Here is a 108952-nt window from a genome sequence, read left to right as displayed (position 1 = left end):
CGAGGATGTCGGACTTGCCGTCCTCGGAGACCGTGAACTGGTTGTGCCCGGGGCCGTACTGGCTGGTGGCGGCGAAGCTGGCGAAGACCGGGCCGGTGCTCTTGGCCCACGACGAGGCGCTGAGCAGGTTGGCCGAGGCGGACGCGGTCAGCATGCCCATGCAGTAGTTGGCGTCGGTGGCGCTGGCGGAGAAGGTCATGAAGACCTTGCCGTTCCGCTGGAGCACGGCCGGGCCCTCGTTGACCGTCTCGCCGCCGGCGGTCTCCCAGGCGGCGGTCGGCCTGCTGATCATGACCGGGGTGCCGGTGATGGTCCAGGGGTTGGACATCTGGGCGAGGTAGATGTTGGTGCCGCGGCCGACGGCCGGGTCGTTCTGCGCCCAGGCGAGATAGCGGGTGCCGCTCACGGCGAAGGTCGTCGCGTCCAGGGAGAAGGTGTCCAGCGGCAGCGCGATGCGGCCCTTCACCGTCCAGGTGCCCGTGATCGGGTTCGCGTCGGCGCACTCCAGGACATAGGGCCGGATGTGCCAGACGTTGTTGGCGTCACCGGCGGCGAAGTAGATGTACCACTTGCCGTCGATGAAGTGGATCTCCGGGGCCCAGATGTAGCCGCCCATCGTGCCGGTGGCGGGCCTGGTCCAGATGGTCGTCTCGGCGGCCGACGTGAGCCCCTGGATCGTGGTGGCCCGGCGTAGCACGATCCGGTCGTACGCCGGCACGGTCGCGGTGAAGTAGTAGAACCCGTCGGTGTGCTTGAAGATGTGCGGGTCGGCCCGCTGCTCGGCGATGGTGTTCGTGTACGTCACACCGGGCGACGCGGGCACGGCGGCGCGGGCGGTGCCGGCCGAGATTCCGGTGAATGCGGCTGCTGCGGAGCCGGCCATCAGGCCGAGGATGGTCCGACGGGTGAATTCAGGTCCCACTGATCACTCCCTTGGTGCTGACGACGATGCGGAAATACCACCCTCTCCCCGTGCCGGTATTTCGAACACCGTTCGTAAGTGCGGCCAAAAGTTAAGTTCTGCACGAGGCAGAGTCAATGCTTTCGGCCAAGACGATTTCCGTCAGAACCTCTTAGAGGGCGGTATGTGCTGTCTCGGCTTCGGCGCAGCTCAGGCTGAGCGACCCGTCGCGATGGCGTGCTTGGCGGACCTGGCATGGGTGGCAGAGCTGGGCGCGCTGGCCCGGAGTGGTCCTGTCTACGCTGGCGGCGTGACATTGGTGTGGGTGACGGGTAATTCAGGGGCTGGTAAATCCACGGTCTGCGGGGTGCTGCGAGAGCGTGGCTACGTCGCGCTCGACGCCGACGAGGACGGCTTCAGTCGCTGGATCGACCGAGCTGAGGGCGAGGTCGTGATGGATCCTCCGTATCCGGTTCCCGGCGGCTGGCTCGATCGATACGGGTGGGAGATCGTCCGTGAGCGCGTTGAGGCCCTCGTCGAGGAGTCTCGTTTCCGCATCGCGTTCTTGTGTGGGTCCGCAGAGAACGAGGCAGACGTCCTCGATCTTTTCGACGTCATCGTGTGCCTGGTGATCGACGAGCACACCCTCCGTCACCGGCTCGCGACCCGCACTACGAACCCATTCGGTCAACATCCCGAAGAGCTCGCAGCGGCCCTGAAGTGGAATCCTCGGATGCGAGCGATCTACGAAAGCCTTGGCGCGACGATCATCGATGCCTCCAAGCCGGTGACCGAGGTGGTGGACGGCATGATCGATGCAGTTCAGGAGCAGAGAGGCGGTGCGTAAGTCGATGTCCGTTTCGCGCTTTCGGGAGGGGCGAGCGGACCGGCCGCGGTGTCGCCTGGCGGCTACGGCCGTGGCTGGGTGAACAAGCCCTGCTCGGCCTCGACCAGAATTCCGCGCTCAGTCAGGGGCCCCAGCGGTGGCCCCGGTCAGCCGGCGCGGTATCACCGAGGTCATCGCCCAGTACACCCGCGACTCCGAACTGCGCGGCAGGTGCTCGTCATCGCGCACAAGCCTGCGGTGCAGCATCAAGATCCCGTAGGCGCGCTCCACGATCCACTTGAGAAAAGCTCCCGGCCCGCCGCCGCGACGAAGGCCGACCAGGCAGTGGCGCCGAGGAGCAGCACACCGTCGGTGGGGTTCTTGCTGTCGCGGACAGGGACGACGCCGGGGAGGTCGTCGGAGACTTCGACGCACTCCGCGCTGTTACCGCCGCTGTAGCTCGACCTGCGCCAGGAGACGGCGGCGCCCGTGAAGTCGCCGGCGATCTCCACGCATTCGTCCGACGTGCCTGCGCTGTAACTGCTCTTACGCCGAGTCACGGTCCTCAGATCGGGAGCGGTGCGCATCCTCGTACTCCTTGGCCGCCTGCTCGATCAGGGCGAGGGACGCGCCAGGCGACAGCGCCGCACCCCCAAGCAGATCGTAGGTCGGCGTGGAACGGGTCACCACAGCCGGATCGTCCTGCAAGCGGCCTGTTTCGGCCGCATCGGAGTACACAAGGGGAGGGGCATCCTCGAAGGTCATCAGCTTGAACATCCCCGTCATCCCGGCCTCCGCTCCCTCGGCCAGAGGCAGCACCTGCACGATGATCCGGTTGCGTCGGACCATCGCCGCGATGTGCCGGAGTTGCTCCGCCATCACCGCCGGGCCGCCCACCGGGCGCCGTAGCACCATCTCGTCCAGGACCGCCCAGTACCGCGGCCTCGTCGGGTCGCCGAAGATGTGTGCTCGGGCCTTGCGGGCAGCGACCCGTTCCTCCACCACGTCCTCCGTCAGGACCGGGTCGTACGCCCGCACCACCGCCCGTGTGTACCCCGCCGTCTGAAGCAGACCCGGTACCAGGATCGGCGCCCAGTCCTTGATGGTGAGGGCCAGGCCCTCGAACTCCACCACGTCCGCGAAGTGGTGCTCGTACGGCGACTTCCGCGCGGCCTCCAGGTTCCGCGTGAAGAACCCGTCCGCGTCCAGTACTTGGTCCGCCATCCTCGCGAACTCCGGCTGCATCCGCCGTACCCCCACCTCCAGCATCCCCACGTACGCCCCGCTGATGAACATCGCCGCCCCAGCTCCTCCTGGGTCATGCCCGCCCGCTCGCGGCGGTGGCGGAGTTCCGCGCCGTACAGGGCGCGGGTGGACTGTGACGGGTCGAGGATCTTCGTGTTGCTCATGGGACGACGTCCTCCTTTGACAGCCGGTTCTGTTGGGTCTGCGCCACCCCCGAGCGTAGGTGCGGAGCGTGGTCGGCCGTACGCGAATCGTGAGGGGCCGGTCCAACGAGCGGGTTTGTTGGTAAATTGGACTAGACCTGTTGTCGCCCGCTGTCGTCGTACGACGTGCCCGAACCGGAAGGGGCCCCATGGCCACGCCCGTCCTCCTTGAGGTCATCGCCCTGGACGCCAGGGACGCCGTCGCCGCGCAGACCGGCGGAGCCGACCGGCTGGAACTGGTCGCCGACATGCGCGCCGACGGGCTCTCGCCGACCGTGCGGACGTTCGCCGAGGTGCGGGCCGCCGTGGACATCCCGGCGCGGGTGATGCTGCGGCTCGCCGACGGGTTCGCGGCGGGGGACGCGGACGCGCTGGTCCGGGTCGTGTGCGACATGCGGGCGGCCGGGGCCGAGGAGTTCGTGCTCGGGTTCCTCGACCCGCTCGGCGAGCCCGACCTGCCCGTCCTCGAACGGCTGGTCGCCGAACTCGACGGCTGCCGCTGGACCTTCCACCGCGCCATCGACCGCGCCGCCGACCGCGACGCCCTGCGCAAGCGGCTCGCGGACCTGCCGGGGCTGGACACGTATCTCACGGCGGGCTCGGCGGACGGCGTCGACGACGGTCTGCCGACCCTCCTCGCGGAGGCGGCCCGGCGCGGCGAGCCCGGCTACGCCCCGCGGCTCATGGTCGGCGGCGGGCTCCGCCTCGACCACCTGCCCGGCCTGCGCGCCGCCGGCCTCGACGCCTTCCACATCGGCGGCGCCGCCCGCCCCGGCGGCTGGGACGCGCCGGTCGACGCCGACGCCGTACGGGAGTGGCGCACCGCGCTGGACGCGGGCGTCGGCAGCGCCGTGGCCCTCTGAGGGCGCGCCCCTTCACGCGGGTCCGCCGTCAACGCGGCGGACGCGGGCCTCGTGCGTCCGCTCCTTGAAGGACATCATGAGCGCCCTCAGAAAGAGCGGCTGAACCCCGCCGGGCTTCCGCTCGACGGGGCCTCGCCCTACGATCCGTGGATTCCTTCCAGCGCCCCGGCGGACACCGTCCGCGGGACGGGGCGAACCCTGCCCCTCGGGGCACCGGCCGGGTGAGGTCCGCTTGATCGCCATCGCCGTGACCGGGCACATGGACCTGACCGAGGCGAGCGTTCCCCTCGTACGCCGGGCCCTGCGGGAGTTCCTCGGGCCGTACGCGGAGGAGGGGATCACCGGGCTCTCCTGTCTCGCCGGCGGTGCCGACTCGCTCTTCGCCGAGGCGGTCCTCGCGCTCGGCGGCCGACTGGTCGCGGTGATCCCGGCGCGGGACTACCGGGAACGTCAGGCGGGCGCCGAGCAGGCCGCGACGTTCGACCGGCTGCTCGGGGCCGCGGCCGAGGTGCTCGTCCTCGGCCACGACAACGCGGGCGGACAGGCGTACGAGGACGCCAACCGTGAACTGGTGCGGCGCGCCCACCGGTTGGTCGCCGTCTGGGACGGCGAGACGTCCACCGCCCAGGGCGGCACCGCCACGGCCGTGGCCGACGCCCGCCGCGCCGGCCTCCCCGTGGACATCGTCTGGCCGCCGGGCGCGAGCCGCGAGACCAAGGGGTGCGCCTCGGAGGCGTGAGCTGGGCGCGCGCCCCCGACGGCCAGCGTCCGCCGCACGTGCGGGTCCGTGACCGGGCGCGCCCCCGGCGGCGGCCTCGTTACGCGTACGGGTCGAACGCGATCCCCGACGGCTTCGCCTTCGCCAGGTTCGACTCGAAGCTGCCGTCCTTCAGACCGAAGTTCGCGCTGCCGAAGTCGTGGGCGACCAGCTTCTCGCGGATGCCGGACGGGTAGCCGTTCCAGCCGACGAGCGGCGGGTACTGCCAGGTGCCCTTGTGGTTCTCCGGGGGCTCGTCGCCCGAGCCCGCGAGGCGGAAGCAGTGCGTGCGGATGCCGTCCTTGTGGTAGACGATCTTGGCGTGGGTGCCGTCCCAGCGGACCGCCGACGCCGGGTGGACACTGAATCCGCCGTGCGCGGACGTCGACACGTACTGGGCGGTGCCGTTCTGCACCCAGACCGCCACGTGCTCCCAGTCGTGGCGGTGGCCGCCGATGCTGGAGCCGGGGACGGCCTGGTCCTTCTCGAAGTAGAGGTCGTACAGGATCGCGCACCAGCCGTTGTTGCACTTGGAGCGCGCGTAGCCGTTGGTGTTGTCCAGGTCGGACGCGTCCCGGCAGTTGCCGTTGAGGGCGCCGGTGGGCTTCAGACCGCCGTTGACCGTGCCGTCCGGTCCGATCGCCGGGGTCGAGTAGCAGCCGTCGGTGTCGTAGTCGTACGCCGGTTGCCATGTCCTCTCCAGCGCCTCCGCGTTGGCGGGCAGGGCCCCGGGCGGGGCCGCGTACGCGCTGCCGGCCACGCCGACGACCAGGGCGAGCGCGCCGCCCACGGTGAACACGGATCTCTGCAGACGACGGGACCTGCCTGAGCGCGGACTTGTCTTCACTGCGACCTCCTGATCGACCGCGGCGCGGGGGACGCCCGGGGGCCGGGGTGGGGCACACCGGCGGGGGATGGCATGCGCAGGTCAGATTCGCCCTACTGGCCGGTAGTGCACAAGAGGCGGGAGGTGTCGGAGTGATGAAGAATCAAACGTTGTGAAGGGCCTGTGAGTTCACCGCCCCACGCGGCGGACGGGGCGTCACGTGGTGACGTGATGTCACATCACGGATCGATATCCGCCACGTAGTTGTTGTGTGCGAAGTCGCCGCGGGAGCCCTCCCGGCGATCATTTCGGCCCGGCCCCGCGTGCATAGTTGTCTCCGCCCCAGCCAAGCCGGGGCATGACAAGTTTCAGTCACAGGGGGAACGGCTCCATGCCATTCATACGTCGCCGCGGTCTCACGGCCGCCGCCGCCGTGATCGCCGCGGTCATGGTCACCACCACCGCATGCAGCAAGTCCGACGAGGACGGCGCCAAGGCCTCGGGCGAGACGACCGCCCAGGCGGGCGCCGGTTCGGACGTCGACACCGGCGAGAACGAGGGCGGGGGCGACACGACCATCGGCGGCTTCAAGCTGCCCGAGGGCGTGCCCACCGAACTCTCCGGCGACGCGCTGCAGAAGTGGAAGAACGGCGGCTGGCAGGACTTCGACGACTGGGCCTCCAAGGCGGAGGACTTCGCCAATCCCTACATCGAGGACTTCTGGACCCCCGAGCGCATCGCCAAGGCCAAGGCCCAGATGCCCACGCGGCTGCCGGAGATCGCCGACGCGGGCAACGTGTCGAAGGGGTCGAACAAGACCACCAAGGTCTGGCTGCCCGACGGCTCGGTGAAGCGGCAGAACGCCTCCAAGGTCAAGGCGACCTACCACAAGAACGCCGCCCCGGTCGGCAAGCTCTTCTTCACCACCCCCCAGGGCTCCAGCGTCTGCTCGGCCGCCGTGGTGAAGGACCCGGCCCACCCCGGCAAGTCCAACCTGGTGTGGACCGCCGGCCACTGCGTGCACGCGGGCAAGGGCGGCGGCTGGTACCGCAACATCGCCTTCGTCCCGTCCTTCAACAACACCGCCAAGCTGAACATCAGCCAGGCCTCCGCCAACTACCGCGCGAGCAACGTCTCCCCGTACGGCCTCTTCTGGGCCGACTGGGCCACCACCTCCGGCACCTGGATCAAGGGCGGCAACGCCAGCCAGGGCACCGTGGCCGCCGCGTACGACTACGCCGTCCTCCATGTGAAGCCGGAGAAGGGCGCCAAGTCGCTGGAGGAGCGCGTCGGTTCGGCGCTCCCGGTGTGGTTCAACGCCCCGGCCGCCAACAAGGTCAAGAACATGAAGGTGCGCGGCTACCCGGCCGAGGCCCCGTACGACGGCTCGAAGATGTACCACTGCCAGGGCGCCACCAAGCGCTTCGTCCTCGGCTACAGCTACCCGAGCGACTACCCGGCCCAGTACATGGTCGGCTGCACCATGAACGGCGGCGCCTCCGGCGGCCCCTGGTTCATGAGCCACAAGGGCCGCACCTACCTGGTCTCCAACAACTCGCTGAGCGACCGCTCGACGTTCATCACCGGCCCGCGGCTGGGGAGGAACGCCAAGGAGGTCTACCTGGCCACCAGCAACAAGTTCAAGTAGGCCGACGCGCGTGCAGCGGCCCCCGGTGACCTCGGTCGCCGGGGGCCGCCGCCCTTTCTCGGACTCGGGCCGGCCGCGGAGGCTCTCAGGCCAGCTGCTCCGGCAGCGGCGCCGCGTGCGTCACGATCAGGCCCGACACCGCACGGGTCAGCGCCACGTACAGGCGACGCAGCCCCGTCCGCTCGTCCGGCTCCCCGTCGACCACGGCCCGCGGCTCGTCCAGCACCACGTAGTCGTACTCCAGGCCCTTCGCGAGCGACGCCGGTACGAGGGTGAGGCGCGTCTCGTACGTCGTCTCCTCACCCGGCGCGAGGTAGCCGATCCCGGCCGCCGTGAGGGCCTCGGCCAGCGCCGGCACGCGCGCGTCGGCGGCGATCAGACCGACCGACCCCTCGTTGCGCAGCAGCTCCTCGCAGGCGGCGATCACCCGTGCGTCGTCCTCGACGGGCCGTACGTCGAAGAAGCCCGGGTTCTCCCGGACGGACGCCACCGGGGTCAGGCCGGGCGCGATGTGGGGCAGCAGCCGGGAGGCGTAGGCGATGACGTCGGTCGGCACACGGAAACCGGCGGTCAGCTCCTCGATGTGCGCCTCGGCCTTGCCCAGATGGGCCAGGGCCTCCTGCCAGCTCCGGGTCGCCCACGGGGTGGTGCCCTGCGCGAGGTCGCCGAGGACGGTCGCCGAACCGGTGGTGCAGCGGCGGCCCACCGCCCGGTACTGCATGGGGGACAGGTCCTGCGCCTCGTCGAGGACGACATGGCCGAGGGAGTGCGTGCGCTGCACCAGGTCGGTGGCCTCGTCGATCAGCACGGCGTCGGCGGCGGACCACTTGGCGGTCTTCACGCTCCGCGCCGGCTTGGCCCACAGGATCGTCTTCTGCTCGTCGTCGGTCAGCACACCCCGCGCGTGCTCGGCGAGGAAGTCGGCGTCGGTGAGCAGCCGCAGGACCAGCTTCGCGGGGTCGACGGGCGGCCAGATCGCCTTCACGGCCGCCTTCACGGCGGTGTTGCGGGCGACCGCGTCCTGCACCCGGTCGTCGGGCGCCTCGCCGGACCGCTCCATCTGCACCAGCACGGCGTGCGCGATCCGCTGCGGCAGGGCGTCGCGGGCGGCGCCGTAGCGGATGTCCCGGTCGAGCAACTCCTTGACGATGTCCTCCAGTTCGTACGCCGGGACGCGCCAGCGGCGCGACCCCCGTACGACCACGACGGGCTCCGTGGGCAGGGTGACGTGGGCGCGGACGGCGCGGCGGAGCACCTCCGCCATCCGGGCGTCGCCCTTGACGACGGCGGCGGCCGCCTCGTCCGTCCCCCGCACCTCCACATGGGCCACCAGGTCGTCGACGGTGGCCTGCTTGACCTCCAGCTCGCCCAGCGCCGGGAGCACCTGCTCGATGTAGTGCAGGAAGGAGCGGTTCGGGCCGATGACGAGGGTGCCGGTGCGGGAGAGACGCTCACGGTGGGCATACAGGAGGTAGGCGACCCGGTGCAGGCCGACGGCGGTCTTGCCGGTGCCGGGGCCGCCCTGGACGCAGAGGCTGCCGGACAGGTCGGAGCGGACGATCTCGTCCTGCTCGGGCTGGATCGTGGCGACGATGTCCCGCATCGGGCCCACGCGGGGGCGCTCGATCTCCTGCTGGAGCAGCTTGCTGGTGGTCGCCGCCTCGGCGGGGTCGGAGAGGTGCTCGTCCTCGTACGCGGTGAGGTCGCCGCCGGTGTAGCCGAAGCGGCGGCGCAGCGCGACGTCCATCGGGTCCTTCTTGGACGCCCGGTAGAACGGCTGCGACACGGGGGCGCGCCAGTCGATCACCATCGGGTCGCCGTCCGCGTCGTGCACATGCCGGCGCCCGATGTAGAACCTCTCGCCCTCCGCGCCCTCGGCCCGCTCGGCGCCCGGCGCGTGCAGGTAGTCGAGGCGGCCGAAGAAGAGCGGGGTGTCGCTCAGGTCGGCGAGGGCCTTGATCCGCTCGTCGATCTGGCGGGCGAGCACCTCCGCGTTCACCCAGTTCGCGGTCACGTCACGGATGTCCAGCGCCTCCACGTCCTCCCGCATGGCGCGCAGCGCGGAACGGGAGGCGGCGAGGTGGTCGCGTTCGCGGGTGAGGGGATTGATCTCTTCGTCGGCGGGCGCGGACAAGGGAGTGCCTCCGGGGGCCTACGGGATCCACGGGATCCGTTGCTGGGGGTGGGGTGAGCCGGCCGGTTTCCGTCCGGACGGCGGCGCTCCACGAACGGGAGGCGGGCAAGGGCGGAGAGTGTAGGCGAGGCGAGGGCGAGAGGGCCAACGGATTTCGGTCCGCCGGTCGGGGTCCCGCCGCCGTAGCCCCTAGGGGGTGGGTAGGCCGGGGGTATTAGGGGGCGGCACGACCTGAGGGTGAGTGGAGGGCTCAGCCAGTTCCATCCATGGACCGATCCCATTCACGGGCGGACGTTCCACCATGGATACATGAGTGCAGCGACCTTCATCCCAGCCTCGGCCGCCGGCCGACCCGGTCCGCCGTCCGGTGCGACCGGCCTCGACGGCCGTCACCCTCGCCACCGCCTCGCGGACGCCCTCCGGGCCGTCAAGGTCTTCGCGGGCGCCGCCTTCGGCGTGATCGTGCTCGGAGAGTACGCGGAGGAAGCGGGCATACGCCGCCCCACCTGACGCGCCCCGCCGTCCACGGAACAGGCCCCGACCCCGCGCGTCGGAGCACGGGCACTCCTGGCCCGCTCCGGGGCCGACTCCCAGTCCCACGTCACGTCATCGCTCGACCGCTCACGTCATTCCCACGCCTCGCACACCGCACCCCGGCCCCTGGGCGACGACCCGTAGCCACCGCCCGCATCCGCACTCAGGGCGGCGGCCACCGTCATCGTCGGTCGCACGGCGCTCAGCGCATCCCGAAGCCATCCCTCCCACCCCCGGCGTGGCCGGGGCCGGTCCCCCCACCGGCTCCGGCCACGCACCACCTCGGCCACAGGCGAGGGCGGCATCGCGCGCTCAGGCGTCGTCCGCCAGGATCTCGTCCGCGTCCATGATCCGGTAGGCGTAGCCCTGTTCGGCGAGGAAGCGCTGCCGGTGGGCGGCGAAGTCCTGGTCGATGGTGTCGCGGGCGACGACGGAGTAGAAGTGCGCCTGATGGCCGTCGGCCTTGGGGCGCAGGACCCGGCCCAGTCGCTGGGCCTCCTCCTGGCGTGAGCCGAACGTACCGGACACCTGGATGGCGACGGTCGCCTCCGGCAGGTCGATGGAGAAGTTGGCGACCTTGGAGACGACCAGGACGTTGATCTCGCCCTCGCGGAACGCGTCGAACAGCTTCTCGCGCTGCGCGTTCGACGTCTCGCCCTTGATCACCGGCGCGTCCAGATGGGCGCCCAGCTCGTCGAGCTGGTCGATGTACTGGCCGATGACGAGGATCTGCTGCCCGGCGAAGCGGCGGACGATCGCCTCGGTCACCCGGCGCTTGGTCGCGGTCGTGGAGCAGAAGCGGTACTTCTCCTCCTGCTCGGCGGTGGCGTAGGCGAGCCGCTCGGAGTCGGTGAGGTTCACCCGGACCTCGACACAGTCGGCGGGCGCGATGTAGCCCTGCGACTCGATCTCCTTCCAGGGCGCGTCGAACCGCTTGGGCCCGATCAGGGAGAACACGTCCGACTCCCGGCCGTCCTCCCGCACCAGCGTCGCCGTCAGACCGAGCCGCCGCCGCGCCTGGAGGTCCGCCGTGAACTTGAAGACGGGCGCGGGCAGCAGATGCACCTCGTCGTAGACGATGAGGCCCCAGTCACGGGAGTCGAACAGCTCCAGGTGCGGATAGACACCCTTCCGCCGCGTCGTCAGCACCTGGTAGGTCGCGATGGTGACCGGACGGATCTCCTTGCGCGTCCCGCTGTACTCGCCGACCTCGTCCTCGGTCAGCGAGGTCCGCTTCACCAGCTCGTGCTTCCACTGCCGGGCGGAGACGGTGTTGGTGACGAGGATCAGCGTGGTCGACTTCGCCTGCGCCATGGAACCGGCCCCGACCAGCGTCTTCCCGGCGCCGCAGGGGAGGACGACGACACCGCTGCCGCCGTGCCAGAAGTTCTCCACGGCCTGCTTCTGGTAGGGCCGCAGCGCCCAGCCGTCCTCGTGCAGCTCGATGGGGTGCGCCTCGCCGTCGACGTACCCGGCGAGGTCCTCGGCCGGCCAGCCCAGCTTCAGCAGCGTCTGCTTGATCTGCCCCCGCTCCGAAGGGTGCACGGCGACGGTGTCCGGGTCGATCCGGGCGCCGACGAGCGGGGTGATCCGCTTCGACCGCAGGATCTCCTCCAGGACCGGGCGGTCGGTGGTGGTGAGGACGAGGCCGTGGGCGGGGTGCTTGCTCAGGGTGAGACGGCCGTAGCGGTCCATCGTCTCGGCGATGTCGACGAGCAGCGCGTGCGGCACCGGGTATCTGCTGAACTCGACCAGCGCGTCCACGACCTGCTCCGCGTCGTGGCCGGCGGCCCGCGCGTTCCACAGCCCGAGCGGCGTCACCCGATAGGTGTGGATGTGCTCCGGAGCCCGCTCCAGCTCGGCGAACGGCGCGATGGCCCGACGGCAGTCGTCCGCCCGCTCGTGGTCGACCTCCAGGAGCAGGGTCTTGTCGGACTGGACGATGAGTGGACCATTCACGCGCGGGACCCTTTCGTTTCGGCCAAACGTCCAGTGTGCCTGATCGTTCCGCCCTTTCGCCGGGGTCGTTCCGCCCGGCCTCTCCCTCACATCAGTCTTATTGGATGTCTTTTCATTCCGATGAGTGGAGGGAATTCAGATATGAGGCAAGGGCTCCCCAAGAATGTTGAACCGTGCAGCCATCTTCCCCCGCCGGCCCGGTCACCCCGCCCGCCTCCCCGCAGGGCACCACTCTCGGCTATGCCCTGTTCGCCACTCGCTGGCTCCAGGCACCGCTGTACTTCGGTCTCGTCGCCGCACAGGGGGTGTACGTCTACAAGTTCTTCAACGAGCTGTGGACGTTAATCGTCAAGTGCGTCGGCGGCAGTGCCACCGAGAACTACGTCATGCTCGCGGTGCTCAAGCTGGTCGACGTCGTCATGATCGCCAACCTGTTGATCATGACCATCGTGGGCGGCTACGAGACCTTCGTCTCGCGCATCGGCCTCCAGGGCCACCGCGACCAGCCCGAATGGCTCTCCCACGTCAACTCCAACGTCCTGAAGGTCAAGCTCGCCACCGCCATCGTCGGCATCTCCTCCGTCCATCTGCTCCAGATGTTCGTCGACGTCCACCACACCTCCCGCCACGCGCTGCTGTGGGGCACGGTGATCCACATGGCGTTCATCGTCTCGGCGGTGCTCCTGGCGTACATGTCGGGGCCGATGCTCCGTGAGGAGAAGGGCCACGGCCCGCACCCCGTCCCGCACCGCGACCCGCGCGGCCCGGCCGACCCCGTCCCGCACCGCGACCCGCGCGGCCCGGCCGACCCCGTCCTGCCCGCACCCCTAGGGCCCGCCGACCCAGGCGGCGCCCATGGACCGGTCGGCCCGCCGTGGGACCAGGAGCACGGGGCCGGCGGGCCGTCCCTCCCCTCCACCCCGGTCCTGGGCCCGGCCCCGCTGCCGATCCCGGCGCAGGCCGGCTCGGACGAGAAGCACGCGGCGCGCGAGCGGGAGACTCGCCGGCACGGGACGGTGTTCGCGCGGGGCCGGGACCGTGTCGTGCCGCACGCGGCGGCGGGCGGGGCGGAGGGCGAGAGCCGTCTGAGGGACGCCGGGTTCCCCGCACGCAAGCTGCTGGAGGACTTCGACCCGGGCCACCCGCGCACCTTCGACCGGCAGTTGCTGGCCCGCCTCGGGACGCTGGACTTCCTGGCCGCCCGGCGCAACGTCGTCTTCGTCGGCGCCCCCGGCACCGGCAAGACGCACCTCGCGATCGGCCTCGGCGTACGGGCCTGCCAGGCGGGGAACCAGGTGCGGTTCGCCACCGCGGAGGAGTGGGCCGCGCGGCTGGCCGGGGCACGGTCCGAGGGCCGGCTCGCCGGGGAACTGTCCGCGCTCGACGCCTGCCCCCTGCTGATCGTCGACGAGGTCGGCTACCTGCCCTTCGACCCCGACACCGCCCGGCTCCTCTTCCAGCTCGTCGCCCACCGCTACGAGCGGGCCTCCCTGATCGTCACCAGCGACCGCCCCCTCGGCCGCTGGGACGAGATCTTCGGCGGGGCCGCCCCGGCCGTCGTGGACCGGCTGGCGCACCACGCCGACATCGTCCGCCTCGAAGGGGACAGCTACCGGCTGCGCCGCGTCCCCTCGGCGGGCTGAGTCACTTCAGCAGGCTGACGTTCTGGATGAGCGGCCCCTCCACGGTGAGCCCCTCCCCGACCATGGTGCCGAGTTCGGGGAGGGGCAGGGGGCTGGGGTTGGCCGCGGCGGGCGGGGCGAGCACACCGACCAGGGCGGCTGCGGCGAGGGCGCCGAGCAGTACGGGGAGGGAACGCATACGGACCTGTGAACCTTTCGAGCGTGGACGTCGATCTCGCATCGGACCCAGGGTGGCTGCCCGGCGGCCCCCACCCCGATGCGCACGCCCCCGCACGACCCCTCGTCGGAGGGAAAACCGGGGATGGCCTGCATGAACATCCGCGCCCGCCCGAACGGGTGACGGCCGGGCCGCGATTTGATCATGGAACGGAGGGCGGGGACGGGCGCCTCAGGGGTAGCCGGGCCCATCGGGGGTCACCGGGGTCAGATCGAGTCGTCCGCCAGTTCCGCGACGCCCGTGATGCGGTGCAGCGGGAACGTCCGGACCTCGTCCGCCGTGTGGTCGTACGCCGTCACGAAGCCGCCCTCGACGCGCACCGGGGCGATGACGCGCTGGCTGGCGGAGCCCTCGGCGTTGACGTAGCCGATCCACAGGGCCTCGCCGGTGAGGACTGCCGCCTGCATCGTGGCGAGGGTCTCGGCGGAACTGGTGCGCGGCAGCGTCCCGGACGGGACCGGGGTGCCGCTCGTCCGCCGGGGTGCCGTCGACGCCAGATCACCGGCGCGGATGGCACGGATCGCGGCGGCCAGCAAGGTGTCGTCGGGGGCCGGCGGACCGTCCGGCACGGGCTCCGGGGCCGTACGGGCCGGGGTGCGGTGGGCGAGGGCGCGAGTGATCAGGACGTCGCCCTCCGCGGACTCGGCGGCCGGCGCGTACCCCATCGCGCGCAACCCCTCGAGCAGCGCCGCCGGGTCCGCCTGCGCGGCGAGCACGGTCGGCGCGAGGCGGCGCAGCCCGAGCCCCTTCGACCGCTTGTCGGCGAGGATCTCGCTGAGCATCGCGTCGTCGTCGCACCGCACGTACGCCGACGCCGCGCCGATCCGCAGGTGCCCGTGGCGCCGCGCCACGTCGTCGATCAGATACGCGAGGGGCTGCGGCACCGGCGTACGGGAGTGGGCCGTCAGGAAGTCGTGCAGGTCGGAGGCGGTCTGACCGGCGTCGAGGGCCCGGCGCACCGACCCCGGCGTGAACCTGTAGACCGTCGCGCCACCCTTCGACTCCACGTCCGCCACCACGCCCAGCATGTCGGCGAGCGGACGCCGCAACGGGCCCGGCGCGACCGCCGTCAGATCCGCCTGGAGCAGCACATGGTCGAGCGGCTCGGGCAGCAGCGGCGCGAGGAGCCGGGCGGCACGGCCCGCCGCCACGGTCTGCTCGACCACAGGCTTCGGGGAGGGGAAGGGCGCCGCAGGGGTGGGCACGTGATGGGCGGGGAGCTTGTCGCCCGGCGTCTCCGGCAGGTCGGCGGTCGCGGTGGTCGCCGGGGGCAGGCCGAGGAGGGCCCGCCCGTGGGAGGACAGCGCGCCCCGCCCGGTGATCCCGAGGGACTCGGCCTCGGTGAGCGTCCAGCGCGCCAGCCGGGCCCGCAGATCGTCCGGCTGCGCGCCCTGCGCCTGCGGCGCCCGGCCCTGCTTCGGCGCCTGCGGGCCCTGCGCGGTCTGGGAAGGCTGAGAGGGAGGCTGCGCGGCTCTGCTGGGGCGCTCCCAGCGGAGCCGCGCCAGTACGGAGTCGGGGGTGGCCGAGGTGCCCTCGGGCAGTTCGGCGAGCAGGGTGAGCACCCGGTGCCGGACCTCGGGCGCGGCCGAACGGTCCAGGCCGGGGCCCAGCGCCGACAGTGTGCGCTCCTTGGCGTCCCGCTCGCCGACCACCCCCGGCGTACGGGTCGCCGCCAGCCAGGCCGACGCGAGCCCCGCCCAGCGCTCCGCCGGAGGAAGCTCCAGCCACGCGTCGTACGCGGGGGTCGCCGCGTACCGCTCGTCGGCCTCGCCGTCCGAGGCCAGCAGGCCCGCGGCGTACGCCAGTTCCACCCAGAAGGCGGCGACCGGCTCGGGCACGTCGAGGGCGACGGCCGTCCGCTTCAGATCGCGGACGCTCAGGCCGCCGGCCCGCAGCACCGCCGGGCCGCCCTCGTCCCAGTCCTTCAGCAGCTCCTCCACGGTCGCGAGCGCCGTGTACGCCTGCCCGGCCGCCGTCGCGTCCACCACCTGGGGACGGTGCGTGCCCGCCGCCTCGACGGCCGGCGGCACCGGCTCCACCGCCCGGTGAGCCCGCCCGCCCCGCAGATGCAGGGCGACCTCGCGCGGGATGACGACCGTGCCGGGGGCGGTGGGCAGCAGCAGACCGCGGTCGAGGAGCCAGCGCAGATGGGGCGCCGGGTTCGCGGTGACCTGGCCGTACGGCGGCCCCCACACCAGGCGGGTCAGGACGTCCAGGGCCTCGGCGGGCGCGGTGCCGAGGAGCGCGGCCATACGGGGCCCGTCGGTGAACAGGCCGGAGAGGGAGGCGACGGCGGACACCGAGTCGTGCGTGCGGGGCAGGCCCACCGCCGTGACGATCTCCTGCACCCGGCCCGGTGACATGCCCGCCGTCGCCTCGCCGACGGTCGGGCCCAGGCCGGTCGGGGACGGGTGCTGCGGCGACGGGGCGAGCAGCTCACGGGCGGTGCGGACGAGACGGAGCCGGCTGTCGGGGCCCCACACCAGGGCCTGGTCGCGCAGCGTGCGTACCGCGTGGGGCAGGGCGGCCGCGACGGCGGGGCCGGGCGTGTCGTCCGCGGTCGCGCCCGCGCCCGTGCCCGCCATGAGACCGAGAAGTTCGTCGTAGGGGGCCGGGTCCGAGGCCACGGCCAGGGCCTGGGCGGTCTGGAGGGCGAAACGGTCCAGGCGTTCCAGGGCGCGGACCACGGAGGCGCGGGTGCCGGCGCGGGTCGCCAGCTGTGTGAGGTCCGTCGGCACGGGGGTGATGAGGTCCGGGCGGGCGCGGAGCAGCGCGGCGAGCGAACGGTCGTCACGGCCGCGGAGCGCTTCCGCGAGAGAGCGGGGGGCTCCGCCGGGCTCGGGGGACTCGGACGGGCCGGGGGCCGTGTCAGCTCCGCCGGGGGGTGCCGGCTGCGTGGTGCCGTGCTCCTCGGTGCTCATCCGGTCAACGGTAGCGGAGGAGGGTGGCGGAACGGGGGGGCCTGACGGCAGTCTCCTGCGGTCGCCTCGCGGCCTCCCGCGCTCCTCGCGGTCTTCGTGCCGTCCCGGCGGTCCTCGGGGCGTTCCCTTGTGCGGTGAAGAGTCGGCGTGCCGTCCTGGGCGGTGTGGAAGCGATACCGTCGAGGGACACGCGTCAACCCCGGAGGGGCTTCGTGGGGATTGAGAGCGACAAGGTCGTCTACGAGTATCTGAGCCGGGTCGGTGACCTGGCCCAGCAGCGACAGTTGCCGTCCGCGACCCGTATGCGTCTGGTGTCGGAGCTGCGGGACGAGATCGACCGGCGCAGGGCCAAGGCGCCGGTGGACAGTCCGGCCGCCGTTCGCCGCATCATCGCCCGCCTCGGCACCCCCGACGACATCGTCACCGCGGCGGGCGGCCCCGGCGACACGCCGGAGGAGCAGGCCGCCGTGCCCGTGCAGCGGGTGACCGGCGGTGGCACGGACGAGCGCGACGAGCGGGCCAAGGGGCTCACCGGCGGTTTCCGCAAGGTCGTGCCCCGGCCGCGTACCGCCGAACCGGCACCCCGGACGTCCCCGGAGGGCTCCGCCCCGCCGCACCTCGCCCCGCTGCACGAACTCGGCGACGGCGACGCACAGCCCGACTGGTGGCGCGTCGGCGGCGGAGGCCCCGGCGGCGTGGACATCGGGTTCGGGCTCGGGGACGCGGTGCCGGGGTTCGTGGGCGGCGTGGAGATCCCCGAGCTGCTGAAGCCGCCGCCCGCGAAGGACGAGGGCAAGACGGCGGGAGCCGCCGCGCCGGCCGCCGTGGAGAAGGCGGCGGCGGGCGCCGACGCGGAGACGGTGGCCGGGGACGTCCCAGCGGGCCGGCGGCGGCTTCGCCTGCCCCGGCTGCGGCCGGCCGGCGGCGGATGGAGCAACCCGCTGTTGCTGCTGGCCGCCGCGTTGCTGGTCGCCGGAGCGGCCATGGGGAGCCTCGTGCCGCTGGGCCTCGGCTGGCTGATCGCCTACCTGTCACGGCGGTTGACGCCCGCGGAGTCCAAGTGGGCGGTGCTGGGCGTGCCGGGAGTGGTGGCCGCCGGGGGCATCGTGTGGCTGTGGGGGCGCAGCGACGGGAGGTGGGGGGAGCCCATCGTCCGCGGCGAGATGAACGTCGCGGTCGCGGAGACCTGGCCGTGGGTGCTGCGTATCGCGGCCATCTCCTCCGCGCTGTATCTGCTCTGGCGCTCCCAGCGGCCCCGGGGCGGCTGACAACTCGGGTGCGCGCGGTTTGTTCGGCGGGTGCGGGGGGTGGGGGCCGTTCGCGCGGCTCCCCGCCCCCCACAATGGGCGCCATGGCCTCCATAACCGTCGGATTCGACCTCGACATGACGCTGATCGACTCCCGCCCCGGCATCCACGCCTGCTACCAGGAACTCGCGGCGCGGACCGGGACGTACATCGACGCGGATCTGGCGATCACGCGGCTGGGCCCGCCGCTCGTGGAGGAACTGGCGTACTGGTTCCCCGCGGAGGACGTCCCCGCGATGGCGACGCTCTACCGGGAGATCTACCTGGAGAAGGGGATCACCGCGGCGCCCGCGATGCCGGGCGCGCGGGAGGCGATCGCCGCGGTGCGGGCGGCCGGCGGGCGGGCCATCGTCGTCACCGCGAAGTACGAGCCGAACGCCAAGCTGCACATCGAGCACCTCGGCATGGAACCGGACGCCGTCATCGGCGACCTGTGGGCGGAGGCCAAGGCGGGGGCGCTGCGCGAGCACGGCGCGAGCGTGTACGTCGGCGACCACGTCGGGGACGTCCGCGGCGCGCGCACCGCCGACGCGTACTCCGTCGCCGTGGCCACCGGACCGTGCGACGAGCGGGAGCTGCGCGAGGCGGGCGCCGACGTCGTCCTCACGGATCTGACGGCCTTCCCCGAGTGGCTGGCGGCCCACACCCGCCGGGAAACGCGAGCCTGATCAGCCTGACTGCGAGCGTGCCTTCCTGCGGCCCGCCGCCACCGATTGCAGGACGCCCGCGCCCGCGATGAGAAAACCGACGCCCATGAGCATGCTCAAACCGAACATGTAGGTGGGAAACGGGGCCGTGTCGAGGAACAGCGGGGCGACGGTGACCAGTGTGGCCACGGCGCCGACGAAGAACACGATGACGCCGGCACGGATCAGCCGGTCACCGGGTTCGGCGGAATTCGGTTGGGTTTTGTCACGCACCGGACCAGGGTAGTTCCCAGCGCGAGAGAACAGGCGGGGGACGTCTTGTCACCCGCCCCCAGACCATTAGCCTGGGTACCGGCGGGTCCCGGCGGCCCGCTGTAGTGCTATCCAGAGCAGTTTCCGCACACCGAGAACACTTTTCAGACGCAGTTTCCGACGAGTACGAGGACGAGGACAGACGTGCCTACCGGCAAGGTCAAATGGTTCAACAATGAGAAGGGCTTCGGCTTTCTCTCCCGTGACGACGGCGGTGACGTCTTCGTCCACTCCTCCGTACTGCCGACCGGTGTGGACAGCCTGAAGCCGGGCCAGCGCGTCGAGTTCGGAGTCGTCGCCGGTCAGCGCGGCGACCAGGCACTGTCCGTGACGATCCTGGAGCCGGCCCCCTCGGTCGCCGCCGCCCAGCGCAAGAAGCCGGACGAACTGGCCTCGATCGTGCAGGACCTGACGACCCTCCTGGAGAACATCACACCGATGCTGGAGCGGGGCCGCTACCCCGAGCGCACGGCCGGCAAGAAGATCGCCGGCCTGCTGCGGGCGGTGGCCGACCAGTTGGACGTGTAGTCCCGCGAGGCGTAGTACCCCGAGTCGTGGCCGCCGCCCGCGGGGCGGTCAGGGGAAGTCGAGTGCGTGCGGGCCGAGGGGCGGTACCAGTCCCTCGGCCGCCGCGCGGGTGAGCAGACCGCGGATCGCCGCGTAGCCGTCCTCGCCCAGGTCCGCCGTGAACTCGTTGACGTACAGGCCGATGTGCTGGTCGGCGACGGCGGGGTCCATCTCCTGCGCGTGTTCCAGGACGTACGGGCGGGACACCTCGGGGTCGTCCCAGGCGGCGTGGACGGACGCGCGGACCGTGTCCGCGAGCCGGCGCAGCGTCTCCTCGCCCAGCGAGCGCTTCGCGATGATCGCGCCGAGGGGGATCGGCAGGCCCGTCGCCGACTCCCAGTGCTCACCCATGTCGGCGAGCTTGCGCAGCCCGTAGTTCCGGTAGGTGAAGCGGGCCTCGTGGATGACGAGTCCCGCGTCGACCTTCCCGTCGCGCACGGCGGGCATGATCTCGTGGAACGGCATGACGACGATCTCGCCGACCCCGCCGGGCAGCGTGTCCGCCACCCAGAGGCGGAACAGCAGATACGCCGTCGAGCGCTCGCTCGGCACGGCCACCGTGCGCCCGGTGAGTCCCCCACTGCCGGAAGCGCGGGAAGTGCCCCCAGGGCCCGGCTCCCGCGTCAGCACCAGCGGCCCGCAGCCCCGGCCCAGCGCGCCGCCGCACGGCAACAGGGCGTACTCGTCGAGGACGTACGGCAGGACCGCGTACGACACCTTCAGTACGTCCAGGTCGTCGCCGCGCTCGGCCATGCCGTTGGTGATGTCGATGTCCGCGAACGTCACGTCCAGCGCGGGCGCGCCCGGAATCCGGCCGTGGGCCCACGCGTCGAAGACGAACGTGTCGTTGGGGCAGGGGGAGTAGGCGATCCGCACGGTGTCGGCCGCCCGCTCAGCGCTCATGCCGCTCGTGCTGTTCCTGTGGCTCATCCGGCTCATGTCGGTCCCAACTCTCCAGTACGGGCGTCAGCTTCCCGAAGGCCCCGGTGAGGGCGGTCAGCGCGTCGCCGATGCGCCAGGCCGCGCGGTCGCGGGGGCCGACGGGGTTGGAGACGGCGCGCAGTTCCAGTACGGGCGTCGTGTGCGCGGCGGCCGCCTCGGCGACCCCGAAGCCCTCCATCGCCTCCGCCAGCGCGTCCGGGTGCCGGGTCCGCAGCTCCGCGGCCCGCTCGGCGCTGCCGGTGACCGTGGAGACGGTGAGCACCGTGCCGGTACGGGCCCCGGTCGCCGCGGCGACAAGGTCCACGAGCGCCTTCGGCGGGTGATGGGTGACGGTGCCGAACCCGAGGTCGGTGACCGGCACGAAGCCGGCCGGGGTCTCGGCGCCCAGGTCCGCCGCCGTGATCGCCTCGGCCAGCACCAGCGACCCGAGCGGCGCCCCCGGCGGGAAACCCCCCGCGATCCCCGCCGACACCACCAGGTCGTACGGCGCCCCACCGAGCACCCCGGCGGTGAGCGCGGCGGCGGTGGAGGCGGCGGCGAGCGCGGGCCCCACACCGGCGGCGAGGAGGTCGTACACGGACCCGGAGGCGGTGTGGCGGTGCAGGGACGCCGTCGGGAGGGGAACCTCCGTGAACGGGCCCGGGAACGCGCGTGCCACCGCGTCCCGCTCGGCGGGGACCGCGGTGGCTACGAGGATGCGCATGGGCGGCGTACGCGGATCAGGCGTCCGGGTTCTCGAACTTGAAGTTCCAGACGCCCTTGTACTGCGTGGAGCCCTTCTTCTGCTCGACGACGCTGATCGTCAGCGACTTCTGCGCGGTCTGACCGGGCTGCGTGGCGAACAGGTCGGCGTTCTGGAAGGCCCAGTACGTCTTCTTGAACGTGTCGGTGGCGGGCTCCCCGTTGATCCACAGGGCCCAGCCGGTCTCCGCGATCTCCGGGTCGACACCGATGCGCAGGGTCTCGCCCTGGGGCACGTCGATCGACTTCGACGGCTTCTCCCTGGCGCACTTCGCGGCCTGCTCGGCGCTGAGGGTCTCGTAGCACTCGGCCTCGGTGCTGACCGACTCGGTGCCGAACGTGACGGTGGCCATCGGCGTCGGCTTGTCGCAGGCAGACAGCACGAGGAGTCCGGCGGAAACAGCGCCGAGAGTGGCTGCGGCGCGACGGGAACGCTGGGAGGTCATGGGCGAAGGCTATCTGGCATGTCCAGGGGTGCTCCTACGTGGGGTACGGCGTGCCGGGTACGCGGGGTGCGGGGCGCCGGGCCGGACGGTGTCACGGCGGTCCCGTTCCGCCCCGCTCACGCCACCTTCGCCTGGGGCGCGCCGCCGCGCCGGGCCGAGGAGAGCAGGCCGCGGACCGTGGTCAGCCAGCCCAGGGCGACGATCCCGGCGGCCACGGCCATGCCGAGCGTGCCGACCAGGGGCAGGGCGATACCCATGCCGCCGCCGACCACCCACGCCATCTGCAGCAGGGTCTCGGAGCGGGCGAAGGCGGAGGTCCGGACGGCCTCGGGCACGTCCCGCTGGATCAGCGCGTCCAGAGCCAGCTTCGACAGGGCCTGCGACAGACCGGCGAACGCGGCCAGGCAGGCGATGAAGAACGCGCTGAAGAACACGACCGCCAGCACGGCGACGGCCAGCTCCACCGCGACGACGGTCACGATGATCAGCTCCGGCGCCCGGGACTTCAGCCACGCCCCCACGGCGGTGCCGAGCGCGTTGCCCGTGCCCGCCGCGAGGGCCACCATGCCGAGGGAGACGGCCGCGCTCTGCCCGGGGAGCGGGTGCACCCGCAGCAGGAACGCCAGGAAGAAGATCAGGAAGCCGGACAGGCAGCGCAGCGACGCGTTGGCCGCGAGGGCGTGTGTGACGGCCGGGCCGACCGTCCGCAGATTCGGCCGCTTCAGCGTCTTCGCGCGGTGCGGGCCGTGCAGATGCTCCGGGTCCGCGGCGAGCAGCGCGATGTCCTCGCCCTTCGCGGAGTCGACCTTGGGCGGCAGCGTGAACGACAGGAACGTCCCCACGAGGAAGATCGCGCACGCCCCGTACAGCGGGAAACGCGGACCGAGGGCCTGGAGCCCGGCCCCGATCGGGGCGGCGACACCCGTGGCGAGGAGACCGCAGAGCGTGACCCGCGAGTTCGCCTTGACCAGCGAGAACGCGGGTGGGAGGAGCCGGGGGACGATCGCGCTCCTCACCACCCCGTACGCCTTCGACGCGACGAGGACGCCGAGCGCGGCCGGGTACAGCTCGATGCCGCCCGTCTCCACCGCGCCGACCAGGACGAGCGCGAGGAACGCCCGCGCCAGCATCGCGCCGGCCATCGCGGCGCGGCGGCCGTGCGGGAGGCGGTCCAGGAGGGGGCCGACCACGGGGGCGAGGAGGGCGAAGGGGGCGAGGGTGATGGCGAGGTACAGGGCGACGCGGCCGCGGGCCTCGTCGGTGGGGACGGAGAAGAAGACGGTGGAGGCGAGCGAGACGGTGATCATCACGTCGCCGGCGCCGTTCACACCGTGCAGTTCGATGAGCTTGCCGAGGCCGGACTCGCCGGCGCCGTGGGCGTGGGTGGCCTTGCGGATGCCGCGGGCGGGGGCGGTCACCGGCCGGTGCAGGGCGCGGGTCAGCGAGCGGACGGCTCCGGTCAGTCGACCTGAACCGCCGCGGGTTCCGCTCCGCTCGGCGCCGGTCACCTCGTCATAGTGCCCCGAGATGGGGGGCCGTAGTGCGGTTGACGCTCGTATGGCGGTGAACGGGGTTGGCGGCGCCTGGTGGGTTGGGGGTGCGGGTTCGTCGGCGGGTGCGGGTTCGTTGGGGTTTGTCGCGTAGTTCCCCGCGCCCCTGAAAAGCGTCCGGGGCTGCGCCCCGTGCTTTTCAGGGGCGGTACCTGGTGCCCCACCAGCCCGCACGTGCTCGGTTCACGCCAACGCCGGGCCCGCCTGATCCGACCTCGGGAATCGGTCCCGGCTCAAGCCCAGCGCAGCGGAACCGTAACGTCGGTGTGGGCGCCGGGCGCTGGAGAAGGTAGCGTGCATAGCGCGCCCGCGGCGGTTGTTCTCGGCCGCGCGCCTGACGTTCATCCCGCAGAATGGGTGACATAGGTGCGCCCGAGTGCGATCGGGCGCGGACGTCGACGCGGCCCCCTGGTCCGCTCCGTCCGCACCCCCCGCCGAGGGAGGCGCACTCGTGAGACGGCGTAGGAGAGAAGCGATACCTGTGAGCGCAGCGACAACGCGAAGCCGCACCCCCGACCGCTTGTGCGCCGAGGCCGTCGACCTCGCCCGCGCCGCCGCCGAGGAGGCGGCCGCGCCCGGCGTGGTGGGGGAGCACGCGGGGCTCGTCTCCGAGGGCGACCGCGTTGTCACGCACTTCTTCGAGTGCAAGGAGATGGGCTACCGGGGCTGGCGCTGGGCCGTCACCGTCGCCCGCGCCTCCCGCGCGAAGATCGTCACGCTGGACGAGGTCGTCCTGCTGCCCGGCCCCGACGCGCTGCTCGCGCCGGAGTGGGTGCCGTGGAGCGAGCGGCTCCGGCCCGGCGACATGGGCCCCGGCGATCTGCTGCCCACCGACGCGGAGGACCTGCGGCTGGAGCCCGGCTTCTCCGGTGAGGACGAGCCGCCGCCGAACTCCCCGGTCTCCGAGGACATGGCCGAGCTGGTGGAGGCGGAGGACGCGGAGGTCGCGGGCGGTGTTCCCGCGAAGCTGCCGGTCGCGCCACGCCGCGGTTCCATCGCCGCCGTCGCCGAGGAACTGGGACTGCGGCGGGCCCGCGTGCTCTCCCGCTATGGGCTGCACACGGCCGCGGACCGCTGGGAGGAAGGGTTCGGGGCGAAGACCGCGATGGCCCAGGCCGCGCCCGCGTCCTGCGTCAGCTGCGGGTTCCTCGTGCCGATCGGGGGGTCGCTCGGGCAGGCCTTCGGCGTGTGCGCGAACGAGTTCGCGCCGGCGGACGGGCGGGTCGTGTCGCTGACGTACGGGTGCGGGGGGCACTCCGAGGCGGCGGTCATGCCGAAGCCGCCGCAGCCGGCTCCGCCGCGGCTCGACGAGATGAAGGTTGACCCGTTCCCGCTGCGGCCGTCGCCGGACTCCGGGTCGGTGCCCGTGGACGCGGATGCCGAGGCCGAGGCGGATCTCGGTCACTCGTGACCTGGGCTGTGGTGCTCAGGGGCGCCCAGTAGCTCGGGGTGCGCCTGCTTGTCGGCGGGTGCGGGTGCGTTGTGGTTTCTCGCGCAGTTCCCCGCGCCCCTGAAAAGCAGGGGGCTGCGCCCCGTGCTTTTCAGCGGTGCCACCTGGCGAAGGACGGGCCGCAGGCCCGTTCCTTCAGGGGCGCGGGGAACTGCGCGACCAGCCCCCACGCACCCGCACACGCCGAACCCGCACACGCCCCCCACCCTCCGAGGCGCCCGGCGTCCCCCGCACGCGGTACTTTCGTGCTCAGCGGCGACATGGAAGGTGAACCGTGAGCAAGTTCGTGCGGCCGGCGGCCGAGGGTGCGGATCCGTTCGGGACGGCGCGGCTGCGGCGCGGGGTGCTGGACGCCTGGGCGACCAGCCCGGCGAGGTTCCGTGAGGACGCCAACGCCGAGGAGGACCTCGCCCTCGGCGGGTACCGGGACCGGCTCGTCGTGGAGCTGGCGCAGAACGCCGCCGACGCGGCGGCCAGGGCCAAGGTGCCGGGACGGCTGCGGCTCACCCTCCGCGACGGCGTCCTCGTCGCCGCCAACACCGGCGCCCCCCTCGACGCGGCCGGCGTCGAGTCGCTGTCCACGCTGCGCGCGTCCGCGAAGCGGGAGGGCCACGACCAGGCCGTCGGCCGGTTCGGCGTCGGGTTCGCCGCCGTCCTCGCCGTCACCGACGAGCCCGCCGTCGTCGGCCGGCACGGCGGTGTCCGCTGGTCACTGGCCGAGGCCCGGCTGCTCGCCGCCGAGACCGCCCGGCACAGCCCCGGGCTCGGCGACGAGATCCGCCGCCGTGAGGGGCACGTACCGCTGCTGCGGCTGCCGTTCGCGGCCGAGGGGTCCGCGCCGGAGACGTACGACACCGTCGTCATCCTGCCGCTGCGCGACGCCGCCGCCGGGGATCTCGCCGAGCGGCTGCTGAACGCCGTCGACGACGCCCTGCTCCTCGCCCTGCCCGGCCTTGAGGAGGTCGTCATCGAGAACGGTGACGCTCCCGCGCGCACCGTGCGACGGCGCGAGGAGGGGGCGTACGTCGTCATCGAGGACTCGCGCGACGGTGTCACGCGCTGGCGCACGGTCGCCGAGCACGGCGCGATCGAGGCCGCGCTGCTCGCCGACCGGCCCGTGGAGGAGCGGCTGCGGCCCCACTGGTCCGTGACCTGGGCGGTCCCGACCGGACCCGACGGAGAGCCGGTCCCGCCCCGTACCAGCCCCGTGGTGCACGCGCCGACGCCCAGCGACGAGCCCCTCGGTGTCCCCGCGCTGCTCATCGCGTCGTTCCCGCTGGACACGACCCGACGGCACGCCGCGCCCGGTCCCCTCACCGACTTCCTCGTCCAGCGCGCGGCCGACGCGTACACCGAACTCCTCGCCGCCTGGCAGCCGGTGACCGAGCGGATCATCGGTCTCGTGCCCGGTCCGCTCGGCAAGGGCGAGCTGGACGGGGTGCTGCGCCAGGCGATCCTGGAGCGGCTGCCGCGCACCGCGTTCCTGCCGCGCGCGCTGCCGCCCGCCGAGGACGACGAGCTGCCCGAGGCGCTCCGGCCGCGGGACGCCGAGGTCGTCGAGGGCGCCGGCGCGGAGACCGTGCGGGTCCTCGCCGAGGTGCTGCCCTGCCTGCTCCCCGCGGGGCTCGAACGGCGCGCGGAGCTGCGCACGCTCGGTGTCGCGCGCCTGCCGCTGGGCGACACCATCGACCGGCTCGCCGGTCTGGAGAAGGCGCCCGACTGGTGGCGGCGGCTCTACGACAGCCTCGCGGGCGTCGACCCGGACCGCCTTTCGGGGCTTCCGGTGCCGCTCGCGGACGGGCGTACGACGATCGGGCCGCGCCAGGTGCTGCTGCCCACCCCGGACGGCCCGCAGGCGGCCCCGGAGACCCTCGCCCGGCTCGGTCTGAAGGTCGCCCACCCGGACGCCGCGCACCCGCTCCTGGAGAAGCTGGGCGCCCTGCCGGCGACCCCGCGCGCCGTGCTCACGACCCCGCAGGTGCGGGCCGCCGTGGCCGCCTCGCTGGACGACGAGGGCACGGCGTGGGACGACGAGGACGGCCGCCCGGACGCCGACGAGCTCGCCGAGCTGGTCCTCACCCTCGTCCGTGACGCCGCCCTCGACCCCGGCGACGAGCCCTGGCTGGGCGCCCTCGCCCTGCCCGACGAGGACGGCGAACTGGCGCCCGCCGGTGAACTCGTCCTCCCCGGCAGCCCGTTCGCCCGGATCATGCGCGAGGACGAACTGGCCTTCGTGGACGCCGAGCTGGCCGAGCGCTGGGGCGAGCAGCCGCTGGCCGCGTGCGGCGTCCTCGCCGACTTCGCGCTCGTGCGCGCCACCGACGTCGTCCTCGACCCCGACGAACTGGAGCCCCGCGACGGGGACTTCGCCGAACCCGACGACGCCGGGCTGCTGGACGCCGTGGACGTGTGGTGCGAGGACATCCTCGACCGGTTCCCGGACAGCCCCGTCCCGCCGGTCGCCACCGAGATCGTCGCCGTGCGCGACCTGGACCTCGTCGACGAGGACCGCTGGCCCGAGGCGCTCACCCTGCTCGCCCGGCCCCCGCTGCGGGACGCGCTGGTGCAGCCGGTGCGGATCCTGCTGCCCGACGGCACCCACGAGGTCGTCCGCCCGTACACGGCCTGGTGGCTGCGCGGCCACCCCGTCCTCGACGGCCGCCGCCCCGCCGGTCTCCTCGCGTCCGGCGGCGACCCGCTGCTGCGGGGCCTGTACGACGAGGCCGACGCCACCGGCTTCGACGACGAGCAGGTCCTGCGGGCGCTGGGCGTGCGCACATCGGTCGCCGCGCTGCTCGACGAGCCGGGCGGCGCCGCCGAACTGCTGGACCGCCTGGCCGACCCGGAGCGTGAGGTGACGGCCGCGCAACTCCACGGCCTGTACGGGGCCTTGGCCGATCTCGATCCCGAACAGGTCACGCTGCCCGACGAGTTGCGGGCCGTGGTGGACGGCGAGGTGGTGGTCGTGGACGCCGCCGACGCGGTCGTCGTCGACTCGCCCGACCTGCTGCCCTTCACCTCCGGTGTGCCGCTGCTGCCCGTACGGCCGTCCCGCGCGGCCGAGTTGGCCGAACTGTTCCAGGTGCGGCGGCTCAGTGAGTCGGTGACGGGCGAGGTGGACTCCGAGGGCGTGGAGCACGACGTACCGGAGTCGGTGCGGGTGCTGCTCGGGCCGGCCACCCCCGCGACCTATGTCGAGCACGAGGAACTCGTCGTCGACGGGGTCGAGCTGGACTGGCGACGGTCCGGGGACGGGGTCCTGCACGCCGCGACCCTGGAGGGCGTCGCTGCCGGGCTGGCGTGGGCGGCGGGTCAGTGGCCGCGCCGCTTCGAGGTCGCGGCGCTGCTGGAGGACCCGTCCAGGACGGAGGAGTTGGCCCGCGACCGCTGGTTCGACTGACCGGGCCGAATCAGTCGGACGGGTCCGTCCGGTCGTCATGCCTTGGGGTCCCTGTGGCCGGGGATGCGGATGTGATGTGCGTAACATCTCCGAAACTCATTCGCATCTCGTACAACCATTCGCCACACTCATGGATCTGATCACCCGAGCCGACCGGCTTCCCGTGAGCCCCGGGGGTCCCCTGAACCTCCGGCGTCTCCCGAAGCCCTCGGGCTCTCAGACCGACAAACGGATCTCGCGCGACTTCGACCTGCCGCGAGGTCCCTTCCACGTGGGGAATACATTGCACAAGCGTGCCACTCTGGGTGTCATCACCGGCGCCCTGGCCCTGACCGCCTTCGTCGCCCCGGCCGCACAGGCCGACGAGAAGATCGGCAACGTCAAGGTCTCCAACTTCGTCATCAACGGCGGCAAGCCCGTCGTCGTCGGCGCCACGGGCAAGAAGACGGTCAAGCTGTCCTTCTCCGTCACCGACAACTCCGGTGCGTGGCGTGCCGCCGCGCAGCTGTACCACGGCAAGAGCCTGGAGACCGCGGACAGCGCGGCGGCCTCCGGCAGCACCTGGATCAAGTGCAAGAAGGTCAGCTCCACGAAGTCGACCTGCTCGGCGACCTTCACCTTCAAGGCCGGCGGCAACGCGGTCAACAAGGTCGCCGGCACCTGGAAGACCTGGGTGATCGCCCAGGCCAAGGACACCAACTACATCCAGAAGGACAACGCCAAGTCCTTCAAGGTGCAGCGTGCCACGCAGCTCCAGGGCGCGGACGTCGCCCCGGAGCCGGTCGCCAAGGGCGAGACGGTCACCGTCACCAGCCGCCTGACCCGCGCCAACTGGGACGCCGGCACGAACGCCGCGTACGGCAACCAGTCGGTGACGCTGCAGTTCAAGGCGGCGGGCGCGTCCGCCTACAAGAACGTCAAGACGGTCAAGACGTCCGCCACCGGCGACCTGTCCACCACCGTCAAGGCGTCCGTCGACGGCACGTACCGCTACGTCTTCGCGGGCAGCGCGGGCACGGCGGCGGCGACGGCCGTGGGCGACACGCTCGACGTGAAGTAAGCAGCAGGAACCCGCCGCTGCACGGTCAGCGGTGACAGGCCCCCGGAGAGGGAGCCCCCGAACGGCCGGCGAACCCGCCGACCGCAGGGGGCCCCGCTCCGGGGGCCTCGTCGTTTCCGGGGTCCCGCGCGCGTCGGCTCCGGCACCGAAGGGACGTGCGTCGCGGAAACCGCTACGCGCCCCCGGTGTCCTCGCGCAGGGAATGGATCATGCTGCGCAGGATGCGGGACGCGTCCGACTGGTCGGGGGCGGTCAGCCCGCTGAGCATTCTGAGCTCCACGGAACGGACCGCCGCGCTCGCCCTCTCCAGGCTCTGCCGACCGCTGGGCGTGAGTCGTGTGGGGAGCGCCTTCCCGACGGGGGCCTCCGCGGCCCTGGTCACGTAGCCGTCCCGTTCGAGGGACTTGAGCAGCACGTTCATCGTCTGTCGCGTCACGAACGCGCCCCGTGCCAGCTCGGAGTTCGACAAGCCCGGTCGCTGCGCCAGCAGTTCGAGGCACGCGTAGTGCGTCACGTTCATCCCGAGCGGCCGCAGCACCTCCTCCATGGCCGCGCGCAGGGCGCTCGACGCTTCCTTGAGCAGGTAGCCCAGTGACGTCTCCAGGTCGACGCCGACACCTTCTTGACCCATGTCAGTATTCTGACATAGGTTGCGTGTCAGAAAACTGACACGCTAGTCAAGGAGCGTCCTCATGCCCGCCACCGGTCCCGACTTCCTCTCGCTCCAAGTGCGCGACCTCGCCGCTTCGCAGGCGTTCTACGAGCGGTACCTGGGCGTCGTCCGTTCGCCGGCCGGGCCGCCGCACGCCGTCGTCTTCGAGACGAAGCCGATCGCGTTCGCACTCCGCGACGTCCTTCCCGGCACCGACCTCGCGTCCGTCGCCCAGCCCGGCCTCGGCGTCGCGATATGGCTCCACGCCACCGACGTCCAGGACATCCACGACGCGCTCGCCGCCGACGGACACACCATCGTCTCCGCGCCGGTCGACGGCCCCTTCGGCCGGACCTTCACCTTCGCCGACCCCGACGGGTACCACGTCACGCTCCACGACCGCGCCTGACCGCGCTACGCGGGGAAGCGGTGGTCCACCCAGCGCCACAGGAACTCCAGGGCCGCCGCCGAGCCCGCCGCGATCGCGACCGCCGTCCATGGCATCGTCGTCCCGACCAGGCGCAGCGCGAAGAAGTCCTGGAGCCAGGGGACGACCAGGACCAGGAGGAAGGCACCGCCCATCGCCGCCACCAGGCCGAGCCGCCACCAGGTGTACGGGCGGGCGATGATCGCCAGGACCCACATGGAGATCAGGAAGAGGGTCAGTGTCGCCGCGCTGGTCTCCGCCTCCAACGCGCCCTCGCCCGTGTAGTAGTGGCGGGCGATCAGATATGTGGCGAAGGTGGCCAGCGCCGCCAGTACGCCGCCGGGGACGGCGTAGCGCATGACGCGGCGGACGAAGTGGGGTTGCGCGCGCTCCTTGTTGGGGGCCAGCGCCAGGAAGAACGCCGGGACGCCGATCGTCAGGGTGGAGAGCAGGGTGAGGTGGCGGGGCAGGAAGGGGTACTCCACCTGCCAGCACACCACCAGGACGGCCAGGAGCACCGAGTACACCGTCTTCACCAGGAACAGGGTCGCGACCCGCGTGATGTTGCCGATCACCCGGCGGCCCTCCGCCACCACCGACGGCAGCGTGGCGAAGCTGTTGTTCAGCAGCACGATCTGGGCCACCGCCCGCGTCGCCTCCGAGCCCGACCCCATCGACACCCCGATGTCGGCGTCCTTGAGGGCCAGCACGTCGTTCACCCCGTCGCCGGTCATCGCGACCGTGTGGCCGCGGGACTGGAGGGCGCCCACCATGTCCCGCTTCTGCTGCGGGGTGACCCGGCCGAAGACGGTGCCCGCGTCCAGCGCCTCGCCCATCTCGTCCCGCTCGGCCGGGAGGCGGCGCGCGTCGACGACCTCTCCCGTCAGGCCCAGCTTCCCGGCCACCGCGCCGACCGACACCGCGTTGTCGCCGGAGATGACCTTCGCCCGGACGTTCTGCTCGTCGAAGTAGCGCAGGGTGTCGGCGGCGTCGGGGCGCAACCGCTGTTCGAGGACGACGAGGGCCGTGGGGCGCGCGTCCCGCGCCACCTCCGGGTCGTCGAGTTCCCGGGTCACCCGCACCAGCAGCAGGACCCGCAGCCCCTCCTCGTTCAGCCGCTCGGTCTCGGTGAGCGCCGGGTCGTCGTCGGGGAGGAGGACGTCGGGCGCGCCGAGCAGCCAGGCGCTGGACTGGCCGTCGCCCTCGCTGAGGCGCGCGCCGCTGTACTTGCGGGCGGAGGAAAAGGGCAGCGCCTCGGTGCAGCGCCAGTCCTCGCTGTCGGGGTAGGCGTCGATGATGGCTTTCAGGGACGCGTTCGGGCGAGGGTCGGACTCGCCGAGCGCGCCGAGCACCTTCCGGACGTACGCCTCGTCGCTGCCGTTCAGCGGGCGCAGCCCGGTGACGTCCATGCCGCCCTCGGTCAGCGTGCCCGTCTTGTCGAGGCACACGGTGTCGACGCGGGCGAGGCCCTCGATGGCCGGCAGCTCCTGGACCAGGCACTGTTTGCGGCCGAGGCGGATCACCCCGATCGCGAAGGCGACCGAGGTGAGGAGGACCAGCCCCTCGGGGACCATCGGGACGATGCCGCCGACCGTACGGGCGACGGAGTCCCTGAAGTCGTTCTCCTTCACCACCAGCTGGCTGATGATCAGGCCGATCGCGGTCGGGACCATCATCCACGTCACGTACTTGAGGATCGTGGAGATACCGGAGCGCAGCTCCGAGTGGACGAGGGTGAAGCGGCTCGCCTCCTCCGCCAGCTGCGCCGCGTACGCCTCCCGGCCCACCTTCGTCGCGGTGAACGCCCCGCCGCCCGCGACCACGAAGCTCCCCGACATCACCGGGTCGCCGAGGTGTTTGACGACCGGGTCGGCCTCCCCGGTGAGCAGCGACTCGTCGATCTCCAGGCCGTCCGTCTCGACGCAGTCGCCGTCCACGACGATCTTGTCGCCGGGTCCGACCTCGATCAGGTCCCCGAGGACGATCTCGGAGGTGCCGACCACCGCCGCGACCCCGTCCCGGCGCACCGTCGGCTTCGCCTCGCCGATCACCGCGAGCGAGTCCAGGGTCTTCTTCGCCCGCCACTCCTGGACGATGCCGATACCGGTGTTGGCGAGGATCACGAAGCCGAACAGGCTGTCCTGGATCGGCGCGACGAACAGCATGATCACCCAGAGCACGCCGATGATCGCGTTGAACCGGGTGAAGACGTTCGCCCGGACGATGTCCACCAGGGAGCGGCTGCTTCGTACGGGGACGTCGTTCACCTCGCCGCGGGCCACTCGCTCGGCCACCTCGGCGGCGGTCAGGCCGCGCGCCCGCCCCGTGACCGGAGCGGTGGTGGGGTGCACAGGATCGAGGTCGGTGCCCGCGTCGATGTGCGTCATGCCTTCGACGGTACGTGCGGACTTGGGAGTTCACCCGCTGAGTGCGCCGAAGTCCGACCAGGGGAGGAGGGGCGCAACGGGCCTGGTTCCGAGGTCGTACGGGCCACCCAGGCCGGCGCCGTGCGACCTCAGGGTGTCTCCGACTCCACCGGCTTCGCGGGCTCGACCGTCGCTCCGTCCACGGGGGCAGCCGCGGCGGCCTGCGCGTCCGCCTCCGCGTCGGTCTCGGTCTGGCGGGCCGCGTCCCTCTTGATCGCCGTGTCCCGCTTCTTGACGTACCAGATGCCGATCAGGCCGAGGCCGGCGCCCGCGAGGCAGGTCCACACCCACCAGGTGTGGCCGTGGTCCTCGTACCACCCGTAGAACGGGAGCTGGACGACGAAGAGGACGAACCACAGGATCGTGCCGCCGATGATGGTCGGCACCACGGGGCCCTCCAGGGGCTCCGGCGCCTCGTGCTTGGGGGTCCACTTCGCCATGGGCACAGCTTACGAGCACCGCCGGGGCGGCCCGTCCGGCCCTCCGGGAACCGCGGCGCCCCATGGGTCTACGCGCGGAGATGGAGTTTGCGGCATCATATGTTCATACTGAAACGGTTTCTGACTGGCCACTTCTGTTCGTAGAAAACTCCAACAGACGGGGGAACCTGTTGGGGATGAGGTTCCGTATGTCCCCGCAGGGCACTCTCGACCGCTACTTCAGGATCTCGGAGCGCGGCAGCACGCTGTCGCGGGAGGTCCGGGGCGGTTTCGCCACGTTCTTCGCGATGGCGTACATCATCGTGCTGAACCCGATCATCCTGAGCAGCGCGAAGGACATGTACGGGCATCAGCTGGACTACGGCCAGCTGGTCACCGCGACCGCCGTCACCGCCGCGTTCACCACGCTCCTGATGGGGGTCATCGGCAATGTGCCGATCGCGCTGGCTGCGGGCCTCGGGGTGAACACGGTCGTCGCGCTCCAGCTCGCGCCGCGCATGTCGTGGCCGGACGCGATGGGCATGGTCGTCCTCGCCGGTTTCGTGGTGATGCTGCTGGTGGCGACGGGGCTGCGGGAGCGCGTCATGAACGCCGTTCCGCTGGGCCTGCGCAAGGGCATCTCCATCGGTATCGGCCTGTTCATCATGCTGATCGGACTCGTGGACTCCGGCTTCGTCACCCGTATCCCGGACGTCGCCAAGACCACCGTGCCGCTCCAGCTCGGCGCGACCGGTCACCTCAACGGGTGGCCCGTCCTCGTCTTCGTGCTCGGCGCGCTGCTGACGCTGGCGCTGATCGTGCGCAAGGTGCCGGGCGCCATCCTCATCTCGATCGTCGCCATGACCCTGCTCGCCGTGATCATCGAGGCGATCGCCAAGCTGCCCGCCGGCTCCTGGGGCCTGACCACGCCGAAGTGGCCGGGCAACCCGGTCGCCGGCCCCGACTTCGGGCTGCTCGGCCAGGTCAGCCTCTTCGGCGGCTTCGGCAAGGTCGGAATGCTGACCGGCGTCCTCTTCGTCTTCACCGTGCTGCTGTCGTGCTTCTTCGACGCGATGGGCACGATCATGGGCGTCGGCGACGAGGCCAAGCTGACCGACGCGGACGGCCAGATGCCCGGCATCAACAAGGTCCTGTTCGTCGACGGCATCGCGGTCGCCGCCGGCGGCGCCAGCTCCTCCTCGGCCACGACCTGCTTCGTGGAGTCCACGGCGGGTGTGGGTGAGGGCGCGCGCACCGGCTTCGCGAACGTCGTCACCGGTGCCCTGTTCGGGCTCGCGCTGTTCCTGACGCCGGTCGCCACGATGGTGCCGTCCCAGGCGGCGACCCCCGCGCTGCTCGCGGTCGGATTCCTGATCCTCGCGGGCTCGGTCCGGGAGATCGACTGGGCCGACTACACGATCGCGGTCCCGGCCTTCGTGACGATGGTGATGATGCCGTTCACCTACTCGATCACCAACGGCATCGGCATGGGCTTCATCACCTTCGTCGTCCTGCGCCTCGCCGTCGGCCGCGGACGGGACGTCCCGGCCCCGATGTACGTGGTGGCGGCGGTCTTCGGCTTCTACTACCTGATGCCGGCGCTGGGCCTCACGTGACCCCGCAGGTCACGTGACCCGGTGGATCAGGTGACCCCGTAGAACTTCTCGGTCTCCTCGACGGCGGTCTGGAAGCGCTGGTCGAAGTCGTCCCGCATGAGCGTCCCGATGACGTAGTCCTGGACGCTCATCCCCCTTTTCGCCGCGTGGTCCCGGAGCCGGTCGAGCAGTTCCCGGTCTATCCGCAGGCTGAGCACAGTGGTCCCCATGCGTACGAGGGTCAGGCGCGTTCCGGGCCGCCGTGCGGCGTTCTCCGTATTAGTCACTCGTATGAGTGAGGCGAGTGGCGGGACTCACGGCTGTGGTTGTGCAGCCCCGGTGGTCTTTAGCGAGGGTAATGAGTTAAGCTAAAGAACATGCCTGACCTGACCCATGGCGACGACGAGGCCGCCGTGAACGCGCTGCGGTCCGCCGTGATGCGCCTGTCCCGCCGGTTGAAGCACCAGCGGGTCGACGAGTCGCTGAGCCCGACGGAGATGTCCGTGCTCGGCACGCTCGCCCGCTGCGGCACCGCCACCCCCGGTGAGCTGGCCCGCAAGGAGCACGTACAGCCGCCGTCGATGACCCGCATCGTCGCGCTGCTGGAGAGCAAGGGCCTGGTGAAGCTGGAGCCGCACCCCGAGGACCGGCGGCAGAAGGTGGTCACCCAGACCGAGCGTGCCGAGGCGATGCTCGAGGAGAGCCGCCGCAAGCGCAACGCGTTCCTCGCGTCCCTCGTCGAGGGGCTCGACGAGGACGAGTGGGAGGCGCTCCGCGCGGCCGCGCCGGTGCTGGAGAAGCTCGCGCATCTCTGAGCGGGCCACCGCCGTACGCCGGTGGTCCCACCGCACTCCGTCGGGACCACCGCACTCCGGAGGGATGACCGCCCGCCCGGGAAGCCGTCGGTGCGCCCCGCCGGACAGCCCGTGCGCCGTGGTGGACCCGGCATGGGCGGGCCCGGAAACCAGCAGACAGAACAGGAGCAGTGAGGCTCACGCAACCGCAGGACGTACACGTGTTCAGCGCAAGGAGGCGAACCCCTTTGAGTACGGGACCCGGAGCAGCTTCCGCCCCCGCACCGACGACCGCCCACGAGTCCCCGCCGGCCCACGGCGTCCCCGAGGCCCCGCCGGATACCACCGGCCCCCGGACCCCCGACGCGACCGCCGCCGCCCCGGCCCCCCTCGTGCCCCCCGGCTCGCCGACGCTCACGCACCCCGGGCCCACGGCCCCGACCCCCACCGAATGCCGCGCCACGGCCCCGACGACCTCGTCCGACGTGAGCGCCCCCGATTCCCCGGCCGTCACCTCCGAACCGGCGGCCGTAGCCCCGGAGCGGGCGGCCGTCACCCCCGATCCGCCATCCGTCACCCCCGCTCCTCGTGAGCGCGTGTCCATGTTCCGGTCCCTGCGGGTGCGGAACTACCGGCTGTTCTTCGTCGGGCAGGTGGTGTCGAACATCGGCACCTGGATGCAGCGGATCGCGCAGGACTGGCTGGTGCTGAGCCTGACCGGGTCGTCGACCGCGGTCGGGGTGACGATGGCCCTGCAATTCGTGCCGATGCTGCTGTTCGGGCTGTACGGCGGCGTCCTGGTCGACCGGTTCCCGAAGCGGCGGCTGCTGTTCCTGACCCAGACGGCGATGGCCGTGACGGGGCTCGCGCTCGCTGCGCTGACCCTCTCGCACCAGGTCGAGGTGTGGCACGTGTACGTGGCCGCCTTCGCCGTCGGCATGGCGACCGTCGTCGACAACCCGGCCCGCCAGTCGTTCGTGTCCGAGATGGTCGGCCCCGACCAGCTGCAGAACGCGGTCAGCCTCAACTCCGCGAACTTCCAGTCGGCCCGCCTGGTCGGCCCCGCCGTCGCGGGCGTCCTGATCACCACCGTCGGCACCGGCTGGGCGTTCCTCTACAACGGCCTCTCCTTCATCGCCCCCATCACCGGTCTGCTGCTGATGCGGACCCGTGAGCTGCACCCCACCCGCCGCGCGCCCCGCAAGAAGGGCCAGCTGCGTGAGGGCCTGCGCCATGTCGCCGGGCGCCCCGAACTGCTGTGGCCGATCGTGCTGGTCGGCTTCATCGGGACCTTCGGCTTCAACTTCCCGGTCTGGCTGTCGGCGTACGCGGACGACGTGTTCCACACCGGCGCCGGCTCGTACAGCCTCTTCAACACCCTCATGGCCGTGGGCTCCGTCGCGGGCGCCCTCCTCGCGGCCCGGCGCGGCACGGCCCGGTTGCGGGTGCTGGTCGCGGGCGCCCTCGCCTTCGGGCTGCTGGAGATCGTGGCGGCCCTGGCACCGACGTACTGGATCTTCGCGCTGTTCATGGTCCCGCTGGGGATGTTCGGCCTCACGGTGAACGTGACCACCAACACGGCCATCCAGATGGCCACCGACCCCGTCATGCGCGGCCGGGTCATGGCCCTCTACATGATGGTCTTCCTCGGCGGCACACCGCTGGGCGCGCCGATCGCCGGCTGGGTCACCGACGCGTACGGTCCCCGGATCGGCTTCGTCGCCGGCGGTGTCGTCTCCACGGTCGCCGCCGTCGCGGTGGGCCTGGTGCTCATCAGGTCCGGCGGGATGCGGCTGTCGGTGGGCTGGCACGGCCGGCAGCCGAGGCTGCGGTTCGTGCCGAAGCGGCCGGCGACGGAGAAGGAGCTGGTCAAGACATAGGGCGGTGGGAGCGCTCGCCAGGTGATCCTTTCCCTGGAAGGGTGACGGGCATGAGTGCCCTGAGACTGTTCGCGGCGGTGCTGCCGCCGGACGAGGTGGTGGACGAACTCGGTCTGGCCGTGGCCAGGTTGAAGGGGCTGGCCGGTGCCGACCGGCTGCGCTGGACCGAGCCGCCCGGCTGGCACTTCACGCTCGCCTTCTACGGCGAGGTCGACCCGTCGCTCGTCCCGGAGCTGACGGAACGGCTCGCGCGGGCCGCGCACCGGAGCGAGCCGTTCCCGCTGGCGGTGGCGGGCGGCGGACAGTTCGGTCACGGGCGGGCGCTGTGGGCGGGCGCCGAGGGCGATACACGGACCCTGCGCCTGCTGGCCGACCGGGCGGAGGCGGCCGGGCGCAAGGCCGGCGTCGACATGGGGCAGCACCGCCGCTACACACCGCATCTGACGGTGGCCCGCAGCCGGGAGGCGTTCGAGGTGCGGCCGTACGTCGAGACGCTGGCGGCGTTCGTCGGGCGCACCTGGACCGTCGCCGACCTGGCGCTGGTGCGGAGCCATCTGCCCACGTCGGGGGTGCCGGGGGAGCAGCCCCGGTACGAGGCCGTGGAGCGATGGGAGCTGGGTCACTGACCGAGGGGCGCCCCGCAGGACACCGGGGCCGGGCGGTTAGGCTCGATGGTGTGGACCCGAAGACCCGTAACCGGATCATGGCCGGTGTGCTCGTGCTGATGTTCGCGGTGGTCGCCCTCGCGGCGGCGCTGGGCAGGTGACCGCGGCGCCGCCCGGACGAACGCCGGGGAACCGCCGACGGCCGGAGTGACCCGGGGCCCGTGCGGGCCGGTCGTGCGGTTCCCCGTTCGCTCTCGGGGTGGAGCCCGGTGGCTACCAGGCGAAGGCCTCCGGGGACGGGCCCGGGCCCGGGAAGATCTCGTCCAGGGAGGCGAGCAGTTCCTCGCTCAGCTCCAGCTCGGCCGCCCGGATCGCGGACTCCAGCTGTGCGGCCGTGCGCGGCCCCACGATCGGGCCGGTGACACCGGGGCGCGTCAGCAGCCAGGCCAGGGCGGCCTCGCCCGGCTCGACACCGTGCTTGTCGAGGAGGTCCTCGTACGCCTGGATCCGGCCGCGCGCGGCCGGATCGGCGAGGGTGTCGGCGGCTCGGCCCGAGGCGCGCCGGCCGCCCTCGGCCTCCTTCTTGAGGACACCGCCGAGCAGACCGCCGTGCAGCGGCGACCACGGGATCACCCCGAGCCCGTACTCCTGGGCGGCCGGGATCACCTCCATCTCGGCGCGGCGCTCGGCGAGGTTGTAGAGGCACTGCTCGCTGACGAGGCCGATGGTGCCCGAGCGCCGGGCGGCGATCTCGTTGGCCTGGGCGATCTTGTAGCCGGGGAAGTTGGAGGAGCCGGCGTAGAGGATCTTGCCCTGCTGGACCAGGACGTCGACGGCCTGCCAGATCTCCTCGAAGGGGGTGGCACGGTCGACGTGGTGGAACTGGTAGACGTCGATGTAGTCGGTCCGCAGCCGCTTCAGGCTGGCGTCGACCGCCCGCCGGATGTTCAGCGCGGACAGCTTGTCGTGGTTGGGCCAGGCGTCGCCGTCCGCCGCCATGTTGCCGTACACCTTGGTGGCGAGGACGACCTTGTCGCGGCGGTCGCCGCCCCGTGCGAACCAGTCGCCGATGATCTTTTCCGTACGGCCCTTGTTCTCGCCCCAGCCGTACACGTTCGCCGTGTCGAAGAAGTTGATCCCCGCGTCCAGCGCCGCGTCCATGATCGCGTGGCTGTCCGCCTCGTCGGTCTGCGGCCCGAAGTTCATGGTGCCGAGCACCACTCGGCTGACCTTGAGCCCCGTGCGTCCGAGCTGTGTGTACTCCATGGTCCCCCAGCCAAGGCCGTGGAGTGCGCTCTAGGCAAGGGGCCCGGCGGCCGGCCGGTGGGGCCCGGCGGCCGGCCGGTCAGCCCTTCAGTTCGGCCGTGTCGTCCTTCGGGGAGGGCCGCGCGGGCCGGTGGCGGGGGAGGAGCAGCGGGGTGGCGAGCATCAGGGCTCCGGCCGCGGCGACCGCCGTGCGGGGGTCGGTGACGGCGGCCAGCAGGCCCCACAGGGCGGTCAGCGCGGCGATCGTCAGCTTGCTGGTGACCGACCAGGCGGACAGGGTGCGGGCGACCCGGTCCGGCGGGGTCTCGTCGAGGCGGTACGTGGCCATCACCGGGTTGAAGACGCCCATGCAGGTGATCAGGCCAAGCTCCACGGCCATCACCAGGACGAGCCCGGTGGCGCCGGGGTGGATGAACGCCAGCCCCACCGGCCAGCACGCCCGCAGCGCGCCCGTCGCCAGTAGCACCCGGTGCTGCCCGTGCCGGGAGACCAGCCGCCGGGCGAGCCGGGAACCGATCAGCCCGCCGACGCAGGGCAGGGCGAAGGCCAGACCGTACTGCCAGGGTGTGAAGCCCAGCTCGCCGACCATCAGGACCAGCAGCAGCGGGGCGGTCGCCATGATCAGGCCGTTGACCAGGATCGTGTTGAGGAACAGGGGGCGCAGCGCCGGGCTGGTGAGAATGTACCGCCAGCCGTCGAGGAGGTCACGGGCGCGGAGGCGGGGCGCGGCCGGTTCGGGGGCTGTGCCGGCCGAGGGCGCCTCCCCGGAGTGCGCGGGGCGCTTCGGCGGGCGCTCGGCGGAACGCTCGGTGTCGCCGATCGCCCGGAGGGCCGTCGCGGAGAGGAGGTAGCTGACCGCGTCGGTCACAAGGGTGACCACCGGGCCGAGGAGGCCGATGGCGGCGCCGCCCAGCGGCGGGCCGAGCATGGTCGCCGTCCAGTTGGTGGCCTCGAAGCGGCCGTTCGCGGCGAGGAGGTGCTCCGGGGGGAGCAGGGACTTCAGGAACGCGCCGCTCGCCGCGCCGAAGGTGATGTCGGCCGTGGCGACGACGACCGAGACCAGCAGGAGCTGCGGGAAGGACAGCAGGTCGAGGGCGTAGGCCGCGGGGACGGTCAGGAGGGCGCCGGCCCGGAGCAGATCCGTTCCGATCATCACCGGGCGCTTGCGGCGGAACTCCACCCAGGGGCCGAGCGGCACCGCCACCGCCGCGCCCACGGCCAGACCGGTGGCCGCGAGCGCGGAGACCTCCGCCGGGCCGACGTCCAGGACCAGGACCGCGATCAGCGGGAGCGCGTCGAACGCGAGGCGCGTGCCGCAGGTGCTGACCGCGTATGCCGTCCACAGCCACCGGAACTCCCGGCCCAGTCCGCGCCCGGCCGCCCCCGCCACCACCTCGGGCCCACCCCTCGTCGCCGTGTGCGACGCGGCCCCGTGCCCACGTCGACCGCGCCATCCAAGCGAGCGGGTGCCTCCCGGGCAAGCCGCCGCCCACCCCGAGAACGGGTCTTGGCCACACCTTGACGGCCCCTTGGCGAGGCCGGGCCGCGGCTCAGTCGCGGGGGAACTCGTCGGTCTTGAGGGTGAGGCCGACGACGGTGTCGGTGAGGTCCAGCTCGTAGCCGAACGGGACGGTCGTCTCGATGACGTACTCCCCCTGCTTGGGATTCCGGTACACGTGGCACTTGCCCTGGTACGGGTCCGCGATCAGGTAGACGGGGACCTCGGCGGTCGCGTAGGCCGTCTTCTTGGGGCCGTAGTCGTTGGCCGCGGTGCCCTGGAAGATGACCTCGGCGACGAACTCGACGTCCTCGCAGCTCCACAGGCCCTTGGGGTCCCTGACGGCGTCGCGGGACATCAGGGTCACGTCGGTCGAGAACCCGTTGAGGTGGCCCGGATAGTCGATACGGACGTCGGACTTCAGACGCTTGCGCGGGTATGCGGTGCGCAACTGTTCGATGATGTCCAGGATGATCTCCCAGTGCGTGTCCCGCTGCGGCGACATGAAGATGGCCCCCTCGACGATCTCGACCTTGAATCCCTCGGGGACGGGCATCTGCTCCAGCCACTCGAACATGGTGTCGAGCGTGAGTTCGCCGTTGTGCTCGGCCATCTCGATCCTGTCGTCAAGGACGGTCATCGTGGCGCTCCTCCCCGGCTGCCGCTGGGTCGCGAACAGCCGCGCGGTGCAACGATACGCACGGTGACCAGGTCACGTGCGGTACCGCGGAACTCGGTTGCGCCGCCGCGCCTACGGCAGCTCGTACGGACCGCCCAGGTCCCACGCCTCGTGCATCGCGTTCGCGAAGGCCGCCGCGATGCGGTGTTCGCCGGAGGCGTTGGGGTGGGTGCCGTCGTAGGTGTCCAGGTGGATGTCGTAGGCCGGGGGCGGGGACGCGAGGAGCAGCTCGGAGCGGGGTTCGTCGAGGTCGGCGGCCGTCTTGGCGAGGAGCTCGTTGAAGCGGGCCACCTGGGCGGCGAAGGCGGCGTCGCCCTCGGCGCGGACATTCGGGATGACCGGCAGGAGCACCATGCGGACGCGCGGGTCGGCCTCGCGCGCGGCGGCGACGAAGCGGCGGGTGTTCTCGATGGTCTGCTCGGCGTCCGTGTAGAAGCCCAGGTCGATGAGGCCGAGGGAGACAAGGAGGACGTTCGCGCGATGGGCGCGGACCGCGTCGGCGATCAGCGGGGCCATGTGCAGCCAGCCCTCGCCCCAGCCGGCCAGGTGGGCGCGGGGGAAACGGGGGTCGCCGTCGGCGTACTCGTACGACGTCGGGGCGTCGGTCGCCTTGTCGTGGAGCGACTCGCGCGGGCCGACGATCCGGAAGGGGCCGTCGTGCGACGCGCACAGGTGCTGCCAGAGCCGGTAGCGCCACGTGTGTTCGCCCGCGCTCCCGATCGTCATGGAGTCGCCTACGGGCATGAACCTGAGCATGGGCTCATCATGAACGATCGCTACCCATCGGTAGGAGGGACTGGGTCACACACCCCTGTGAGCATCACCACGTGGTGCGGGACCCCGGCCGGCCCGCGAAGCTCGACCACCCCCGCCCCGCGCGGCGGCATGGCAGGGTGGGAGGCATGCGCCGACCATCCCGCCGTCCCCTCCTCGCCGGTCTCGCCGTGATCGCCGGCGCTCTGCTCGCCGCCGTACCGGCCGTGCCCGCGGCCGCCGACGACGGCAACTTCACGGTGAAGGACCCGAGGATCACCGAGTCCAGCGGTCTCGCGGCCTCGCGTCAGCACCCCGGCGTGTACTGGACGCACAACGACAGCGACGACGGCGCGTTCCTGTACGCCGTGGACGGCAGGACCGGGAAGACGGTCGCCACGGTGACGTTGACCGGTGTCGGCACACCGCGGGACGTCGAGGCGATCTCCATCGGCCCGGACAACCACCTCTACGTCGGCGACATCGGCGACAACCTCGGCGGGACCTGGCAGTACGTGTGGATCTACGAGCTGCCGGAGCCCAAGCAGCTCAAGGACCAGACGCTCAAGGCCACCCAGTACGTCGTGAAGTACGAGGACGGGGCGCGGGACGCGGAGGCGCTGATGGTGCACCCGAAGACCGGGCGGGTCTACATCGCCGACAAGGACGAGGCGGGGGGCTCGCTGTACGAGGGCCCGGCCGAACTCTCCGCGTCCGGCACGAACATCTTCAGGAAGGTCGCCTCCGTACCCGATCTGGAGGTCACCGACGGGGCGTTCTCGCCGAACGGCAAGCACCTCGCCCTGCGCTCGTACTTCGGCGCGATCCTCTACGACTGGAACGGCGGGAAGATCGAGACGGCCGACCGGCTGAGCGTGCCCCTGCAACGGCAGGGCGAGTCCCTCACGTACACCACCGACGGCAAGAAGATCATGTACGGCAGTGAGGGCGCCGGCAGCACGGTCGTCGCCCGCGACGTCGCCGGCGGCGGCTCCGGCGGCAACGGCGGCTCCGGCTCGTCCTCCTCCGACAAGGGCGGCTCGTCCGCCGGGCAGGACGCCGACGGCACCGGCTCGGGCCTCAAGGTCGGCGCGATCGCCGTCGTCGGCGCCGTCGTCGTCCTCTGGGGCTTCAAACGCGTGCTGCGCCGCCCGTCCTGACGGGGCGTTCCCCGACGGGCGGTCAGCCGGTCTCCCGGCGGGCCGTACGCCGCTGCATAGGATCGGCGGCATGGCGCTGCGACCCGTTCACGTGATCGTCAAGGCCGTCGACGCCCCGGCGGTCGGCCGGTTCTGGGCGGAGGCGCTCGGCTGGACCGCCTACCGCCCCGGTGCCGTCACCTACGTCGGCCCCGCCGGCGGGCTCGTCTGGCCGCATCCGGTCGCCCTCGGGGTCGACGTCGTCCCCGTGCCGGACCCCAAGACGCCCACGAAGAACCGGGTGCACCTCGACATCGCCACCCACTCGGCCGCCCAGCAGACGGAACTGGTCGCGCGGCTGCGCAAGCTCGGCGCGACCCCCGCCGACGTCGGCCAGGGCGACGTGCCGTGGACGGTCCTCGCCGACCCGGAGGGCAACGAGTTCTGTGTGCTGGAGCCCCGCGAGGTCTACCGGGACACCGGGCCGATCGCCGCGGTGGTGGTCGACTGCGCGGACCCGCGGGCCATGGCGCGGTTCTGGGGCGAGGCGATCGACTGGACGCTGCACGAGGTGACCGACGACCACGCGGTGCTGCGCTCCGCCCAGGGGGTCGGCCCGTATCTGGAGTTCCTGCGCACGCCCGGCGTGAAGACCGTGCCGGACCGCGTCCATCTCGACCTGCTGCCCCACCCCGGTGACGACAAGGCGGCGGAGGTCGACCGGGTGCGGGCCCTCGGCGCCACCGACCTCGACGTCGGCCAGGGCGACGTCCCGTGGACCTGCCTCGCCGACCCGGAGGGTCACGAGTTCTGCGTCCTGGCCCCGCACTGACTCAGTCGGCCCCGCCACCGCCCCGGCTGCCGCTGCGGCCCTCGTCCCCTTCTTTGTCTCCGGCCCGGTCCCCGGCCCGCCGGGCCACCAGGGCCTCCAGGCCGTCGAGGATCCGCTGGAGCCCGAACTCGAAGTGGTCGAAGTCCCGGCCGAACGCGTCCTCCGACAGCCCGGCCAGCATCGGGTAGCGCCCGGACGCCATGAACTTCTCCAGCAGGGGGGCCTGCGCCGCCCAGAACTCCGCGTCGGTGAGCCCGGTGCGCCGCTCCACCTCCGCCTCGTAGAGCTGGGTGCGGGCGGCCCCGACCACATAGCCGTCGACCGCGATGATCGCGGAGACCAGCTCGGGGTCGGTCAGGCCCATGGACTTGATCCGGGAGAGCACCTTCTCCATGCCGTCCAGCGCGCTGGGCCCGAGGATCGGCCGGCACTGGTTGACCTGGAGCAGCCAGGGGTGGCGGCGGTAGAGCGCGAGGGTCGCCCGGCCCAGGGCCTCCAGCGCGGACCGCCAGCCGCCGTCCCCGAGGCCGGCCGGATCGTCGGAGGGGCGCTGCACGCGGTCCAGCATCAGGTCGAGCAGTTCGGCCTTGCCGGGGACGTAGCGGTACAGCGACATCGTGCCGGTCCCCAGCTCCGTGGCGACCCGCCGCATCGACACGGCCTCCAGCCCCTCCGCGTCCGCGACCCGGACCGCCGCCTCCACGATCCGCTCCAGGGTGAGCCCCGGTTTGGGGCCCCGGCTGGGGCGCCGCCCCGTGTCCCACAGCAGTTCGAGCGTACGGACGATGTCGCCGCTGCCGCTGGTCTGCGTACCGCCCTCACTGCTTGTCATGTGCCGAGTCTAAGTCCCGCCGAAAAAACTGAGTACGACGTACGCGCAATCGGGTACGGTGTACTCAGTTCTAGCGAAGGGGGGACCCATGAGCGACGGAAACGGCGACGGGTACGCGGTGCGGGCGGAGGGCCTGGAGAAGCGGTACGGCGAGAAACGCGCGCTCGACGGCTTCGACCTGGCCGTCCGCGAGGGCACGGTCCACGGCCTCCTCGGCCCGAACGGCGCGGGCAAGACCACGGCCGTCCGCATCCTGTCCACTCTCGTCCGGCTGGACGGTGGGCGGGCGACGGTCGCCGGGCTCGACGTGGCCCGGCGGCCCCGCGAGGTCCGGGCGAGGATCGGCCTCACCGGCCAGTACGCGGCCGTGGACGAGGTGCTGACGGGCCGGCAGAACCTGGAGATGTTCGGCCGGCTCTTTCATCTCGGCGGCCGGAGGGCGAGGCTGCGCGCCGCCGAACTGCTCGAACGGTTCGATCTCGCCGACGCCGCCGACAAGGGCGTCGGCACGTACAGCGGCGGTATGCGGCGCCGGCTGGACCTCGCCGCCTCGATGATCCTCGCCCCGGCCGTCCTCTTCCTGGACGAGCCGACCACCGGCCTCGACCCGCGCAGCCGGGGCGAGGTCTGGGACTCGGTGCGGGCGCTGGTCGCGGGCGGCACGACGGTCCTGCTCACCACGCAGTACCTGGAGGAGGCCGACAGGCTGGCCTCCCGCATCACCGTCATCGACCAGGGCCGGGCCATCGCGGACGACACCCCCGACGGGTTGAAGAACACCGTGGGCGGCGACCGTGTCGAGGTCGTCCTGGCCGACCGCGCCGACATCCCGCGCGCCGTGAAGGTCATCGCCCGTGTCGCCGACGGCGAACCGGAGGCGGACGAGACCGAGCTGCGTGTGCACGCGCCGGTGACCGACCGGGTGAACGCCCTGACGGAAGTGGCCCGCACGCTCCAGGACGAGGGCGTCGCCGTCGAGGACATCGGCCTGCGCCGGCCCAGCCTGGACGACGTGTTCCTGCGGCTGACCGGGCACCGCACCGAACCGCCCGGCGTGCGGGACACCCCGCCGGCCGCGCCGCAGCCGAAGGAGGCCGCCGCATGAGCACCCGCATGAGCGCCCGCGTCAGCCCTGACGTCCGCCCGAGCACCGCAACCGGCTCCGGCGCCGTGAACCTCACCGACCTGACCGACCTCACCGACCTCCCCGTCCGAAGCCGTACGTACTGGCTGCTCGCCGACGTCGGGAACATCGTCCGGCGCGGGCTCACCCACTACCGGCGCCAGCCGGTCAACATCGCCTGGCAGCTGGGCTTCCCGATCCTGTCGGTCCTCCTCTACGGCTATGTCTTCGGCAGCGCCGTGCGGGTGCCCGGCGGCGGCGACTACCGGGACTTCCTGATGCCGGGCATGTTCGCGATGACGATGGCCTTCGGGTTCATCAACACCGCGACCCTCGTCGTCCACGACTCCACCAAGGGCGTCATCGACCGCTTCCGCTCCATGCCGATGGCGCCGTCAGCGGTGGTCGCCGGGCGCGGGGTGACCGATCTGCTGGTCGCCTGCGCGGAGTTGGCCATCATGATGCTGACGGCGCTGGCGATGGGCTGGCGCCCCGACGCCGGCCTCGGCTTCCTGGCCGCGTTCGGTCTGCTGCTGTGGCTGCGGTTCGCGCTGATCTGGATCGGGGTCTGGCTCGGCCTCCTGGTGCCCAACCCGGAGGCGGCGGGCGGCCTCTTCGCGGTCGCCTTCCCACTGACCATGATCTCCAGCATCTACGTGGCCCCCCAGCTCATGCCCGACTGGCTCGGCTGGGTCGCCGTTTGGAACCCGCTCTCCTCCACGGCGGCCGCCACCCGCGAGCTGTTCGGCACGCCGGTCGGCGGTGACTCCTGGATCGAGCGGCACGCGCTGCTGATGGCGGGCGTGTGGCCGGTGGTGCTCACGCTGGTCTTCCTGCCGCTGGCGGTGCGCAGGTTCCGGAGGCTGAGCCGCTGACCCCGGCCGATGGCCTCCGGGCCGCACCGAGAGGCGTCCGGCGCACAATGAGGCGTCGGACGCCTTGACGTGTCCATGTGGCCTGTCTTCCATGGGGGTGCGGGTGATGGGAGCGCTCCCATCCGTTCCGGACCCGCGCCTCCCGAGGAGGAAGCAGCGTCATGTTCCGCAGCTTACGGAGAACTCTGGGCGCCCTGTGTGCGGCCGCCGCCGTGCTGGTGCTGCCGCTGGCCGGCGGTGCCCCGTCGGCCGCGGCGGCCGAGGCCGCCGCCGGTGCCGGCTACTGGCACACCAACGGGCGCCAGATCCTCGACGCGAACAACCAGTCGGTGCGGATCGCCGGCATCAACTGGTTCGGCTTCGAGACCGCCAACCACGTGCCCCACGGCCTGTGGTCCCGCGACTACAAGAGCATGATCGACCAGATCAAGTCGCTGGGCTACAACACCCTGCGCATCCCCTACAGCGACGACATCCTCAAGCCGGGCACCATGCCCGACAGTCTCAACTTCGACGGCAAGAACACCGATCTGCGTGGTCTGACCTCGCTCCAGGTCCTGGACAAGATGGTCGCGCACGCCGGGCGGAGCGGGCTGAAGATCATCCTCGACCGGCACCGCCCGGACGCGGCGGGCCAGTCGGCGCTCTGGTACACCCCGACGGTCCCCGAGTCGACGTGGATCGCCAACCTCAAGGCCCTCGCGACCCGTTACAAGGGCGACTCCACCGTCATCGGCATCGACCTCCACAACGAGCCGCACGACCCCGCCTGCTGGGGCTGCGGCGACACCTCCAAGGACTGGCGCCTCGCCGCCGAACGCGCCGGTAACGCGGTGCTCGCCGCCAACCCCGACCTGCTGGTCCTCGTCGAGGGCGTCCAGTCGTACAACGGAGTCTCGGGCTGGTGGGGCGGCAACCTGATGGGCGTCGCCGACCACCCCGTACGGCTCGACGTGCCGAACCGGCTCGTCTACTCCGCGCACGACTACGCCACCAGCGTGGCCCAGCAGAGCTGGTTCAGCGACCCCGACTTCCCCAACAACATGCCCGGCGTCTGGGACCGGTACTGGGGCTACATCTTCAAGCAGAACATCGCCCCCGTCTGGGTGGGCGAGTTCGGTACGACCCTCCAGGCCACGGTCGACCAGCGCTGGCTGGCCGCCCTGGTGACCTACCTCCGCTCCACCTCGACGTACGGCAACGACTCCTTCCACTGGACCTTCTGGTCCTGGAACCCCAACTCCGGTGACACCGGCGGCATCCTGAAGGACGACTGGCAGACCGTCGACACGGTGAAGGACGGCTATCTGACGAGCATCAAGGCGCCGGGCTTCCCGCCGGGCGGCGGCTCCGGCGATCCCGGCGGCCCCGGTGACCCCGGCGGCGGGACACCCGCCTGTGCCGCCGTCTACACCGTCAGCAGCGACTGGGGCGGCGGCTTCAACGCCGAGGTGAAGGTGACCAACAGCGGGACGACCGCGCTCAAGTCCTGGAAGGTCACGTGGACCTGGAGCGGCTCCCAGAAGGTCACGAACATGTGGAACGCGTCGTACACCCAGAGCGGTGCGACGGTCACCGCGACGAACGCCGCCCACAACGGCGCCCTCGCCGCGGGCGCCTCGGCGACCCTCGGCTTCGGGGGCACGCCCGGGGGCGGGGGTGTGCCGAGCGTGAGCTGCACGGCGACCTGAACGGAGGGGCGCCCGGTGACCGCCGGGCGCCCCGTCGGCTTGCAGCCGTTCAGGGAAGGCCGGTGTGCAGCCGTTCAGGAAAGGGCGGCGAGCAGCCTCTCTCCGACGGCGACGGCCGGTGCGGCGGCCTTTCGGGGGCCCGCCCCGGACGGCTGGTCCTCGACGCGGACGGCCACGGCGACCGGGGGCCCTTCGCGCCTTGCGTGTACGCGATGAACCACGCGCTGCCCGTACCGTCCCGGCCGTCCGCGACCCACGCCGCCTTCGCGCCCGTCCCGGACCCCGCCTCGTCCCCGCCCCGCGAAATCTGAACGGCCAGCGCGACGAGACACTCAAGACGCCGAGCGCCCCCCTGATCGCCGGGTGCATGAGCACAGCGTAGAGAGTCCGGGAGCGCTCGGGGCGGTGGACGGTTGTCCCGGTTGCGGGCAACTGGCGTTGTCTGTGGGCAATTTGAGTAATTCCAATGACTCAATTCAGTCAAGTCTTGGTCGAATCTTCTATGCGCGGCGTGATCTTCAGGAACCATGCGGCACGGGCCGCGAACCTCGCGGACCTGGAACCCCCCATCACTGTTCAGAGAGAACTCCATGAAGAGAAGCGCAGCCGTGTTCAGCGGCGCCACCGTCGTACTGGCCGGGACGCTCGCAGCCGCCCCCGCCAGCGCCAGCGCGCCGGACTCCGTGAACACCGTGCAGGTCGCCGCCGCGAAGGTCTCCTGGAAGAAGTGCGCCACGGACGGCGCCCCGACGATGCAGTGCGCGTCGGTGAAGGTGCCGCTGGACTACGCCAAGCCGGGCGGGAAGAAGATCACGCTGGCCCTGTCCCGCGTGCCGCACACCGCGAAGAAGTACCAGGGCCCGCTGCTGGTCAACCCCGGTGGCCCCGGCGGCAGTGGCCTGGGCCTGGCCGGTTTCGTCGCCGGCTCCCTGCCCAAGGCCGTCGCGTCCCAGTACGACGTCATCGGCTTCGACCCGCGCGGCGTGGGGGCCAGCAAGCCCGCCCTGAACTGCAAGCCGGGCTACTTCAACCCGGTGCGCCCGGACTCCGTGCCCAGCACGCCCGCCCTGGAGAAGGCGAACCTCGACCGCGCCAAGTCCTTCGCCGCGGCCTGCGCCGCCAAGTACAAGGACGTCCTGCCGCACATCAACACGGCCAACGCCGTGAAGGACATGGACGCGATCCGCAAGGCGCTCGGCGCCAAGAAGATCAACTACTTCGGCTACTCGTACGGCACCTACCTCGGCGCCGTCTACGCCAAGCAGTACCCGGACCGCGTGCGCCGCCTGGTGCTCGACTCCATAGTCGACCCGACGGGCGTCTGGTACGAGGACAACCTCGACCAGGACTACGCCTTCGACAAGCGCCACAAGGCGCTCATGAAGTGGATCGCCAAGAACAACGCCACCTACAAGCTCGGCACCGACCCGGCCAAGATCGAGGCCGAGTGGTACGCCATGCGGGCCGACCTCGCCAAGAAGCCCGTGGGCGGCAAGGTCAAGGTGGGCGCCTCCGAGCTGGAGGACATCTTCATCCCCGGCGGCTACTACAACGGCTACTGGCCCACGCTCGCCGAGGCGTTCGCCGCCTACGTGGGCGACAAGAACGCCGAGCCGCTGGTCGAGGCGTACCAGAACATCGCCGCCGTCGACGCCTCCGGCGACAACGGCTACAGCATCTACACCGCCGTGCAGTGCCGTGACGCGGCCTGGCCGCGCAAGTGGAGCACGTGGCAGAAGGACAACTGGGCCGTCTACAAGAAGGCGCCCTTCATGACCTGGAACAACGCCTGGTACAACGCGCCGTGCGCGTTCTGGCCGACCAAGACCCTCAAGCCGGTGAACGTCGCCAACTCCAAGCTCCCGCCGACGCTGCTGTTCCAGGCGACGGACGACGCGGCCACCCCGTACCAGGGCGGCCTCACCGTCCACAAGCTGCTCAAGAACTCCAGCCTGGTCGTCGAGCAGGGCGGCGGCAACCACGGCATCTCGCTGAGCGGCAACTCCTGCCTCGACAAGTACCTGGCGACCTACCTGAGCAACGGCAAGGTGCCGCACGGCAAGGGCCAGATCGACGCCGTCTGCAAGAAGCTGCCGGACCCGAAGCCGCAGGCCGCGCAGAAGATGTCGGCGCAGTCGGGTGCGTCCACCGCGACGGGCGGTGCCGCCCTGCACGGCATCCTCGGCTTCCGCGGCTGATTCCGCACGACACGGGCAACACCCCGTAGGACGACACGAAGGGCGCCCGGTGACCGCACCGGGCGCCCTTCGGCGTCGTACCGCTGAACGGCTAGAGCTTCTCGATCACGTAGTCGACGCACTTCGTGAGGGCCTCGACGTCCGCCGGGTCGATCGCCGGGAACATCGCGACGCGCAGCTGGTTGCGGCCGAGCTTGCGGTACGGCTCGGTGTCGACGACGCCGTTGGCGCGCAGGGCCTTGGCGACGGCCGCGGCGTCGATCTCGTCGGCGAAGTCGATCGTGCCGATGACCTGCGAGCGCTTGGCCGGGTCCGAGACGAACGGCGTCGCGTACTTGGACTCCTCCGCCCAGCCGTACAGGCGGGTCGAGGAGTCCTTCGTGCGGGCCGTGGACCAGGCGAGACCGCCCTGGCCGTTGATCCACTCCAGCTGCTGGTTCAGCAGGAACAGCGTGGCGAGCGCCGGGGTGTTGTACGTCTGGTTCTTGCGGGAGTTGTCGATCGCCGTCGGCAGCGAGAAGAACTCCGGGACGTGCCGCCCGCTCGCGTGGATCCGCTCGGCGCGCTCGATCGCGGCCGGGGAGAACACACCGATCCACAGGCCGCCGTCGGAGGCGAAGGACTTCTGCGGGGCGAAGTAGTAGACGTCCGTCTCGGCGATGTCCACGGGCAGACCGCCCGCGCCGGACGTGGCGTCGACCAGGACGAGGGCGCCCTCGTCGGCACCGGCCACCCGCTTGATCGGGGCGGCGACACCGGTGGAGGTCTCGTTGTGGGTGAAGGCGTAGACGTCGACGCCCGCCTCCGCGACCGGCTCCGGGTGCGTGCCGGGGTCGGAGGAGACCACGGTCGGCTCGGCCAGCCACGGGGCGAGCTTGGCGGCCTTGGCGAACTTCGAGCTGAACTCGCCGAAGGTCAGGTGCTGGCTCTTGTTCTCGATCAGGCCGTGCGTCGCGACGTCCCAGAACGCGGTGGAGCCGCCGTTGCCGAGGACCACCTCGTAGCCCTCGGGCAGGGAGAACAGCTCGCTGATGCCCTCGCGCACCTGGCCGACCAGGTTCTTCACCGGGGCCTGGCGGTGGGAGGTGCCGAGCAGGGAGGTGCCGGTCGCGGCCAGGGCGTCCAGCGCCTCCGTCCGCACCTTGGAGGGGCCAGCGCCGAAACGTCCGTCGGCGGGCTTGATGTCAGCGGGGATCTGGATATCAGCCACGGGTGCGAGCCTATCGGCTCCGCGAAACCTGGGCGAAACGTCGTCCGGCCGATGAGACGGGGCCCGCGCCGGGGTCGATGTCGCGGGCCCGGTCGCTCATCTGGTCCCAGAACCGGCGCATCCCGGCGACCGGCACCCCGCGCTGCCACGGGGCCTCCCGCCGGAACCGCAGCGCGGCCCACGCCCACGGCTGCCACTTCTTCAGCATGTCCCGCTGGTGCAGGCAGAAGACCTCGCTGAACTCCATGCGCAGGCTCTCCACCTTGGCCGGATACGGGCACATCTTCAGCCGGCAGTCGTCCGTGCAGTTCGAGCCGGGCTGTGTCGCGCGCTCCGCCCCGCGGACCGGGCTCAGCCGGGTGCGGTCCTTGCGGACGCACGACGGCATCTGCGTCGGCTCCCGCGCACACAGGTCCAGGATGCGGAACGCGTCCTTCGGGCGGTGCGCCCGCTCACCCAGCACCATCAGCAGCAGAACGTCCGCGAGCAGCTGCTGCGCCCTCGGGTCCAGGGTGCTCCAGCCGGTGGACGGCGGTATCCACAGGTTGTGGGCGCGCTGCTCGCCCGGCAGCCCCACCTCGGTGCCGATGCAGGACGCCACGGCCGCCTCGTCGATCCACAGGAACCGCTCCGGCCGCCGCGTCTGCAGCGCCCGCACCGCCAGCTTCGCCGTCCCCGCCACCAGCGGATGCTCCGTGCGGCCCCCGTCGCCCAGCGCCAGCCACTCCCGCACCTGCCCCCTCGGATCGGAACCGGGGCCGCGCATCGGCTGGTCGGCGGTGACGTCGTCGGGCAGGCTCCACAGCGTCAGGGCGTGCAGCAGCGTCAGCCGCGTGTACCAGAAGGTGCTCTGCTTCAGCAGCTCCTGCGCCTGCTTGACGAGGAACTCCCGGGCCCGGCGGTTCGCGCCGGGCCCCGGCCGCCGGTTGGCGGCGAACTTGAAGCCCTGGGCCAGCGCCACCCCCAGACCGATGGGGGCGCCGGGCCCGTCCTCGTCGATCGGGGCGCCGACCGCCCCGGTGGCCGCCCGCACCCAGTTGTCGAGGTCGTCACGGGGGCTGGCCTGGCGCCGCGCCATCATCGACGAGTCCACCAGCAGCGGCAGCAGCCAGGCCCGCATGGTGTTGCAGCTCCATCTGCCCTTCTCCGTCAGGGCCTCCTCCTCCGCCGCCCTGCGCTCCTCCCGCTCCCGCCGCTCCGCGAGATCCCACTCGAACGAGCGGTGCCCGTCCACCTCGTCCGGCGACGCGGGCATCCGGCTCACCCGGCACCGGCGCTGCCCGACCTCGACGGAGGAGCACGCCTCGGCGAGCCTGCGGCACAGCGCCTGGTACGCCGGTTCGCCGCCCGCACCGACCTCCTTCACCAGCGCCTCCCGCACCCGTCGGTCCGTCTCCTTGCGGCCGATCCGGAACATCACCTCGTACACCGGGTACGCCGGATGCTCGTCGCCGGGCGCGCGGCTGCGCACGGCGGCCAGACGGCGCACGGCCGTCCCGCACTGCTTCACCAGCGCGAGCTTCGCCTCCCGCAGCCGCGCGGGGTCCTCGTTCCGGCCGAGCCGGTGCCAGTCCCGCTCGATCTCCGTCATGAGGTCCTCCTGGCGGGGCGCGCTCCCGACACTGTCGATCTCCACGGCCGCGCCGTAGCTCTCCAGCGCCCGCAGTCGGGGACTGCCGCGGTCGTCCGGCATCCCCTCGTCGCTCAGCCGCCCGACCGCCTGCCAGGTCTCGGCCGCCTCGCTCAGCAGGTCCTTGGCCTGCGTGGTCAGCAGCATCCGCATCCGGTCGACGGGGCAGTCCCGCCGTCCCGCCCCGGACGGGCCGCACACGCACCGCCCCTTGCGGGAGCGGGAGTACAGGGTGAGCGCGATGAGCAGCTCCCGCCCGCCCTGCCGCAGCGCCCGCGCCACGTGCGCGTCGGGCGAGGGGGCCTCGGCGGTGTGTGGGGGCGGGCCCACCGGGTCCGGGGTCCGGAACATCTCGTCGAGGAACCGGGAGCCGAGATACGCCTGCACGATGCTGTGCTGGAAGCGGACCTTGTCGCCGCTCTCGTGGACCAGCCCCATCCGCGTGCCCCAGGTCGCGGCGATCCTGATGTCGATCCGGGGCCCGACCCACCAGTCGGCGTCGCCCAGCGCCTCCTGGCAGGGATGCTGCCGCACCGTCCAAGGGGCTCCCCGGCGGAGGGCGTACGTCCGCGGGCGCCACCGCAGATCCGCCATCCGCTGGTCCAGGCTGCGGGCGACCCGCCGGTTCCACTCCGTGTTCGGGGCGGCCCGCATCCCGAACCCCCGGCCCCACGACGCGCTGTCCGCCTCCCCGAGGGCCGAGCCCAGTTCCCCGAGGCCCACGTCGGCGCTGTCCGAGGCCAGCCCCACGCACGCGAGCGCCGAGATGTACTCCACCACCGCCAGCCTCGTGTCGTGGTCGATCGGCAGCTCGGGGTGGACCTTCCCGTCGACCAGCGCGTGGATCCACGCCCCCATCAGCTCCGCCCGCAGCCGCCAGCTGTCGTACAGCTGGAGGTCCTGGTCACCACCGCCGTCCCACAGGGGTTCCAGCAGGTCCTGAGCGTGCAGATCCCTGGCGATCTTCAGATAGATGGGGGACTCCGCCATGTCGGCGGCCTCCACGATGCGGTCCAGCACGGTCAGGTCGGCGCGCCAGCTGCCGCTTCCGGCGATGTACCGCAACGCCGCCTCGTTGCTCAGCGGCTCCAACTCCGACACGGCCGCCTGCATCGCGCGCAGCGGGTCGTGCGGGCGCGACGCGATGACGAGCGGCAGCCCCTCCTCGCCGGCCCGGCGGATCGCGTCCCGGATCAGATTGTCCCGGCGGCCGGTCAGGTCGTCCTCGGCGAACGCCTCCTCCAGACCGTCGGCGAGGACCACGATCCGGTCCGCCCGCTGTCTGAGCCACCGCCAGATCCGGTCGACCTCGCCCTCGGACCGCACCTTCGCCCGCACGACCTCCCGGAACCGGACCAGCGCCAACTCGGCGAAGTCCAGCGGCTCGTCGCCCTGCACGTCCCGCAGCCGTACGGGGATGGGCACCGCCCCCACCGCGGCGAGCTTCTGGGCCAGCCGGACCAGCAGCGCGGTCTTGCCGACGCCGACGCCCCCGACGATGACGTGGGGACGGCGGACCTTCTTGTCGTTGAGGTTCTTCATGATGGCGTTGCAGAGCTGGTCCCGTCCGACCACCTCGTCCATCAGACTCCCGGCCGTCTGCACCAGCCGCCCGGGGTCGTGCCGGGCCTGGTTCGTGCAGTAGCGGCGGACCTGCCAGAGGCGCCAGGAGAGGAAGAGGAGCGTGGAGGCGGCGAACAGCAGCAACGGCATCGCGACACCGCTGACGGTGTCGCACGCCGCGGCGTTTCCGTGATCGCACATCCCCTGCGGCCCGAAGCGCTTCACCACCTTCTGCGTGCCGGTGAGGTCCAACACCGCCAGGACCGCCCACACCACGAGCCCCGCCGTCAGCACGGCCACCAGCGCCACCAGCGCCGTCGTGAACGGCGGGTTCCACCACCGCCCGGCACGGGTGACGCCCCGGTGCAGCAGCCAGCGGCAGCGGAGATGCCAGAACACTGAGACGAAGGGGCGTCGGAGATGCGCCCAGAACTCGTGGAGAGGGCCCGCCTGCGGTGGTCCCGTGACGATCTTGACCTTGTGCGGGTGGAGTGCGTATCCCATCGACCACCACTCCGTCGGCTCGGCCGGGATCGGCCGGGGGCCGACGCTTCCGGGCGCGGGATGTCGAGGCGGAGGGATCCCTGCCTTCAGTTCACCAGCAGGGGCCCGACCCCGCCACTCGACGCGGCCCGGGTCACCGGCCGCCGACCGCGGGCGACGGTGAGAACCGCACCGGCAGCTCCACCAGCCCCCGCAGCCAGGGCGAGGGCCGCCGGACGAGGGTCTCCTCCGGTACGGCGAGGTCGAGGTCCGGCAGCCGGTCCAGGACCACCTCGATACCGGTCCGCGCGATGACCTCGGCGATCTCCCGCGCCGGGAACGGGCAGCGGTGCTCGCCGTGCCCGAAGGAGAAGTGCGCGTTGTTGCCGCCGGTGAGCGCGGAGCCGTGGGTGCGCACGCGGGGGTCGGAGTTGGCGCCCTGGAGGCCCAGGACGACGAGATCGCCGGCGCGCAGGGCACGGCCGCCGAGCCGGGTGTCGCGGGAGAGCCAGCGGCCGGCCGCGTTCTGGATGGGGGCGTCCTCCCACAGCACTTCGTTCATGGCCTCCGCGACACTGCTGCGCCCGCCGAACAGGGAGGCCGCGAACCGCTCGTCGGTCAGCATCAGCCGCAGGGAGTTGCCGATCCAGTCGGTGGTCGGCTGGTGTCCCGCGGCCAGCATGACCATCACGTCGTGCGTGACCTCCTCGACGGAGAAGCCGTGGGCGGAGGCGTTCGCCAGCAGACGGGACACCACGTCGTCCGCGGGCCGCTCCCGCCGCTCCGCCACCAGCCGGGTCATCGCCGCCGTCAGCCCCGCCTCGGCGGCCCGCGCCCGGCCCTGCCCGTCGAGGATGTCGGTCAACGCGGCGACCAGATCCGGCCCCTGCTCCTCCGGGAAACCGAAGAGGTACGCCAGCACACGGACCGGCAGCAGCGCCGCGTACTGCGCGACGAGATCGGCGGTGCCCGCCCCGCACACCGCGTCGAGCAGCTCGTCCGCGAACCGCTCGGCGTGGCGGCGCAGCGTGAACGCGTCGACCGCCTCCAGCGCCTCACCGAGCAGCGCGGCCCGCCGCCGGTGCCGTTCGCCGACCGAGCCGAGGATCGACGGCTGCTCCCGGCTGATCACCGGCAACAGGGGCCAGTCGGCGGGGATGTTCGGCCACTGGTTCCACAACCCGGAGTCCCTGCTGAACAGTTCCGGGTCACTCGTCACCTGGTGCAGCTCGCGGTAGCCGAGTACCAGCCACGCCGGTACGTTCCCGTCGAGCAGCACGGGGACGACCTCGCCGTGCTCCTGCCGCAGTTCGCGGTAGAGGACGGAGGGGTTTCCGTGGAAGCGGGCGCCGGTGAGGGCGACGGGGACGCTGCCGGGCCCGGGGCCGGGCGTCCGGCCGTCCCCGCCGTGCTCAGAGGTTGCGAAGTCCAACTAGTACCTGCTCCAGGATGTCCAGATCGATCAGCGTGGCCTTGTGCGGGTGCCGGGCGCTGACCCGGCCCGCGGCGAGGAGGTCGGACAGCAGCACCTTGGTGATGCTCACCGGCAGCCCCAGCCCGGCGGCGATCTCCACGACGGCCGTGGGCCGTTCCGTCAGCCGCAGGATCGCCGTGTGCTCCGACTGCATCCCCGGGACCGGCTGCGACTCGGCGGTGACCAGGGTGACCAGGTCGAAGGGGGTGCCGGGCGCGGACCGGCTGCGTCCTCCGGTGAGGGTGTACAGCCGGTCGGGCAGGTCGTCCCTGCCGGGCCGGCTCATGACGTACGGGGCGCCAGAACCGTAGCCGAAGCAGCCGAGGTGGACGCCGTCGTCGCGGGGGAAGCGGGTGCGGTGGGGGCCGGGGCCGGCGTGGTCGACCGGGTGGGCGCGTTCGGGTCCGCGGGTGCTTCCGGCCGGTGGCGCGGGCGGGCGCTGAGGTGTTCGCCCAGCTGCTCCACCAGTTCGCTCATGGTGTGTCCGACGAGACCCGCGTCGGCCTCCTCGTCCGTGACGACGGCCAGATGCGCGCCCTCGCCCGCCTCCACGATGAACAGGACCCCGCCGTGGAACTCCGCCATCGCCGACCGCACGCCGCCGCTGCCGTCGCCGAACTCCACGGAGGCGCCGTGGGACAGCGACTGCATGCCGGCGGCGATCGCGGCGAGCTGGTCCGCCTGGTCCACGGACAGCTCCGGCGTACGGCACAGCTTCAGCCCGTCCCGCGAGAGCACGAGCGCGTGCCGGGCGCCCGGAGTGCGTTCCAGCAAACCCTCCATGAGCCAGGTGAGCCTGTCGTCGGCGGTGGTGCCGGTGCCGGTCATGGGGTGGGGTCGCCTTCCAGGTCGGGATGCGGATGGGGGTCCGGACGGGGGACGGGTGCGGCGCCGGTGCTGCCGGGGCCCGGGTACGGGGGTGTGGGGGCCACGGGGGCGTGGGACGACGGCGCGTGGACGGAGGGCGTGTTGTCGTCGGCCGGCGCGGGCCGGGCGTCCCGCAGGGGATCCCGGGCCAGCTCCCGCAACGCGTCCAACTGCCACTGGATGTCCCGCACCGACTCGGATTCCGGCCCGCGCTCGGCCTGCCACGGGACCACCTGGCCCGGCTCGGGCTCCTGCGGTGAGGTCCGGGTGGGTTCGGCCTGCCACCGGGTCTCCTGGCCCGGCTCGGGCTCGTGCGGCGGGGTCCGGGCGGGCTGGGCCTGCCACGGGGTGTCCTGGACCGGCTCGGATTCCCGGAGCGGGATCCGGGGGAGTCCCGGCTGCCACGGCTCGTCCCGTACCGGTTCGAACTCCCACCGCGCGCCGCGCACGGGCTCCGGCTCCCAACCGGGATCCGGTACGGGAGCGGTCGGCTCCCACTCGGGCTCCGGCGCCGGGGACGTCTCCCAGGTCGCCCCCCGGGCGACACCCCACTCGGGTTCCCGCGCGGGCTCCAGCGCGAGCGGCGGTACGGCCGCGCCGGGCGGCGGGGTCGGCGCGTCCGGGCCCGGGTCGGCCACCGGCTCGCCCAGGGGCTCGCGCACCGGCTCCCGCAGGGGTTCCGGCAGGAGTTCCCGTACGTACTCCGATCCGTACTCCGACCGGGCCTCCCGTACGGGGCCCGGCAGTCCGTCCCGTACGGGTTCCGGGAGGCTCTCCCCTCCGGGGTCCGGAAGGAATCCCGCTGCCGGTCGCGTGAGCGGCGTGCACGTCGCGATCGGCGCACCGGGCGTTCCCGGCGGTTCCGTGCCGTCCGACCGCTCAAGGCTCCCGCTGTGCTCCGGCCGCCCCGTGTTCTCCCGGTGCTCCGCCCCCTCCGCGGCCCGGTGGAGGCCCGTGGACGGTTCGTCGTCCGTGGACGTGCCCTGGACGAAGGCCTGGTCGAGGCCGCTCGTGCCGCGGACGGCGCGGCGGAAGCTGCTGAAGCGGACGGCGCCGGTGCTGGCGTCCTCGGCGGGCCGGGAGTCGCGGGCCGGCGGGGCGTCGGCGCTCTGGGCGCGCGTGCGGGCCTCGGCCTCGGCGAGGGACCGGCCGCGGCGGCGCCGGGGGAGGCCGCCGGGGCCCGTCGGGGGCTCCTCGGGGCCGGGGGCGGCGCCGTACGGGGACTCGTGGGTCGGCGTCGGTTCGTCGTCCAGGTCGTGCGGTGCGGGCACGGCGGCGTACGGCGTCGACCGCTCGGCGTACGCGGGTGCCCGCTCGTCCGTGGGGGCCGGGGTCTTCGCGGGCGCCCCCGCCGACGGCACCGTACCGGCCAGCACGTCCTGCGGGACCAGCATCAGGACGCCCGTGCCGCCGCGGGCGGAGGGGCGGAAGGAGACCTTGAGGCCGTGCTTGCGGGCGAGGCGGCCGACGACGGCGAGACCGAGGCGGGTGCCGGTGAGGCCGGTGAGCTCGGCGTCCTCGCCGGAGACGGCGCGCTCGGCGCGCCGCAGCTGGACGTCGCTCATGACGAGGCCCGCGTCCTCGACGGAGATGATGACGCCGGCCGGGACCTCCTCGACGTAGACGTGGACCTCGGCGGTCGGCGGCGAGAAGTTCGCCGCGTTGTCGAGGAGTTCGGCGAGCGCGTGCATCACGCCCTCGGCGGCGTGCCCGGCGACGGCGGACTCGCTGGAGGAGTGCAGCCGCACCCGGCGGTAGGCGCCGATGCGCCCCATCGCGCCCCGCAGGATCGACTCCATGGGGATGGGCTTGGCCCAGCGGCGCCCGGAGCGGGCGCCCGCGAGGACGGCGACGGAGTCGGCGAGGCGGCCCGCCTGGGCGGTGCGGTGGTCGAGGTGGAGCAGGTCGGCGAGGACGTCCTCGTCGGCGTGGCGCTCCTCCATGGCGCGCAGGTCGGCGAGGGTGCCGGTGGCGAGGGCCTGCATCCGGCCGGCCACGTTGGCGGTGACGGCGAGGGCGGCCGTGCGCTCGGTCTCGGCCTGCCGGGCGCGGTCGAGGAGACGGGACCTCTCCTCCTCGGCCTTGGTCTCCAGCTGGGCGCGCTCGTCGGCGAGCCGGCCGCGCTCGTGGTCCAGTTCGGCGGTGAGCCGGGTCCGTTCGCGGGCGTAGTCGGCGGCGATCCTTGCGCGGTCCTGGAGGAACTCCTCGGTGAGCCGCGCCCGTTCCTGCCCGAACTCGGCCGTCATCCGGGCCCGTTCCTGGAGGAGCATCCCGGTCTCACGGGACACGGCGTCGAGGCGGTGCCGCAGCGACCGGGCCGACTGCCGGGCGTGGACGGCGACCGCCACGGCGAGCGTCAGCAGCAGGGCGGCGCCGCCCGCGCCACCCGCCACCGGGACCCGTAAGGACGCGGGTGCCAGCGCGACCGAACCGCCGGCCGCGGCGGCGGCGAGCACTGCGGTGACCAGGGGCAGGGGCAGGACTGAGCGGAGCGCTGGGCGGTCGCCCGGAGGGCGTGGGGGGCTGGGCGCGGTCATGGTCTGCTGTCCTCGGTCGGTTCTGGACTCGGTAACTCAGTCGGTTCCTGGTCTCGGTAACACGGTCGGTTCCTGTGCGAGAAGCGACACCTGGTGCTCAATTGGGCGTCACTATATGAGAGTTCGTGACGGGGGTCGGGCGGTTTCCGGTTAGCTCCCCAGAATCCGGCCATCGCCCCGGTACCGGCCCGCCGTCACCGCGTGGTCACTGTCAGTGGTGGGATGCATGCTGGGGGGATGGAAGGTCCAGGGGAGACGCGAGCAGGGGCAGGGTCCGGGCCCGCGGCGGAGCGGCCGGCGGCCGGGGCGCGGTCGACGGCTGAGCGGCACTCGACCAGGTCGGCGACGGCGGCGGGGCGGCGCTCGGCGCGGTCGGACGCGACGGCCGGGCTGCGGGCGGCGCTGACGGCGGCCGTGCGGGGCGAGGTCGCGTTCGACACGACCGCGCGGGCGCTGATGACCATGGACGCGTCGAACTACCGTCGGGTGCCGCTCGGCGTGGTCGCGCCCCGGGACGCGGACGACGTGGCGGCCGTCCTCGCGGTGTGCCGGGAGCACGGCGTGCCGGTGGTGGCGCGCGGCGGCGGCACGTCGATCGCCGGCCAGGCCACGGGCACGGGCGTCGTCCTGGACTTCACCCGCCATATGAACCGGCTGCTCGCCCTGGACCCCGAGGCGCGCACGGCCGTCGTCCAGCCGGGCCTGGTCCTGGACCGCCTCCAGGAGGCCGCCGCCCCGCACGGCCTCCGCTTCGGCCCCGACCCCTCCACCCACAGCCGCTGCACCCTCGGCGGCATGATCGGCAACAACTCCTGCGGCTCCCACTCGGTGGCCTGGGGCACCACCGCCGACAGCGTGCGCGAGCTGTCGGTCCTCGACGGCAGGGGCGGGGCCCGCCGCCTCGGGCAGCGCTGGTCGGGCGCCCCGGAGGGCCTGCGGACCCTGGTGGAGGGGGAGTTGGCGCTGCTGCGCACCGGCTTCCCCGACCTGCCCCGCCGTATCTCCGGGTACGCCCTCGACACCCTGCTCCCCGAGCGGGGCGCCGATGTGGCCCGCGCCTTCTGCGGCTCCGAGGGCACCCTCGGCGTCCTCACGGAGGCGGTCGTACGCCTCGTCGAGGCACCCCGCGCGCGTGCCCTCACCGTCCTCGGGTACGCCGACGAGAGCGCGGCGGCCGAGGCGGCCCCCGCGCTCCTGCCGCACGGCCCGCTGACTGTGGAGGGCATGGCGGCGGACCTCGTGCCCCCGGGCACGTCCGGGCTGCCGGCGGGCGGGGCGTGGCTGTTCGTGGAGACCGGCGGGGACACGGCCGCCGAGGCGCGGGCGCACGCCGAGGCGATCGTGCGCGCGGCGGACGCGGCCGACGCGCTGGTGGTCACCGACCCCGCCGCCCGGCGCGCCCTGTGGCGGGTCCGCGAGGACGCCGGCGGGACCGCGACGAGGATGCCCGACGGCAGCGAGGCCTGGCCCGGCTGGGAGGACTGCGCGGTTCCGCCCGCCCGACTCGGCGCGTACCTCCGGGACTTCCGCGGCCTCCTCCGCGCCCACGACCTGCGCGGCACCCCCTACGGCCACTTCGGCGACGGCTGCATCCATGTCCGTATCGACTTCGACCTCCTCACCGGGCCGGGCGTCGCCCGCTTCCGCCGCTTCTCCGAGGACCTCGCCGACCTGGTCGTCTCCCACGGTGGTTCCCTCTCCGGGGAACACGGCGACGGCCAGGCGCGGGCCGAACTGCTGCCGAGGATGTACGGTCCCGACCTGATCGCGCTGTTCGAGCGCGCCAAGGCCCTCTGGGACCCCGACGACCTCCTGAACCCCGGCATGCTCGTCCGCCCGGCCCTCCTCGACACCAACCTGCGCTTCGCGCCGCTGCCCCGCGACCCGGTCCCGGTGGTGTTCGGATACCCGGAGGACGGCGGCGACTTCTCGGCGGCCGTACGACGCTGCGTCGGCGTCGCCAAATGCCGTACGACGGAGGCGGCTGCGGGCTCCGGCGCGGTCATGTGCCCCTCCTTCCGCGCGACCGGCGAGGAGGAGCACTCGACGCGCGGCCGGGCCCGCCTGCTGCACGAGATGCTCGCCGGTGAGGTCGTCACCGACGGCTGGCGCTCGCCCGAGGTACGGGACGCACTGGACCTCTGCCTGTCCTGCAAGGGCTGCCGTTCGGACTGCCCCGTCGGCGTCGACATGGCCACGTACAAGGCGGAGTTCCTCCACCACCACTACGCGGGCCGCCGCCGCCCCGCCGCCCACTACACGATGGGCCGTCTGCCGGTATGGCTCCACCTGATCGCCCGAACCCGCACGGCCGGCCTCGTCAACCTCCTCGCCGGGGTGCGCCCCTTGGCCGGCCTGGCGAAACGGCTGGCAGGGATCGCTGGGGAGCGGGACCTGCCGAGGCTGGCGCCGGTGCCGTTCTCACGGTGGTACGGGGGGCGGGGCGGGGAGGGGGACGGGACGGACGAGGGTGTCGAGTGGGATGAGGGGGGCGAGCCGGGCGAGGGTGTCGAGTGGGTCGAGTGGGTCGAGTGGGACCGCCCGGAGGGGCGGCCACCGCGGTGGGGGCCGAGACGGGTCCTCCGCCCGCCGGTCCCCGAGGAACCGGCGGCGGGCACCCTCGACGGGGCCGGGCTCGGAGCGGCTGATGAGGCCGGGCTCCGGGCGGGTGACGAGGCCGGGCTCCGGGCTGGCGCCGAGGATGGTGAGCGTGGCGGGGACGGCGACGCGTACGGGGTGCCGCCGGCCACCGTGCTGCTGTGGACCGACACCTTCACCGAGTACCTCTCCCCGTCCGTGGGGCGGGCCGCGTTGCGCGTGCTGGAGGCGGCCGGGGTGCAGGTGATCGTGCCGCCGACGCTCCGGACGAGGCGGAAACCGGCCTGGCTGAAGCGGAGAAAGGCGGGCCGGGAGGCCGACCTCACCCGAGGGTCACTCGCCCGCACCCGGTTCACGTCGCGGCAGGGCAGGCTCTGCTGCGGCCTCACGTACATCTCCACGGGCCAGCTCGACCAGGCCCGAGCGGTGCTGCGCCGCACGCTGGATTTGCTGGACCCGTTCCTTGCCCCCTCTTCCCCCTCCCCGGAGGCGTCGTTGGAGGAGGACCCCGACCTCGGCCCGGCCGGTCTGCCCCTCGTCGTCCTCGAACCGAGCTGCGCGGCGGCCCTCCGCTCGGACCTCCCCGAGCTGCTCCACGACGACCCGCGGGCCGCCAGAGTGGCCGCCTCCGTCGTCACGTTCGCCGAGGCCCTGGAGCGGTACGCCCCCGGCTGGACGCCGCCCGCGCTCGACCGCCCGGTGGTCGGCCAGACCCACTGCCACCAGCACGCGGTACTGGGCGACGCCCCCGACCGCCGCCTCCGCGCGGCCGCCGGCCTCACCGGCGACCTCAGCGGCGGTTGCTGCGGACTGGCCGGCGACTTCGGCTTCGAGAAGGGCCACTACGAGGTGTCCGTCGCCTGCGCCGAGGAGCAACTCCTCCCGGCGGTGAGGGCGGCGACGGAGGACACGCTGATCCTGGCGGACGGCTTCTCCTGCCGGACGCAGCTGGAGCAACTGGCGGGGCGGCGGGGTTCGCACCTGGCGGAGGTGCTGGCGGAAGGGCTGGACCGGGCGAAGAGGGGAGAGGGATGAGGGGGAGAGGGGAGCGGGATGAGGGGGAGAGGGATGAGGGGAGAGGGATGAGGGGGAGAGGGATGAGGGGAGAGGGATGAGGGGAGCGGGATGACGTCACCGGAACTGGACCGCGTGGCCGTGCTGTCGGACATCCACGGCGTGCTCCCCGCCCTGGAGGCCGTGCTGGCGGAGCCGGAGGTGCGTACGGCGGACCGGATCGTCCTCACCGGTGACATCACGGCGGGTCCGCAACCGGCCGAGGTGCTGGACCTGTTGCGCGGGGAGGGCGACCGGGTGGTGTGGATCGGGGGGAACGCGGACCGCGAACTGGTCGAGTACCGCCGGGGCGACCGCGCCACCATCCCCGACCCGATCGGCCCGTACGCGGCGGAGGCGCTCAGCGACGAGCAGATCGAGTTCCTCGCGTCCCTGCCGAGGACGCGAATTCTGGCCGTCCGGGGCCTCGGGCCCACCCTCTTCTGCCATGCGACGCCCCGCGACGACGAGGAGGTGGTGCTGGTCGATTCCCGCCCCGCCCGCTGGACGGAGGTCCTCGCGCACGTGTCCGCCGAGGTCCGCGCGATCGTCTGCGGCCACACGCACATGCCCTACACCCGCCTCGCCGAGGGCCGCCTGATCGTCAACCCGGGCAGCGTCGGCATGCCGTACGGCCGCCCCGGCGCGCACTGGGCGCTGCTGGGCCCCGGCGTCGACCTCCGCACGACCTCGTTCGACATCCCCGCGGCTGTCGCCCGCCTCACCACCGAGTGCGGCTACGAGGACATCGCGGCGTGGGCCGACCACTACCTCAACGCCCGGACGACGGACGCCGAGGCCTTGGCGGTGTTCGGCCCGAAGGACGGCAGAGGCGGCGCGTGAGCGGGGGCGCGTGCGGCGGGGCTCCGTCAGACTTCAGCCCAGGTCCGTGACGTCCCTGAGCCCGGTGGCGCGTCCCTCCGCGTCCCACTCGACCTCCTGGATGCCCACCACGGCGTCCCGGTTGAGCGGGCCGAAGACATGAGGGAACAGGACGTCGTCGCCGACACCGGGCGGCGGGGCGGGTGCCGCCGCCTCGAACTCCACGCGGGCGTCGAGCCGTTCCTCGTCGAGCATGAGCACGTGCAACGGCCTGGGAGCGTCCCGGTAGAACGCGTTGACGACCGCGACGGTCGTCGCCTCGTCGGGCGAACAGTGCACGAACCCGTCCTCGGCGAGCGAGGCGGGAGCGTAGGGCTGATCGGGCCGGGCGTTCCAGGCCTCGGGGGACACGACGTGGTGGATCATGGGCCGGTTATACAGCACACCCGGCAGGGCCCGACGCCCGACGCCCGACCCCGACGGCGGCCGTGGCGGGCCGGTCCCCACCTTGATCGCTCACCGACCACCGCCCTAGGCTCCCGTGCCCATGGGGAACGGGGTGCCGGACGCAGGCGGTCGGCCGGGGGTACGCCGAGCGGCGGGCCGGGGACGCGTGATTGCCGTCGTCCTGATCGGAACGGCGGTGTCCGTCGCGCTCGGCGCGCTGCTGGTCCTCCTGCCGGGCGTGGTCGTCGACCACGATCTCGCCGGGGCGAGCGTGGACGCGCGGGACCGGCTGAAGGCCGTGAGCGATGTCCGTACGACCCTGCTCCAGGCGATCGGCGGACTCGTGGTGCTCTTCGGCGCGTACGCGACCTGGCGTCAACTGCGGGTGAGCCAGGACGGGTTGCGTGCGACCCAGGAGGGTTACGTCACCGACCGGTTCAGCCGGGCGATCGACCAGCTCGGCAGCGACAAGACGGACGTGCGCATCGGCGGGCTGCACGCGCTGTGGCGGATAGCGGAGCACTCGGCGAGGGACCGCGAGGCGATCCTGTCCATCCTGGCCGCGTATCTGCGTACGCATCTGCCGTGGCCGCCCGCGGATGGGGAGGCGGTACCGGGGGCACCAGGGGCGGGGGCGCACATCAACGACGTGGCGCCCCTGGAGGTCCGGATGGCTGATGCCCAAGTGGCCCTGACGGGACTGGGAGTGCTGCTGCTGCACCCCAGGGAGCAGTCGTGGCTCAACCTCGGCGTCACCGACCTGCGGCGGGCCGACTGCGACGGACTGTGGCTGCCCGAGGTCAACCTCGACCGGTCCTGCATGGAGGGCGCTGGGCTCTACCACGCGAACCTCACCCAGTCCTCCCTGGTCTCCGTGAACCTGCGGCACGCGGACCTCACGACGGCGATCGTGCGCAGGGCGCGTCTCGTGGGGGCCGACCTGCGGGGCGCGAAGCTGGTCGAGACCGACCTGCGGGACGCCGACTTCACCGAGGCCGACCTCCGCGAGGCGAACCTCCGCAAGGCCGACGCGTCCGGTGCCGTCCTCCGTCGCGCCGACCTCCGCCTGGCCGACCTGCGAGGCGCCGACCTCGGCGCCGCCGACCTCCACGAGGCCCGGCTGACCGGCGCCCTCACCAGCGAACACACCCGCTGGCCTCCCGGCTTCGACCCCGCCACCGCCGGCGTCGTCCCCACGGAGGACCCGGGGCCCGAGCCCCCGCCCCTCCTCCAGCCGCCGGGCATCACCCACCGGTACCCACCCCTGCGCTCACTTCCGTGACCGGCTGACCCGGCAGGCCGGGGCTGTCGTAGCGGTTCGATGGCTGACGTGTGAATCACCTTGGCGGGCGTTGCCTGGCTGTACGACCAGTACCTCCCGGTGTACTTCACGCCGTCCGGCGCGGACGCGGGAGCGGGCGCGGGCGCCGCGGAGGGCGCCCGCGCCTCGGTCCAGGCACCCTCGTCCAGCCCCGGCACTCAGGTCGAGGTGCCGCCCGTTCCCTCGACGAAGTCCCTGATCGCCTCGGCGAGGCGTTCCGGCTGGTCCTCCGGTACGAGCGTGGAGGAGTCCTCGATCTCGATCAGCCGGCCCTTCGGGTACAGCGCGGCCAGCCGGGGGCCGTGCTCGCGCGGCATCAGGCGGTCCTCCGTGGCCCAGACGACGAGGACCGGGCGGTCGAAGTCCCGCAGCTCCTCGCTCCACTCCAGCAGGACGGCCCGGCCGGGCGCCGACGTGGCGAACTTGGCGAAGTCCCGCCGGATGGCCCTGCTGCGGGTCGCGGGGGCGAACCACTCGGCGAGGATCTCGTCCGGGATGCCGCGCAGGCTCATCCCGCCGTATCCGCGGGGGTTGTCCCGGAACGCGGGGACCCGCATGAGGCGGGTCAGCAGCCGGACGCCGCCTGGGATCTTGCAGACCCTGGCCAGGGCCTTGGCTGGGCCGGGCGGGAAGTTGTCGAACGCCTCGCAGGCGACCAGCACCAGCCGCCCGACTCTGTGGCCCCGCGCCTCCGTCACCAGGAACTGGCCGCCGCCCCAGTCGTTGAGGACGAGCGTCACGTCGTCCAGGCCGAGCCGCTCCATGAACTCGCCCAGCAGCCGTGCGACGCCGCGGTGGGACAGGTCGGCGTCCGGTCTCATCGGCCGACGGTGACCGCCGAGGGGCAGCGTGGGCAGGACGCAACGGCAGCCGTCCAGGAGCGGGACGACCTTGCGCCACTGTGTCCCGGTCATCGGCAGGCCATGGCCGAACACGAGCACGGGCCCGTCCCCGCCGGTGTCCTGATAGTCGATCGTCCCGGCCGACAGCTCGACCTCCGGCACCACGCCACCCCCGTCCGACGACTCGCCCTCACCGGGACCGGCGGGGCCATGTCCAACCTACGGCCGCTTCGGCCCTCGGCCGCAAAATCATGTGAGAGACACCCGCAGTGGTGCCTACCCTCCGGGAATGGATCTCCGCGAAGAACTTCCGAGCGACATACAGACCGTGCGGGGCGTTCACCTGGGCGCGTTCGGTGACCATGGCCCGGCCGTGGCCGACCTGGTCGACACCCTGCGGGACACCCTCACGGCCGACGACGGCCTGTCGCTGGTCGCCGAGCACGACGGCCAGGTCGTCGGGCATGTCATGTTCACCCGGGGCCCCCTCGACGCTCCTCGGCGGCTGGTCGACGTGCACGTCCTCAGCCCGCTGGCCGTGGCGCCGCCGTTCCAGGGGCAGGGGATCGGCTCGGCGCTGGTCCGGCAGGGGCTGAGCATCCTCGCCGAACGGGCGGTTCCTCTGGTCTGGCTGGAGGGCGATCCCGGCTACTACGCGCGCTTCGGCTTCGCACCCGGTGGCGGCTTGGGCTTCCGCAGACCGTCCCTGCGCATCCCGGACGGCGCCTTCCAGGTCCTCAGGCTCCCGGCGTACGAGCCGTGGATGACGGGGACGCTGGTCTACATGGAGCCGTTCTGGCGGCACGACGCCGTCGGCCTGCGCGACCCCGACGCGTGATCCCGACGTAAGACACCGGCACGTGATCCTCACGTAAGAGTGATCACGCGAGGGTCCGCGCAGTACGTGCGTCCGGCGCGGATCTCAGCCCGCCCCCGGCCCGCAGCCGACGCGGATCTCACCCCGCCCCCGCCCCCGCAGCCACCCCCTCCGCCTTCCTCCGCCCCACCTGCGTCCGTACCGCCCCCATGCTCGCGCCGATCACCAGCGCGATCGCGAGGGACTCCGCCGCGGACAGGGTCTGGTCGAGGACGAGGAAGCCGGCGGCTGCCGCGAGCGCGGGCTCCAGGCTCATGAGGACGGCGAACGTGGAGGAGGGCAGGCGGCGCAGCGCGAGCAGTTCCAGGGTGTAGGGGAGGACGGAGGACAGGACGGCGACGGCGGCGCCGAGTGCCAGGGTCGTCGGAGCGAGGAGCCGGGCCCCCGACTCCACCACCCCGAGCGGCAGGAACAGCACCGCCGCGACGACCATGGCCAGTGCCAGCCCGTCGGCCTGCGGGAACCGTCGGCCCGTACGGGCACTGAAGACGATGTACGCCGCCCACATCGCACCGGCGGACAGCGCGAACGCCACACCGACCGGGTCGAGGTCACCGAAGCCGCCGCCCCCGCCGCCGAGGAGGAAGACGCCGCACAGGGCGAGTCCGGCCCACACGAGGTTCACCGCGCGGCGGGACGCGACGACGGACAGGGTCAGCGGGCCCAGCACCTCCAGGGTGACGGCGGGCCCCAGGGGGATCCGGGCGAGGGACTGGTAGAAGAGGCCGTTCATCGCGGCCATGGTGATGCCGAAGGCCACGACGGTGCCCCAGTCGGCGCGCGAGTGCCCGCGCAGCCGGGGCCGGCACACCACGAGCAGCACGAGCGCGGCCACCGCCAGCCGCAGCGTCACCACGCCGAGCGCCCCCGCCCGAGGCATCAGGCTCACCGCCAGCGCCCCACCGAACTGCACCGACACCCCGCCGGCCAGCACCAGCCCGACGGGCCCGAGCGCACCGAGGCCCCGGGCCCGGGTGGAGTGGGCGGAATGGGCGGAAGCAGGGGAGGGGGTGGTGGGGGAGGAGCTGGGAGACGGGGCGGTCGACACCGGAGGGGTGGGTGCGGGCCGATCAGCACGGGGAGGTGTCACGGGAGCCGTCCAGGAGCGGGAGAGTAGGCGGTGCGTTCAATGTGTATGACTGCACAGTCCAAGCTAGTGGACTAAGACAGGGGTGTAAATCCTTTTGAGGCTTACGCATCCCCTGGGTACCCCGTCTTCGCGTGGCTAAAAATGCAAGCACGCTTGCTTGTTTATGGTCGCCCTGTCATCCTCCCCCCATGGCCGACCCGACGCCCGTCATCGACGACCTCCGTGCCGAGAGCGACGAACTCGACGCCCTCGTCGCCGAGTTGCCCGTGGAGCGGTGGGCGCTCGCGACCCCCGCGCCACGCTGGACGATCGCCCACCAGATCGCCCATCTCGCCTGGACCGACCGTGCCGCGCTGCTCGCCGTCACCGATCAGAAGGCCTTCGCCCACGAGGTGGAGAACGCGCTGACGCAGCCCGGCGACTTCGTGGACAACGGCGCCGAGGAGGGCGTGGACAAACCGCCGGACCGGCTCCTCGCGGACTGGCGGGCGGGGCGCGCGGCTCTGGAGGACGCGCTGCGGGCCGCCCCCGACGGCGCGCGGTATCCCTGGTTCGGGCCGCCCATGTCGACCGCGTCGATGGCGAGCGCGCGGCTGATGGAGACCTGGGCCCACGGCCAGGACGTCGCCGACACCCTCGGCGTGACCCGTGTCCCCACCGACCGGCTCCGCCATGTCGCCCGGCTCGGCGTCCGCACCCGCGACTTCTCCTTCGGGGTGCACTCCCTGACCCCGCCCTTCGAGGAGTTCCGCGTCGAACTCACCGCCCCCTCCGGCGCGTTGTGGGCGTACGGCCCCGAGGACGCCACCGAGCGGGTCACCGGCCCCGCGCTCGACTTCTGTCTCCTGGTCACCCAGCGAGCCCACCGCGCCGACCTCGCCCTGCGCGCCGAGGGCGCCGACGCCGACCGCTGGCTGGACATCGCCCAGGCCTTCGCGGGCCCACCGGGGCCGGGCCGCGAGCCGGGGGAGGCGGCGCGATGACCGTGCTGCGCGTCGGCAACGCCTCCGGGTTCTACGGCGACCGCTTCGACGCGCTGCGCGAGATGCTCACCGGCGGCGACCTCGACGTCCTCACCGGCGACTACCTCGCCGAGCTGACCATGCTCATCCTCGGCCGCGACCGGCTGAAGGACCCCACCGCCGGGTACGCGCGGACGTTCCTGCGCCAGCTGGAGGAGTGCCTGGGCCTCGCCCACGAGCGCGGCGTCCGCATCGTCACCAACGCCGGTGGCCTCAACCCCGCCGGACTCGCCGACGCCGTACGGGCGCTCGCCGACCGGCTCGGCCTCCCCGTGCGGGTCGCGCACGTCGAGGGCGACGACCTCACCGCCCGGCACCCCGGCAGCCTCGCCGCGCACGCCTACCTCGGCGGCTTCGGCATCGCGGCCTGTCTGCGGGAGGGCGCGGACGTCGTCGTCACCGGCCGGGTCACCGACGCCGCGCTGGTCACCGGACCGGCCGCCGCCCACTTCGGCTGGGGACCGGAGGAGTACGACCGTCTCGCGGGCGCCGTCGTCGCCGGGCACGTGCTGGAGTGCGGGACGCAGGCCACCGGCGGCAACTACGCCTTCTTCGCCGGCGGCGACATCCGCCGCCCCGGCTTCCCACTCGCCGAACTCCACGAGGACGGCAGCAGCGTCATCACCAAACACCCCGGCACCGGCGGCTTCGTCGACACCGGCACCGTCACCGCCCAACTGCTGTACGAGACGGCCGGCGCCCGCTACGCCGGTCCCGACGTCACCGCCCGCCTCGACACCGTACGGCTCACCCAGGACGGCCCCGACCGGGTCCGTGTCCAGGGCGTACGCGGCGAGGCGCCGCCGCCCACCCTCAAGGTCGGGCTCAACCGGCTCGGCGGCTTCCGCAACGAGGTCGTCTTCGTCCTGACCGGCCTCGACATCGAGGCGAAGGCCGCCGTCGTGAAGGCTCAGATGACGGACGCCCTCGCCAAGTCGCCGCCCCAGGAGGTGCGTTGGGAGCTGGCGAGGACCGACCGTCCCGACGCCCCCACCGAGGAGACCGCCAGCGCGCTGCTCCGCCTCGTCGTACGGGACCCGGACCCGGAGGCCGTCGGCCGTGCCCTCAGCGGCGCCGCCATCGAACTGGCCCTCGCCAGCTACCCCGGCTTCCACGTGCTGCAACCGCCGGGGAAGGGCGCCCCCTACGGGGTCTTCGACGCCGAGTACGTCGACCAGGGGGCCGTCGAGCACACCGCCGTCCTCCACGACGGCCGCCGGATCCCCGTACCCCCGCCGCACGACACCCTCGTACCGTGCCCCGTCGACGAACCGCCCCTGCCGGAGCCGCTGCCGGCCGGGCTCCCGACCCGGCGCGCGCCCCTCGGGCTGGTCGCCGGCGCCCGCAGCGGCGACAAGGGCGGCAACGCCAACATCGGGTTGTGGGCCCGCGGCGACGACGCCTGGCGGTGGCTCGCGCACACCCTCACCACCGACCGGCTGCGCGCCCTCCTCCCGGAGACCGCCGACCTGCCCGTCACCCGCCACACGCTGCCCGGGCTGCGCGCCCTGAACTTCGTCGTCGAGGGCATCCTCGGCGCGGGCGTCGCCTCCCAGCACCGCTTCGACCCGCAGGCCAAGGCCCTCGGCGAATGGCTCCGCGCCCGCCACCTGGACATCCCGGAGGTACTCCTGTGACCGCCCGCCGCCCCGCCCCGCCGGAGGTCCACCCCGCTACGCCGGACCCGACGTCACCGCCCGCCCCGCCGGAGCCCACCGCCCCGCCGGAGAGCCGCCCCGCCCCGCCGGAGGCGCACCGATGACTGTTCTCACCTCCGCCCTCGACCCGAGCGGCCCCGACCACACCGCGAACCGCGAGGCGATGCTCGCCAAGCTCGCCGAACTCGACGCCGAGCATGCCAAGGCCCTCGCGGGCGGCGGCGAGAAGTACGTCGCGCGGCACCGGGGGCGCGGCAAACTCCTCGCCCGCGAACGCGTCGAACTGCTCCTCGACCCGGACACGCCGTTCCTGGAGCTGTCCCCGCTGGCCGCCTGGGGCAGCGACTACGCGGTGGGCGCCTCCCTCGTCACCGGTATCGGTGTCGTCGAGGGCGTGGAGTGCCTGATCACCGCCAACGACCCGACCGTACGCGGCGGCGCCTCCAACCCCTGGTCCCTGAGGAAGGCCCTGCGCGCCAACGACATCGCCCTGGCCAACCGGCTGCCCTGCATCAGCCTCGTCGAGTCCGGCGGCGCCGACCTGCCCTCCCAGAAGGAGATCTTCATCCCGGGCGGCGCGATCTTCCGCGACCTCACCCGGCTGTCCGCCGCCGGCATCCCCACCGTCGCCGTCGTCTTCGGCAACTCCACCGCCGGCGGCGCCTACGTCCCCGGCATGTCCGACCACGTGATCATGGTCAAGGAGCGGGCGAAGGTGTTCCTCGGCGGTCCGCCGCTGGTGAAGATGGCCACCGGCGAGGAGAGCGACGACGAGTCCCTCGGCGGTGCCGAGATGCACGCGCGCGTGTCGGGCCTCGCCGACCAGTTCGCCGTCGACGAGCACGACGCCCTGCGCCAGGCCCGCCGCGTCGTCGCCCGCCTCAACCACCGCAAGGCCCACCCCGACCCCGGACCCGCCGAGCCCCCGAAGTACGACGCGGAGGAGCTGCTGGGGATCGTCCCGGCCGACCCGAAGGTGCCCTTCGACCCCCGCGAGGTCATCGCCCGCATCGTCGACGCCTCCGACTTCGACGAGTTCAAGCCCCTCTACGGCCCCAGCCTCACCACCGGCTGGGCCACCCTGCACGGCTATCCCGTCGGCATCCTCGCCAACGCCCAAGGGGTCCTGTTCAGCGCGGAGTCGCAGAAGGCCGCCCAGTTCATCCAGCTCGCCAACCAGCGCGACATCCCGCTGCTGTTCCTCCACAACACCACCGGCTACATGGTCGGCAAGGAGTACGAGCAGGGCGGCATCATCAAGCACGGCGCGATGATGATCAACGCGGTCAGCAACTCGAAGGTCCCGCATCTGTCGCTCCTGCTGGGTGCCTCCTACGGCGCCGGCCACTACGGCATGTGCGGCCGCGCCTACGACCCCCGCTTCCTCTTCGCCTGGCCCAGCGCCAAGTCCGCCGTCATGGGCCCGCAGCAGCTCGCGGGTGTCCTGTCGATCGTCGCCCGCCAGTCGGCCGCCGCCAAGGGGCACCCGTACGACGAGGACGCCGACGCCGCCCTGCGCGCCATGGTGGAGCAGCAGATCGAGTCCGAGTCGCTGCCCATGTTCCTGTCGGGGCGGCTGTACGACGACGGCGTCATCGACCCGCGCGACACCCGCACCGTCCTCGGCCTGTGCCTGTCGGCCATCCACACCGCTCCCTACGAGGGCGCCCGCGGCGGCTTCGGCGTCTTCCGGATGTGAGGGACCACATGATCACTTCAGTGCTCGTCGCCAACCGGGGCGAGATCGCCTGCCGGATCTTCCGCACCTGCCGTGAGCTGGGCATCCGCACCGTCGCCGTGCACTCCGACGCCGACGCCACCGCCCTGCACACACGCGTCGCCGACCAGGCCGTACGCCTTCCGGGCGCGGCCCCCGCCGACACGTATCTGCGCGGCGACCTCGTGGTGAAGGCCGCCCTCGCCGCCGGCGCCGACGCCGTCCACCCCGGCTACGGCTTCCTCTCCGAGAACGCCGACTTCGCCCGCGCCGTCCTCGACGCCGGCCTCACCTGGGTCGGCCCGCCCCCCGAGGCGATCGAGGCCATGGCGTCGAAGACCCGCGCCAAACAGCTCATGGGACTCGCCCCCCTCACCGAGGTCACCGAGGCCGACCTCCCGGTCCTGGTGAAGGCCGCCGCGGGCGGCGGCGGCCGCGGCATGCGCGTCGTCCGCCGCCTCGACGACCTCGACGCCGCCCTGGAGGCCGCCCGCGCCGAGGCCACGAGCGCCTTCGGCGACGGCGAGGTGTTCGTCGAGCCGTACGTCGAGGACGGCCGCCACGTCGAGGTGCAGATCCTCGCCGACACCCACGGCACCGTCTGGGCCCTCGGCACCCGCGACTGCTCGCTGCAACGCCGCCACCAGAAGGTCATCGAGGAGGCCCCCGCCCCAGGCCTCCCGGCGCACCTCGAAGCCGAACTGCGCACCCTCGCCGTACGCGCCGCGCACGCCGTCTCCTACGCCGGGGCCGGCACCGTCGAGTTCCTCGTCGCCGACGGCCGCGCCCACTTCCTGGAGATGAACACCCGCCTCCAGGTAGAACACCCGGTGACGGAGGCCGTGTTCGGCCTCGACCTGGTCGCCGAACAGCTCCGCGTCGCCGAGGGCACCGCCCTGCCGCCCGAACCCCCGGCTCCGCACGGCCACGCCGTCGAGGCCCGCCTCTACGCCGAGGACCCCGCCACCGGCTGGACCCCGCAGACCGGCACCCTGCACCGCCTGACCGTCCCGGTCGACGTCCGCCTCGACACCGGCTACACCGACGGTGACGAGATCGGCGTCCACTACGACCCGATGATCGCCAAGGTCGTCGCCCACGCCCCCACCCGCGCCGAGGCCGTCCGCAAGCTGGCCGGCGCCCTGGACCGCGCCACCATCCACGGCCCCACCACCAACCGGGCCCTGCTGATCCGCTCCCTGCGCCACGACGAGTTCACGACGGCCCGCATGACCACGACCTTCTACGACCGCCACCTGCCCCACCTCACCGCCCCCGCCCCCGATCCGCACGCGCCCCTGGCCGCCGCCCTCGCCGACGCGCGCGCCCACGGCGACCCCCGCTTCGGCGGCTGGCGCAACCTGCCCTCCCGGCCCCACACCAGACGCTACGAACTGGCGGGCGAGGAGCACGAGGTGACGTACCGCCACACCAGGTCGGGCCTGACGGCCGACGGCGTGACGGTCGTCCACGCCGACCCCGACCGGGTCGTCCTCGAAGCGGACGGCATCCGCAGGACGTACGAGGTGACGCGCTACGGCGACACCCGCTACGTCAACACCACCGGGTTGAGGGCCCTGCCCCGCTTCCCCGACCCCACCACCACCCGGACCGCCGGCTCACTCCTGGCCCCCATGCCCGGCACGGTCGTCCGCCTCGCGGAGGCCCTGAGCCAGGGCACCACCGTGGAAGCGGGCCAACCCCTCCTCTGGCTGGAGGCAATGAAGATGGAACACAAGATCACCGCACCGGCACCGGGAACCCTGACGGCCCTGCACGTGGTGGTCGGACAACAGGTGGAGCCCGGCATGTTGCTGGCGGTGGTGCAGCCGACGTAAGGGGCGCGGGGCTGCTTCGATATGCGGCTCCGCCGCGTGAGCGCGACCGACCCCCACACGCCCGCACTCTCCGAACGACCGACGCACCCACCCCCTCAGGAGCCCCCATGTCCCCCGTGATCGAATCCGAAGAACACCAGGCCCTACGCGCCGCCGTAGCCGCCCTCGGCAAACGCCACGGCCGAGACTGCACCCCGGAGACCCTCTGGTCGGAGGCCGCCAAGCTCGGCTACCTAGGCGTCAACCTGCCGGAGGCACACGGCGGAGGCGGCCGCGGAATCGCCGAACTCTCCATCGTCCTGGAGGAACTCGGCGCCGCCGGCTGCCCCCTGCTCATGATGGTCGTGTCGCCCGCCATCTGCGGCACGGTCATCGCCCGCTTCGGCACCGACGCCCAGAAGCGCGCATGGCTGCCCGCCCTGGCGGACGGCACCCGCACGATGGCCTTCGGCATCACCGAACCCGACGCCGGCTCCAACAGCCACCGCATCACCACCACGGCCCGCCGCGACGGCGCCGACTGGCTGCTCACCGGCCGCAAGGTCTTCATCTCCGGCGTCGACAAGGCCGACGCCACCCTCATAGTCGGCCGCACCGAGGACGCCCGCACCGGCAACCTGAAGCCCTGCCTGTTCATCGTCCCCAGGGACACCCCCGGCTTCGACTACCGGCCCATCGACATGGAACTCCGCGCCTCCGAGCGGCAGTTCGAGCTGACCTTCGACGACATGCGGCTCCCCGCCGAGGCCCTCGTGGGCGACGAGAACGCCGGTCTGCTCCAGCTGTTCGCCGGTCTCAACCCCGAACGCATCATGACCGCCGCGTTCGCCATCGGCATGGCCCGCTACGCCCTCGCCAGGGCCGTCGAGTACGCCCGCGAGCGCACCGTGTGGCGTCAGCCCATCGGCGCCCACCAGGCCATCGCGCACCCCCTCGCCCAGTCCCACATCGAACTCGAACTGGCCCGCCTGATGATGCAGAAGGCGGCTCACCTCTACGACAGCGGGGACGACGCGGCCGCCGGTGAGGCCGCGAACATGGCGAAGTACGCCGCCGGGGAGGCCTGTGTGAAGGCCGTCGACCAGTCCGTGCACACCCTCGGCGGCAACGGCCTCACCCGCGAGTTCGGCCTCGCCTCACTGATCACCGCCGCACGCGTGTCCCGCATCGCCCCCGTCAGCCGGGAGATGATCCTCAACTACGTCTCCCACCAGACCCTCGGCCTGCCCAAGTCGTACTGAAGTCCTTCGTCGTCCCCACCCCACCGCCACCGGACTCACCGAGGGCGAGGTCATGAAGTACGTCGCCGGACGCGTCGCCCCCTGCCCACGCGTCCGCCACGTCACCTTCATCGACGGCGTCCCCGCGCGGCCTCCGGGAAGATCCTCCGCCGAGAACTCAGGGAGCGCCTGTGACGGACACCCCCGCACCCCTCGTACGCACCGCCCACCACCGCGGCATCACCACTCTGACCCTCGACTCCCCGGCCAACCGCAACGCCCTCTCCGCCGACCTCGTGCGGCAGCTGTCCGAGGCCCTCGCCCACTGCGGCAAGGACGACGCCACCCGCGCCGTCCTCCTCACCCACACCGGCACCACCTTCTGCGCGGGCGCCGACCTGCGCCGACCACCCCGCCCCGAGGCCCTCGTCGGACTGCTCCGCGACATCCTCGACCTCCCCAAGCCGGTCGTCGCCCGTGTCACCGGCCACGTCCGCGCCGGCGGCCTCGGCCTCCTCGGCGCCTGCGACATCACCGCCGCCGGACCCGACGCCACCTTCGCCTTCACCGAGGTCCGCATCGGCGTCGCCCCCGCCGTCATCTCCCTCACCCTCCGCCCCCGCACCGACCCCCGTGCCCTCGCCCGCCACTACCTCACCGGCGAACGGTTCGGCCCCGGCGAAGCCGCCCGCATCGGCCTGCTCACCGCCACCGGACCCGACGTCGACGCCGTACTCGAACCCGTGCTCGACGGACTGCGCCGGGCCGCACCCGGGGCCCTGACGGAAACGAAACGCCTGCTCACGGCTAAGGTGCTGGAGAACTTCGACCTGGACGCGGGCGAACTGACCCGGCTCTCGTCCCGGCTGTTCGACTCCGACGACGCCCGCGAGGGCATGACGGCCTTCCTCGAAGGACGGGAACCGGGATGGGTGCTGTGAGCACGGCGGATACATCGACGGGCAGGTCCAAGGACACGACGGCGGACACGGCGACGGCCACGGACACCGCGTCCGCGGACACCGCCGCCGTCGCCGAACGCGGCCCCAAGCAGGACCGCAGCCGCGTCACCCGCAAACGGCTCCTCGAAGCCGCCGTCTCCTGTCTCGCCGAACACGGCTGGGCCGGCTCCACCGTCTCCGTCGTCGCCGAGCGCGCCGGCGTCTCACGGGGCGCCGCCCAGCACCACTTCCGCACCCGCGAGGACCTGTTCACCGCCGCCGTCGAATACGTCGCCGAGGAACGCTCCCTCGCCCTGCGCGACCTCTTCCCCCACGGCCCCGCCGACCGCCGCGCCGTCGTCGCCGCCCTCGTCGACCTCTACACCGGCCCTCTCTTCCGGGCCGCCCTCCACCTCTGGGTCGCCGCCTCCAACGAGGACCAGCTCCGCCCCCGCGTCACCGAACTGGAGGCCCGCGTCGGCCGCGAGACCCACCGCATCGCCGTCGAGCTCCTGCACGCCGACGAGACCGTCCCCGGCGTCCGCGAAACCGTCCAGGGCCTGCTCGACATGGCCCGCGGCCTCGGCCTCGCCAACCTCCTCACCGACGACACCGGCCGCCGCGACAAGGTCGTCGCCCAGTGGGCCGCACTCCTCGACGAGGTCCTGGACTGAGCCACGCCGGGCCCGGCTGCCCACAGACCACACCCGCCTACGGGCTGAGCCGCTCCACCCGCCACGACCCGTCCGGCAGCGCCACGTACCGCAGCCGGTCGTGCAGCCGGTTGTACCGGCCCTGCCAGAACTCCACGCTCGTCGGCACCACCCGGAAACCGCCCCAGTGCGGCGGCACCGGCACCCGCTCGCCCTCCGGGTACCGGGCGGTCAACTCCGCGTACGCCGCCTCCAGCTCCGCCCGCGACGGGATCACCGAGGACTGCGCGCTCGCCCACGCCCCCAGCTGCGACCCGTGCGGCCGCACCCGGAAGTACGCCGCCGTCTCGTCCCGGCCCGTCCGCCGCGCCGTCCCCGTCACGATCACCTGCCGGGCGATCGCGTGCCAGGGGAAGACCAACGACACATGCGGGTTCTCCGCCAGATCACGCGCCTTGCGGGACTCGTAGTTCGTGTAGAACACGAAGCCCCGCTCGTCGTACGCCTTCATCAGCACCGTACGAGAACTCGGGTGCCCCTGCGCGTCGGCCGTCGACACCACCATCGCGTTCGGCTCGAACAGCCCGCCCTCCTGCGCGGCCTCCAGGAACCACCGCCCGAACTGCTCCATCGGGCCGGCGGCCAGCTCGCTCTCGTCGAGCCCGTCGGCGCGGTACTGCTTGCGCATCGCGGCGGGATCGGGCACGGGCTCCAGACCGGGATCGTTCACATGGTCATCCTGCCGTATCGCCCGCGGCCACCGCCGACCGACGGCCCGCCCGACCGCTCCCCGCCCGGTTGTGGCACTGAGTGCCGCACACCCTCCCCAAAGATGGCACTCAGGCGTATCGTGCAGGAACATTCTGGATGGACCCCCGAACAGCCGATCCCCCTGTCGCACACATCACGAGGAGCCGCCTGATGTCCGACTTCGTACCCGGTCTCGAAGGAGTCGTCGCGTTCGAGACGGAGATCGCCGAACCGGACAAGGAGGGCGGCGCGCTCCGCTACCGCGGCGTCGACATCGAGGACCTCGTAGGCCACGTCTCCTTCGGCAACGTCTGGGGCCTGCTCGTCGACGGCGCCTTCCGCCCCGGCCTGCCCCCCGCCGAGCCCTTCCCCATCCCCGTCCACTCCGGCGACATCCGCGTCGACGTTCAGTCCGCCCTCGCCATGCTCGCCCCCGTCTGGGGCCTCAAACCCCTCCTCGACATCGACGAGGAGCAGGCCCGCGCGGACCTCGCCCGCGCCGCCGTCATGGCCCTTTCCTACGTCGCGCAGTCCGCCCGCGGCCAGGGCCTGCCCATGGTCCCGCAGCGCGAGATCGACAAGGCGCAGTCCGTCGTGGAACGCTTCATGATCCGCTGGCGCGGCGAGCCCGACCCCAAGCACGTCGCCGCCGTCGACGCCTACTGGACGAGCGCCGCCGAGCACGGCATGAACGCCTCCACCTTCACGGCCCGCGTCATCGCGTCCACCGGCGCGGACGTGGCGGCCGCCCTCTCCGGCGCGGTGGGAGCCATGTCCGGTCCCCTCCACGGCGGCGCCCCCTCCCGCGTCCTCGGCATGATCGAGGAGATCGAGCGCACCGGCGACGCCGACGCCTACGTCAAGCGCGCGCTCGACAAGGGCGAACGCCTCATGGGCTTCGGCCACCGCGTCTACCGCGCCGAGGACCCCCGGGCCCGCGTGCTGCGCCGTACCGCCCGTGAGCTGGGCGCCCCCCGCTTCGAGGTCGCCGAGGCCCTGGAGAAGGCCGCCCTCGCCGAACTCCACGCCCGCCGGCCCGACCGCGTCCTCGCCACCAACGTCGAGTTCTGGGCCGCCATCGTCCTCGACTTCGCCGAGGTCCCGGCGCACATGTTCACCTCGATGTTCACCTGCGCCCGCACGGCAGGCTGGTCCGCCCACATCCTCGAGCAGAAGCGCACCGGCCGCCTCGTCCGCCCCTCCGCCCGCTACACCGGCCCGGGCCCCCGCAGCCCCCGCGAGATCGAGGGCTACGAGGACATCGCCCACTGACGCGGCCGCCGGGTCACGCGGGGCTGAGCAGCCCCGCGTGATGCCGCTCCGCCACCAGCGGATGCGCCCGCAGCTTCCCCTTCAGCTCGTTGAACCCGTACTCCGCGAACAGCGGATTCGCCGGATCGTCGGTCACACCGGGCGCGGCCGAGGCGTACGGGAAGACCAGCGGCTCTATCCGCGCGTCCAGCCGCGGGTTGTAGAAGAACGGCACCGAGAACCGCTCGGTCGCCCCGGGGGGACTGACCACCCGGTGGTTGGTCGCCAGCAGGTACCCGTTGGTGGCCACCTCCAGCAGCTCCCCGAGGTTCACCACGAAGGCCCCGGGGATGGGCGGCACCTCGTGGAACAGCCCGTCCTCCCGCTCCACCTGCAACCCGCCCACCTGGTCCTGGAGCAACAGGGTCAGGAACCCGTAGTCCTTGTGGGCCCCCACCCCCTGGTCGGCGCCGTCCCCGCCACTGCCCGGATACCGCACCAGCTTCAGATGCGGGTGCGCCCACTCCCCGAAGACCGGCGCGTAGAAGTCCGCCGGGGCGCCGATCGACACCAGCAGCTCCCGCAGCAGCCGGTCGGCGACGCCGCTCAGCCGGTCGATCCACCCCAGCGCGACCTCCCGCAGCTCGGGCAGCGACCGGGGCCACTGGTTGGGCCCCTGCAGCCACCAGTACGCGGGCTCCCCGTCCGCCGGCACCCGGGCCGGCCGCTCGGCGCCCAGGTCCAGCTGGTCCCGCCAGTCCCGCCGGCCGCCGGTCCGCTCGTCCCCGGTGCGCGTGTAGCCCCGGAAGTGCGGCGACCGCACATTGTCGATGGCGAGCCGCTCACCCTCGGGCAACGCGAAGAACTCCCGCATGACCCGGGTGAGCCGCTCGATCTCCGCCTGCTCCACCCCGTGCCCGACGAGCTGGAAGAACCCCACATCGTGCGCCGCGCCGTGCAACTGCGCGTGCAACAGCCCGCGCGCCTCGGGCCCGCGCTCGGCCGCCGAGAGATCGATGATGGGAAGCTGCTGATACATCATGGGACACGTCCGCAGGGTGTACGGGAGCCCGCGCCGGCGCCGAGGGTGGGGCGGGGCCGCGGGTGCCAAGGGGGGAAGGGCAGGACAGCAGAAACGGGAAAGACCGAAGAGGCTGATCTCAGGCGGAACGCCGACAGCCCATGCTTGTGACGCGCACGAAATCCACGTGCCGGCGTCGAACAAGCATCAGAACCATGCCCCCAGAATACTCCGCCCCCCACAAACGCAGACGACCCGCGGGCTCAGGTCTCTCTTCCGAAGGAAGAGAAAGCCGGCCGGACGTACCGGCGAGCCCACGGGTCGGGTGACTGCTTGAGATTGGGCCGGCTGCGCGTGAGATCACACGCTGGTCCGGCACCGCACTGTGCGTGGTGCCGGGCCGCTAGCCCGCAGCCACCTCACGCGTCCGGTTGTCATACATCTGCCGAACCACCTCCCTTCTCGTGTACCGCACACCTTAGGAAGGGGCCCGCGGACGCTCAAGTGATTTTCCGAGGGAATATTCGCCGGGGTGTCGCAGCGCGGTCGCCCGGTCGGCGACGACACGCCCGAGTGGTTGTCTGATCGCGATCGTGAACTATCTCGCACCCCTGGGGTCGAGGTTGCGGGCCGGGCTGGGGCCCGTGTTCGGAGGAGGTGATGCGTAGCGCTCAGGAGATGGATCCGCCGCATCGTGTCGGTGATCGTTCCGGCGTGCCCCGGCGTCAGCGACCTACCGGCCCGGCTCGCGCGCCTCGCAGGGGCTGCGTCTCACGGCGAAGGGGTTCGCCGCGCTCGCTCGGGAGGCGGGCAGGGCGCGGGCGCTGCTGGCGGCCGCACGGCGGATGGGGGTGCCCGACGCGACCGTACGGGAGGCGCTGAACGACGACGGCAGGCTGGCGGAGCTGCTGGACGCCCTGTCCCGGCTCACGCGCCCGATGCTCGCCGATCGGCTGTCCCTGGCCTTCGAGTTGCCGGAGCCGGAGCGCGGGGATGTGCGGTCGCGGGATGTGCGGGTCGAGAAGGACGGCATCCGGGTGCGGCTGGCTGGAGGGCTCGGGGCTGGCCGAACGGTCGGCGACCCTGGTTTCTTGATGAGATTTGGTGTGCTGATGTGTTGACCTCTGTTTGAGATCTCTTCTACGTTGCCGAAGCCACAGAGCCGCCGACCTGCTGTCGAGGTTTCGCGGACGCAACTGCCCAGAAAGGGATGTCGTGCCACGAAAGAACCATCGCGGGACCGCTTGTCTGGGGGCGCTGCTGGCCGGCGCCACGGTGTTCGGCGGGGCCCTCGCCGCCCCGGCGTCCGCCGCCTCCGCGTCCGACTCCTCCACCGGCAGGGCCGTCCTCCCGGTGAGCGCCTTCAAGGGCGTCAACTGGGCGGACCCGCGGGACAACTACGCCGACGACGCGGTGGTCCCCTCGGGCCTGTCCACGTCCGACAGCTACGCCACCACCTACGCCAAGTCCCGGGCGATCATCGGCGGGTTCGCGAAGCTCGGCGCCAACACCGTCCGCCTCCCGGTCAACCCGACCTCCGTGAACGGCCCGTTCTGGAAGTCGTACCGGGGTGCGATCGACGCCGCCACGGCCAAGGGCTTCAAGGTCGTCCTGGGCTACTGGGAGGCCGACAACGCCAAGGACGGCAAGATCGACGACCGGGCCGCCTGGGACCGCATGTGGGCGCGGATCACGTCGTCGTACGCGGGCAACTCCCAGGTGTACTTCGAGCCGATGAACGAGCCGTTCGGCTACACCTCGCAGGAATGGCGCGATGTCGCCGCCCGCTGGTTGAAGACGCACCGCTTCGTGCCGCGCGACCGGATCCTCATCGGCGGCATCAAGTACAGCGAGGACGTCAAGCCGGTGTGCGCCGACAGCCGGCTGAACGGCACCCGTATCGCGCTGCACAACTACGGCTTCTGGCACACCGACTGGACGAGCGTCGACCAGTGGAAGGCCGACTTCAAGGAGCGCATCGGCACGTGCGCCTCGCGCACGATCCTCGACGAGTTCGGCGCCTCCATGACGACCGGCCTCGACTACAACGGCCCGGTGGGCGGTTCCAACGAGGTCGCGTACATCCAGGCCGCCACCGACACCATCCGGGAGCTGGGCCTCGGTTCGGTCTACTGGCCGGGACTGCGCAACGGTGACACGTACTCCCTGACCACCCTCCAGGGCACGGGCACCCGCCTCAGCCTGAAGGTGAACAACCAGAGCGGACTGGACCGTCTGCACTGGGCGTGGAAGCAGTGACCGCGGACCGGGCGGCCGTCGCCGTGAGACGCGGGGCCGCGACGCGACACCGACGCTGACTCCCTCCGGGTCCGGCGGGCGCCGAGATGCGCCGCCGCCGGACCCGGCGCACGATGGGAGAGGGGCGTTCCAGCCAAGGGGCTGAGGGGTGTTGAACCCGCGGGGCGGGATGCGCGAGGAGTAGGGGAGAACCATGAGGAAATCCCTGGTGGCCACGCTCGCCGGATCGGTGGTGGCCCTTCTGCTGGCCGGACCTGGTCCCACCGCGTCGGCGGCTTCCCCGTACTGCGAGGACACGACGCCCAACTCCTCGATCCTGTTCTACAAGCGGAGCACCGGTGAGGCCGCCACGGGCACGCTCTCCGAAGGCCGTTGGCAGTTCAGGACCGCGTTCGACCTCCCCACGGGCTACACGCATGCGGCGGCGAGCCGCGACTCGATCGTGCTCTACAACACGAACACCGGGGCCGGTGAGGCGGGCACGTTCGAGTCGGGCCGCTACGAGCAGGTACAGAGCTTCGACGACTTCTCACGGGGCTGGACCCATGTCGAGGCGGCCGGTGACACGGTGCTGTTCTACAACTCCCGTACGGGCCAGGGTGTGACGGGCACGCTCACCGGCGGCGAGTACCAGCACGGCCAGTTCTACTCCACGTTCAGCAAGGGCTGGAGCAGCATCGCCGCCTCCTGCGACACGGCGGCGTTCGCGGCCGGCAACCGGCTGGGCTTCGGGACGCTGCAGGACGGCCTCTACACGCACCAGGGCGCCCGCAACGGAGCGCCGCTGGGAACCCTGACCGCGACCGAGGACTCCCTGCTGGCCCTGGCCAGGACCGGTTCGCGGCTCCAGGCCAGGGTCGCGACGGCCACGGACGGCTCGGTCGGAACGGTCCGGGGGATCGGTACGACGGGACTGTGGGGCAAGGTGGGCCGGACCTCGGACTCGCTGTTCTTCTACAAGACCAACGGCACCGCCTGGACCTCGACCCTCACCGACGGCGACTACACCAACGTCGGCTCGCTGGCCGACGTGTCCTCGGGCTGGACCCTCATCGAGGGCGGCGTGTAGCCGGACACCGAGGGCGGTGGGTGACCGGCCCGGGCGACCCGCCCGCGTCAGTCGTGCAGGACGGCGAAGACGGCGCGGGCGCGGCTGCCGTCCGGCAGGTCCCAGTGGCCGGAGACATGCCCCAGGGCGTCCTCGGGACGGTCGGCCACGGCGTCCGGGGCGGGCCGCAGCACCCGGTTCAGACGGAGGGTGAGGCCCGGCGTGACGGCGATGCCGGTGGCGTCCTTGTCGTCGTCGGCGGAGGGTGCCTCGCCGGCAGCGGTCGGCGGCAGCGGCGCGGAGCCCGCGTAGGAGCGGACGATCTCGTGGTCCGGGGTGTCGGTGAGGCTCTGGGCCTGGGCCTGGGCGCGGCCCTCGAACAGGGCGAGGAGTTCCGTGACGAGTACGGGGTCGTGGCAGCCGTCGTAGACCCAGCGCGTGCCGAGCACACCGTGCTCGGTGGTGCCGATCAGGGCGTGTTCGGCGTCGCCGAGGGGGGCGCCGCGGTAGGTGAGGGGCACCAGGTAGTGGACGGGTTCGGGGCCGGCGGTGTCGGTGGCCACCATGAACTCGACGCCGACCTCGCCCGCCGGATCGTCGAGCCGGAACCCTCCGGCCCTGGCCAACCGCGGCTCGCCCGCGCCGCCCCGGTACCACGGGCGGCCCGGCAGCCAGTCGGTGAGCAGTTCGAGCTTGGTGGGTGTGAGCGTGGTGCGGTGAATGATCGCCATCCCCCGATTCTCCGCCCGCCCACCACGCCGCAGCGAACGGTTTCCGGCGGCCCCGGGCGAACCGTTTCGCCCCTCGGCCCCGACGGCCGGAGCGCAAGCCCGGAACGGCCGCCGCCGGTTCGCTGGTCCTGGGTGACTGGCCGCTGGCGCTTGCCGCCGCCGGGGGCGCCTCGCCATGTCTGCCGTGTGCCCCGCTCCAGTCGGGCGCGGGCGGCCTGGCGCGGGTGCTCCCGCCGGCTCCGCCACGCGGCCGACCCATGGGGCGCCTACTGGGCCGCCTTCCCCAGGGCCTCCAGATCCAGGGCCGCCGCGATGCGTACGGCGACGTCCTCCGCGTAGAGGGAGTCGGTGCGTTCGAACGGGGTGCGGCCGGCGCCCCGGAGGAAGGTGACGACGCCGAGGGTGCGGCCCCGGCTGCGCAGCACGGCGCAGAGGGCGTGGACCGTCTCCGGCGGCCACTGGCGTGCGGTGGCCCAGTCGCGGGCGGCCTCCGGGGCGGCGGACCCGGCGCTGGCGCGTACCGATCCGGCCCGTTCCACGCATTGCAGCGCGGGGTGGCCCTGGCCGTAGCGGACGGGGATGCCGGCGTGGCCGGCGAGGTTGCTGGGGCCGGGCGGGCCGGAGGGCGTGGCGGCGGCCCGCACGAGCCGTACGGGCCCGTCGTCGGCCGGCGGGCTGCCCGCGACCCGGTCGATGAGGGCGTGGTCGGCGAAGCCGGCGAGGGCGAAGTCGAGGTGCACGGTGGCGGCCTCGCCGGGGTCCTCGCACTCGGCGGCGGCGCGTGCCGCCCGGTGCAGCTGGTTGACGCGGAAGCGGAGGAGGGCGGCCTCCTGTTCGCTCTGCTTGGCCTCGGTGATGTCCTGGAAGAGCCAGCCGACGCCGAGGGGGACGGGTTCCTCGGCGAGCGGTGAGGCGAGACGGAGGAAGCCGCTGCGCCAGCAGCGACGTTTCTCCCCGTCGGGGGTGCGCACGCCGACCCAGATCTCGGCGGGCGCGGGCGGGGCCCCCTCGGCGAGGACATGGGTGAGGGCGCTCTCCAGTTCCTCGACGCCCTGGGTGAGGAGTTCACCGAGGGGGCGTCCGAGGGCGGCGGTGCGGCCGATGCCGAGGGAGCGGGCGGCGTGCGCGTTGACGACGGCGGGCCGCAGGTCGGCGTCGACGAGGACGACTCCCCACGAGGCGTCGTCGAAGAGGGCCTCGCTGAGCGCGATGGACCGCTCCAGGTCGATCTGGGCGTGGACCTCGCTGAAGGCGCAGTACAGGCCGGCGGGTTTGCCGTCGGGGCCGCGCACGGCGGCGGACTGGGTGCGCACGAGGACCCGTCCGCCGTCCTTGGTGACGAGAGCGAACTCGTGGACCTGCCGTCCGGAGGCGTGCATGGCGGCCATCAGCCGCGTCTCGACCTCCTCCGCGTCGGCGGTCCGTACGGCCCAGCCGGCGAAGCCACGCCGTCCGACGGCTTCCTCGGCGCTCCACCCGAGGATGCGTTCCGCCTCGCGGTTCCAGTGCGTGACGACCCCGTCGGCGTCGAAGGCGCACAGGGCGGCGTCCATGCCGTCGAGGAGGGCGGCGAGGAGGTCCGCGCCACCGGGATCCACGGAGTCCACGGCGTCCTCCGTGTCGATGTCGTCGATGTCGTCTGTGCTGTCGGTGTCTTCGCCGTTGTCGCTGTGCACGCTCTGATCGGTGTCGTCGATCCGGCCGTCGCGGTTGCCCCGGCCGCTGCGGCCGGTGCCCGGACCGTTCTTTTCGGGCTCGTCGGGCCCCAGTGCGTCGGTGGCCCCTTTACGCCGGGAAGCACTCACCTGAACCCCCTGCAGGCTGCGTTGCGTCCGCACGTACGGCGCGTCGGTTCGCTCACTCGTCATCATTCAACTCGAACGTGACCCAGCCCACATCTGGTTCACGCAAGATTTGGACGAAATCGTTGTACGCCGGATTTCCTTCTCACCGTTCCCACGCACCACCGCCCTACACACTCGAAGGGTGTGTCGGTGGCGCCGGGCGGGGGCGGTGTCAGCGCAGGTAGAAGATGCGGTCGCCGTACTCCCGGAAGACGTGGTCGTTCCAGTCGAGGCCGCCGTCGACGTTCCCGGACCGCAGCAGCGGGGGCTGGACGCCCCGGTCGGCGAGGTCGGCGGCGGCGGTGGCCATGACCGCCTGGAGGAGCGCGGAGGTGACGACGGTGGAGGCCGGGGCGAAGGGGGCCGGCACGGCGTCGTGGGTGAGTTCGGCGTCCCCGATGCCGATCTTGGAGTCGAGGACGAGGTCGCAGTGGTCCTTGAGGAAGGTGCCCGAGGAGTGGCGTGAAGTCGTCGCGGTGGCGTACGCGACGGAGGTGACGCCGATGACCCTCACGCCGAGATCGCGGGCGTGGAGCGCCATCTCGACGGGCAGGGCGTTGCGCCCCGACAGGGAGATGACGATCAGGAGGTCGCCGGCGCGCAGGGGGCTGCTGTCGAGCACCGCCGTCGCCAGCCCGTCGACCCGCTCCAGCGCGGAGCCCAGCGTCGCCGGCATCACGTCGACGCCCACGGCGCCGGGCACGGCCAGCAGGTTCATCAGGGCGAGGCCGCCGGCCCGGTAGACGAGGTCCTGTGCGGCGAGGGAGGAGTGACCGGCGCCGAACGCGAAGAGGCGGCCGCCCTCGACGACCGTGTCCGCGACGAGTTTCCCGGCGGCGGCGACGCTGTCGGCCTCCTCGTCCCGTACGCGCTCCACCAACCCGATCGCCGCGTCCAGGAAACGCCGTGCCGCCGCAGTGCCGTCCGCCATGCCCGCACCCCTCCGTCCGTCCGACCTGCGATCACGTTAGAGGTCTGGACCAGTGGGGTGTCAATACGGCGGTCAGGGAGAAGGGCGCGGAAATGGGTGGCAGGACGGCCCCCACCCGGTGTCCCGGAAGGGCATCCTTGGAGGGCACCCTGGGAAAACGGCAGCGACGGCCCGGTTGTCAGTGGGATGCGTAAGAATTGAGTCCAGGGCCAGCGCAGCGAAGCCGCTGAATCTCATCGAGGGGCACGTATGTCCGGACTGATCGACACGACGGAGATGTATCTCCGCACCATCCTCGAACTCGAAGAGGAAGGTGTGGTCCCCATGCGTGCCCGGATCGCCGAGCGCCTCGACCAGAGCGGCCCGACGGTCAGCCAGACGGTCGCGCGCATGGAGCGCGACGGCCTCGTCTCCGTGGCGGCGGACCGGCATCTGGAGCTCACCGAGGAGGGCCGCCGCCTCGCGACGCGCGTGATGCGCAAGCACCGCCTCGCGGAGTGCCTGCTCGTCGATGTGATCGGCCTGGAGTGGGAACAGGTCCACGCGGAGGCCTGCCGCTGGGAGCACGTGATGAGCGAGGCCGTCGAGCGCCGTGTGCTCGAACTGCTCCGCCACCCCACGGAGTCGCCGTACGGCAACCCGATCCCGGGCCTGGAGGAGCTGGGCGAGAAGGACGGCGCGGACCCGTTCCTCGACGAGGGCATGGTCTCCCTCGCGGACCTCGACCCGGGGAACGAGGGCAAGACCGTCGTCGTGCGCCGGATCGGCGAGCCCATCCAGACGGACGCGCAGCTGATGTACACGCTGCGGCGCGCGGGCGTGCAGCCCGGCTCCGTGGTGAGCGTGACGGAGGCGGCCGGCGGTGTGCTCGTGGGCAGCGGAGGCGAGGCCGCGGAGCTCGCGGCGGAGGTCGCCTCGCACGTGTTCGTCGCCAAGCGCTGACGCTGCCACCCGGCGTGCGGCAGGCGCTTTCCCGCCGGGCCGGCGGACGGGTCACGGCCGCCACCTCGACCGTCCGCCGGTCGCCCGCCGAAGTCCGAGATTCGCTGCGCCGAATCGCAGCGCGCGGACCGTTCCCGTGCGAGGCTTGCCCGTGAGGCATATGACCTGAGGGGCTCTTGGCCGCCCGAGACGGCGATCTCGCGGTGGTGGAGGAGGGGGCGGGGCGGATGTGCCGTGGACGTGAGGAGGGCCCCGGCGCCGAGCGGCGCCGGGGCCTGTCCTCCCCTGTGCTGACCCGGAGCCCCGAGCTCCCAGGGTCATCCCCCTCGGACCGTTTTCCCCGAGCGGTCCGCCTCCCGTTGAAGATCTCCCCTCGGCGGCGGCGGGCAATCCTGCAAGGGGGTCACTCGAACGAGGGGTGTTGTCGTCAGGAACGGCATCTTCGAATGTGTATTCGATAACGTGTACGGCGTGGCGTCGCGTCGAGCGGCCCGTCCCGGACCGACCCACGCATCCCATACGTAACGTGCCGATCGATAGGCGCGCTGTAACAACAAGTGCGCGCCGTTCGGGCGGCGCGCACCACGGCGCGACAGCAAGGGCAGCACGACAGCGGTACGGCAGCGGTACGACAGCGGTCAGGACGAAGGGACCACCCGGTTCGAAGCGCGGCGAGAGCTTCGGGAGCGAGCGGTCCGAGCGGGAGTGTGGGGGGTGCCAATGACGCGGCGCATCGACGTGACCGGAACCGGCGGCGTGAGTCTCGCTGCCTGGGAGTTCGGGGACCCGCCCAAGACCGGGGACCTACCCGACGACCTGACCGGCGGAGGGACCGAGCCGGGAGCGGGGGAGGAACCCGGCGGCGAGCGGGGGCCCGGCGTCCTGTTATTGCACGGCCTCATGGGCCGCGCCTCGCACTGGGCGCCCACCGCCCGCTGGCTCTCCGAACGGCACCGCGCCGTCGCCCTGGACCAGCGGGGCCACGGCCGGAGCGAGAAACCGGAGCAGGCCGCCTACACCCGTGAGGCCTATGTGGAGGACGCCGAGGCGGCGATCGAGCAGCTCGGCCTCGCCCCCGTCATCCTCATCGGCCACGCCATGGGCGCGCTCACCGGCTGGCAACTGGCCGCCAAGCGCCCGGACCTGGTGCGCGGTCTGATCATCTGTGACATGCGGGCCTCGGCGCTGGGCGCCGCCTCCCAGCGGGAGTGGGAGAGCTGGTTCAAGGCCTGGCCGCTGCCCTTCGCGACCCTCGCCGACGTCCGCAAGTGGTTCGGCGAGGACGACCCCTGGGTGGAGCGCCCCAACCCCTCGCGCGGCGAGTTCTACGCCGAGGTCATGCACGAGGGTCCCGACGGCTGGCGGCCCGTCTTCGACCCCGAGCAGATGCTGAAGACCCGCGAGACCTGGGTGTACGACGCGCACTGGGAGGAGCTGACCCAGGTCCGGTGCCCCACCCTCGTCGTCCGCGGCCTCGACGGCGAACTGGGCCGCGCCGAGGCCCAGGAGATGGTCCGCGTCCTGCCCCACGGCCAGTACGCCGAGGTCGCCGACGCCGGCCATCTCGTCCACTACGACCAGCCCGACGCGTGGCGCGCCGCGATAGAGCCGTTCCTGGACGGCTTCACGGACTGAGCGCGCGGGCCCCCTGCCGGGAATGGCCCGGAGCGGGAGTCCCCGGAGCGGGATGCTCCGGTGCCCTCGCGTGTCACGCGCAGCCAGGCGGGGTGGCGGTCCGGCTCCGCCCGTCAGGGGCCAGGTGTGGGCTCCGCTGCGGCGCCGCATCCACCACACCTGCCGGGTCCCACTGCCGGATCCGGCAGGCCGCAACGCGGGAGGTGTGGACGCGGCGCAGATCGGCGTAGTCCGGGCCGGCCCCGGTGATCGGCGGGCGGCGAAAATCCCTGTCCCGGCGGACGGAAACGACGGAGACTCGTCGCATGGCTGACATGGGGGCGTTCCGGCAGGCGGTCATCGAGTGGGCGGCGGGTGGGCCCGGCGACCCGGCACGGGATCTGGTGGTGACGGCCGGTGTCCGGGCGGTCGTGCTGCTCGAAGGCCCGAGCGACGTCGCGGCGGTCGACGCGCTCGCCGCGCGACGCGGGCGGGACCTCGCCGCCGAAGGGGTGTGCGTTCTGCCGATGGGTGGCGCGATGAGCGTCGGCCGCTTCGCCGGGCTCCTCGGCACGTCGGGCCTCGGCCTGCGCCTCACCGGGCTGTGCGACGAGCGGGAGCGCGGCTACTACGCCCGCGGCTGGGCACGCGCCGGCGCGGCACCCGAGGGGTACTTCGTGTGCGCGGCCGACCTGGAGGACGAGCTGATCCGCGCGCTCGGTACGACCCGCGTCCAGGAACTCGTCCGCGCGGAGGGCGACCTGCGCCCCTTGCAGACCTTCCTCCGCCAGCCCGCCCAGCAGGGCCGCCCCGCCCAGCAGCAGCTCCGCCGGTTCTTCGGCACGAAGAAGGGCCGCAAGATCCAGTACGGACGAGTCCTCGTCGAGGCCCTCGCCCCCGACCGCGTACCCGCCCCGCTGGACGCCCTGTTCGCCGCCCTCTAACCACCGACGGCAAACCGCGAACCGCCGCCCCCAGACCGCGCCGCCCCCTGTCCGCCAGACGCCGCCCCCCCAGACCGTCGGCCGTTCACGCTGGCGGTCCTCCTGGGTCCCTGGACCGCCGCCCGTCCGCCCCGCCCTGCTTGCCGTCGCCGGGACTACGGGAGGGGGCCTTGGGCAGGTGGGTTTCGGGGCTCAGCCGTGCAGTGTGGTCAGCAGGGCGGGATCCGGGCGGTAGCCGGTGGGGGCGTGGGCGAGCAGGGCCTTGTGGAGTCGGCCGATCTCACGACGGGCCGTCTCGAGGTCCGAGTAGAACAGGGCCATGGACGCCGTCACGGCCTTCCCGGCGCCGTTCAGCGCGCTGTGCTCCGCCCGCAGCGCGAACGACTCGGCCTGGGGCAGCCCGATCGCGAAGACCGTCGGCACCTGCCATCTCTCACCCGGTGCCGGGGTGGCCACGAGGCGATACGCGTGGCGGTTCGCCGCCTCGGAACCGGTGATGGGCGTCAAGGTCACGCAGCCGAGAGAGTCCCAGGGGCAGCGCCAGGCACTGATGACCCCCACGCCGGGCTTGCGCAGCACCAAACCGTCCGGCCCGACATCGACCGCCCCTCGATCGGGGCGCCACAGCGCGTGGAGCCCCCACCACAGGAACATCAGCCCGCACAGCAGCAGCGGGACCAGAAGCGCGTAACTCCAGCCGCCCGCGAACCGGGGCACGAACCAGAAGGCGACTCCGATCAGTACCCCGACGGTGGAGCAGCCGATGCCGCGTACGGGGAACCGCTCGGAGTACTCCACACGCACCGGCTCGGGAGCCACTCGTGTCGGTGGCCCCGGCTCCGCCACCCCTGTGTCCCCCGGATCCCCTATGTCCCTCCCAGCCGGACGGTTCCGCACGGCCGCCGCGACCGTCGGCGCAGAGACCGCGGAGTACTCGGCCTCCTCCTGAAGCCAGTCCAGCAACTCGGCCGGGGTCGGCCGGTCTTCGGGGCGTTTGGCCAGACACTCCAGCACTGTCTCCCGCAGCAGCCCGGCGGGTACGGCGTCGAGCCGGGGCTCGTCGTGCACGACCCGGTACAACAGCGCGGGCGCCGCCCCCTTCCCGAAGGGACCCTCACCGGTGGCCGCGTACACAAGGATCGAACCGAGGGAGAAGATGTCGCTCGCTTCCCCGACCCGGTCGCCGCCGGCCTGCTCGGGGGACATGAAACCGGGCGTGCCGATGACAAGTCCGGAGGAGGTGACGGTCGCTCCCCCTTCAAGGGCTTTGGCGATACCGAAATCGATGACCCGGGGGCCGTCCCCGGTGACGAGCACGTTGGAAGGCTTCAGGTCGCGGTGGACGACCCCCGCGCGGTGGATCGACTGAAGCGCCTCGGCGAGTCCGGCAGCGAGCCGAAGTACGTCTCGCTCTGCCAAGGGGCCTTCACGACCCACGAGTTGGGCGAGGTCCGGAGCGTCTATGTAGTCGCTGGCCACCCATGGCACGACCGCGTCCGGGTCCGCGTCCACCACCGACGCCGTCCAGAAGCCGCCCACCCGCTTCGCGGCCTCCACCTCGCGCCGGAAGCGCTCCCGGAAGAGGGGGTCCGCCGCGATCTCGGCCCGTACGGTCTTCACGGCGACGCGCCGTCCTCCTGGCGACCGGCCGAGGAAGACCTGCCCCATGCCGCCCTCTCCCAGCAGCGCGCTCAGCTGGAAGGGGCCAAGTGCCCGGGGGTCCTCCGGAACCAAGTCCCGCATGCTCTCCCCCTGTCCCCCGCCGGTCACACGAATGGCGAAGGTCAATGTAGCGCCTGCGGGACGGTGCGGCCCGGCCACGCCGGATCATCGCTTCCGCCCCGGTCGGCCGGGCCGACGGGCCGTGCGCGCGGACGAAGAGAGGAGAGGGGAGGAAGAGGAAGGGGACGGTCGCGCTGGAGGCAGTGGCTCCGTTTCGGCCCGACGAGCGGACGAGTTGCCCGGTCGGCAAACCCAAGCCACTTCACTCCACAGCCAGTTGGGAGTGGGCACCGCTCGTCGCGCCACCCGGAGTGTTATCGGCGGCCGTCCCTGCCGCACGCGTACGCGAGTGGCGAGATCAGCTCCTCCGCGTCCGGCAGCCAGCGGTTCGCCGGAGTGGGGCGACGCGCCCACTGCACGGCTCCCCGCGAGCCGTACCGGGTCGGCGGCGCCGCCACGTACTCGCCCTCGCCCAGTGCCCTGAGGTCGAGCGACAGCGGGGACCAGCCCAACTTCCGTACGAGATCCGGGACCTTGACCGACGCGCCCGGCAGCACGAAGAAGTGCATCCGGCGGTCCGGCGTCCAGGTCACCGGACCGAGCGTCAGATCCATGCGCTCCATCCGGGCCAGCGCCAGCAGGCCGGCCGTCTCGGGAACGTCGATCGTGTCGAACGTACGCCCTGTCGGCAGCAGGATCGACGCGGTCGGCTGCTTGGACCACAGACGGCGTGCGACGGTCGCACTGCCTGTCGCCTGGGTCGCCCAGTCCTCACGCGCCGGGTGCGCGCCGGGGGTCGCGCACGTGGTGTTGCCGCAAGAGCAGTGCTGCACCCCGTCGACTGCTTCCAGCCACGTACCGGGAAACACGTCCCAGTGACGTTCTTCGGCGTATCGAACGGCGGTGTCCAGCAGCGTTTCACCACGCTGCTTCGGGATTTGGGCAGCTTCAGGGCCCGCGATGGTCTCTTCCACGATGAACACAACTCTAGCGCTCATCAGTGGTTACGGATGTCACATGCGCGGGGGAGAGCATCGTCGATCGGGCCGGGGCGCATGGGTGCATGTCCGGGGGCGCGCGGGCGGGATCACCGAGTGAGCCGGGTAGCCACGTGTGGGGTACAGCATCCGTGTTTACCCCGGCAATCGTGGAATGTCTCGCATCTTCGGTATGTCGGCGGGGCATTGATCTTCGAGGCCGGATCCTTTCGACAGCTGGGTATGCGTTTTCGGTACGCGTGTTCGGCGCGCGCACCGAGTCGTATGTCCGGGTGTCAGAAGGGGACCGGCCGCTGAGGACACGTCAACTCGAAGCGTGGGCAGGCACCACAGCCACAGGGGGTACGCCATGGCCGCAAGGCCGCTCGTCGCCAGGCAGCCGAACGAACGGCTGCAGGCGCTCATCCAGGAAGCGGGCTGTTCCAACGCCGGGTTGGCCCGGCGGGTCAACATGTGCGGCGCGGAGCACGGACTCGATCTCCGCTACGACAAGACGTCCGTCGCGCGCTGGCTGCGCGGACAGCAGCCGCGGGGCCGGGCTCCCGCGATCATCGCCGAGGCGCTGGGGCGCAAGCTGGGCCGTACGGTCACGATCGACGAGATCGGCATGGCCAACGGCAAGAACCTCGCGTCCGGCGTCGGGCTCCAGTTCTCGCCGACGGTCCTCGGAGCCATCGAGCAGGTCTGCGAGCTGTGGCGCAGCGACGTGGGCCGGCGGGACTTCCTGTCGGGGTCGTCCGTCGCCGCCTCCGCGCTCGTCGAGCCCAGCCGTGACTGGCTGATCTCGGCGCCGGACTCCCAGGTGGCCCGCTCGGCGGGGCCGAGGGTCGGTCTGGCCGACGTGGCGGCCGTGACCGCGATGACCCAGGCGCTCGTCGACCTCGACCACCAGTACGGCAGCGGGCATGTCCGGCCCGTCGTCGTGCACTACTTGAACAGCGTCGTCTCGGGGCTGCTGGCCGGCTCGTACCGGGAGGCGGTGGGCCGCGAGCTGTTCGCGGCGGTCTCCCGGCTGACCGAACTCGCCGGGTACATGGCCGTCGACACCGGGCAACCCGGGCTCGCCCAGCGGTACTACATCCAGGCGCTGCGACTCGCCCAGGCCGCGGGCGACCGCGCGTACGGCGGCTATGTGCTCGCCGCGTCCATGAGCCACCTCGCCGCGCAGCTCGGGAACCCGCGAGAGATCGCGCAATTGGCGCGGGCGGCGCAGGAAGGGGCGCGTGGGCGCGCCACACCGCGCGCGGAGTGCATGTTCCACGCGGCGGAGGCGCGCGGGCACGCGCTGATGGGCGACGCGCGCGCCGCACAGGCGGCGGCCGGGCGGGCCGTCGAGGCGCTGGAGGCGGCGGACTCGTCGTCCGGGGACGACCCGACGTGGATCAGGCACTTCGACGAGGCGTACCTCGCTGATGAGTTGGCGCACTGCCACCGGGATCTCGGGCAGGCGGAGGCGGCGGCGCGGCAGGCCGAGGAGTCGCTGGCCAAGCATCCCGAGTCGCGGGCCCGGCGGCGGGCCATCGGCTATGTGCTGCTCGCCACGGCGCAGGTGCAGCAGCGCGAGGTCGAGCAGGCGTGCCACACGGGCCTGAAGGCCGTGGAACTGCTCGGGTCGCTGCGGTCGAACCGGGGGGCCGAGTATCTGGAGGACCTCCAGCAGAGGCTGGAGCCGTTCCGGGAGGAGGCGGTGGTCAGGGAGTTCGGGGCGCGGATGGAGCTCCAGGCGGCGTAACTCCTGCCGGAAGGACCCCGGTCGTGTCGCCGGTAGGGCGGCCAGGCCGTCGCGCGGCCGGGGTTCGGCGGGCCGGGGTTCTTCTGGGGCCGGGGCCGGGGCCGGGGCGCTCGGTGGGGTGCGGGTGGTGCTGAGGCGGTTGCCGGGAACCGGTAGCGTGAGGCGACGATTCCGCAAGTCCCCCGTTCGTAGGAGTCCCGGTGACGCAGAGTGGACAGGGCGAGGAGCCCTCGGCGCGGCCCGCGCGCGAAGGCATCGTGCTGCCCTCCGACGGTGGGGCGCCGCTGCACCCGAGCGAGCTGCCCCCGGCTCCCCTTCCTCCCGGCGCGTCGGCCCCGACGTGGAACCAGGGCGGTCACGACGCGCGGAACCAGCCGCCCGCCGGTTCCTGGGGCGGCGCCCCCGAGTGGGGCGACCGGAGCGCCCCGACCGGCGGCGGTCTGCCGCTGCCCCCCGAGGGACCGTCGCAGGCCGCGTACGGGGCCGAGGGGCCCCGGGGAGCGTACGGGTCCGAGGGGACCGCGGGCGGGTACGGGTACGAGGAGTCCGGGGGCGGATACAGGGCCGAGGGGGCTCAGGCCGGGTACGGGACGGGCGGGTCGTCGCCGACCGGGTACGGGTCCGAGGGGTCGTCGCAGGCCGGGTACGGGTCCGAGAGGTCATCGCAGGCCGGGTACGGGTCCGAGAGGTCATCGCAGGCCGCGTATGGAAGCGACGGGCCGCCGCAAGCCGCGTACGGAACCGACGGGGCCCGGGCCGGGTACGGAACGCAAGGGGCGTCCCAGGCCGGGTACGGGGCCGAAGGGTCTTCGCAGGCCGCCTACGGGGCGCAGGGCGGGTCGCAGGGCGCGTACGGCGCGCCAGGGGCGGCGCAGGGCCCGTACGCGGGCGACGGGTATGCCGGGGGTGGTTCCGGGATGCCCCTGCCGCCGGTCGCGGGAGAGGTGTCGCTCGCGTCGGGCGGGGCGCCCATGCCGCCGGCGCCGGTGGACGAGGGGGCCACCCAGTACCTCCCGCCGGTGTCGTCCGCCGGTCCGCTGCCCGGGGACGAGGCGGCGACGCAGTACATTCCGCCGGTGCCCGCTGCGCCGGAGGCCGCCACCCAGTTCCTGCCGCCGGTGGGGCCGGGCGCGCTGCCGCCGGAGGCGTCGGCCGACGCGACGGCGTACCTCGGGCGGGTCCCGGACCACGGTGCCGGACCCCTGCCGCCCACCGCGAACCCGGACGCCGAGCCCACCCAGTTCATCCCGCCGGTGACCGCCCGGCCGCAGGCCCCGGCCCCGGACCGGCCTCAGGCGTACGGTGCGCCGCAGCAGCAGCCGGACGTGTTCGACAGCCTCTTCCGCAGCGAGCCCGCGGGCGCCGGACCTGCCGGGGCCACGCAGCAGATGCCGAGGATCGAACCGCCGTACGGCGCGCAGCCGCCGCAGGGCCCCGGTGGTCACGGCGGCCCCGGTGGTCCTGGTGGCCCCGGAGTTCATCCCGGGCGGGCCACCGCCAGACGTGACGGCGAGGGCGCGGGGGGCGGCCGTACGCGCTCCAAGGTGCCGCTGATCGCCGCCGTGGGCATCGGGATCGCCGTCCTCGGTATCGGGGCGGGCGCCCTGATGGCGGGCGGCGGCAAGGACGACCAGGGGCAGGGCGACGACAAGGCCGTGACGGCGTCCGAGCCGTCGGCCGAGGAGTCGTCGGCCGAGGCGGCCGACCCGGCGAAGGAGCAGGCGGTCGCGCTGGACAAGCTGCTCGCGGACAGCGGCAACAGCCGCAACAGCGTGATCAAGGCGGTCGGGAACATCCGGTCCTGCACCAACCTCGGCCAGGCCGCCACCGATCTGCGCAACGCGGCCAAGCAGCGCAACGACCTCGTCACCAAGCTCGGCGAGCTGTCCGTCGACAAGCTGCCCGACAACGCCGCCCTGACCAGCGCGCTCACCAAGGCGTGGCAGGCCTCCGCGTCCGCCGACAACCACTACGCCGCGTGGGCCGACCAGGTCGCCGGCAAGAGGAAGCTCTGCAAGCGGGGCCAGGCCCGCTCCACCGGCGAGACCCAGGCGGGCAACCAGGCCAGCAGCACGGCGAGCGCCGAGAAGACGAAGGCCGCGCAGCTGTGGAACGGCATCGCCGGCAAGTACGGCCTGACCCAGCGGCAGGCGGGCCAGCTCTAGGCCTGTCCGGCCAGACCGCTCCCGACGGATCCCCGCGGGCGCGCGGCGGCCGTCAGGAGGGCAGGCCCTGGCGGGTCACAGCTCCGCGTCGACGAGGGTCTTCTCGACGTTCACGAAGCCCTGCCGGGCGGCGACCAGGCGGCCTTTGCGGACCACCTGGAAGGTGACCTCCGGGTTGATCAGGCGGGGGAGGCCGGCGGCGGCGATCAGGTCCTCGAAGCGCCAGGTCAGCGGCGGGGTCAGCCCACCCGTGGTGACCCTCATACCGTTGTCGAGCGTGTTGCGGATCGCCTGGGCGGTGACCTCGCGGTCGCCGAGCCTCTTGATGACGGACGTCAGTACGGTGTACGCGATCCAGGTGGTCTGCACCCCGGGGTCCGCCGGGTCGATGCGGTTGTCGTCGAAGGCGTGCTCGCGGATCACCTTCTTCATCCGGTCCCAGCGCTTGTCGGTCTCCACCGGGTACCAGCCGGTCACGTACGTCCCCTCGTACGGCCCCGACCTGCCGCCGGTCGCGTCGATGAGGGACTGGTCGACGCTGCCCAGCACGGAGGCGGTGCGCACGGCGGGGTAGTCCTCGCGGTCCCGGCGGAACGAGTCCATGAACGTGGAGGTCCGGTCGCCGAGCGCGGGCACCACGCAGCCCCGCTTCACCGGGTCGCCGGAGGCCCGCCGCAGCGCCTGCCGGGCATGGTCCGCGTACTCGGTCGCGTCCTCGGCGGCCAGCTGGTCCTCGGCCCCCCGGTGGCCCCCGGAGCGCAGCCCCGAGTTCAGCAGCAGCGGAAGCTGGTCCCCCGCTATGGAGTCGGGGCGGACGAGGGCCACGGGGCCGCAGGCGCGCGCGAGCTGCTCGCCGAGGCCGGCCATGAGCGCGGCCTGGCCGCCGTTGACCGGGTAGGACAGGGCGCTGGAGAACTCGTCGTCGGTCACTCCGTAGCCGCCGATGTAGGGGATGCCGGCGGACTCGAGCGGGGCGAGGAAGGAGCGGCCGTGCTGGCTGTAGGAGCCGACGACGGCGACGGCGTCCTCCTTCGCCGCGCGGCGGGCGCACCGCGCGGCGCCCACGGTGTCGTTGTGGTCGTTGCAGGTGAGGATGCGCAGCTCACGGCCGTTGATCCCGCCGCCCGCGTTGATCCAGCGGGCGTACGCCTTGGCCATGGCGGGCATGCCGGGCTTGTTGGTGGCGGCGGTCTTCTCCGGTGCCCAGGTCATGACGGTGATGGGGCCGTCCCCGGAATTCCCCGTGACGCCGGACACGACCCCGCACCCGGCGGCGAGTGACGCGCACAGTGCCAGTGCGACGACTCTCGCGGTACCGGCCCGTTTCGTCCCGGTACGGCGGAAACCGCCGGGACGGATGGGCCTGGGACGGTCTGCTGAGGTGCGTCGCCTGCCGGTCATGGCTCCACACGATTCCGCCACATGACCAACCCGGGCGTGACGACCGGTCAATGGAAGGTGACCGGGAGGTGAATTGCGGGAAGCTACGATCGTATTTTCGAGGGAGTGCAGAGAGGAACGCGGGAGCGATGACCGTCCAAGGTTCGGAGAACTCTTCCCGTCGTGGGCGTCGCTCATCCACCATGGGCGGCATGCCACTGAACGACATGCCGTGGTGGCGCTGGCGCAGCAATGTGCGCTCCGCGCTGCACATGCTCTCCGATCCGGTGTTCCAGCGGGACGTCTGGCTGGCCGGCGTCGACGGCTACGGTGACGTCACCGACGCCGTGTACCGCCTGGTCGAGGACACCTGGCTGGACAACTGGTCCGCCGAGAAGTACGTGGGCGCGATCTTCCGCGACGCCCAGGAAGCTGCGCTCGTCGACACCGCCGTGCTGCGCGTGCTGCGGATCATGCACCAGGTGGGGCCGGACGCCCCCGTCTCCGCGTACCTCGACCACCCCGCGTGGCCCGAGGCGGTCCGCGCGGCCCGCGAGGCCCATGTGCGCCTGACGGTGAGCGACGGCGAGGACCCGGACACACCGCCGCGCACGCTGGAGGTGCTGCGGATCATGACGAGGGCGGCGTAGGGGCGGCACGGGGTCGGCGTAGCGGCGGCCAGGTGTCGGCGTCGGGCGGCGCGGGGGGCGGTGCGGGGCCCCGTCCGGACGGGGCCGTTCCGGTCGGTCCGGTCCGGCCCCGTCCGGACGGGGCCGTTCCGGTCGGTCCGGTCCGCGGGACGATTGCCGACATGGGGACGCCATATGCGACCCTGTCGGGCATGAACGCGCAGCCCACTCCCGCCGCGGCGCCCGCCGACCAGTACGTCCTCACCCTCTCCTGCCCCGACAAGCAGGGCATCGTGCACGCCGTGTCGAGCTACCTCTTCATGACCGGCTGCAACATCGAGGACAGCCAGCAGTTCGGCGACCACGACACGGGTCTGTTCTTCATGCGCGTCCACTTCTCGGCGGAGGCGCCGGTGAGCCTGGACAAGCTCCGGGCGAGCTTCGCGGCGATCGGCGACTCCTTCCACATGGACTGGCAGATCAACCGCGCCGAGGACAAGATGCGCGTCGTCCTGATGGTCAGCAAGTTCGGGCACTGCCTCAACGACCTGCTGTTCCGCGCGCGGATCGGGGCACTGCCGGTCGAGATCGCGGCGGTCGTGTCCAACCACACGGACTTCGCCGAGCTGGTGGCCTCCTACGACATCCCCTTCCACCACATCCCGGTCACGAAGGACACCAAGGCCGAGGCCGAGGCGCGGCTGCTGGAGCTCGTCCGGCAGGAGAAGGTCGAGCTGGTGGTGCTCGCGCGGTACATGCAGGTGCTGTCGGACGACCTCTGCAAGCAGCTCAGCGGGCGGATCATCAACATCCACCACTCGTTCCTGCCGAGCTTCAAGGGCGCGAAGCCGTACCACCAGGCGCACGCGCGGGGCGTGAAGCTGATCGGGGCGACGGCGCACTACGTCACCGCCGACCTCGACGAAGGGCCGATCATCGAGCAGGAGGTCGAGCGGGTCGGCCACGGGGTGACCCCCGAGGAGCTCGTCGCGATCGGCCGGGACGTGGAGTGCCAGGCCCTGGCCCGCGCGGTCAAGTGGCACGCCGAGCGCCGCATCCTGATGAACGGCCGCCGGACGGTCGTGTTCGCGTAGCCGGAGGGCACGACGGAGTCGCGGGGCGGCCGCGGGGCATGCGGCCCGCCCGGTCACATGCGGCTCATGGACGCCGCCGCGAAGAGGACGTCCCGGATGGCGTCGCGGTCGCCCATCTGCCCGGCCGCGGCCTCCTCGGGAGGGACGTGGCCCGCGGCGAGCCGGCAGAACTCGACGCCGTCGAGGGCGACGTGAGCGACCTCGTGCTCGGCGGAGCCGACCGCGGCGGGGGAGTCCAGCGGGATGAGCCACTCGCCGCCGCCGGAACCCTCGATCTCCAGACGCAGGCTGCGTCCGGGCGCGCCGACCGACACGAGATGACGGCCCGCCGCGGGCGACCGTGACGCGAGGCCCGTGCGCCGGCGCTCGGCCAGCACCAGGGGCAGCATCCGGGCCGCCAGGTCGATCATCCCGTGCAGATGACGTCCCGAGGGCGCCGCGTACGGGTAGTCCACCGCCTCCGCGATGTCCTCCGCGTGGATCCAGCACTCGAACGCCCGGTCGAGCATCGCGTCCCGCAGCGGCAGCTCGAACCCGCCGTACGAGACGACGAGCCGCCCGGATCCCTCTGTCTCCTTGTGGCCGTCGGCGTCCTCGGGGCCGCCGCCCCTGAACGACGTCGTACGCACGATGTCGTGGCTCTGCTCCCGCCAGGGCCCGCGGATCGCGCGGCCGGGCAGGAGGTGCGCGGCCTTCCAGTACGCCTCGGTGCGCGCGTCGGGAGTACGGCTGGCGGGGGCCGCCGCCAGGTGCTCCAGCGGGTCCTCCAGCCCCAGCGCGGTCGCCACGAGACCGTCGACGGTCAGCAGGTGCCCGATGACCCCGGCGACGGTCGTTCGCCGGCTCACCGGGCCGTCGCCCTCGAACCAGCGGAGCCGCACGGGCGCGTGCCAGTCGGCGTCGTCGATGTCCTGGAGCAGCGCGTCCAGCCGGGCCGCCTCCGCGTCGTACGGCGCCGCCCAGGTGGGTACGGGGATGCGGGGCGCACGGCGGTCCAGACAGCTCCGCAGGACCCGGGTGCGCAGGGACGGGGCGAGGTCGAGGCTCTCCGGCGGGTGCAGCAGACCCACGGCCTCCCGCAGCCGCCGCGCCTCGTCCGCGCACCCGCCGCACACCCCGAGATGCTCCTCCACGGCCGCCGCCTCGTCCCCCGAACACACGGCCAGCGCCCAAGCCCCGAGCAACGCCTTCAACACCCGGTGCTCCAGCACGAGGGGGGAGTGGCCGGGGGCGGGGGCAGGCGCCGCCGGTTCGCCGGGCGTGGCGGAGGAGGCCGCCGGATCGCGGGGGGAATTCGGGCCCGGCGAGGGGGCGTGAGGCACGGTCGGCGGTACCTCGGGCACGGCGGAAGAGGAGGCCGTGGACTCGTGGGAAGGGGCCGGGGACTCCGATGGAGTGCCGGACTCGGCCCACGGTGATTCGGCGGCGGTCTCGTCCTGGTCGTCACATGGGGGCGTCGGGTGCTCCTGGGCGAACGGGAGAGAGTCGGGCAGCGGCAGCCCCGTGTCCTCCACCGAGGAGCGCGGGAGCGGTATCCGGGGCGGCACCAAGGGCACGTCCCCCGCCCCGCTCCCCGACTCCCGGAGCCCACGGGCCCCGATCGCCCCCTCGGCGCCGTCCAGCGGGTCAACGCCACGGCTCCCGGCTCCACCGACATCACTCTCGGGCCCGCCGGTGCCGTCCTGCGCGCCCTCGGCAGCGCCCTCGGGCGCACCGGTACCGCTGTCGGTCCCGTCGATTCCGCCCCGCGAGCCCTCGGCACCGCTCACCGGCTCACCGTCGCCACTCTCCAGGTCGCGCGCGTCGCGGTCCGGGCCACGGGCGCCGCGCTCCCGCGCACAGGCACAGTTGCCATGCTCCGGCCCTACGTCGGCGGCGCATCGCTCCCCGTCACCGGTCCCCGTGCAACCGGCCTCCACGCCGTCGGCCTCTCGGGTGTCCCCGTCCCCCCGGCCCTCCTCGCTCTCCCCCCGTCCGGTACGTCCCGGCACCGTCGTCTCCGTGTCGTCCGGCTCTTCCCCGTGCGCGCCGGAGGCGTTCGTCGCGTTGTTCACGCCGTACCCCCGGGTTCGGGTGGGGTGCCGGAGGGGCGGGTGTCGTGGGCGGTGGCGAGGAGTTGGAGGCCGAGGCGGAGGCGGCGGCGGGCCTCGTCCTCGGTGACGCCCAGGTCGGCCGCGGTCCGCCGGTAGTCGCGGCGCTGGAAGTACGCCAGTTCGAGTGCGGCCCGCAACGGCGTGGGCATGGCCTGCACTATGAAGTCCGCGCGGGCGGCGACCGACGCCTGGTGGACCTTGCGCTCCAGCTCCTCGGCGCTGCCCTCGCCGCCCTGCGCGAGCGCGGCGGTCTCGGTGGCCCGCAGCCGCTGCACGGCCAGCCGGTGGGTGAGCGCGGCGAGCCAGGAGCGCAGGGGGCCCTGCTTGGGGTCGTACGCCTCGGGGTTCTCCCAGATCCGGACGAACACCTCGCGGGTGATGCCGTCGGCGGCCCGCTCGTCGTCCAGGACGCGGTGGGCGAGGCCGTGCACGAGCGACGCGAACCGGTCGTACAGCTCACCTAGCGCGGCCGCCTCGCCGCGCGTCAGCCGCTGCCGCATCCTGAGGTCCCACCGGGGCGGTGCGTCCTGCGTCGCCATACGGCCCCCTCACCCTGCTCTGGCCTGCGCCGTTCCTGTTGCGGGCCGTTCCGGCCGGCCCATGGCCGAGCCGTCGTCCCGCACTGAGTCCCACCCGTGCGCACCGGCGTCCAGCCTGTGCGCACCGGTCTGTCCAGCCTGCGTGCATCGGGTTCTCGAATGTAGTCGGCACCGCTGACCGCGCACGCCCCTTTATGGCAATGTGCGCCCCTCGCGGCGCCGAAGGTGGTAGAGGCCTCCTCCGCTGCGCTGTTCAGGCCGCCCACATGGGCGTCCACCGGTCCGCCGGGGTCCCGCGCGCCGTTTCCGCGGCGCGAAAACGGCCACTCGGAACCGCACTTGTATCGATCTCAATCGCTTGTTGATCGGTTTTCGATCACTAACGACCGTACTCGATGAAAATCTCACCGAAAAGGCCCCTGAAATGGCGCGGTTGCCACGCGCTTTCGGCGGAGTACGGGTGTTTCATGGAACGACGGCGGGGCAGCCGCGCAGCAGGAAGCGGTGTGTTGGCTTCCGGTTCGGCGACTGAGAGGCATCGCGGTGGAGTTCAAGGTGACCGACGGCGAGCAGGGTGAGTGGGCCGTGCTGCGGGTGTCGGGTGAGATGGATCTGGTGACCTCACCGGTACTCCGTCAGCGGGTGCACGAGGCGGTGGCCGACGGTCGCCGCAGTCTCGTCCTCGACCTCTCGGGCGTCGTCTTCTGCGACTCCAGCGGGGTGGGTGTCCTCATCGCCACCCGCCGCCTCATGCGCTCCTGCCGGGGACGGCTGCGGCTGATCCTCCCGCCCGACGGCAGGGCGGGCGGTCCGACGGAGGGCGCGCACGTCAACCGCGTCATGGCCGCCCTCGGCGTCCGCCGTCTCTTCGACGTCCACCCGGACGTCATGTCGGCGGTGGCACCGGAGCCCGAGGGCGAGGCCGACGCCCTCTCGGCCTGACCACCGGCCCCGCCACGCCCACCCGTGTCCCGGGGGCCACACAGTTGTCCCGGAATTCCCGCAGTCTTGGTACAAGCGTCGCTTTCGCGCTCCGTACCGCCCACGGACGTCGTACGCTCCGTGCGAGGAACACCGACAGGCATGGATCAAGCATTCCACTCGACGTAAGGCGGGCCCGAAAGAACATGGTCAGCAGCGAGTACGAGCGCCGGATCGCCGCCCGGTTCGCCACCTTCGACCAGGACGGCAACGGCTGGATCGACCGCGAGGACTTCAGCGCGGCGAGCAAGGCGGTGCTCAACGAGTTCGGCACTCCCGCCCGTTCGGACAAGGGCCAGGCCCTGTACGGCGGCGCGGAGGCCTTCTGGCAGGGCATGGCCGGGATAGCGGACCGGGACGGCGACCAGCGCATCACCCGCGACGAGTTCGTGAACGGCGCGGTCAAGCGGCTGCGCGACAACCCCGAGCGGTTCGCCGAGATCGCCCGCCCCTTCCTGCACGCGGCCCTCGCCGTCGCGGACGCCGACGGGGACGGCTCGGCCACGGTCGACGAGACCGCCCGCATCCTCAAGGCGCTGGGCGTGCCGGAGCACATGGTCACCGCCACCGCCGCCGCCCTCGACACCAATGCTGACGGCAAGGTCGACGAGATGGACGTCGTGACCGCGTTCGCCCGCTACTTCACCGTGCCGGAGTGACCACCGAAGGGGTTTCTTCCGAATCGGGTCCGGTCCGGCACGATCCTGCCTCCGGTCCTATCCGGTCCTATCCGGTCTTGTCCGGTCCTGTCCGGACCGATCCTCTTCGGTTCGTGACCCCTCACGGCCCTTTCACGCATAGCGTTCGCGCAGTTTGTACTTGAGGACCTTCCGCAGGGTGTCGTTGCGCGGCAGGGCGTCCACGATCTCCACCTGCTCCGGCAGTTTGTGGACGGAGAGCCCTTCCGCGCGCAGGTACGACGTCACCGCCGCCAGGGTCAGTGCCTCGGCCTCGGGCGGCTGTTCCACGACCGCGCAGACCCGTTCCCCGCGTTCGGCGTCCGGCAGTCCGATCACCGCCACGTCCCCCACAGCCGGGTGGCGGTGCAGCAGGTCCTCGATCTCCTTGGCGGAGATGTTCTCGCCCTTGCGGATGATCACGTCCTTCAGCCGCCCGGTCAGCACCAGGTGCCCGCTGTCCGTCAGCCGGCCCAGGTCGCCCGTGACGAAGAACCCGTCCGCGTCGAACGCCGCCGCCGACTGCTCCGGATCCAGATAACCGCGGCAGACGGCCTCCCCCCTCAACCGCACCTCGCCGTCGACGATCCGTATCTCCATCCCCTCCGGCGGCCGCCCCTCCGTGGTCGCGAGGTTCTCCGCGGAGTCGTCCGGCGCCCCCATCGTGATCATCGGGACCTCCGTCATGCCGTACCCGTGGGTCAGCTGCACGCCCATCTCCCGTACGACGGAGTGGTACAGCTCGGGCGGCTTCGGCGCGCCACCGCCCGCGAGCAGCCGCAGCGAGGGGACGACCGGGACGCCCGGCTGCTTGCGCTGCTCGGTGAGGAACATCGAGTAGAACGCCGTCGACCCGCCCGCGACCGTCACCCCGTGCTTGCGGTAGCCCTCCAGCGCGGCCGGCAGCGCGAAGTGCTCGAACAGCACGGCCGGGAACCCGTACAGCAGGAGCATCACCATGTAGTCGGGGCCGCCGATGTGCGCGTACGGGAAGGCGATCGAGCCCACGTCGTCGCTGGTCAGACGGAGCGCGTGAGCGAGGCAGGAGCCGCCCGCGATGAGGGAGCGGTCCGTGTGGAGGACACCCTTCGGGTCGGACGTGGTGCCGGAGGTCCAGTAGATCCAGCGCACGGAGGTGCCGTCGGCCGGCGGGGCGGGCAGGACCGCCGGGTCGCCGTCCGGGAGGGCCTCGTACGCCTCGAAGACCCCTCGGGCGCCCAGCCGCCGCGCCATCCCGGTGTGGTCGAACCCGCGCCACTCGCCGGGCACCGCGAAGAACTCCGCCTTCGACTCACGGAGCGCGAAGCCGACCTCGCGGTCCCGGTAGAAGGGGATGACCGGGGACTGCACGGCGCCGATGCGGGCCAGGGCGAAGGACAGCAGGGCCGTCTCGATGCGCGTGGGCAGCTGCCAGGCGACGACCGTGCCGGGGCGTACGCCCATGTCGTACAGGCCGGCCGCCACCCGCTCGGCGCGGGAGCACAGCTCGCCGAAGGTCAGGGTGCGGTCGTCCTGGAGGAGGACCGGCCGGTCGGGAGTGAGCGCGGCGCGGCGGTCGAGGAGTTCCCAGAGGGTGCGGGACGTGCCGAGCGCGTGGGCGGTTTCGTTCACAGCGGCCCCCTGCCTGGAGGACTCGTCCGTGGAGCTGACGAGCAGTCAGATAGTGGGCAGAGCGTAGGCCGGGGCGCCTTGTCGGTCCAGGGGTGTGCCACTAACCTGCTCGACAAGGATCTGACGGTCCATCAGATATTGGATGTCAGTGATATCGAGTGGGGGATCCATGACCGAACTGCCCCGCATCATCAGCGTCGACGACCATGTGATCGAGCCCGCGCACCTCTTCGACACCTGGCTGCCGCGGAAATACCGGGAGCGCGGCCCCCAGCCCCTGACCGCCGGCATCGGCGAGCTCGCCTATGTGGCCGGGAAGTACCAGATCACGATGGATCCCGAGGGCCAGCCGACCGACTGGTGGATCTACGAGGACCTGAAGTTCCCGTACAAGCGCAACATCGCGGCCGTCGGCTTCGACCGCGACGAGATGACCCTGGAGGGCATCACCCGCGAGGAGATGCGGCGCGGCTGCTGGGACCCCAAGGCCCGGCTGGCCGACATGGACCTCAACCACGTCGAGGCCTCCCTGTGCTTCCCCTCCTTCCCCCGCTTCTGCGGGCAGACCTTCGCCGAGGCGCACGACAAGGAGGTCGCCCTGGCCTGCGTGCGCGCCTACAACGACTGGATGGTCGAGGAGTGGTGCGGCGACAGCGGCGGCCGGCTGATCCCGCTGTGCCTGATCCCGCTGTGGGACATCGACCTGGCCGTCACCGAGATCCGCCGCAACGCCGCCCGCGGCGTCCGGGCCGTCACCTTCTCGGAGATCCCCACCCACCTGGGACTGCCCTCCATCCACTCCGGCTACTGGGACCCGTTCTTCGCGGTGTGCCAGGACACCGGCACCGTCATCAACATGCACATCGGGTCCAGCTCCCAGATGCCGGCCGCCTCCCCCGACGCCCCGCCCGCCGTCCAGGCCTCGCTGTCCTTCAACAACGCGATGGCCTCGATGATGGACTTCCTCTTCAGCGGCGTCCTGGTCCGCTTCCCCCGCCTCAAACTCGCCTACAGCGAAGGGCAGATGGGCTGGATCCCGTACGCCCTGGAGCGCGCCGACGACGTGTGGGAGGAGCACCGCGCCTGGGGCGGCGTCCGCGATCTGATCCCCGAGCCGCCGTCGACGTACTACTACCGGCAGATGTTCTGCTGCTTCTTCCGCGACAAGCACGGCGTCGCCTCGCTGGACGTCGTCGGCCGGGACAACGCGACCTTCGAGACGGACTACCCGCACGTCGACTCGACCTTCCCGCACACCAAGGAGGTCGCCCTCGACCATGTGAAGGGCCTCGACGACGAGACGATCTACAAGCTCATGCGCGGCAACGCGATCCGCATGCTCGACCTCGA

Annotated in this window: 88 protein-coding genes and 3 pseudogenes (1 of these 91 only partly in view); 49 read left to right on the top strand and 42 right to left on the bottom strand. The window is 72.5% G+C overall.

The window, feature by feature from the left end; all coding sequences use genetic code 11:
• A partial coding sequence (locus ACZ4Z3_RS33985) for a glycoside hydrolase family 43 protein (RefSeq protein ID WP_468504652.1) occupies positions 1 to 883 on the bottom strand: 883 nt, incomplete at its 3' end.
• A gap of 328 nt (positions 884 to 1211) precedes the next feature.
• Here ACZ4Z3_RS33985 and ACZ4Z3_RS33980 point away from each other — a divergent pair.
• On the top strand, positions 1212 to 1748 hold the full coding sequence (locus ACZ4Z3_RS33980; protein WP_468504642.1) for an AAA family ATPase: 537 nt from the start codon (positions 1212 to 1214) through the stop codon (positions 1746 to 1748).
• Between the two features lie 245 nt (positions 1749 to 1993).
• On the opposite strand, the gene ACZ4Z3_RS33975 is transcribed toward ACZ4Z3_RS33980, so the two are convergent.
• Positions 1994 to 2287, bottom strand: coding sequence for a DUF397 domain-containing protein (locus ACZ4Z3_RS33975; protein WP_468504641.1), 294 nt, complete (start codon positions 2285 to 2287; stop codon positions 1994 to 1996).
• Complete coding sequence (locus ACZ4Z3_RS33970) at positions 2274 to 3023, bottom strand: DUF5753 domain-containing protein (RefSeq protein WP_468504640.1); 750 nt, start codon at positions 3021 to 3023, stop codon at positions 2274 to 2276. Before ACZ4Z3_RS33970 ends, ACZ4Z3_RS33975 begins: the two co-directional genes overlap by 14 nt.
• A 301-nt stretch (positions 3024 to 3324) precedes the next feature.
• On the opposite strand from ACZ4Z3_RS33970, the gene ACZ4Z3_RS33965 reads away from it, so the two are divergent.
• Both ACZ4Z3_RS33965 and ACZ4Z3_RS33960 read left to right on the top strand, forming a co-directional pair.
• Complete coding sequence (locus tag ACZ4Z3_RS33965; protein WP_468504639.1) at positions 3325 to 4038, top strand: copper homeostasis protein CutC; 714 nt, start codon at positions 3325 to 3327, stop codon at positions 4036 to 4038.
• Between the two features lie 232 nt (positions 4039 to 4270).
• Positions 4271 to 4777: a hypothetical protein gene (locus ACZ4Z3_RS33960; RefSeq protein ID WP_468504638.1), complete on the top strand. Its 507-nt coding sequence runs from the start codon at positions 4271 to 4273 to the stop codon at positions 4775 to 4777.
• 79 nt (positions 4778 to 4856) lie between these two features.
• Here the strand turns inward: ACZ4Z3_RS33960 and ACZ4Z3_RS33955 are convergent, their stop codons facing one another.
• The gene (locus ACZ4Z3_RS33955) at positions 4857 to 5642 is read right to left on the bottom strand and encodes an NPP1 family protein (protein WP_468504637.1); all 786 of its coding nucleotides are present in this window, start codon (positions 5640 to 5642) and stop codon (positions 4857 to 4859) included.
• 370 nt (positions 5643 to 6012) lie between these two features.
• On the opposite strand from ACZ4Z3_RS33955, the gene ACZ4Z3_RS33950 reads away from it, so the two are divergent.
• On the top strand, positions 6013 to 7269 hold the full coding sequence (locus ACZ4Z3_RS33950) for a trypsin-like serine peptidase (RefSeq protein WP_468504636.1): 1257 nt from the start codon (positions 6013 to 6015) through the stop codon (positions 7267 to 7269).
• An 85-nt stretch (positions 7270 to 7354) separates the two neighbouring features.
• On the opposite strand, the gene ACZ4Z3_RS33945 is transcribed toward ACZ4Z3_RS33950, so the two are convergent.
• On the bottom strand, positions 7355 to 9403 hold the full coding sequence (locus tag ACZ4Z3_RS33945; RefSeq protein ID WP_468504635.1) for a HelD family protein: 2049 nt from the start codon (positions 9401 to 9403) through the stop codon (positions 7355 to 7357).
• 309 nt (positions 9404 to 9712) lie between these two features.
• On the opposite strand from ACZ4Z3_RS33945, the gene ACZ4Z3_RS33940 reads away from it, so the two are divergent.
• Positions 9713 to 9913, top strand: coding sequence for a hypothetical protein (locus ACZ4Z3_RS33940; protein WP_468504634.1), 201 nt, complete (start codon positions 9713 to 9715; stop codon positions 9911 to 9913).
• Between the two features lie 336 nt (positions 9914 to 10249).
• On the opposite strand, the gene ACZ4Z3_RS33935 is transcribed toward ACZ4Z3_RS33940, so the two are convergent.
• On the bottom strand, positions 10250 to 11896 hold the full coding sequence (locus ACZ4Z3_RS33935; RefSeq protein ID WP_468504633.1) for a DNA repair helicase XPB: 1647 nt from the start codon (positions 11894 to 11896) through the stop codon (positions 10250 to 10252).
• 173 nt (positions 11897 to 12069) lie between these two features.
• On the opposite strand from ACZ4Z3_RS33935, the gene istB reads away from it, so the two are divergent.
• The gene (gene istB, locus ACZ4Z3_RS33930; RefSeq protein ID WP_468504632.1) at positions 12070 to 13539 is read left to right on the top strand and encodes an IS21-like element helper ATPase IstB; all 1470 of its coding nucleotides are present in this window, start codon (positions 12070 to 12072) and stop codon (positions 13537 to 13539) included.
• 1 nt (position 13540) lies between these two features.
• Here istB and ACZ4Z3_RS33925 read toward each other — a convergent pair whose 3' ends face one another.
• Together ACZ4Z3_RS33925 and ACZ4Z3_RS33920 are read right to left on the bottom strand one after the other, a co-directional pair.
• Positions 13541 to 13717: a hypothetical protein gene (locus tag ACZ4Z3_RS33925; protein ID WP_468504631.1), complete on the bottom strand. Its 177-nt coding sequence runs from the start codon at positions 13715 to 13717 to the stop codon at positions 13541 to 13543.
• Between the two features lie 245 nt (positions 13718 to 13962).
• Entirely contained in the window at positions 13963 to 16677 is a 2715-nt protein-coding gene (locus ACZ4Z3_RS33920) for a helicase-associated domain-containing protein (protein ID WP_468504630.1), read from the bottom strand.
• A 212-nt stretch (positions 16678 to 16889) separates the two neighbouring features.
• Here ACZ4Z3_RS33920 and ACZ4Z3_RS33915 point away from each other — a divergent pair, with 212 nt between their 5' ends.
• Entirely contained in the window at positions 16890 to 17945 is a 1056-nt protein-coding gene (locus ACZ4Z3_RS33915; RefSeq protein WP_468504629.1) for a hypothetical protein, read from the top strand.
• Between the two features lie 74 nt (positions 17946 to 18019).
• Entirely contained in the window at positions 18020 to 18652 is a 633-nt protein-coding gene (locus ACZ4Z3_RS33910) for an HAD family hydrolase (protein WP_468504628.1), read from the top strand.
• Here ACZ4Z3_RS33910 and ACZ4Z3_RS33905 read toward each other — a convergent pair whose 3' ends face one another.
• A complete protein-coding gene (locus ACZ4Z3_RS33905; protein ID WP_468504627.1) occupies positions 18653 to 18904 on the bottom strand; it encodes a hypothetical protein in 252 nt (83 codons plus the stop codon).
• A gap of 183 nt (positions 18905 to 19087) precedes the next feature.
• Between ACZ4Z3_RS33905 and ACZ4Z3_RS33900 the strand changes: the two genes are divergently transcribed.
• A complete protein-coding gene (locus ACZ4Z3_RS33900) occupies positions 19088 to 19471 on the top strand; it encodes a cold-shock protein (RefSeq protein WP_468504626.1) in 384 nt (127 codons plus the stop codon).
• Between the two features lie 48 nt (positions 19472 to 19519).
• On the opposite strand, the gene ACZ4Z3_RS33895 is transcribed toward ACZ4Z3_RS33900, so the two are convergent.
• From ACZ4Z3_RS33895 to ACZ4Z3_RS33880, 4 genes are all read right to left on the bottom strand, one after another.
• A complete protein-coding gene (locus tag ACZ4Z3_RS33895; RefSeq protein ID WP_468504625.1) occupies positions 19520 to 20413 on the bottom strand; it encodes a 1,4-dihydroxy-6-naphthoate synthase in 894 nt (297 codons plus the stop codon).
• On the bottom strand, positions 20403 to 21155 hold the full coding sequence (locus ACZ4Z3_RS33890; RefSeq protein ID WP_468504624.1) for a futalosine hydrolase: 753 nt from the start codon (positions 21153 to 21155) through the stop codon (positions 20403 to 20405). Before ACZ4Z3_RS33890 ends, ACZ4Z3_RS33895 begins: the two co-directional genes overlap by 11 nt.
• A gap of 16 nt (positions 21156 to 21171) precedes the next feature.
• Positions 21172 to 21639, bottom strand: coding sequence for a hypothetical protein (locus ACZ4Z3_RS33885; protein WP_468504623.1), 468 nt, complete (start codon positions 21637 to 21639; stop codon positions 21172 to 21174).
• A 116-nt stretch (positions 21640 to 21755) separates the two neighbouring features.
• Positions 21756 to 23147: an MFS transporter gene (locus tag ACZ4Z3_RS33880; protein ID WP_468504622.1), complete on the bottom strand. Its 1392-nt coding sequence runs from the start codon at positions 23145 to 23147 to the stop codon at positions 21756 to 21758.
• A gap of 523 nt (positions 23148 to 23670) precedes the next feature.
• Here ACZ4Z3_RS33880 and ACZ4Z3_RS33875 point away from each other — a divergent pair.
• From ACZ4Z3_RS33875 to ACZ4Z3_RS33865, 3 genes are all read left to right on the top strand, one after another.
• Complete coding sequence (locus ACZ4Z3_RS33875) at positions 23671 to 24600, top strand: DUF3027 domain-containing protein (RefSeq protein WP_468504621.1); 930 nt, start codon at positions 23671 to 23673, stop codon at positions 24598 to 24600.
• A 313-nt stretch (positions 24601 to 24913) separates the two neighbouring features.
• Positions 24914 to 28039, top strand: coding sequence for a sacsin N-terminal ATP-binding-like domain-containing protein (locus tag ACZ4Z3_RS33870; RefSeq protein WP_468504620.1), 3126 nt, complete (start codon positions 24914 to 24916; stop codon positions 28037 to 28039).
• A 271-nt stretch (positions 28040 to 28310) separates the two neighbouring features.
• Positions 28311 to 29099: a calcium-binding protein gene (locus ACZ4Z3_RS33865; protein ID WP_468504619.1), complete on the top strand. Its 789-nt coding sequence runs from the start codon at positions 28311 to 28313 to the stop codon at positions 29097 to 29099.
• Between the two features lie 172 nt (positions 29100 to 29271).
• Here the strand turns inward: ACZ4Z3_RS33865 and ACZ4Z3_RS33860 are convergent, their stop codons facing one another.
• Entirely contained in the window at positions 29272 to 29730 is a 459-nt protein-coding gene (locus ACZ4Z3_RS33860) for a MarR family winged helix-turn-helix transcriptional regulator (RefSeq protein WP_468504618.1), read from the bottom strand.
• A 61-nt stretch (positions 29731 to 29791) separates the two neighbouring features.
• Between ACZ4Z3_RS33860 and ACZ4Z3_RS33855 the strand changes: the two genes are divergently transcribed.
• Positions 29792 to 30160, top strand: a complete 369-nt coding sequence (locus ACZ4Z3_RS33855; protein WP_468504617.1) for a VOC family protein — start codon at positions 29792 to 29794, stop codon at positions 30158 to 30160.
• Between the two features lie 5 nt (positions 30161 to 30165).
• Here the strand turns inward: ACZ4Z3_RS33855 and ACZ4Z3_RS33850 are convergent, their stop codons facing one another.
• Positions 30166 to 32565, bottom strand: coding sequence for an HAD-IC family P-type ATPase (locus ACZ4Z3_RS33850; protein ID WP_468504616.1), 2400 nt, complete (start codon positions 32563 to 32565; stop codon positions 30166 to 30168).
• A gap of 128 nt (positions 32566 to 32693) precedes the next feature.
• The gene (locus tag ACZ4Z3_RS33845; RefSeq protein WP_468504615.1) at positions 32694 to 33044 is read right to left on the bottom strand and encodes a DUF2530 domain-containing protein; all 351 of its coding nucleotides are present in this window, start codon (positions 33042 to 33044) and stop codon (positions 32694 to 32696) included.
• 176 nt (positions 33045 to 33220) lie between these two features.
• Between ACZ4Z3_RS33845 and ACZ4Z3_RS33840 the strand changes: the two genes are divergently transcribed.
• Positions 33221 to 34639: an NCS2 family permease gene (locus ACZ4Z3_RS33840; RefSeq protein ID WP_468504614.1), complete on the top strand. Its 1419-nt coding sequence runs from the start codon at positions 33221 to 33223 to the stop codon at positions 34637 to 34639.
• 26 nt (positions 34640 to 34665) lie between these two features.
• On the opposite strand, the gene ACZ4Z3_RS33835 is transcribed toward ACZ4Z3_RS33840, so the two are convergent.
• Complete coding sequence (locus tag ACZ4Z3_RS33835; RefSeq protein ID WP_055520139.1) at positions 34666 to 34848, bottom strand: hypothetical protein; 183 nt, start codon at positions 34846 to 34848, stop codon at positions 34666 to 34668.
• A 147-nt stretch (positions 34849 to 34995) separates the two neighbouring features.
• Here ACZ4Z3_RS33835 and ACZ4Z3_RS33830 point away from each other — a divergent pair, with 147 nt between their 5' ends.
• The 3 genes from ACZ4Z3_RS33830 to thpR all read left to right on the top strand — a co-directional run bounded on the left by ACZ4Z3_RS33830 (position 34996) and on the right by thpR (position 37918).
• Complete coding sequence (locus ACZ4Z3_RS33830) at positions 34996 to 35433, top strand: MarR family winged helix-turn-helix transcriptional regulator (RefSeq protein ID WP_055711043.1); 438 nt, start codon at positions 34996 to 34998, stop codon at positions 35431 to 35433.
• Positions 35434 to 36014: 581 nt separating this feature from the next.
• Positions 36015 to 37292 (top strand): MFS transporter, encoded by a 1278-nt coding sequence (locus ACZ4Z3_RS33825; RefSeq protein ID WP_468504651.1) that lies wholly within the window; start codon positions 36015 to 36017, stop codon positions 37290 to 37292.
• A gap of 59 nt (positions 37293 to 37351) precedes the next feature.
• The gene (gene thpR / locus ACZ4Z3_RS33820) at positions 37352 to 37918 is read left to right on the top strand and encodes an RNA 2',3'-cyclic phosphodiesterase (protein ID WP_099963736.1); all 567 of its coding nucleotides are present in this window, start codon (positions 37352 to 37354) and stop codon (positions 37916 to 37918) included.
• A gap of 252 nt (positions 37919 to 38170) precedes the next feature.
• Here thpR and ACZ4Z3_RS33815 read toward each other — a convergent pair whose 3' ends face one another.
• The 4 genes from ACZ4Z3_RS33815 to ACZ4Z3_RS33800 all read right to left on the bottom strand — a co-directional run bounded on the left by ACZ4Z3_RS33815 (position 38171) and on the right by ACZ4Z3_RS33800 (position 42096).
• Positions 38171 to 39163 carry an aldo/keto reductase gene (locus tag ACZ4Z3_RS33815; protein ID WP_468504613.1) on the bottom strand — a complete coding sequence of 331 codons (993 nt, stop codon included), beginning with the start codon at positions 39161 to 39163 and terminating at the stop codon, positions 38171 to 38173.
• Between the two features lie 79 nt (positions 39164 to 39242).
• Positions 39243 to 40556, bottom strand: coding sequence for an MFS transporter (locus tag ACZ4Z3_RS33810; RefSeq protein WP_468504612.1), 1314 nt, complete (start codon positions 40554 to 40556; stop codon positions 39243 to 39245).
• A gap of 157 nt (positions 40557 to 40713) precedes the next feature.
• Positions 40714 to 41301, bottom strand: coding sequence for a Uma2 family endonuclease (locus ACZ4Z3_RS33805; RefSeq protein ID WP_468504611.1), 588 nt, complete (start codon positions 41299 to 41301; stop codon positions 40714 to 40716).
• Between the two features lie 111 nt (positions 41302 to 41412).
• Positions 41413 to 42096, bottom strand: a complete 684-nt coding sequence (locus ACZ4Z3_RS33800; protein ID WP_055541463.1) for a GDSL-type esterase/lipase family protein — start codon at positions 42094 to 42096, stop codon at positions 41413 to 41415.
• A gap of 146 nt (positions 42097 to 42242) precedes the next feature.
• Here ACZ4Z3_RS33800 and ACZ4Z3_RS33795 point away from each other — a divergent pair, with 146 nt between their 5' ends.
• On the top strand, positions 42243 to 43253 hold the full coding sequence (locus ACZ4Z3_RS33795; protein WP_468504610.1) for a WD40 repeat domain-containing protein: 1011 nt from the start codon (positions 42243 to 42245) through the stop codon (positions 43251 to 43253).
• Between the two features lie 70 nt (positions 43254 to 43323).
• The gene (locus ACZ4Z3_RS33790) at positions 43324 to 44064 is read left to right on the top strand and encodes a VOC family protein (RefSeq protein WP_468504609.1); all 741 of its coding nucleotides are present in this window, start codon (positions 43324 to 43326) and stop codon (positions 44062 to 44064) included.
• A gap of 1 nt (position 44065) precedes the next feature.
• Here the strand turns inward: ACZ4Z3_RS33790 and ACZ4Z3_RS33785 are convergent, their stop codons facing one another.
• The gene (locus ACZ4Z3_RS33785) at positions 44066 to 44896 is read right to left on the bottom strand and encodes a TetR/AcrR family transcriptional regulator (protein WP_468504608.1); all 831 of its coding nucleotides are present in this window, start codon (positions 44894 to 44896) and stop codon (positions 44066 to 44068) included.
• 88 nt (positions 44897 to 44984) lie between these two features.
• Here ACZ4Z3_RS33785 and ACZ4Z3_RS33780 point away from each other — a divergent pair, with 88 nt between their 5' ends.
• From ACZ4Z3_RS33780 to ACZ4Z3_RS33760, 5 genes are all read left to right on the top strand, one after another.
• A complete protein-coding gene (locus ACZ4Z3_RS33780) occupies positions 44985 to 46001 on the top strand; it encodes an ATP-binding cassette domain-containing protein (protein ID WP_468504607.1) in 1017 nt (338 codons plus the stop codon).
• Entirely contained in the window at positions 45998 to 46894 is an 897-nt protein-coding gene (locus ACZ4Z3_RS33775) for an ABC transporter permease (protein WP_468504606.1), read from the top strand. The genes ACZ4Z3_RS33780 and ACZ4Z3_RS33775 overlap by 4 nt, the downstream gene beginning before the upstream one ends.
• 161 nt (positions 46895 to 47055) lie before the next feature.
• Positions 47056 to 48585 (top strand): cellulase family glycosylhydrolase, encoded by a 1530-nt coding sequence (locus tag ACZ4Z3_RS33770; RefSeq protein ID WP_468504605.1) that lies wholly within the window; start codon positions 47056 to 47058, stop codon positions 48583 to 48585.
• A gap of 62 nt (positions 48586 to 48647) precedes the next feature.
• The gene (locus ACZ4Z3_RS33765; protein ID WP_468504604.1) at positions 48648 to 48896 is read left to right on the top strand and encodes a hypothetical protein; all 249 of its coding nucleotides are present in this window, start codon (positions 48648 to 48650) and stop codon (positions 48894 to 48896) included.
• Between the two features lie 279 nt (positions 48897 to 49175).
• Positions 49176 to 50783: an alpha/beta hydrolase gene (locus ACZ4Z3_RS33760; RefSeq protein ID WP_468504603.1), complete on the top strand. Its 1608-nt coding sequence runs from the start codon at positions 49176 to 49178 to the stop codon at positions 50781 to 50783.
• Positions 50784 to 50874: 91 nt separating this feature from the next.
• On the opposite strand, the gene serC is transcribed toward ACZ4Z3_RS33760, so the two are convergent.
• From serC to ACZ4Z3_RS33730, 6 genes and pseudogenes are all read right to left on the bottom strand, one after another.
• Positions 50875 to 51993, bottom strand: coding sequence for a phosphoserine transaminase (gene serC / locus ACZ4Z3_RS33755; RefSeq protein WP_468504602.1), 1119 nt, complete (start codon positions 51991 to 51993; stop codon positions 50875 to 50877).
• Positions 51994 to 52003: 10 nt separating this feature from the next.
• The gene (locus ACZ4Z3_RS33750) at positions 52004 to 55690 is read right to left on the bottom strand and encodes an NACHT domain-containing protein (RefSeq protein ID WP_468504601.1); all 3687 of its coding nucleotides are present in this window, start codon (positions 55688 to 55690) and stop codon (positions 52004 to 52006) included.
• Positions 55691 to 55823: 133 nt separating this feature from the next.
• Entirely contained in the window at positions 55824 to 57101 is a 1278-nt protein-coding gene (locus tag ACZ4Z3_RS33745) for a cytochrome P450 (RefSeq protein ID WP_468504600.1), read from the bottom strand.
• Positions 57082 to 57429 carry a DUF742 domain-containing protein gene (locus ACZ4Z3_RS33740; protein ID WP_055541466.1) on the bottom strand — a complete coding sequence of 116 codons (348 nt, stop codon included), beginning with the start codon at positions 57427 to 57429 and terminating at the stop codon, positions 57082 to 57084. Before ACZ4Z3_RS33740 ends, ACZ4Z3_RS33745 begins: the two co-directional genes overlap by 20 nt.
• A 140-nt stretch (positions 57430 to 57569) precedes the next feature.
• Positions 57570 to 57971 (bottom strand): annotated as a pseudogene (locus ACZ4Z3_RS33735) (roadblock/LC7 domain-containing protein); the annotation flags it as partial.
• Positions 57972 to 59340: 1369 nt separating this feature from the next.
• Positions 59341 to 60547 (bottom strand): annotated as a pseudogene (locus ACZ4Z3_RS33730) (sensor histidine kinase); the annotation flags it as partial.
• 462 nt (positions 60548 to 61009) lie between these two features.
• Between ACZ4Z3_RS33730 and ACZ4Z3_RS33725 the strand changes: the two are divergent.
• Entirely contained in the window at positions 61010 to 64180 is a 3171-nt protein-coding gene (locus ACZ4Z3_RS33725) for an FAD-binding and (Fe-S)-binding domain-containing protein (protein ID WP_468504650.1), read from the top strand.
• 90 nt (positions 64181 to 64270) lie between these two features.
• On the top strand, positions 64271 to 65041 hold the full coding sequence (locus ACZ4Z3_RS33720) for a metallophosphoesterase family protein (protein WP_468504599.1): 771 nt from the start codon (positions 64271 to 64273) through the stop codon (positions 65039 to 65041).
• A 33-nt stretch (positions 65042 to 65074) separates the two neighbouring features.
• On the opposite strand, the gene ACZ4Z3_RS33715 is transcribed toward ACZ4Z3_RS33720, so the two are convergent.
• Positions 65075 to 65446: a DUF952 domain-containing protein gene (locus ACZ4Z3_RS33715; RefSeq protein WP_468504598.1), complete on the bottom strand. Its 372-nt coding sequence runs from the start codon at positions 65444 to 65446 to the stop codon at positions 65075 to 65077.
• 187 nt (positions 65447 to 65633) lie between these two features.
• On the opposite strand from ACZ4Z3_RS33715, the gene ACZ4Z3_RS33710 reads away from it, so the two are divergent.
• Positions 65634 to 66749: a pentapeptide repeat-containing protein gene (locus tag ACZ4Z3_RS33710; protein ID WP_468504597.1), complete on the top strand. Its 1116-nt coding sequence runs from the start codon at positions 65634 to 65636 to the stop codon at positions 66747 to 66749.
• Positions 66750 to 66946: 197 nt separating this feature from the next.
• Here ACZ4Z3_RS33710 and ACZ4Z3_RS33705 read toward each other — a convergent pair whose 3' ends face one another.
• Positions 66947 to 67792, bottom strand: coding sequence for an alpha/beta fold hydrolase (locus tag ACZ4Z3_RS33705; protein ID WP_468504596.1), 846 nt, complete (start codon positions 67790 to 67792; stop codon positions 66947 to 66949).
• Positions 67793 to 67919: 127 nt separating this feature from the next.
• Between ACZ4Z3_RS33705 and ACZ4Z3_RS33700 the strand changes: the two genes are divergently transcribed.
• Positions 67920 to 68468: a GNAT family N-acetyltransferase gene (locus tag ACZ4Z3_RS33700; RefSeq protein WP_468504595.1), complete on the top strand. Its 549-nt coding sequence runs from the start codon at positions 67920 to 67922 to the stop codon at positions 68466 to 68468.
• Positions 68469 to 68586: 118 nt separating this feature from the next.
• Here ACZ4Z3_RS33700 and ACZ4Z3_RS33695 read toward each other — a convergent pair whose 3' ends face one another.
• Positions 68587 to 69555, bottom strand: coding sequence for an EamA family transporter (locus ACZ4Z3_RS33695; RefSeq protein WP_468504594.1), 969 nt, complete (start codon positions 69553 to 69555; stop codon positions 68587 to 68589).
• 230 nt (positions 69556 to 69785) lie between these two features.
• On the opposite strand from ACZ4Z3_RS33695, the gene ACZ4Z3_RS33690 reads away from it, so the two are divergent.
• The 7 genes from ACZ4Z3_RS33690 (at position 69786) to ACZ4Z3_RS33660 (ending at position 78667) form a co-directional block, all read left to right on the top strand.
• Positions 69786 to 70580: a TIGR03084 family metal-binding protein gene (locus ACZ4Z3_RS33690; RefSeq protein ID WP_468504593.1), complete on the top strand. Its 795-nt coding sequence runs from the start codon at positions 69786 to 69788 to the stop codon at positions 70578 to 70580.
• A complete protein-coding gene (locus ACZ4Z3_RS33685) occupies positions 70577 to 72256 on the top strand; it encodes an acyclic terpene utilization AtuA family protein (protein ID WP_468504592.1) in 1680 nt (559 codons plus the stop codon). The genes ACZ4Z3_RS33690 and ACZ4Z3_RS33685 overlap by 4 nt, the downstream gene beginning before the upstream one ends.
• Before the next feature lie 121 nt (positions 72257 to 72377).
• Positions 72378 to 73976, top strand: a complete 1599-nt coding sequence (locus tag ACZ4Z3_RS33680) for an acyl-CoA carboxylase subunit beta (protein ID WP_468504591.1) — start codon at positions 72378 to 72380, stop codon at positions 73974 to 73976.
• 8 nt (positions 73977 to 73984) lie between these two features.
• On the top strand, positions 73985 to 75832 hold the full coding sequence (locus ACZ4Z3_RS33675) for an acetyl/propionyl/methylcrotonyl-CoA carboxylase subunit alpha (RefSeq protein WP_468504590.1): 1848 nt from the start codon (positions 73985 to 73987) through the stop codon (positions 75830 to 75832).
• A gap of 107 nt (positions 75833 to 75939) precedes the next feature.
• Complete coding sequence (locus ACZ4Z3_RS33670; RefSeq protein WP_468504589.1) at positions 75940 to 77073, top strand: acyl-CoA dehydrogenase family protein; 1134 nt, start codon at positions 75940 to 75942, stop codon at positions 77071 to 77073.
• 170 nt (positions 77074 to 77243) lie between these two features.
• A complete protein-coding gene (locus ACZ4Z3_RS33665; protein WP_468504588.1) occupies positions 77244 to 77993 on the top strand; it encodes an enoyl-CoA hydratase family protein in 750 nt (249 codons plus the stop codon).
• Positions 77981 to 78667, top strand: a complete 687-nt coding sequence (locus ACZ4Z3_RS33660) for a TetR/AcrR family transcriptional regulator (protein ID WP_468504587.1) — start codon at positions 77981 to 77983, stop codon at positions 78665 to 78667. The genes ACZ4Z3_RS33665 and ACZ4Z3_RS33660 overlap by 13 nt, the downstream gene beginning before the upstream one ends.
• A 37-nt stretch (positions 78668 to 78704) precedes the next feature.
• Here ACZ4Z3_RS33660 and pdxH read toward each other — a convergent pair whose 3' ends face one another.
• Entirely contained in the window at positions 78705 to 79334 is a 630-nt protein-coding gene (pdxH, locus tag ACZ4Z3_RS33655) for a pyridoxamine 5'-phosphate oxidase (RefSeq protein WP_468504649.1), read from the bottom strand.
• A gap of 233 nt (positions 79335 to 79567) precedes the next feature.
• Between pdxH and ACZ4Z3_RS33650 the strand changes: the two genes are divergently transcribed.
• Entirely contained in the window at positions 79568 to 80668 is a 1101-nt protein-coding gene (locus ACZ4Z3_RS33650; protein ID WP_468071720.1) for a citrate synthase 2, read from the top strand.
• Positions 80669 to 80681: 13 nt separating this feature from the next.
• On the opposite strand, the gene ACZ4Z3_RS33645 is transcribed toward ACZ4Z3_RS33650, so the two are convergent.
• On the bottom strand, positions 80682 to 81689 hold the full coding sequence (locus ACZ4Z3_RS33645; RefSeq protein ID WP_468504586.1) for an isopenicillin N synthase family dioxygenase: 1008 nt from the start codon (positions 81687 to 81689) through the stop codon (positions 80682 to 80684).
• 707 nt (positions 81690 to 82396) lie between these two features.
• On the opposite strand from ACZ4Z3_RS33645, the pseudogene ACZ4Z3_RS33640 reads away from it, so the two are divergent.
• The 3 genes and pseudogenes from ACZ4Z3_RS33640 to ACZ4Z3_RS33630 all read left to right on the top strand — a co-directional run.
• Positions 82397 to 82789, top strand: a pseudogene (locus ACZ4Z3_RS33640) (hypothetical protein); the annotation flags it as partial.
• Positions 82790 to 82883: 94 nt separating this feature from the next.
• The gene (locus tag ACZ4Z3_RS33635) at positions 82884 to 83927 is read left to right on the top strand and encodes a glycoside hydrolase family 5 protein (protein WP_468504585.1); all 1044 of its coding nucleotides are present in this window, start codon (positions 82884 to 82886) and stop codon (positions 83925 to 83927) included.
• A gap of 193 nt (positions 83928 to 84120) precedes the next feature.
• Positions 84121 to 84996, top strand: coding sequence for a hypothetical protein (locus tag ACZ4Z3_RS33630; protein WP_468504584.1), 876 nt, complete (start codon positions 84121 to 84123; stop codon positions 84994 to 84996).
• 47 nt (positions 84997 to 85043) lie between these two features.
• Here the strand turns inward: ACZ4Z3_RS33630 and ACZ4Z3_RS33625 are convergent, their stop codons facing one another.
• From ACZ4Z3_RS33625 to ACZ4Z3_RS33615, 3 genes are all read right to left on the bottom strand, one after another.
• Positions 85044 to 85706, bottom strand: coding sequence for a maltokinase N-terminal cap-like domain-containing protein (locus ACZ4Z3_RS33625; RefSeq protein ID WP_468504583.1), 663 nt, complete (start codon positions 85704 to 85706; stop codon positions 85044 to 85046).
• Between the two features lie 266 nt (positions 85707 to 85972).
• On the bottom strand, positions 85973 to 87511 hold the full coding sequence (locus ACZ4Z3_RS33620; RefSeq protein WP_468504582.1) for a PAS domain-containing protein: 1539 nt from the start codon (positions 87509 to 87511) through the stop codon (positions 85973 to 85975).
• Positions 87512 to 87722: 211 nt separating this feature from the next.
• Positions 87723 to 88481, bottom strand: a complete 759-nt coding sequence (locus tag ACZ4Z3_RS33615; RefSeq protein ID WP_468504581.1) for an SIS domain-containing protein — start codon at positions 88479 to 88481, stop codon at positions 87723 to 87725.
• A gap of 249 nt (positions 88482 to 88730) precedes the next feature.
• Here ACZ4Z3_RS33615 and ACZ4Z3_RS33610 point away from each other — a divergent pair, with 249 nt between their 5' ends.
• The 3 genes from ACZ4Z3_RS33610 (at position 88731) to ACZ4Z3_RS33600 (ending at position 91981) form a co-directional block, all read left to right on the top strand.
• Entirely contained in the window at positions 88731 to 89423 is a 693-nt protein-coding gene (locus ACZ4Z3_RS33610; RefSeq protein WP_055539361.1) for a metal-dependent transcriptional regulator, read from the top strand.
• Between the two features lie 720 nt (positions 89424 to 90143).
• A complete protein-coding gene (locus tag ACZ4Z3_RS33605) occupies positions 90144 to 91058 on the top strand; it encodes an alpha/beta fold hydrolase (protein WP_468504580.1) in 915 nt (304 codons plus the stop codon).
• 305 nt (positions 91059 to 91363) lie between these two features.
• Positions 91364 to 91981, top strand: coding sequence for a TOPRIM nucleotidyl transferase/hydrolase domain-containing protein (locus tag ACZ4Z3_RS33600; protein ID WP_468504579.1), 618 nt, complete (start codon positions 91364 to 91366; stop codon positions 91979 to 91981).
• A 192-nt stretch (positions 91982 to 92173) separates the two neighbouring features.
• Here the strand turns inward: ACZ4Z3_RS33600 and ACZ4Z3_RS33595 are convergent, their stop codons facing one another.
• Both ACZ4Z3_RS33595 and ACZ4Z3_RS33590 read right to left on the bottom strand, forming a co-directional pair.
• Positions 92174 to 93724, bottom strand: a complete 1551-nt coding sequence (locus ACZ4Z3_RS33595; RefSeq protein ID WP_468504578.1) for a serine/threonine-protein kinase — start codon at positions 93722 to 93724, stop codon at positions 92174 to 92176.
• 293 nt (positions 93725 to 94017) lie between these two features.
• The gene (locus ACZ4Z3_RS33590) at positions 94018 to 94701 is read right to left on the bottom strand and encodes a bifunctional DNA primase/polymerase (protein ID WP_055716645.1); all 684 of its coding nucleotides are present in this window, start codon (positions 94699 to 94701) and stop codon (positions 94018 to 94020) included.
• Between the two features lie 349 nt (positions 94702 to 95050).
• Between ACZ4Z3_RS33590 and ACZ4Z3_RS33585 the strand changes: the two genes are divergently transcribed.
• Positions 95051 to 96433 (top strand): transcriptional regulator, encoded by a 1383-nt coding sequence (locus ACZ4Z3_RS33585; protein WP_249829359.1) that lies wholly within the window; start codon positions 95051 to 95053, stop codon positions 96431 to 96433.
• Positions 96434 to 96633: 200 nt separating this feature from the next.
• Positions 96634 to 98598 carry a hypothetical protein gene (locus tag ACZ4Z3_RS33580; protein WP_468504577.1) on the top strand — a complete coding sequence of 655 codons (1965 nt, stop codon included), beginning with the start codon at positions 96634 to 96636 and terminating at the stop codon, positions 98596 to 98598.
• A 75-nt stretch (positions 98599 to 98673) separates the two neighbouring features.
• On the opposite strand, the gene ACZ4Z3_RS33575 is transcribed toward ACZ4Z3_RS33580, so the two are convergent.
• The gene (locus tag ACZ4Z3_RS33575) at positions 98674 to 99999 is read right to left on the bottom strand and encodes an ABC transporter substrate-binding protein (RefSeq protein WP_468504576.1); all 1326 of its coding nucleotides are present in this window, start codon (positions 99997 to 99999) and stop codon (positions 98674 to 98676) included.
• Positions 100000 to 100127: 128 nt separating this feature from the next.
• Between ACZ4Z3_RS33575 and ACZ4Z3_RS33570 the strand changes: the two genes are divergently transcribed.
• Entirely contained in the window at positions 100128 to 100628 is a 501-nt protein-coding gene (locus tag ACZ4Z3_RS33570) for an SCO4402 family protein (protein ID WP_055713965.1), read from the top strand.
• 191 nt (positions 100629 to 100819) lie between these two features.
• Complete coding sequence (gene purU, locus ACZ4Z3_RS33565) at positions 100820 to 101701, top strand: formyltetrahydrofolate deformylase (protein ID WP_055713968.1); 882 nt, start codon at positions 100820 to 100822, stop codon at positions 101699 to 101701.
• Positions 101702 to 101754: 53 nt separating this feature from the next.
• Here purU and ACZ4Z3_RS33560 read toward each other — a convergent pair whose 3' ends face one another.
• Together ACZ4Z3_RS33560 and ACZ4Z3_RS33555 are read right to left on the bottom strand one after the other, a co-directional pair.
• Positions 101755 to 103194, bottom strand: coding sequence for a zf-HC2 domain-containing protein (locus ACZ4Z3_RS33560; protein ID WP_468504648.1), 1440 nt, complete (start codon positions 103192 to 103194; stop codon positions 101755 to 101757).
• A 557-nt stretch (positions 103195 to 103751) separates the two neighbouring features.
• Entirely contained in the window at positions 103752 to 104333 is a 582-nt protein-coding gene (locus tag ACZ4Z3_RS33555) for a sigma-70 family RNA polymerase sigma factor (RefSeq protein WP_468504575.1), read from the bottom strand.
• Between the two features lie 537 nt (positions 104334 to 104870).
• Between ACZ4Z3_RS33555 and ACZ4Z3_RS33550 the strand changes: the two genes are divergently transcribed.
• Together ACZ4Z3_RS33550 and ACZ4Z3_RS33545 are read left to right on the top strand one after the other, a co-directional pair.
• The gene (locus ACZ4Z3_RS33550; RefSeq protein WP_099963747.1) at positions 104871 to 105275 is read left to right on the top strand and encodes an STAS domain-containing protein; all 405 of its coding nucleotides are present in this window, start codon (positions 104871 to 104873) and stop codon (positions 105273 to 105275) included.
• Positions 105276 to 105460: 185 nt separating this feature from the next.
• Positions 105461 to 105973 (top strand): EF-hand domain-containing protein, encoded by a 513-nt coding sequence (locus ACZ4Z3_RS33545; protein WP_468504574.1) that lies wholly within the window; start codon positions 105461 to 105463, stop codon positions 105971 to 105973.
• Positions 105974 to 106105: 132 nt separating this feature from the next.
• On the opposite strand, the gene ACZ4Z3_RS33540 is transcribed toward ACZ4Z3_RS33545, so the two are convergent.
• On the bottom strand, positions 106106 to 107602 hold the full coding sequence (locus ACZ4Z3_RS33540; RefSeq protein WP_468504573.1) for a class I adenylate-forming enzyme family protein: 1497 nt from the start codon (positions 107600 to 107602) through the stop codon (positions 106106 to 106108).
• A 169-nt stretch (positions 107603 to 107771) separates the two neighbouring features.
• On the opposite strand from ACZ4Z3_RS33540, the gene ACZ4Z3_RS33535 reads away from it, so the two are divergent.
• Positions 107772 to 108952: the 5' portion of an amidohydrolase family protein gene (locus tag ACZ4Z3_RS33535; protein ID WP_468504572.1), read on the top strand. Its footprint extends 13 nt past the window's final position; the window shows 1181 of its 1194 coding nt (coding positions 1-1181); the start codon lies at positions 107772 to 107774; its stop codon lies beyond the right edge, outside the window.

The organism is Streptomyces sp. NPDC030296 (assembly GCF_055572815.1).
The sequence above is the reverse complement of the archived record's forward strand: the minus strand, read 5'-3'. Positions and strand labels throughout refer to the sequence as shown.

Coding starts and splice junctions, on each gene's coding strand:
- ACZ4Z3_RS33970 (WP_468504640.1), bottom strand. CDS start 3,023: ATGTTCATCAGCGGGGCGTACGTGGGGATGCTGGAGGTGGGGGTACGG.
- ACZ4Z3_RS33965 (WP_468504639.1), top strand. CDS start 3,325: ATGGCCACGCCCGTCCTCCTTGAGGTCATCGCCCTGGACGCCAGGGAC.
- ACZ4Z3_RS33950 (WP_468504636.1), top strand. CDS start 6,013: ATGCCATTCATACGTCGCCGCGGTCTCACGGCCGCCGCCGCCGTGATC.
- ACZ4Z3_RS33940 (WP_468504634.1), top strand. CDS start 9,713: ATGAGTGCAGCGACCTTCATCCCAGCCTCGGCCGCCGGCCGACCCGGT.
- ACZ4Z3_RS33925 (WP_468504631.1), bottom strand. CDS start 13,717: ATGCGTTCCCTCCCCGTACTGCTCGGCGCCCTCGCCGCAGCCGCCCTG.
- ACZ4Z3_RS33920 (WP_468504630.1), bottom strand. CDS start 16,677: ATGAGCACCGAGGAGCACGGCACCACGCAGCCGGCACCCCCCGGCGGA.
- ACZ4Z3_RS33910 (WP_468504628.1), top strand. CDS start 18,020: ATGGGCGCCATGGCCTCCATAACCGTCGGATTCGACCTCGACATGACG.
- ACZ4Z3_RS33895 (WP_468504625.1), bottom strand. CDS start 20,413: ATGAGCGCTGAGCGGGCGGCCGACACCGTGCGGATCGCCTACTCCCCC.
- ACZ4Z3_RS33890 (WP_468504624.1), bottom strand. CDS start 21,155: ATGCGCATCCTCGTAGCCACCGCGGTCCCCGCCGAGCGGGACGCGGTG.
- ACZ4Z3_RS33885 (WP_468504623.1), bottom strand. CDS start 21,639: ATGACCTCCCAGCGTTCCCGTCGCGCCGCAGCCACTCTCGGCGCTGTT.
- ACZ4Z3_RS33860 (WP_468504618.1), bottom strand. CDS start 29,730: ATGGGTCAAGAAGGTGTCGGCGTCGACCTGGAGACGTCACTGGGCTAC.
- ACZ4Z3_RS33855 (WP_468504617.1), top strand. CDS start 29,792: ATGCCCGCCACCGGTCCCGACTTCCTCTCGCTCCAAGTGCGCGACCTC.
- ACZ4Z3_RS33850 (WP_468504616.1), bottom strand. CDS start 32,565: ATGACGCACATCGACGCGGGCACCGACCTCGATCCTGTGCACCCCACC.
- ACZ4Z3_RS33845 (WP_468504615.1), bottom strand. CDS start 33,044: ATGGCGAAGTGGACCCCCAAGCACGAGGCGCCGGAGCCCCTGGAGGGC.
- ACZ4Z3_RS33840 (WP_468504614.1), top strand. CDS start 33,221: ATGAGGTTCCGTATGTCCCCGCAGGGCACTCTCGACCGCTACTTCAGG.
- ACZ4Z3_RS33835 (WP_055520139.1), bottom strand. CDS start 34,848: ATGGGGACCACTGTGCTCAGCCTGCGGATAGACCGGGAACTGCTCGAC.
- ACZ4Z3_RS33830 (WP_055711043.1), top strand. CDS start 34,996: ATGCCTGACCTGACCCATGGCGACGACGAGGCCGCCGTGAACGCGCTG.
- ACZ4Z3_RS33825 (WP_468504651.1), top strand. CDS start 36,015: ATGTTCCGGTCCCTGCGGGTGCGGAACTACCGGCTGTTCTTCGTCGGG.
- ACZ4Z3_RS33815 (WP_468504613.1), bottom strand. CDS start 39,163: ATGGAGTACACACAGCTCGGACGCACGGGGCTCAAGGTCAGCCGAGTG.
- ACZ4Z3_RS33805 (WP_468504611.1), bottom strand. CDS start 41,301: ATGACCGTCCTTGACGACAGGATCGAGATGGCCGAGCACAACGGCGAA.
- ACZ4Z3_RS33800 (WP_055541463.1), bottom strand. CDS start 42,096: ATGCTCAGGTTCATGCCCGTAGGCGACTCCATGACGATCGGGAGCGCG.
- ACZ4Z3_RS33795 (WP_468504610.1), top strand. CDS start 42,243: ATGCGCCGACCATCCCGCCGTCCCCTCCTCGCCGGTCTCGCCGTGATC.
- ACZ4Z3_RS33790 (WP_468504609.1), top strand. CDS start 43,324: ATGGCGCTGCGACCCGTTCACGTGATCGTCAAGGCCGTCGACGCCCCG.
- ACZ4Z3_RS33785 (WP_468504608.1), bottom strand. CDS start 44,896: ATGACAAGCAGTGAGGGCGGTACGCAGACCAGCGGCAGCGGCGACATC.
- ACZ4Z3_RS33780 (WP_468504607.1), top strand. CDS start 44,985: ATGAGCGACGGAAACGGCGACGGGTACGCGGTGCGGGCGGAGGGCCTG.
- ACZ4Z3_RS33775 (WP_468504606.1), top strand. CDS start 45,998: ATGAGCACCCGCATGAGCGCCCGCGTCAGCCCTGACGTCCGCCCGAGC.
- ACZ4Z3_RS33770 (WP_468504605.1), top strand. CDS start 47,056: ATGTTCCGCAGCTTACGGAGAACTCTGGGCGCCCTGTGTGCGGCCGCC.
- ACZ4Z3_RS33760 (WP_468504603.1), top strand. CDS start 49,176: ATGAAGAGAAGCGCAGCCGTGTTCAGCGGCGCCACCGTCGTACTGGCC.
- ACZ4Z3_RS33750 (WP_468504601.1), bottom strand. CDS start 55,690: ATGGGATACGCACTCCACCCGCACAAGGTCAAGATCGTCACGGGACCA.
- ACZ4Z3_RS33740 (WP_055541466.1), bottom strand. CDS start 57,429: ATGAGCCGGCCCGGCAGGGACGACCTGCCCGACCGGCTGTACACCCTC.
- ACZ4Z3_RS33725 (WP_468504650.1), top strand. CDS start 61,010: ATGGACGCGTCGAACTACCGTCGGGTGCCGCTCGGCGTGGTCGCGCCC.
- ACZ4Z3_RS33720 (WP_468504599.1), top strand. CDS start 64,271: ATGACGTCACCGGAACTGGACCGCGTGGCCGTGCTGTCGGACATCCAC.
- ACZ4Z3_RS33715 (WP_468504598.1), bottom strand. CDS start 65,446: ATGATCCACCACGTCGTGTCCCCCGAGGCCTGGAACGCCCGGCCCGAT.
- ACZ4Z3_RS33700 (WP_468504595.1), top strand. CDS start 67,920: ATGGATCTCCGCGAAGAACTTCCGAGCGACATACAGACCGTGCGGGGC.
- ACZ4Z3_RS33690 (WP_468504593.1), top strand. CDS start 69,786: ATGGCCGACCCGACGCCCGTCATCGACGACCTCCGTGCCGAGAGCGAC.
- ACZ4Z3_RS33685 (WP_468504592.1), top strand. CDS start 70,577: ATGACCGTGCTGCGCGTCGGCAACGCCTCCGGGTTCTACGGCGACCGC.
- ACZ4Z3_RS33680 (WP_468504591.1), top strand. CDS start 72,378: ATGACTGTTCTCACCTCCGCCCTCGACCCGAGCGGCCCCGACCACACC.
- ACZ4Z3_RS33675 (WP_468504590.1), top strand. CDS start 73,985: ATGATCACTTCAGTGCTCGTCGCCAACCGGGGCGAGATCGCCTGCCGG.
- ACZ4Z3_RS33670 (WP_468504589.1), top strand. CDS start 75,940: ATGTCCCCCGTGATCGAATCCGAAGAACACCAGGCCCTACGCGCCGCC.
- ACZ4Z3_RS33660 (WP_468504587.1), top strand. CDS start 77,981: ATGGGTGCTGTGAGCACGGCGGATACATCGACGGGCAGGTCCAAGGAC.
- pdxH (WP_468504649.1), bottom strand. CDS start 79,334: ATGCGCAAGCAGTACCGCGCCGACGGGCTCGACGAGAGCGAGCTGGCC.
- ACZ4Z3_RS33650 (WP_468071720.1), top strand. CDS start 79,568: ATGTCCGACTTCGTACCCGGTCTCGAAGGAGTCGTCGCGTTCGAGACG.
- ACZ4Z3_RS33645 (WP_468504586.1), bottom strand. CDS start 81,689: ATGATGTATCAGCAGCTTCCCATCATCGATCTCTCGGCGGCCGAGCGC.
- ACZ4Z3_RS33630 (WP_468504584.1), top strand. CDS start 84,121: ATGAGGAAATCCCTGGTGGCCACGCTCGCCGGATCGGTGGTGGCCCTT.
- ACZ4Z3_RS33625 (WP_468504583.1), bottom strand. CDS start 85,706: ATGGCGATCATTCACCGCACCACGCTCACACCCACCAAGCTCGAACTG.
- ACZ4Z3_RS33615 (WP_468504581.1), bottom strand. CDS start 88,481: ATGGCGGACGGCACTGCGGCGGCACGGCGTTTCCTGGACGCGGCGATC.
- ACZ4Z3_RS33610 (WP_055539361.1), top strand. CDS start 88,731: ATGTCCGGACTGATCGACACGACGGAGATGTATCTCCGCACCATCCTC.
- ACZ4Z3_RS33605 (WP_468504580.1), top strand. CDS start 90,144: ATGACGCGGCGCATCGACGTGACCGGAACCGGCGGCGTGAGTCTCGCT.
- ACZ4Z3_RS33600 (WP_468504579.1), top strand. CDS start 91,364: ATGGCTGACATGGGGGCGTTCCGGCAGGCGGTCATCGAGTGGGCGGCG.
- ACZ4Z3_RS33595 (WP_468504578.1), bottom strand. CDS start 93,724: ATGCGGGACTTGGTTCCGGAGGACCCCCGGGCACTTGGCCCCTTCCAG.
- ACZ4Z3_RS33590 (WP_055716645.1), bottom strand. CDS start 94,701: ATGAGCGCTAGAGTTGTGTTCATCGTGGAAGAGACCATCGCGGGCCCT.
- ACZ4Z3_RS33585 (WP_249829359.1), top strand. CDS start 95,051: ATGGCCGCAAGGCCGCTCGTCGCCAGGCAGCCGAACGAACGGCTGCAG.
- ACZ4Z3_RS33575 (WP_468504576.1), bottom strand. CDS start 99,999: ATGACCGGCAGGCGACGCACCTCAGCAGACCGTCCCAGGCCCATCCGT.
- ACZ4Z3_RS33570 (WP_055713965.1), top strand. CDS start 100,128: ATGACCGTCCAAGGTTCGGAGAACTCTTCCCGTCGTGGGCGTCGCTCA.
- purU (WP_055713968.1), top strand. CDS start 100,820: ATGAACGCGCAGCCCACTCCCGCCGCGGCGCCCGCCGACCAGTACGTC.
- ACZ4Z3_RS33555 (WP_468504575.1), bottom strand. CDS start 104,333: ATGGCGACGCAGGACGCACCGCCCCGGTGGGACCTCAGGATGCGGCAG.
- ACZ4Z3_RS33545 (WP_468504574.1), top strand. CDS start 105,461: ATGGTCAGCAGCGAGTACGAGCGCCGGATCGCCGCCCGGTTCGCCACC.